Origin of the sequence: Curtobacterium sp. TC1, assembly GCF_019844075.1 — a bacterium.
GTDB lineage: Bacteria > Actinomycetota > Actinomycetes > Actinomycetales > Microbacteriaceae > Curtobacterium.
In genome coordinates this window covers 3,366,582-3,481,924 of record NZ_CP081964.1, presented here as the reverse complement: position 1 = coordinate 3,481,924, position 115,343 = coordinate 3,366,582, and the positions used below count along the sequence as shown (strand labels likewise).

The following is a 115,343-nucleotide window of genomic DNA, read 5'->3' as shown; positions in this document are numbered from 1 at the left end:
CGGCAAGGTGGCGTACGCACAGCTGTTGAACGACGCGTCGGAGCTGCACTTCCGCGAGATCCCGCCGGGGACCCGCGCGCAGAACACCGGGCTCGGCGGGCAGCCGGCTGGGACGCTGACGCTCACGCTGCCGATCGTGCGACCGGACGTCGCCGTGCCGGTGGTCGAACTGTTCCTGCGCGACTGATGCAGCGCATCCTGTCGAGGACCCGACTGCGGGCGGGGAACGAGGCCGCGTACGACGCCGTGCACGCCTCGGTCCCGCCCGAGCTCGCGGCCCGACTGCGCGAGGCCGGCGTGCACGACTGGACGGTGTGGCGCGACGGGCTGGACCTGGTCCACCTCATCGAGGTCGAGGACTACCGCGCGATGCGTCGGGCGCTCGCCGACGACCCGGTCAACGCCGCGTGGCAGGAGACGATCAACCCCCTGCTCGAGGCCGACGACGACTACTCGGGGAACGACGACGGCGTCCCGCGGGTGTGGTCGCTCGCCGGCCAGGTGGACGCATGACGGAGCTCGACCTCGACCGGGGACCGTTCTGGTTCGGCGGCGCCGGCATCGGCAACCTGCTGGGCACGGTGTCCGACGACGACGCCCGCGCCACGGTCGACGCCGCGTGGGACGCCGGCGTGCGCGGGTTCGACACCGCGCCGCACTACGGCCTCGGGCTGTCCGAACGACGGCTCGGGGCGGCGCTCGCCGACCGCCCGCGTGACTCGTTCCTGGTGTCGACGAAGGTCGGGCGGCTGCTCGTGCCCGGTCGCGGCGACGGGGACGACCTGGCGTCCGGCGGGTTCGCGGTGCCGAACGACACCGTGCGGCAGTGGGATCCGTCGCCGTCGGGCGTGCGGCGGTCGTTTGACGAGTCGCTCGGACGGCTCGGACTCGACCACGTCGACGTCGCGTACCTGCACGACCCCGACGTCTACTCGCTCGAGGACGGCCTGACGCAGGCACTGCCGACGCTCGCCGAGCTGCGGGACGAGGGTGTCGTCCGGGCCGTCGGTGTCGGGTCGAACTCGGTCGACGCCCTCGACGCCGCGGTGTCCACCGGGCTGTGCGACGTCATCATGCTCGCGGGGCGGTACACGCTGCTCGAACAGCCGGCGGCGGAGCTCGTCGCCCGGTGCGCCTCGCTCGGTGTCGCGGTCGTCGCGGTCGGGGTCTACAACTCGGGCCTGCTCGGGCGGGACCGGCCGGACGCCACGGCGACGTACGACTACGCGGCTGCTCCGGCCGAGCTCGTCGCGCGGGCGAACGCCATCGCCGACGTGTGCGAGCAGCACGGGGTCACGTTGCCCGAGGCCGCGCTGGGGTTCCCGCTCCGAGCGGCTGCGGTCGCCGCGATCGCGCTCGGCGTGCAGTCCGCGGAGCAGGTGCGCTCGAACGTGGAGCGGGCCGCGGCCGTCGTCCCGGAAGCCCTGTGGGAGGACCTGCGCGCCGCGGGCCTGCTCGCCGCCTGAGCCCCGCACGACCAAAGTCACCCCGAACCGCACGGATGCGCGGTTCGGGGTGACTTCGGTGGTGCGGCGGGTCGTGCCCGGCGAGACCTGCCTAGCGGGTCTTGGCGCTGCGACCCGAGAAGCGGATGTAGATGATCAGCACGATGATGGCGCCGATGATCGAGCCGATGATGCCGGCGGGCTGGAAGAAGCCGTCCATCGGGTCGTGCTGGAAGATCAGGAAGCCGAGGAACCCGCCCACGAACGAGCCGATGATGCCCAGCAGGATGGTCATGGGGATCGAGATGTTCTGCTTGCCGGGGACGACGAGCCGGGCGATGGCGCCGGCGATGAGTCCGACGATGATCAAGCTGATGATGAGACCGAGCACGGTTTCCTCCTCGTGGGTGCGGTTGCCGCGGCATGGTTGCCGGAGTCAGGGCCGACGACCAACGCAACACCCACCCACCTGCACGCGCTCTCGGTTTCAGTCGAGGGAGCGTCGCAACCAGCGCTCGACACCCTCGACGTGCGACACCACCAGGGCCTGCACGAGCTGTGGATCGCGCCGTCGGATGGCGTCCACGATCGCGGCGTGCTCGTCGAGCGTGCGCTGCACGGAGCCGTTCTGCGTCAGCCCGCGCCAGACCCGCACCCGCACGGTCTTGCTCGACAGGGCGTCGAGCAGCCCGGACAGGTACTGGTTGCCGCCGATGCCCGCGATGGTCGAGTGGAACAGCAGGTCGTGGGCCACGAGGTCCTCGACGCCGGTGTCCTCGCCGACGGACTGCATCAGGGTCGCGAGCTCGTCGATCTGCTGCTCCGAGGCCCGCGCGGTCGCCAGGACGGCGGACGCGGGCTCGAGGATGCGTCGGACCTCGAGCAGGTCGACGAGGGACCGGTCGTGGTGCATGTCGACGACGAACGACACGGCCTCGAGCAGGACGCCCGGTTCGAGCGAGGTCACGTAGGTGCCGTCACCGCGTCGGACGTCGAGCACGCGGATGAGCTCGAGGGCCTTCACCGCCTCGCGCAGACTGTTCCGCGACAGGCCGAGCGACTCGCTCAGTTCCTTCTCGGGCGGGAGGCGCTGCCCGGGTTGGAGCTCACCGCTCACGATCATCTGCTGGATGCGTGCGATCGCATCGTCGGTCAGCGACGCCACGTCACCACCTCCTGATCCCGGCCCGCTCGCGGACGCGAGCCGACAGGACGACGATAGCCGGGCCTCCCGGTCGTCACGGGCCGACCATCAGGCGGGCCGCAGCCGGAGGGCCTGCATCCCGCCGTCGACCGCAAGGTCGACGCCCGTCGTCGACCGGGCGAGCGGGCTCGTCAGGTACGCGACCGCCTCGGCGACCTCCTCCGCCTGCACGAGCCGACCGTGCGGCTGCCGGGCCTCGAGGGCAGCACGCTCCGCGGCCGGGTCACCTGCGGTCGACAGCAACCGCGCCACCCACGGGGTGTCGGCGGTCCCCGGGTTCACGGCGTTGACGCGGATGCCCTCGCGGATGTGGTCGGCAGCCATGGCGCGGGTCAGGGCGGCGATCGCGCCCTTCGTCGCCGAGTAGAGCGCCCGTTGGGGCAGCCCCGCGGTCGCGGCGATGGAGCAGGTGTTCACGATGCTCGCGTTGCCCGACGCCCGCAGGTGGGGGAGCGCGGCCCGCGACAGCCGGACGGCACCGAGGACGTTGACCTCGTACACGCGGCGCCACTCGTCGTCGGGGTTGTCCTCGACCGTGCCCTGCGCGCCGATGCCGGCGTTGTTCACCAGGACGTCGAGGCCGCCGAGCTGCTCGACGGCGGTGGCGACGGCGGTGCGGACGGAGGCGTCGTCGCTGACGTCGCACGTGACGGAGACGAGCCCCTCGGCGGTGGACGGCTGGAGGTCGAGGACGGCGACCGTTGCGCCGCGATCTCGCAGCGCGACGGCGATCGCGGCGCCGATGCCCGACGCGCCCCCGGTGACGATCGCCCGGACGCCGTCGTGGCTGTCGGCGGGGCCGGTGCGGGTGCTGCCGGTGCTGCCGGTTGGGTCTGCCATCAGGCTGCCCCGACCGTCTGGCGCTGCGAGCCGAGCCCGTCGGCGGTGAGCTCGACGACGTCGCCGGGCTGCAGGTAGGGCGCGTGACCGGCCAGTGCCACACCCGCCGGGGTGCCCGTGCTGATGACGTCGCCGGGGTACAGCACCATGAACTGCGACAGGTACCGGACGATCTCCACAGGCCGGAAGATCATGTCGGCGGTGGTCCCGTCCTGCCGGACCTCGCCGTTGACGGTCAGCCGGAGCGCGAGTGCCGCGGGGTCGAGGCCGGCGGCGTCGAGCGACCGGGGCGTCACCAGCCACGGGCCGAGCGGGTTGAAGGTCTCGCAGGACTTCCCCTTGTCCCACTGCCCGCCGCGCTCGAGCTGGAACTCGCGCTCGGACACGTCGTTCGCGATGGCGTAGCCGGCGATCGACGCCTCGGCCGCCGCATCGGACTCGCAGTACCGGGCGGTGCGGCCGATGACGATCGCGAGCTCGATCTCCCAGTCGGTCTTCGTGCTGTTCCGGGGGATCAGGACCTCGTCGTCGGGGCCGATCACCGTCATCGGGTCCTTCATGAACACGATCGGTTCGGTGGGGATGTCGGCACCGGTCTCGGCAGCGTGGTCGCGGTAGTTCAGGCCGATGCAGACGACCTTGCCGGGCCGGGCGATGGGTGCACCGCGCCGCATGCCGTCGGCCCGGTCACGGTCGATGCTCGTCAGGTCGCCGGCGCTGCGTGCGTGGTCGACGCGGCCGACCGGGTCCGAGGCCAGGAAGGCCCCGTCGACGTCACTGGTGATGGAGCGGAGGTCGAAGACCTCGCCGTCGGTGTCGATGGCCACGGGGATCTCGCTCCCCGCCGGGCCGAGTCGTGCGAACTGCATCGTTCCTCGCTCTCCGGCTGCGCCAGTGCAGCCGTAGACATCCTATGTCTGTGTGTGGCCCCGGACAAGGTAGACGCGTTCCGCGGTACCGCTGAGGACGGCTTCGTGCTCGGTCGTCGACAGGTCGGCGAGTGCCGCCGTCGTCCGCTGCACGACGTCGGCGTACCCGGTCGCCAGGGTCGACACCGGCCAGTCCGAGCCGAACATCGACCGTTCGGGACCGAACTGCTCGACGACCCCGCGGACGTACCGGTCGACGGGGCGGTCACGCCAGTCCGGGCCGGCCTCGGTGAGCAGGCCGGAGACCTTGCACGTGACATTCGGGCGTGCTGCGAAGTCGGTCAGCCGGCCCCGCCAGGCCGGGTCGCCGGTGTCGATCGACGGCTTGCCCGCGTGGTCCAGGACGAACGACGCCTGGGGGACGGCATCGATCAGGGTCAGTGCGGCAGTGTGCTCGCGCGCACGGACGAGGACGTCGAACACCAGGCCGGCGGCGGCGAGTGCGTGGACCCCGCGGACGACGTCGGGGCGGGCGAGCCAGTCCGCGTCGGGTTCATCCTGCGCCTGGTGCCGGATGCCCACCAGGCGCTCGCCGCCGGGCAGCGCTCGAACGGCGGCGATCCGGTCGGTCACGTCCGGCGCGGTCAGGTCCACCCAGCCGACGACGCCCGCGACGGGTCCGGGTTGCTCGAGCAGCCAGGCGGTCTCGCCGGGGTCGTGCACAGCCTGCACGACGATGGTCCGCGTCACGCCGGTGCCCTGCGTCGCCGCACGGAGGTCGTCCACGTCGAACCGGCGGCGGATCGGGGCGACGGCGTCGTCCATCCAGGGGTACGGCCGGTCGGCGGGGTCCCAGAGGTGGTGGTGAGCGTCGATGATCACGCGCTCATGATGCCCGATTCATCCGATGTCCGCCCGGGTGTGCCGGTGCCGCGTTCCCCCGAGACTCGGCGTGGGCGACAGAACTCGGGCTCGGAGCCCCGAGACGAGTCGCTCAGCCCGAGCCTCGGGGCGAGCTGCCCGAGTCTCGGGCGCGAGCGCCCGCCGCTCAAACGGCGCCGGAGGCCTCGAGCTCGGCGCGCAGCTCGGCGTCGGACGGCTCGACGAAGTGCTTGCCGTTCGGCAGCACGACGACGGGGATGTTCTTCCGCCCGCTGATCGCCTCGGCACGGTCGGCCGCCGACAGGTCCTGCTCGACGTCGACGTACTCGTAGTCGACGCCGAGGGTGTCGAGCAGCGCCTTCGACCGACGGCAGTCGCGGCACCAGTCCGCGCCGAACATCGTCACCTTGTCGAACGCTTCGGTCGTGGTTGCATCGCTCATGCCCAGAGAGTACGTCGGCGGGCCCCCGCGCATTCCCTACGATTGATGCATGCCGCCAGGACCCGACCCCGAGACGCGATCCTGGGCGTCGACGGCCGTCCGGCGCTTCGCCGCGGTGACGAACCTGCTCGTGGCGGCTCGCCGGTTCCGCATCGTCGGTGGCGACCCCCGCGACGCCGCGGCGCTGCACGAGCTGCTCACCGGACTCGGCGCACGCCCGGCCGCGGAGCACGAACCGATCGACCAGCTCTGGTGCCTCGGTTCCCCCGAGGTCTCCACCCCCGTCATCGAGCGCGAGGCCGACCGTCCCCGTAGTGCCACGCTCATCGTGATCGACGCCGGCCGCCACCTGCCCGCCGTCGACGAGGACGCCTTCGGTCCCGTCGCCACCGCACGCCCAGGGGTGCTCGGCGTCCCGATGCTCTCCGACGACGTCTTCCTGGTCTCCACCGGCCGCGACCCCGAGGACGACCCGGCGGCCGACGCCCGCCTGCGCTGGGCTCGACGCTCCATGCCCGTCTCGCGTGCGGTCGCCGCGGAACTCCGCGACGGCGGACTGCTCCGTGGCACCCGCATCGGCGTCGCGATGTTCCTCGAGCCGAAGACGGCGGTGCTGAGCCTGTTGCTGCGCGACGCCGGGGCAGAGGTCGTCGTCTACGCGCACGCCGACGAGACCGACGACGCCGTGGCCGCGTCGCTCCGGGCAGCGGGTCTGACGGTGTACGCGAGCAGCACCGCCTCGCTGTCGGAGCAGAAGGCGCTCGCCCTCGCGATGCTCGACACCCGGCCGCACATCCTGCTCGACGACGGTTCGCACGTCATCCGGCTCGCCCACCAGGAACGACCGGACCTGCTGCCGACGATGCTCGGCGCGGCCGAGGAGACCACGAGCGGCCTCCGACCCCTGCGTGTGATGGCGTCGCGGGGCGAGCTCGGCATCCCCGTGGTCGCCGTCAACGACGCCCGCACCAAGACGTTCTTCGACAACCGGTACGGCACCGGGCAGTCGACGGTGTTCGCGGTGCTCGACCTGGTCGACGGGCTCCCGTCCGGCACGCACCGGGTGATCCCGGGAGGCGCGGCGGTCGTCGCCGGATTCGGGCACGTCGGCGAAGGGGTCGCGCTGGTGCTCTCCGCCCTCGGGTTCCGGATCACGGTCGCCGAGACGGATCCCGTGCGCGCCCTGCAGGCGCTGTTCGCCGGCCACGCCGTCGCGCCGCTCGCCGAGGCGGTGCAGGACGCCGACCTCGTGGTGAGCGCCACCGGGGTCGCCGACACCATCGACCTGCGGGTGCTGCGCTCGTGCGCGGACGGGGCGGTCGTCGCCGTCGCGGGCGGGGTCGACCACGAGGTCGCGCTGGCCGACGCGATGGCGGCCGGTGCCACCCGACAGCAAGTGGGCCCGAAGGCCGAGCGCCTCGTGTTCCCCGATGCCGACAGCGGGCCCATCGTGCTCGACCGCGGCGGGTGCATCAACATCACGGCGGCCGAGGGCAACCCGATCGAGATCATGGACCTGTCCTTCGCGGCGCAGCTCGGGGCCGTCCGCATGCTGCTCGAGCGGGGCGACGAACTGGAGCGAGCCGTCGTGCCCATCGACCCTGCGGTCGACGACGCAACCGCGCGCACGGCGCTCGCCGCCTTCGGAGCGCACCCCGTTCCTCCCGTCCGCCTTGCCGAGCACCCGGCGGACCGCGAGCCGGACGTCCGGACGCGCCGTTTCGGAGACCCCGCATGAGCGCCACGCACCCGCGTGTCGACCACCCGGTCGTCGTGCACGCGGCACGCGTCGTCGTGCCGATGACCGCGCCCCCGATCGCGGACGGCGCGGTCGCCGTGCAGGACGGCCGCATCCTGCACGTCGGCGACCGGTCCTGGGTCGTCGACCAGCTCGCCGGCTCGGGCACGACGTTCACCGAACGGCAGTGGCGCGGAGCCCTCCTGCCGGGACTCGTCAACGCGCACTCGCATCTGCAGTACACCGGCATGGCCAGTGTCGGCCGCGGCCAGTACGCCGGTTTCGAGGACTGGGCGGCCGCGTTCAACGAGGACTACGCCGAGCCGCACGACTGGCGGGCCGAAGCCGCTGCGGGCGCGGCGGCGTCGATCCGCGCCGGCGTCACGAGCATCGCGGACATCGTCACCGACATCGAGGCGTCCACCGCGCTCGAGGACGCCGGGCTCGGCGGCATCGCCTACTGGGAGGTGATGGACTGGGAGAACGACGCCTGGCAGTCGCACGGCCGCGACCAGGTGCTCGACGAACTCGCCCGGATCCCGACCACCCCCGGGGCCGGCCTGTCACCGCACGCGCCCTATTCGCTCGAGGTCGCGCCCCTGCTCGAACTCCCCGACATCGTCCGGCAGCGCGGGCTCCGGCTGCACCTGCACCTCGGTGAAGCGGCCTTCGAGGGGGAGCGCGTCGCCCTCGGACCGGTTCCCGGACTCGACGGCGTCGACGGCGTCGGCCACGGCAACGACTGGCACCTGGCGAACGTGCCCTCGTTCCGGGCGCTGCGGGCCTTCGGGTTCGGGGCGAGCGCCACCGCGTTCGTCGACCGGCTCGGGGTGCTCGGCCCGGACTGCCACATCGCGCACGGCGTCTACATGACCGCCGCCGACCGGGCACTCCTGCGCGCCCGTGGCACCGCCGTCGCGCTGTGCCCGCGGTCGAACGCCGTCATCGGCCTCGACCCGCCGCCCGTCGCCGACTACCTGCGCGAGGGCAGCCCGATCGCCATCGGCACCGACTCGCTCTCGTCGTCGCCGTCCCTCGACCTGATGGCCGACGTCACCGCCCTGCACCGGATCGCCCGCGCCCAGGGCTACGGGCACCGCGACCTGCACGAGCGGCTCCTGGCGGCGGCGACGCTCGGCGGTGCGCACGCCATGGGGCTCGCCGTCGGACCGGACCGCATCGGCCACCTCGCCGTGGGCGCCCGCGCCGACCTGGCCGTCTTCGACGTCGACGCCCGGACCGTGCCCGACGCACTCGCCGAGCTCGTCGAGGACGGTGCCGGGCGCGCAGCCGCCACCGTCATCCGTGGGGTCGTCCGCGCCGTCGACGGAGCGCTGACCGGCGTGCCCACGTCGTCGCCCGACCGCCCTGCCCGCCCTGTCATCCCTGTGGAGGAATCATGACCGAGACCGCACCCCGCCCCGGCATGGCCGCCCGTCGCACCGTCGACGGCGAACTGATCGAGTGGCTCGACGTGCCGAAGCGCGCCATCGCCCTCGGCATGGAACCGCACCCCGAAGGCGGTTGGTACGTCCGCACCTGGACCTCGCCGGCCACGGTGACGACGCCCGCGGGGGACCGTCCCGCTGCCACCCTGATCCACTTCCTGCTGCCCCCGGGCGAGGCCTCGGCCTGGCACCGGGTCACGAGCGACGAGATCTGGATGTGGCACGGGCCCGACACCGTCGAGCTCGAACTCGGCGGCTCCGGTGATGCTCCCGAGCCCGGCGCGCGGATCACCCTCGGGCCCGACGCCGGTCGCGATCGGGTGAACGACGCGCAGGCGTTCGTGCGCGGTGGCGTGTGGCAGCGGACGATCCCGAACGACGGCGAGGTGCTGCTGAGCTGCCTCGTGTCGCCGGGGTTCTCGTTCGAGGACTTCACGATGGCGGACTGACGTACCACATTGGTATGTTCGTCGGATGGACTCCGGTCGCGTTCCCGCCCTCGCCCGTGCGGCCCTCGACGCACCGTTCGAGTTCGCGTACGTCGACGAGACCGGCGACAAGGGTGATCCGGCTGCTTCTCCGGGCGCGACTCGCACCTACACGCTGGGGTGTGTGCTCGTCCCGGGCGGAGACTGGACCGATCGTCTCGACTGGCTCACGGGGGTCCGTCGTGAGATCCGGGACACGTACGGCATCCTCCTGCGCCACGAGCTCAAGGCGAACGTGCTCCTGCGTGGACGAGGAGATCTCCGTGACCTGGGGCTCGGGGACGGCCAGCGGCGCGATGTGTTCCGGAGGTCGCTCGGTGCGCTGACCGTCGTGGCCTCCGGGGTCTTCGCGATCGTCATCGACAAAGAGGCCCGCCCGATGGACTACCGGCCCGAGGACCGCGCGTGGACGTACCTGCTCCAGCGTCTCCGGATCCGGTCCGAGCAATCCGGCACACCGATCATCCTCGTGCACGACGGAGGTGACGACGCAACGGTCCGCGCGATCCACCGCAGGTTCCGTCGGCACAGCTTCGCACCAGGGGGTACTCGCGTCAGCGCGCCGCTGCTCGTCGAGGATCCAGTTCCTCGTGACTCCGCGTCCTCGTACTTCATCCAGGCAGCCGACTTGGTCGCGTACGCAGGGTTCCGGCGGTTCCAAGCGCCCGGCTCGAAAAGCGGCAGCGTCTGCGACGAGACGATGTGGGCCGAGCTACGGCCCGTCTGGCGCACCGAGGTGACGAACGCTCGTCGCGATGCGATCGTCGTCTGGCCGTGACGGAGTTCGAGGACGTCCCTGGCGCAGAAAGGGGGCGCCCCGTGCTGGGACGCCCCTTGATCTCAGACCTCAGCCGAGCATGCGCCCGGTTCAGCCCGCGTCGCCAGATTACCAGCCGCTCGTCGCCTCGTCGACTGGTGTGTGACACGGGACCGGGTCGCGTGAGACGCCAGGAGTCGCGTTGGTATCCCAGCGCGAAGTACACTTCGACCTGCCCCCAGCCCCTCGCACGAAGGCCTCGACCGTGACCCGATCCCTCCGCTTCACCCTCGCCGTCGCCACCGCCGCGGTCGCCGCCCTCGCCCTGTCGGCCTGCTCCTCCGGGGGCAGCAGCTCCGGCTCGGACGGCACCGTCACCGACGGCAAGCTGACGATCGCCACCGGTGAGCCGGCGTACTCGCCGTGGATCGAGGACAACAAGCCGGAGTCCGGCAAGGGCTTCGAGTCCGCCGTGGCCTACGCGGTCGCGAAGGAGATGGGCTACAGCAAGTCCGACGTCGTCTGGAAGCGCAGCACCTTCGACAGCGCGATCGCACCGGGTCCGAAGGACTGGGACCTCAACGTCCAGCAGTTCTCGATCGACGCCAAGCGCAAGAAGGCCGTCGACATGTCGAGCGCGTACTACACGACCACGCAGGCCGTGGTGACGACCAGCACCTCGAAGGCCGTCGACGACACGAGCATCGCCGCCCTCAAGAAGGACGCGATCGGGGTCGCCACCGGGTCCACGTCGATCGCGAGCGTGAAGAGCGTGCTGGGGATCACCCCGCAGGTCTTCAACTCGAACGACGACGCCGTGCTCGCACTGAAGTCGGGCCAGATCGACGCGATCGTCACCGACCTGCCGACGGCGTTCTACATGGCCGCAGCGCAGCTCGACGACGGCACGGTGTCGGCGCAGTTCCCGTCCGACGGCAAGGGTGACCAGTTCGGCTTCGTCCTGCCGAAGGGCTCGGAGCTCACGAGCAAGGTGGACAAGGCACTCAAGTCGCTGACGGACGACGGCACGCTCGAGGACCTGCAGACCAAGTGGCTCTCCTCGGAGACCAACACCCCGGTCCTGAAGTAACCGCATGACCGTGCCAGCAGGCGCCGGGACCCCGGTCGCCGCAGCCGCGCCGAGCCAGGTCGAGGCCGAGCGGCGGCTCTACCGCCGGCAGCGCGGACGCCGGTCGATCGTGGTGTCGGTGGTGTCGACGCTCGTGGTGATCGCGATCGCCTACTTCGGCGTCGTGAACACCCCCGGCTGGGCAGCGGTCCAACAGTCGTTCTTCGATCCGCAGACCGCGATCGACACCTTCCCGGACATCTTGCTGGGCCTCTGGCTGAACGTCCGGATCCTGTTCTTCAGCGCCATCGGCGTCGCGGTGTTCGGCACCCTGCTCGCAGTGGTGCGGGGCCTGCGGAACCCGGTGTTCTTCCCGCTGCGGATGCTGGCGACCGGCTACACGGACCTGTTCCGCGGCCTGCCGCTCATCATCGTGCTGTACCTGGTCGGCTACGGGATCCCCGGGCTCGGGGTGTTCCCGCGGCTCCCCGCCGAGGTCTGGGGCACCATCGCGATCGTCCTGACGTACTCGTCGTACATCGCCGAGGTCCTGCGTGCCGGCATGGAGGCCGTGCACCCGTCGCAGCGTCTCGCCGCCCGGTCGCTCGGACTCTCGCACGCGAAGACCCTGCGGCTCGTGGTGCTGCCGCAGGCGATCCGCAAGGTCACACCGGCGCTGATGAACGACTTCGTCTCGATGCAGAAGGACGTCGGTCTGGTGTCGATACTCGGCGCCGTCGACGCGGTCCGGTCGGCGCAGATCGCCCAGGCGGAGACCTACAACTTCACGCCGTACTTCGTCGCGGGACTGCTGTTCGTGGTGATCAGCCTGCCGCTGATCCGCGTCACGGACGCGATCGCGCGCCGCCAGCAGCGGCGCGAGCAGATCGGAGGGACCGTATGAGCGAGGTCGGCCAGGAGGCCCGTGGTGCGTCGGGTGCGGACGCTGCGGTCCTCGAACTGCGTGGGGTGCGCAAGGCCTTCGGCGAGCACGAGGTCCTGCGCGGCATCGACCTGACGCTGCACCGCCACGAGGTCATCTGCGTCATCGGGGCGTCCGGCTCGGGCAAGTCGACCCTGCTCAAGACGGTGAACCTGCTCGAGGGCATCGACGACGGCGAGATCCTGCTGCAGGGGACCGACATCGCCGATCCCCGCATCGCCGTCGACGGCGTCCGTGCACGGATCGGCGTGGTGTTCCAGCAGTTCAACCTGTTCCCGCACATGACCGTGCTCGACAACGTGACGCTCGCCTCGCGCCAGGTGCACGGCGTCGGGCGGGCCGAGGCAGAGGCGACCGCGCGTCGGCTGCTCGAGCGCATCGGGCTGGCGGAGTTCGCCGACGCCTACCCGGACCGGCTCTCCGGCGGGCAGCAGCAGCGCGTCGCGATCGTCCGGGCGATCGCGTCCGACCCCGAGCTCCTGCTGCTCGACGAGGTCACGAGCGCACTCGACCCCCAGCTCGTCGGCGAGGTGCTCGACCTGGTCACCGAGCTGAAGCGGCAGGGCTCGACGATCCTGATGACCACGCACGAGATGCACTTCGCACGGAACGTCGCCGACCGGATCGTGTTCCTGCACCGGGGCGAGGTCGTCGAGCAGGGTGTCCCCGCCGAGGTCCTCGACGCACCGCAGCACCCGGCGCTCATCGAGTTCCTCTCCCGCGTCCACGCCTAGGGCGTCAGCAGCACCTTCCCGACGACCTCGCCGTCGCGGACCTTCCGGTGCGCCTCCTCGACCTCGGCCAGCGGCAGGACGGTGTCGATGACCGGTCGGACGCTGCCGTCGGCGACGAAGGGCCAGACGTGCTCGCGGACGGCGGCGACGATGGCGGCCTTCTCGGCGAGCGGGCGGGCGCGCAGGGTCGTGCCGCTGATCGACGCCCGCTTCCGCATCAGCGCACCGAGGTCGAGTTCGGCGGTGCTGCCGCTGCCCGAGGCGATGACGGCGATGTGCCCGTTGGGCGCGAGGGCCTGCAGGTTCCGTGCCAGGTAGGCCGGCCCGACGACGTCGAGGACCACGTCGACCCCGACGCCGTCCGTGAACGCCAGGACGCGTTCGACGAAGTCCTCGGAGCGGTGGTCGACGACCAGGTCGGCACCGAGGTCCCGCGACGCCTGGACCTTGCGGTCGCCGCCGCTCGTGGCGATCACCGTCGCGCCCAGCGCCTTCGCCCACAGCACGGCGTGGGAGCCCATGCCGCCGGTGCCGCCGTGCACGAGCAGGGTCTGGCCGGGGCGGAGTCCGGCGAGCATGCCGATGTTCGAGTACACGGTGCAGGCGGCCTCGGGCAGGCCGGCGGCCTCGACCAGGTCGACGGAGTCGGGGACGGGCAACACCTGGGCTGCCGGTGCCACGACGAGCGACGCGTAGCCGCCGCCGGACAGCAGCGCGCACACGCGGTCGCCGACGGCCACCGCGGTCACGCCGTCACCGAGCGCCCGGACGGTGCCGGAGACCTCGAGCCCGAGGATCTCCGAAGCGCCGGGCGGCGGCGGGTAGTTCCCCGCGCGCTGCTGCAGGTCGGCGTTGTTCACCCCGGCGGCGGCGACCTCGATGAGCACCTCGCCCGCGGCGGGCACCGGGTCGGGCAGGTCGGTCACGGACATGGTGGTGTCGTCGAACGTGATGGCGCGCATGCCCTCGACGGTACGCCGGGCAGCCGGTCATCCTGTGAGTGCCCCATGTACGCTCGATGACGGATCTGCACCTCATCCGGGGGAGTGCGGACCGATCGAGGGGGACTCTCCACCATGCCGAAGAACAAGTTCATCGCGCTCGCCACCGCCGGCCTCGCGCTCACCCTGCTCGCCGGTTGCTCGACCGGGCCGTCGAAGGCCGACCAGTGCACCCAGTTCGAGAAGACGGTCAAGTCCGCCGCCGAGGGCGTGCAGTCCGAGGCCGCGAACCTGCAGTCCGACCCGGACGCCGCCGTCACGAAGCTGAAGGAGCTCGACGAGAAGATCTCCGACGGCGTCGACGACCTGTCCGACGACGACCTGCAGGACAAGGGCGAGGCGTTCGAGGCCGCCTACGGTGACCTCGTCGACCAGATCGAGGACATCGCTGACGACCCGCAGTCGGCCGACGTCTCGGCGCTCACGAAGTCCAGCACCAAGGTGCAGGACGCCGGCAACGCCTTCCAGAAGGAGTGCAACTCCTGATGCGCCGCACCCTCACCGCGGTCACCACCGCGCTCGTCGCCGTGACGCTGCTGGCGGGCTGCTCCGGCGGATCGTCCGACGACGGCGGGTCGTCCGACGACGGTGCCTCGGCGGAGACGTCGAAGACGTCCGCACCGTCGAAGACCTCGGCTGCTGCGCCCGCGCAGACGAAGGCCGAGGCATGCGCCCTGGTCGAGAACGAGCTCAAGTCGTTCATCGACGAGCAGACGTCGTCGTCGGCGCCGGCCGATCCTGCTGCCCGGGCGAAGCTCGTCGGTGAGTTCGCCGACCGGCTCGATGCCGCGCTGCCGAAGGTCACCAACGACGACGTCCACGACGCCTTCGAGGACTTCAGCGAGGACGCGGAGGGCTACGCTTCGGCGCTCACCTCCAGCGGTTCGAGCGACTCCGCCGAGGCGAAGGACGCCCAGACCGACGTGCAGTCCTCGCTGAACGAGGTCTCGGCGGTCTGCCCGAGCAACTAGTCGCCACACCAGGCCCCGACACCACGACGCCCCGCAGCTCCGACCGGAACCGCGGGGCGTCGTCGTGTCGGCGACGGCTCAGACGGCCGCCGGCTGCGACGCGTCCAGACGGGCGACGTCCTCCGGCCGCAGCTTCACGGTCGGTGCGGTCAGCGAGTTGAGGATCGACTGCGGCCGCGACGCCCCGGGGATCGGGACGACCACGTCGCTCTTCTGCAGCTCCCACGCGAGCGCGATGACCTGCGGGGTCACGCCACGGTCCCGCGCGATGTACGCGAAGTCCTCGTAGGCGGTGCCGAGATCCGCGGCGTTCGCGATGCCGCCGAGCGGGCTCCACGGCAGGAACGCGATCCCGAGCTCGTCGCAGAGCTCGAGTTCCGGCTCGCTCGACCGGAACTTCGGCGAGAACTGGTTCTGCACCGAGGCCAGCCGTCCGTCGAGGACCTCGTTCGCCGTCCGGATCTGGTCGGGGTCTGCGTTCGAGATGCCGGCCATCCGGATGACGCCCTCGTCGAGCAGCTCGCCGAGCGCGCCGATGGACTCGGCGTAGGGGACCGCGGGGTCCGGGCGGTGGAACTGGTACAGGCCGATCGCCTCGACGCCGAGGCGCTTCGCCGACGCCTTCGCCGCCTGCTTCAGGTACTCCGGGTGGCCGTTCTGCGCCCAGGCGCCTGCTTCCGGTCGCAGGTGTCCGCCCTTCGTGGCGATGAGGATCGACTCGGTGTCGCCGTGGAACTCGCGGACGGCCCGGGCGATGAGCTCCTCGTTGTGTCCCACCTCGTCGTGGGCGGCCAGGTGGTACGCGTCCGCGGTGTCGATGAGTGTGACACCGTTCTCGAGCGCGGCGTGGATGGTCGCGATGGACTGTCGTTCGTCGGGGCGCCCCTCGATCGACATGGGCATCCCGCCCAGACCGATGGCGCTGACCGACACGTCTCCGATGACTCGTTGCTTCATGCGCCCAGCATGCGCCGGGGGTGCACGGTCACGCCCAGGGTGCGTCGCACGTCCCCGGCTCAGCGCCGCGCCCAGCCCGGCGCGTGCTCCGGCAGCGGGCCGAAGGCGATGCCCCGGGCGTAGAGGCCCCGCGACGGCGGCACAAATCGGGCGAGCAGCACGGGCAGCAGCGGTGGCCCGTTCCGCAGCTGCCCCGCGAACGCCCGCTCGAAGACGACGCGGTGCAGCACGGCCTGCGCCGACTGGACGACCACGGCCGGCGGCCTCCGACGACGCTGCACCGCGGCCAGCGCAGGGCTCAGCGCCGTACCGCTCCGCCCGTGCCGGAGCGCCGGCGCCAGGATCGCGGCGGTCGCCACGGCGTCCTGCACCGCCAGGTTGATCCCCACCCCACCCGCGGGTGACATCGCGTGGGCCGCGTCGCCGATGCACAGCAGACCCGGCCGCCACCACCGCCGCAACCGGTCCATCCGGACGTCGAGCACGTGCACGTCGTCCATCGAGCCGATCGCGTCGACCCGGTCGGCGAAGTCCGGACGGAGGCGCGCCACCCGCGCCCGGAAGGCGTCGACGCCCTCGGCCCGCAGCGCCGCGTCCGAACCCTTCGGGGCGAAGTACGCGACCTGGTGGTAGTCGGGCCGCGGGAAGCTCAGCAGCACGTCCCGGTCCGAGAACGCCGGCGTCAGGGCGCTCGCGGCGTCTCCCGGATGCCGGGGCAGCCGGAACCACCAGGTGTCGAACGGCACCGGGAACGCGCGCGGCACGAAGCCCGCGGCCCGACGCAGGACCGAGTTCCGTCCGTCGCACGCGATCACGACGTCGGCGCGGAGTTCCTCGGCGTCACCACTCCCGTCGCGCCGGCGCAGGTGCACCCCGGAGACGACGCCGTTCTCCTCGATGAGCCCGGTCGCCGCGAGGCCCATCGCGATGTCGAACGGCGGTTCCTGCCGCGCAGCGGTGACGAGCAGGTCGAGCAGGTCCCACTGCGGCACCATCGCCACGTGGTCGTACGGGGGCGCGAGCCGCGAGAAGTCGCCGAGCAGCAGCCGCGACCCGTCGGGCATGGGCAGGGAGAAGTCGTCGAGCCGCGACTGCGGCAGCGCCCGGAAGCGATCGCCGAGGCCGAGCTCGTCGAGCAGCCGGATCGTCGAGGCGTGCACGGTGTCGCCCCGGAAGTCCCGGTTGAAGTCGACGTGCTGTTCGATGACGCGCACGTCGATGCCGGCCCGGGCGAGCAGCAGTCCGAGGACGACCCCGGCGGGGCCGCCACCGACCACCGCGACCGTCGTCCGCGACACCGTCACCATGCCCTGGACGCTACGCCGTGTCGGACGGGAGGCCCGGGGCCGTGTCCGCCACGGGCCTCCCGTCCGGCGCCCGGTCGCGTCTGCCCGCGCGACGCGACGCGGTGCGATGCGATGCGATGCGACAGTCTCGACGTCGTACGACATCGACGATGTCGTCGCTGCGCGCGCGCAACTGGTTGCGGTCGCAACGACCGACGAACTCGTTGTCGTACGACGTCGATCGTGTCGTTCGGAGTCGGTCCGGCAGGACCAGCGCCGTGCGCGTCGGCGCTAGGCGCTCGCGGACACCGACGACGACGCGGTCTCGCCGTCGGCCGCGTTCGCGAAGACGACCCCGCCCCACGCGATCACGCCGATCGCGAGCACGAAGCCGATCGCGGCGATCCACCACGACGACTTCCGGCGGATCCAGGCGCCGATCGCCAGCACGATCGTGGCGACCCCGATCACGAACGCACCGCCGACAGCGATGGCCGTGCCGCCGATGTAGCCGCCGGGGGTACACCCGGCCGAGGCGTCGCACGTCGCGGTCGCCGAGATGACCGCGATGATGCTGACGACAGCGGTGACGATCGTCATGACCGCCCCGAAGGCCAGCAGCAGCACGGTCGAGATCCGGTCGGCGAGCTTCGCCGGCGGGAACAGCGTGGTGCCACCGCGCTCCCAGGCCGCGCGCTGCGGGTCCTGGGGGCCGGGCGAGGACTGCGGCGGACCGCCGGGGACGTTGGACCAGGTCATGGGAGCAGTCCTACCGCGCTTCCACGCCGAACGCCTGTGCGAGCCGCTGGATCTTCTGCGCCCGACCCAGGCGCGGCAGGTCGGATCCGTCGCGGATGACCTTGCCGCGGGCCTCGAAGTCGTCGAGGAAGTCCTGCGCCCAGGCGACGTCGGTCGGCGTGGGGGAGATGACCTCGTTGATGACGGGCAGCTGCTCGGTGTCCAGGCAGAGCTTGCCGGTCAGGCCAAGCGACACCGCGACCTGGGACTGCTCGCGCAGGATCGGGTGCGACGATCCCACCGTCGGGCCGTCGATCGGGCCGGGCAGGTCACCGACGCGCGAGGCGACGACGAGCTTCGACCGCGGGTACGCCATCGCCAGGGTGTCGGCGCTCGTGCCGGTGTCGCGGCGGTAGTCGCCGGAGCCGAACGCCAGCCGGAACGCGCCCTGCGCCCGCGCGATCGAGACGGACTCCTCGATGCCGAGCGCCGACTCGACCAGTGCGATCACCGGGGTCTGACCGCCGAGCCGGTGCCACGTGTCGGTGACCTGGGCCGGGGACTCGGTCTTCGCGAGCATCACGCCCTGCAGCCCGGGCAGGCCACGGAGCTCCTCGACGTCGTCGGCCCAGAAGTCGGTCGTGACGTCGTTGATCCGCACCCAGGCCTCGCCGCCACCGGCCAGCCACGCGGCCACGCCCTGCCGCGCCGAGGGCTTGGCGGCGGGGTCGACGGCGTCCTCGATGTCCAGGATGATCTGGTCGGCGCGGGACCGCTGGGACTTCTCGAACCGGTCGGTCGCGGTACCGGAGACGAGCAGCCACGAGCGGGAGATCTCGGCGGGGACCGATCGACGCCGGTTCGGCGTGGGGGCGGACGGGGTGATGCGGTCGTCGATGGCCATGCCCCGTTGGTACCACATCGGACGTGCCGGACGGCCGATCGGAGGTCTGTCGCGTCGGATCGGACGCCTGACGCCGTGTACCGGAAACCCCGAAACCTCGGTTCATTGCCAGAGAGGGCGCGCGTTCCCGCCTACAGTGTCGGATGTGTGGCGAGCGGACAGGGTGACCGACGGTGAGGACGACGTGAACGACGACGTCCCCGTCGAGGGTGCCCACGAGCGCCCCGACGACGAGCGAGACGACCGCGGTCAGCGCGACCACCGCGACGAGCGAGACGACCGAGACGAGCAGCAGGACGTGGACCAGGACCGGACCGACGACGAACCGGACCGCACGCTCCGCCCGGAACTGCAGCTGACCAGCCCGCAGGCGATCAGCCTCGGCGACCCCCGGCTGCAGGCGGGCAACGCGGCCGAACCGACGTGGGACGGCTGGCGCGGCCAGCTCACCGGCGTCGGCGGAACGAGCCCGCTCACCCACTTCAGCGACCACCCCCGCTCCCGCATCGAGCTGTCGACGACGCACCCGGGCGGCCTCGCCCAGTTCATCACCGGCAAGACCACCCTGCTGTCCAGCCTGATCCGCGACGAGGTGGCGCTCCGTGCGGCCCGCGTCGCCGCCGGCCAGGTCGAGGCGAAGGGCACCGAGCTCGCGACGGTGCGCGGCATCGACGCCGTGAAGCTCGGCATCGGCATGGCCGACTGGAAGCACGGCGACGAGCAGTTCCGCGGCCCGGTGCTGCTGCGCCCGCTGGCGATCCGCCGCCATGGCCGTGACTTCGAGGTCCGGCTCCTCGGCGAACCCGTGCTCAACCCGGGTCTCGCCGACGCCCTGCACGAACAGTTCGGCGTCATCCTCGACGCGCAGTCCTTCGTGGCGCTCGCGCAGCAGGACGGCTCGTTCACGCCGAACCCCGTCATCGACCGACTGCGCGGCCTGACCGCGCACATCCCCGGCTTCTCGGTGCACGCCCGGCTCGTGGTCTCCACGTTCGCCGAGGTCGCGACCGGCATGGTCGAGGACACCGGCGACCTGTCCCACCCGGTGCTCGACGCCCTCGCCGGCAACCCGAGCGCCAAGTGGCAGGTCGAGCAGTCGTACCACCCGGTCGAGCAGACCCCGTCGGACGAGCGCAGCCCGGAGACCGACACCCTGCTGCTCGACGCCGACGACGAGCAGGAGAACGTGATCGCGCAGATCGCGGCCGGCAACTCCATCGTCGTGAAGACCCTGCCCGGCACCGGCGGCACCCAGACGATCGTGAACGCCCTGGGTGGCCTGGTCGCCGCGAACAAGCGCGTCCTCGTGGTGAGCCCGCGCCGAGCGACCCTGCGGGGTATCGCCGCGCGCTTCGGCGAGGTCCAGCTGCCCGGCGTCGCGGTCACACCGTCGACCCTGCGCCGCGACGTCGTCCGTGCCATCGCGCGGAACGAGAAGGCCGCACGTCCGAACCTCCGCGAGGTCGACGACGCCCTGGTCCGGCTCCGCAAGGTCCTGAAGGACTACCGCGGTTCGCTCACCCGCAAGGACGCCGACTTCGGCGTCTCGGTGCTCGACTGCCTGGTCGAGCTCTCGAGGCTGTCGCTCCTGCCGGTCCCACCGTCGACGACCGCGCGCCTGTCGAAGCAGTCCGTGGCGTCCATGGTCGAGGGGCGCTCGCGTGTCGCCGAGACGATGGTCAGCGCGGCCAACCTCGGTGAGTTCCGTTACGGCCCCGACGACTCGCCCTGGTACGGCGCGAAGTTCTCCACCAGCGACGGCGCCCAGCGCGCGCACCGCATCGCGAAGGACCTCGACTCCGACGGTCTGCCGACGCTGCTCCGCCGGGCGCACGACCTCGTCGCCACGACGCACATGCGCCAGTTCACGACGATCAACGAGCTCGGTATCTACCTGCGCCTGCTCACCGAGATCCGTGACACCCTCGACCGCTTCCTGCCGGTGGTCTTCGACCGCTCGGTGTCGGAGCTCGTCGCCGCCACGGCCCCGCGTGGCGAGGGCGCCCCGATGTCGTCGACGAACCGTCGTCGCCTGAAGAAGCTCGCTCGCGAGTACGTCCGACCCGGCGTGCACGTCTCCGACCTGCACGAGGCCCTGACCCGGGTGCAGCAGCAGCGCGTGCTCTGGCAGCGCTACGTCGCCGCCGGCGTGAACCCCGAGGTGCCCACGGGCATCGCGGACGTGCAGGTGCTGTTCTCGAACGTCGCCGAGGACCTCGCGCGCCTCGACGAGCCGCTCGGCCGGACCGAGCGCGACCGTCAGCTCGCGAACACCCCGGTCGACCAGCTCGTCCCCACGATCGCCGAGCTCGCGGCCGAGTCCGACGTCCTGCACAACCTGCAGGAGCGCACCGAGCTCATGCAGACCCTGCGCGACCTGCAGCTCGAGCCGCTCATCACCGACCTGGCGAACCGGCACGTGCCGGACCTGCAGGTGCCGGCCGAGCTCGAGCTCGCCTGGTGGCAGTCCGCGCTCGAGACCATGCTCGAGTCCGACCGGGCGCTGCTCGGCGCGAACACCGACATGCTCGACCGGGTCGAGGCCGACTTCCGCCTCGTCGATGACGCCCACGCGGCCGGGGTCTCCCAGGGCCTCGCGTGGCAGCTCGCCGAGAACTGGAAGGTCGGACTCGTCGACTGGCCGGAAGAGGCCACGGCGCTGAAGACCCAGCTGCGCGAGGGTGCGATCACCTCGCGGCTGCTCCAGGACTCCGCGCCGCACCTGTCCCGGTCGATCGCGCCCGTGTGGCTCGCGAGCCCGTACGAGGTGTCGCAGATCGCCGACACGATGCCGTTCGACACCGTGATCCTGGTCGACGCCGGAGCCGTGACGATCGCCGAGACCGTCGGAGCCGTCCGCCGTGCGCGCCAGACCGTCGTCTTCGGTGACCCGGTCACGCAGACGCCGTCGCCGTTCCGCATCGCCGTCGACCCCGAGCACCGTGCGCTGCAGGTCGACGAGGGCACCCTCGACGCCTTCCACGCCGACTCCGCCCTGGCGAAGCTCTCCACCCTGCTGCCGACCCTGTCGCTCTCGCGGTCGTACCGTGCCGGCGGCGAGGACCTGGCAGAGCTCGTGAACCGTCGCTTCTACGGCGGCAAGATCGAGTCGCTCCCGTGGGCCGGGTCGTTCCTCGGGCACGGCTCGATCGCGCTCGACTACGTCAGCGACGGCAAGGCCGTGCCGGACCCCGAGTCCGGCGCCGTCGAGAGCGTCGACGCCGAGGTGGACCGCGTGGTCCGCCTCGTCATCGACCACGCCCGCACCCGCCCGTCCGAGTCGCTCATGGTCATCACCGCCTCGGCGAAGCACGCCGTGCGCGTCGAGCAAGCCGTGCTGACCGCGGCGCAGGGGCACAAGGACCTGACCGAGTTCGTCATCGGCGACCGCGCCGAGCCGTTCATCGTGGCGACGCTCGAGCAGTCGGTCGCGCAGAGCCGCGACCGCGTCGTGTTCTCGATCGGCTACGGCCGCACCCCGCACGGCCGCGTCCTGCGCGACTTCGGTCCGCTCGGCAAGCCCGGCGGCGAGCGGTTGCTCGCGGTCGCGATGACCCGTGCGCGCCGCTCGATGGTGATCGTGACGTGCTTCCAGCCGTCCGACATCGAGGCCGAGCGCATGGGCCACGGCACCGTCGCCCTCGCCGAGATCCTGGCCGAGGTGCGTGCGCGCACCACCGCCGAGTACGTACCGGACGACTCCGACCCGCTGCTCGTGGACCTGGCCCGTCGCCTCGAGATGCGCGGCATCCCGGTCGCGCTCGGACACCGCGGCAAGCTCGGCCTGGTGGCGGCGCACGGCGGGGTCTGCGTCACGATCGAGACCGACGCGTCGCTCGTCAAGGGGTCGCTGCGTGAGTCCCTGCGCCTGCGCCCCGAGGTCCTGCGCCGACTCGGCTGGCACTACGTCCGCGTGCACGCGTTCCAGCTGTTCTCCGACCCGGACCGCGTCGCGAACACCGTCGCCGCCGTGCTCGGGGTCGACCGTGGTGCCACGCAGGAGATCTCGATCCCCCCGATCCCCGCACGCCGATGACCGACCGGCCGAGTCGGCGGGCCTCCCGGCCCGCCGGTCCGGTGACGCCGGAGACGGACCAGCTGGTGGGCACGTGGACGCGAGCCGACGACGCGTCGTCAGCCGCGCCTCCCGGTCCAGCAGCGTCTCCAGAACGCGACACGGACGACCTGTCGGGAGGCCCGGTGCGGCGCCCCAGACGCGTCACCACCCAGCCGGTGCCGGGCTACGACCCGGCACCGCCGCCGGAACCGGCGCGACACCGCGACGGTGAGAACGACGACCAGCTCCGGCGCGACGTCCCGCCCCACTGGTAGCAGGTAGCCTGGCCTGCGATGACTGACACCGTACGGCGGCGCCCCGACTGGCAGACCTGGCCGAACCTGATCTCGCTGGTCCGGCTGCTGCTGATCCCGGTGTTCGTGTGGCTCGTCGTCGCCGGACACCCGGGCTGGGCGCTCGTCGTCCTCGTCGTCATCGGGGTGAGTGACTGGGCGGACGGCTTCATCGCTCGCAAGTTCGACCAGGGCTCGAAGCTCGGCAAGGCGATCGACCCCGTCGCCGACCGCCTCGCCATCATCGCGATCGTGCTGTCGCTCGTGCTGACCGGACTGCTGCCGTGGTGGGTCGTCGCCGTCGTCGTGCTCGTCGACCTGGTGCTCGTCGTGCTGTCGAGCGTGCTGTTCCGCGGCAACCCGGACCTCGACGTCACGTGGACGGGCAAGATCCGTTCCGCACTGCTCTTCGTGGGCCTGCCGGTGCTGCTCTTCTCGGCCGTGCACGCCGTCGACGAGAACGCGCCGTGGGTGCGGGTCGTCGCCCTGGTCTTCGTGTACCTCGGCACCGTGGGCCACGTGCTCGCCGGCATCCAGTACGCCGTCGCGATGTTCGCGAAGCGCCGCCGCGTCACCGCCTGACGCGAGCCCCCTGCCGCACCTCGACGCCGGCTGCGGCCGGTAGCGCACGATCGCGCCCCCGAACGGGCATCGCGCCCCGAAGAGTCGGGGCGCGATGGCCGTGGAGGGGCGCGATCGCGGCGCCGTCGGTGGGATGCCCCCTGCTAGAGCTTCGTCGAGCCGCCGATGCCGGGGCCCTCGGGCGCGGTGCTCGGAGCGACGTGCGCACCTGAACCCGTGCTCGTCGGCTCGCCGTTCTGGGAGCGGAGCAGGTCGCGGATCTCGAGCAGCACCTCGACGTCGGTCGGGGGCACGTCCTGCGGGGTCTGCTGCTCGTCGTTCTTGACGCGCTCGAAGGCCACCTTCTTCAGGTGGTTGACCGGTACGACGAGGGCGAAGTAGACGACCGCGGCGACGATGACGAAGTTGAGCACCGCACCGATGATCGCGCCGAAGAGGATCTTCGCATCGCCACCGGAGACCGTCGGGATCTCGACGATGAGCGCCTTGTCGAGACTCGACGCGTTGAAGACGGCACCGATGAGCGGGTTGATCAGTGCGTTGACGATCGTCGTGACGATCGCGGTGAACGCAGCACCGATGACGACTGCGACGGCCAGGTCGATGACGTTGCCGCGGAGCAGGAACTCCTTGAAGCCCTTCACGGGACTCCTTCCGGTCGAGGACAGTCGCCGGACGGCGACCCCATCAACCTATCGGCGAGGAGTGCTCGTGGTCAGGAGGCGCTGGGCTTCGGCGTGCTCGGCTTCGACTCGGTCTTGGCCGGGGTGGCCTTCGTCTCCGACTTCGCCGGCGTGCTCGACGAGCCCTCGGACTTCGGCGCCGGGCGCGAGTCGGTGCGGTAGAAGCCACCGCCGTTGAAGGTCACGCCGACGGGGGAGAACACCTTGCGCAGGACACCGCCGCACACCGGGCACTCGGTCAGGGTGGCGTCGGAGAACGACTGCTTGATGTCGAACGCGTTGTCGCACTCGGTGCAACGGTACGAGTAGGTGGGCACGTCAGCTCCGGAACGTGATGATGCGCGACGGCGTGATGATGCCGTCAACGGGTTCGTCGTGGGGTTCGCGCGGGACCTCGTCGAGGTACTCCGCGTCGAAGATCACAGCATAGACGGGCGGGCGCTTCGCCATGGACCCGAGGGTCTTGTCGTAGTAGCCGCGACCCCATCCCATCCGGACGCCGTCGTGCCCGACCGCCGCCGCGGGGGCGAGGATCGCGTCGACGTCGTTGATGGCGAGCGGGGACAGGACCTCGCCGACGACTTCCGGCATGCCGAAGATGCCCTCCGTCTCGCTCTCCCCGTCGCCGACCGCCCAGTCGAGCAGGCCGTCCTCACGCGTCACCGGCAGGAGCACGCGGATGTCGTGCGCGAACGCCCAGTTCAGGAACGGGCGGACGTTGGGTTCGTCCGACGCCGACAGGTACAGCGCCAGTGAGGTGACCTGGCGCTCCTCGGCGAAGCGCTGCAGGGTGGCGGTGAGCGCCGCGCTGTCCGCGTCGCGTTCCGTCGTGGTCCGGGTGCGCCGCCGCTGCCGGAGTTCGGCTCGCAGGGCGCGCTTCTCGTTCCCGAGATCGGCGATCATGCGCAGGAGTCTACCGAGGGCACCCGTTGCGGCTTCCCGCCGGGAAACGCGCTGATGCCGTGTCCCCTGTAGCGATGACATGCCCCGGAAACCCGGATCGGATACGGTCTGGGGCATGGGCTTCCAGATTTCCAAGGCGGTGATCCCAGCGGCAGGGCTGGGCACTCGCTTCCTCCCCGCGACCAAGGCGATGCCGAAGGAGATGCTCCCCGTCGTCGACAAGCCAGCCATCCAGTACGTGGTGGAAGAGGCCGTCGACGCAGGACTCACCGACGTCCTGATGATCACGGGCCGCAACAAGAACGCACTCGAGAACCACTTCGACCACGTGTCGGAGCTCGAGGAGACCCTCAAGAAGAAGGGTGACCACGAGAAGCTGCAGAAGGTCAACCAGTCGACGGACCTCGCCGACATGCACTACGTGCGTCAGGGCGACCCGCTCGGCCTCGGCCACGCGGTGCTCCGCGCGAAGATGCACGTCGGCCGCGAGCCGTTCGCCGTGCTGCTCGGCGACGACATCATCGACGCCCGCGACCCGCTGCTCAAGCGCATGATCGAGGTCCAGGGTGAGAAGAACGCCACGATCGTGGCGCTGCTCGAGGTCCCCGAGTCGCAGACCCACCTGTACGGCATCGCCACGGTCGAGCCGACCGACACCGACGACGTCGTGAAGATCACCGGGCTCGTCGAGAAGCCCCCGCAGGGCGAGGCGCCCTCGAACCTGGCCATCATCGGCCGCTACGTCATCCGCCCCGAGGTCTTCGACGTCCTCGAGAAGCAGGAGCCCGGCAAGGGCGGCGAGATCCAGCTCACCGACGCGCTCATGAAGATGGCGAGCGCCGAGGAGTGGACCGGCGGCGTGTACGGCGTCGTGTTCCGTGGACGCCGGTACGACACCGGTGACAAACTCGACTACATCAAGGCGATCGTGCAGCTCGCCTCGGACCGCGATGACCTCGGCCCCGACCTCAAGTCGTGGCTGAAGGAGTTCAACGCGGGCGAATGAGTCGGCCATCCCGCCCGGGCCCGTGCACACGGACCCGGGCGGGACACCCCGTCCCGCACAGCGGCGGGATCCCGGAGGAACCAAGCGATGACGACGATCCCGACCCTGTCCCACGGGCGGGTCACCATCCGGCCCCTCCGGCTCCGTGACACCCGCGACCTCGACCTCGCACTCGCGTCGAACCGATCGTGGCTCCGCACCTGGGAGGCCACGAACCCCTCAGGACACGTCTCCACCGACGTCCGCGGCAGCATCCGCGCGCTCCAGGCCAACGCCCGCGCGGGACTCGGACTGCCGTTCGCGATGGAGCTCGACGGCCGGTTCGTCGGGCAGCTGAACGTCTCCGGCATCACCTACGGGTCGCTGGCCAGTGCCTCGATCGGCTACTGGGTCGTCGAGGACGCCGCCGGACACAACGTCACCCCGATCTCGGTCGCCCTCGCCGTCGACCACTGCTTCCGCGCGGTCGGGGTGCACCGCATCGAGATCTGCATCCGGCCCGAGAACGCCCCGTCGCTCCGCGTCGTCGAGAAGCTCGGGTTCCGGTACGAAGGGCTGCGCCGCCGGTACATCCACATCAACGGCGACTGGCGCGACCACTTCTGCTTCGCGCTCGTCGCCGAAGAGGTCCGTGAGGGCGTCCTCGAGCGGTGGGTCCGTGGACAGGTGCCACCCGGCCTCGGTGCCGTGCCGCTCGCGGCCCGCGACGAAGCGGCGCTGCCGATCACCACCACGCCGCGTCTCTGACAGGAGGCCCGTGGCACGTCCCACGGATTCCGCCGCGACACGCGCAACACGCGTTCCGCAATCACGCGACGGGGATACCCCCGCCCCTACCGTGTTCGCATGGCAGGAATCGGCTCGTGGGGTGGCGGCATCGTCCTGCTCGTCGCGGCCGTCCTCTGGCTCGTCTACCTGATGCCGTCGTGGGCCGCCCGACGCCAGTACCTGGCCACCGAACGCAACGCGATCCGGCTGCAGCAGACCCTGCGGATCCTGGCGCAGACCGCCGAACTCCCCGACGAGGTCCGTGTCGAGATGAACGCGAAGTCCCTGGCCGAGGCGCAGCGTGTCGCCCGGTCCGAAGAAGCCAAACGCACCGCCATCGTCCGCGCCCATGAAGCCGCGCGTCAGCGGGAGATCACCCGCCGCCTCGCCGAGCAGGCCCCGGTCCTCGAGCGTGCGTCGTCGGTGCCCGCACTGACCGCGATGCGCATGCGCCGCTCCCGCCTCGGAGCCACCCTGTTCGGCACGCTCGGCGTCGTCGTCGCGCTCGTCGTCTTCGTCGCGGCACCCGCCCTGTGGCTCGTCGGTGTCGCGGGACTCCTCGCCGCGGGTGGGTCCGCAGCCGTCCTCGCCCAGCTGCACCAGGTGGCGACGGCGCGGAAGACCCGTGTCGCAGCGGCCGAGGCGGGCGCGACCCGTGCCTCCCGGCCCACGACCACGTGGACGGACCCGGCGCCGCCGCTGACCACCGAGCAGTCCGCAGAACCCACGCAGGACCGCAGCTGGACCCCGAGCCGGGTGCCGAAGCCGCTGTACGTGGAGCGTCCGACCGTACCCGCGGCCACGCCGGAGTCGTCCGCCGAACTCGCTGCGCGACTCAAGGAGCGCGTCGCCGAGGCCAAGGCCGAGGCGGACGCCGAAGCCGCAGCGATCCGTGCGGGGGAGTCCGATCCGTCGCTCGCCACCGTGTCCCGGATGCGTCCGGAGCTCGAAGAGGCGGCGGCGTCGCTGTCCGCGCACGACCAGGGGCGTCTCGCCGAGCGGCTGGGACTGCGGGCGCCGGCTGCTCCTGCCGGTGCGCCCGCTGCTCCTGCCCCCGCTTCTGCCGACGAGCCCGCCGCCCCGCCGAGCAAGTGGGCTGGCATGGGGGTCTTGGACGACGACGCGTACCAGCAGGCCGACCTCGACGCGATCATGCGGCGGCGTCGCGCGGTTTGAGTCGCGGCTCGCCCGACTGGCCACGATTTCGGTTCGGCCGAACGGTGGTGCTAGTGTGGTCGAGCACTTGGGGCTATGGCGCAGTTGGTAGCGCGTCTCGTTCGCAATGAGAAGGTCAGGGGTTCGAATCCCCTTAGCTCCACCAAGGCAATGCCGAAACGGCCCGGAACCAACAGGTTCCGGGCCGTTCTGCGTTCGGCGTGTTCCACAGGCTCGCGTCACTGTGTCGTCATGCACAGTTCGCGGACAGGGGTGGTGTGTTGCTGAGCGCATCGTCCTAGACTCCCGGTGCGCCAAGGGGGCGCGGGGAACGGGGGAACACGTGCGCTTCAGGACTGCCATCGCATCGATCGGGACGGTGCTCGCCGTCACTGCTGGGCTGCTCGTGGTCGCCCCGGTGGCGCCGGCCTCGGCCGCAGCGCCGACCACCGGGCGGTTCACGCCCGTGGCGCCGGCGCGAGCCTGGTCCGGTACCGCGACGAGCAAGCTGACGACCGTCACGCTCGGCGGTCGGAACGGCATCCCGTCGAACGCGACGGCGGTCGTGCTGACCGCGACCGTGACCTCGCCGAGTGCGGCCGCCTACGTGAGCGTCGCCCCGTTCGGCAGCACCGCGAGCCCCGCCATCCAGAACTTCGCCAGGGCGCAACCGATCTCGGGCACCACCACGGTCGGACTCACCAGCGGCAAGGCCCAGGTGAAGGTCTCGGCCGGCAAGGCGACCGTCGCGCTCGACGTCGCCGGCTGGTACGGCACCAGCGCCACCGGATCGACGTACACGCCGCTCGCGCCGACGAACGTGCTGAACGGCACCGTGACCACGGGCGCGAAGCGCATCGTCGTCGCGGGCAAGGCGGGCGTGCCGTCGAACGCCACCGCCGTCGTGCTGCAGGCAGACGTGTCCCGTCCCGCGACGAGCGGCCGACTGCGCCTCACCCCGTCCGGCAACAACGCCGGCGTCGTCTCGCTCATGTACTCCAAGGGCACCACCGTCGCGAACACGACGACGGTCCGGCTGTCCGGCGGTGCCGTGCAGGCCAAGGTCTCCTCCGGGTCCGCGCGCGTGCTCGCCGACGTCGTCGGGTACTACGCGCCGAACGCCAACGGGTCGGTGTTCGTGTCGGCGCACCCGGTCCGCGCCGCGACCGTCGCCGCGGGCACCACCGCGACGAAGGTCACCGTCGCCGGCACCGCAGGCGTCCCGCGCAACGCGACCGCGGCCGTCATCAACGCCAAGGTCGGCGGCGGCAGCGTCGGGGGATCGCTCCGCGTCGTCGGTGCGGGGCTCGCCTCGAGCGTGCCGACGCAGGTCTACGCCAAGGGGCAGACGATCGGCAACGCGCTCATCGCGCCGCTGGCGTCCGGTGGGCAGGTGCAGGCGAAGGTGTCCGCGGGCAGGGCCACCGTGTACGTCGACGTCGTGGGGTACTTCCTCAACGGCAACAGCGGGTCGGGGACGGGCGTGGACGTCTCGTACCCGCAGTGCGGCAAGAGCGTGCCGACCGACCAGTCCTTCGGCATCGTCGGGGTGAACTCGAGCCTCGGCAACACCACCAACCCGTGCCTGCAGCAGCAGCTGTCCTGGGCTGCATCGTCCGCCGGCGGTACCGCACAGCCGAAGACGCAGGTCTACGCGCTGTTCGCCAACCCCGGGGCAGGCGCAGCGTCGGTGTGGCCGACGTCGAACGTCTACCCGGCCGGGCACTCCGTGACCCGCAACACCTACGGCACCTGCGCGGCGGTGAACGGCAAGCCGGCGACCACCCGCGCGTGCTCGTTCATGTACGGGTACGCCCGCGCCTACGACGACGCGGCCAGCCGGGGGATCACGAACCCCGGGCAGTACCGCTGGTGGCTCGACGTCGAGACGGGCCTGTCCCACCTGAGCGACACGACGCAGAACCTCGCGGCGCTCGAGGGGATGCTCGCCGGGCTGCAGGACGCCGGCGTCACCCAGGTCGGTGTCTACTCCACGGCGTACCAGTTCCGGACCATCGTCGGCACGGTCCCCGCGACGAGCACGCTGCGCAAGAACACCCTGCCGAGCTGGATCGCGATCGGTGACGGCCGTCTCGACCAGGCGCAGGCAGCATGCTCCGGTGCGCGGCTCCTCGGCGGCCCGATCGCGATGACCCAGTACAAGACGCCGTTCGGCTCGACCGAGATCGACCGCAACTGGTCCTGCTCCTGACGAGCCCGCACGCGGTCCGCGACGATCCACGAGTCGATCACCGCGTGTCGTGTCCGAGAACGCGTACAAGGACCCGCGGCCACCGCGTGCCGCGGGTCAGCGACGCGACCGCGTCAGCTCGCGAAGCTGTCCGTCAGGACACCCGCCTGCGCGAAGGACGTGTGGATCGCGTTCGCGGCCTGCTCGAACGCACGGTTGCCGCGCGAGATCCCGAGCGCACCGCCCTTGATCGCGGACTTGCCGGAGCCGCGCAGCAGCCGTGCGACGGTGCGGCCGTCCGGCGTGACCATGATCTGCACGTCGAGGCGAGTGTGGAACGTGCGGTCGTTCGCCAGGCCACCGATGAGCAGCGTGAGGCCCAGGCTGCCGCGGGTGGCTCGGAGCGCGCCCTGCTCGGCGTCCTCCACCGTGTAGCCCTCGTTGGCGAGTGCCGAGCGGACCTGGCCGCGAGCGGTCTCGGGGTCGGTGGCGACGAAGAAGTCGTGACTCTCGGGCATGGTCTGCTGATCCTCTCGAAGGCGTCCGTGCGGACACGGAGGACGCTCGCCCCCCGATGACGATCATGCCGTGCCGGAACGTCAGGTGTGTCGCTTACGCTGGCTGTGTCATGACTGCCTCGATGAACCGTCGCGCCCTCCTGTCCCTCGCCGGCGTCGCCGGGATCGGGTTCGCGGTCGCCGCGTGCTCGTCCGGCAGCGACGATGCCGGCAAGAAGAACGGCAGCAGCGGCAAGAACGACAACGCCGAGGACGGCAACGCCGGCAAGAACACGACCGCCCCGAAGCCCGTCGCGAAGTCCCTGACCCCGGCGCAGGTCCCGCTCGCCGGCGGCATCACGGTCACCGTCGCGGGGACCGGTCTCGCCGCGGTCAAGGGCGTCACCGTCGGTGGGGTCGCCGCGCGCGACGTCACGGCGACGCCGTCGAAGGTCGCCTTCACGGCCCCGCACCAGGCGATGTACACCGCTGGTGACGCCGACGTCGCGCTCTTCACCGAGTCGATCGAGCCGAGCCCGTCGGCCAACCAGTCGTCGGACGGCAACGGCAGTGCCGCGAACGACGGGCAGACCGGTGCGACGCAGGACTCGGCCACGGCGACGCCCGCACCCACGGCAGCCCCGGTACCCGACGCGTCCACGGCTGTCGCGACGGCGTCGGTGGCCTACGCCGCGCTGACCGACGTCGACCGGCAGCTCCAGTACGCGATGGCGCACTGGAAGGACTACAACCTGTCCGAGTACGGCACCATGAACCCGATCGGTGGCGACTGCGCGAACTACGTCAGCCAGACGCTCATCGCCCGCGGCTGGGAGCAGCGCTCCGACTGGTACAACCGCGCAGCCGGTGCCGAGCACAGCGCCACGTGGACGTACTGCCCGACGATGGACCCGTGGCTCGAGACGAACGCCGCGGAGTTCGGGCTGACCCGGCGCTCCTCGGACGAGCGCGACAAGGTCAAGGTCGGCGACATCGTCTTCTACGACTGGAACGCGAACGGGTCGCCGGACCACACCACCATCGTGTCCGAGGTCTTCACCGAGTCCGACGGCACGATCCGCATCAAGTCGGCGAGCCACAACCAGGACGGCCCCTACCGCGACCTCGACGAGATGATCACGGTGCAGCACCCGGGCGGGACCGCCTGGTTCCACACGTTCGACGCGTAGCCCGAGGGCCCCGCGCCGCGTTCACGAACACCCCGAGCATCTCAGGAACACCCCGAGCAGCTCAGGGGTACCCGAGGAACCAGAGCAGCACGATGGCGATCGGCTGCAGGCACGCCCCGACCACGAGCCACGTCACCGCTCGTCGCCGCGTCCGCACGAACACGTCCGACCCGAGCAACGGCGCCATCGGCATGAGCAGCCGCGGCAACGACTGCTGCGGCAGGAACACCGCCACCAGGTAGAGCCCGTACGACGCCGTGAACGCGAGCACGTCGGTGCCCAGGGCCCGGGTGCTCCTGCGTGAGAAGAACCACACCGCGCCGGCGAGCACCACGACGACGAGCACGATGCCGAGCGGCCCGAGCCAGGTCGAGGCCATCGTGAACCACGGCGTCAGCGGGGCGAAGTGTCGTCGCCCGACGAACCCCACCCACCACGACAGCTCGGTGTCCAGGTAGGCGTTCGGCCGTCCGGTCACGGCCGAGGCGATCACCGGCCACGCGAGGCCCGCCGCCGCGACGACGAGTCCGGAGACCACGATCGCGATGCGGTCACGCCAGGGGAACACCTCGACGGGTCGCGCGGACCGCCGGGACTCCACCCACCGCACGACGAGGTGCACGGCCAGCGCCACCGCGAGCGCGAGGACTCCGGGTTTCGTGAACGCCGCGACGACCCCGAGCGGCGCGATCAGCCAGTACCGCCGGCGCACCAGGGCCAGCAGCGCCCCGAACAGCAGCACGAGCAGCAGGCTCTCGGCGTACGCGACCTGCAGCAGGAACCCGGTCGGCGCGAACGCGAAGAGCGCGGTGGCCCAGCGGGCCCGGTGCGAGCAGCCCACCGCGAGCACGAGCCGGTACAGCAGCACGCAGGCGCCGGCGCCGGCGATGGTCGCCACGAGCACGCCGGCGACCCAGAACGACGCCCCGGTGATGGTCATCACGACCCGGACGACCGCGGGGAACACGGGCAGGAACGCCCAGGCGTTCGGCAGGACGTGGCCGGCGTCGTCGAGGGGGAGCGCGGCCGGGTACCCGTGCTCCGCGATGGTCCGGTAGAACGAGGCGTCCCACGATCCGGAGAACGTGAAGAACGACGGGTCCTTCCGGTACGACGCGAACGTCCAGTCGTTCGCGGTCGCCAGCACGAACACCGTGGCGAGCAGCAGCGTGCTCACCACCCGTGATGCCGCCCAGATCAGCAGGGGCACGGTCCACGCACTGCGGGGCCCGGTCAGCAGGCTGCGCACCCCCGACCGGGAGGCCCGGCTCGTCTCCGCCACGCTCGTCACCCGCCCGATCCTCCCAGACCAGGGCCCGGGCCCGCTCCGGCGGGTGGCCGCGCGCCGGGCCGCACGCCGACCTGCGTGCACCGTGAGCAGCAATGGTCGGGTCCGTCTGCCGGACCCGACCATTCCTGCTCACGAAGTGCGGGCCTCCCGGCTAGCGACCGGTGACCGCGCGACGGATCTGCTCGATCGGCACCTTCGGGGAGCGGTCGGCGTTGAGCAGACCGTTGGTCTCCTGCATGGTGTCGGTCAGCTGCGTGTAGCAGGAGCCGGCCAGGAACGAGCTCGCTCGGATCGCGTCGTACAGCGCCGTGATGCGGGTGACCCAGTCGTCGCCGTCACTGGCCGACGTGTAGCCCCAGCCGTCCTCGCGCTGGACGCCCGGCTGGTAGTTCACGCCGCCGAACTCGGTGAGCATGACGGGCTGGCCTTGGTCCTCGGCGCCCCCGACGAGGATGCGGCGATCCGCTGGGCCGATGCCTCCGAGGAGCCGAGTCCGTGCGGTGTCGTCCGCGTAGGTCGCCGCGAGCCGCGGCCCGTCGCCCTCGTAGTCGTGGACCGTGACGATGTCGGAGTTGGTGTGCTCCCACCCGTCGTTCGAGATCACCGGACGCGTCGGGTCGATCGCCCGCGTGACGTCGGCCAGGGACCGGGCGTAGGCCTGCTGCGCCGGGTCGGTGGCGATGTGCTGCACGCCCCAGCTCTCGTTCGCCGGCACCCACGTGACGATCGACGGGTGCGAGGTGTCGCGCTCGACGGCGTCCATCCACTCGCGCATCAGGCGCTGGACGGCCCGTGGCGAGAAGGCGTAGGCACCGGGGGCCTCGCCCCAGACCAGGATGCCGAGCCGGTCCGCCCAGTACAGGAACCGGGGGTCCTCGATCTTCTGGTGGTTCCGGGCGGCGTTGAATCCGAGCTCCTTGATGAGCTCGACCTCGCGGCGCAGTGCCTCGCGGGACGGTGCGGCGATGTGCGAGTCCGGCCAGTAGCCCTGGTTCAGCACGCTGCGGACGTCGTGGCTGCGGCCGTTCAGCAGGAAGGTACCGCCGTCGACGCCGACGGTGCGGAGCCCGAAGTAGGACGCGACCGAGTCGATCGGCGTCGTACCGGCACGGGGGAGCAGCGAGACCGTGGCGTCGACCAGGCGCGGGGCGTCCGGGGTCCAGTGCAGTTCGTCCTCGGCCTGCCCGTTCGTCTGCCGCGAGATCGGCACGACCACGTCGAACTCGTCCGAGGTGTCGCCGAGCGTGGACTCGACGGTGGCGAGGTGCTCGTCGCGCTCGTCCCACCGGGCGACGACGCGCAGGCGCTCGCCGCCGGTGCGGCCGCCAGCGATTCGAACCGTCAGGCGGACGGTGGCGTGGTCGACGTTCGTCCAGCGCAGGGACTCGATCGAGGCGGTCGGCACGGCCTCGAGCCAGACCGTCTGCCAGATGCCCGTGGTGCGGCGGTACCAGATGGCGTGCGGGTCCTCGTGCCAGTCCTGCTTGCCGCGGGGCTGGGTCAGGTCGTGCGGGTCGTCCTCGGCACGGACGACCAGGGTGTGGACGGCGTCGGCGTCGGTGGCGAGGGCGTCGGTCACGTCGAACGAGAACGGCGTGTGCCCGCCCTCGTGCTCGCCGATGAACTGGCCGTCGATCCAGACGCGGGCGCGGTAGTCGACGGCGCCGAAGTGCAGGACGAGTCGGGGTGCGGCGGTGCCGTGACCGGCGGCCTCGAGGTCGGCGCGGGTGATCGCACGGGAGTACCAGACCACCGGGTGGAAGCCGGGCTCGTCGATGCCCGAGGCCGCGGACTCGGGCGGGAACGGCACGACGATGTCGCGGGCGTCGGGGAACCCGGTCCTCCAGGCGGAGTCGTCGCCGTCGTTCCGGAAGGACCACGTGCCGTCGAGGTCGGCCCAGGCGGCGCGGAGCATCTGCGGCCGGGGGTACGTGCCGTCCTGCCGCGAGGCGAGGGGGAGTGCGGGAGCGGATGCGGTGTCAGGTGCGGCCACGGTGCCGTCGAGCGTGCTCATGGCTCCATGCTCCCGCTCCGGTACATCGTTGTAAAGAGCGTCGCGACGATTGCCGCCCGGAGGAACCGGTGGGTGCCCGGGGCGGCGTCAGGCGATCGCGGCGTCGCGCGTCAGGACCATCACGTCCATGCGTCCCTGCTGCACGACGTCGCCGCGCTGGTTCCGCAGCGAGACCGTCCGCTCGACGATGCCGGTCGTCCCGGAGCTCGTCAGGCGTGTCGACAGGATCTCGACCTCGCAGGTCACGGTGTCCCCGATGAACACCGGTTCGGTGAACCGCCACTGGTCGATCCCGAGCAGTGCGACGGCCGACCCCTCGAACACCCCGGTCCGTGCGATCAGCCCCAGGCAGAGCGAGGTGCCGAGCAGCCCGTGCACGATCCGCTGCCCGTACCGGGTCTTGCCGGCGAACTCCACGTCGGTGTGCACCTGGTTGTTGTCGTTCGTCCACGAGGCGAAGGACACGACGTCCGCCTCGGTGATCGTGCGACCCGGGGTCGTGAAGGTCTGTCCGGCGGCGAGGTCCTCGAGGTAGTGGGGCACGCCTGCGATTCTCGCAGAGCAGCCCGCCGAGCAGCCCGCCGAGCAGCGCGCCGAGCAGCGCGACGAGCCTCACGCCCGGCCGCGCTCACAGTCGGGCGAGCACCTTCCGCGAACGTCGCAGCCCCCGCTCGAGCACGGCGTGCTCGGCCGTCGCCAGCGCCCCGTACCCGAAGGTGTCGGCGCCGTCCCGAGCAGCGGGACCGGACAGCCGACGGTAGGCGGCTGCCGCGTGGGCGGCGTCGAGGGCCTCGCCGAGGGTCTCCTGCACCCGCCGCAGCCGACCGAGCCGCCGCTTCCCCAGGTCGGCGACGTCACCGGCTGCCTGCAGCGCGTACCGCAGGCGCCGTGCCGCCTTCCGGATCTCGTGCAGGGCGTCGAGGTCGTCCGATCCGCCGTCGATCAGGCGCCGGACCCGGGCGCGCTCGCGGTCGACGCGCTTCGCGACGAAGGAGGCAGCGTCGTCCTGGGCGTGCGGTCCGGCCGGGGCGCGGAGCAGGATCTGGTCCAGCGCATCGAGCGCGCGGAACCAGTCGTCGGAACGCAGGACCTGGCGGAGTTCCGCTGCGGCCGCGCTCCGGAGTGCCGCCGCACGCTCGCCGATCCGGTCCAGCGTCGGCGCGTCGACGAACCCGTCGGGAGCCCGTGCTGCCGACCGGAACAGCCCGCCGTGCAGGACCTCGGCGTCGCGGGCGGCACCGGCAACCCGTCCGACCTGGGCGAGGGCCGCCCGCAGCGCTTCGGTCGCGTCGCGGTCGAGCGCTCCGCGGTACGCCGCGAGCACGCTCCGCAGCCGACGGACCACCTTCCGGAAGTCGTGCATGGACTCGTGGCCGTCGGCACGGACCCGCGGGTCGACCGCGACGAGGTCGGCGCGCAGCGACTCGAGCACCCGCAGCACGAATGCCGCGGCGGTGCCCGAACGTGGTCGCTTCGCCCGGTTGCCGCGCCGCTCCGGAGCGAGCACGGGAGTCGGCGGGACCGCGACCGCCGCGGTCGACGGTGGCTCGGTGGCCGCGTCGTCCAGAGCCCGCTCCGCCGCCCGTGCGGTGGCGCCGTCCCGCCCGTCGTCCGACAGCGCCCACCACCGCGCGGACCGCAGCACGGTGGTGTCCGGGTCGCCTTCGTCCACCCGGACGTCGGCGATCTCGGCCCGGACCCGACCATCCTTCCCCCGCAGGGTGACGAGGGTCGTCGTGGTGTCCCGGAGGCGGACCGTCCCCACCGCTCGCCCACGCAGGAACACCTCGACCGCATCGCGCGGGGGCTGCTCGTCGTCGGGGAAGTCGAGGTCCGGGCCCAGCGGCTCTGGACCCTTGCCGCGGTCGAGGCTCCACGAACCGTCGTGGGCACGGGTGAGCGTCACCCCTTCGCCCGCGAGCACGCGCTCCTCGGTGTCCCAGAGGGTCTCGCGGAGCGCCACGGCCTCGTGCCGTTCGACGGCCGACGCGAGGGGCTCGAGCGCGGGCAGTCGGCGGTCGTCGGGGATCCGCCAGCTCCGGCGGGGATCGGTGCGGGCGGTGTCGGGGGCGGGGTGCTGGCTCGGCATGTCCGCAAGTGTCGTCCGCCGGCGCCCGTGCGGTCCGAGCGCGGGCGCGTTCTGTGGACGGGTGGCCCAGAACCGCGAGCTGTGCAGGGATGAGGAACGGACTCGGCACCTCGCCAGCACTCGGCGCGTACGGTCCGCTGCATGAGCGACGGAGCCCGCCACCCCAGCGACACCGCACCCGACACCCGCGACACCGCACCCGACACCCGCGACACCGCACCCGACACCCGCGACACCGCACCCGACACCCGCGACACCGCACCCCCGAGCCACACCGCAGCACCCCCGAGCCACACCGCCCCCAGCGACCACGACCTCGAGTCCTGGATCGCCGACCGCCGGTGGTACGCCTCGAAGGGGTCCGTGCCGCGCCTCCGCACCCTCTCCACCGCCGACGGCACCCGACTCGTCCTCGACGAAGCCCCCGCAGCACCTGCGGCTCCGGTCCTCTACCAGTCACCCGTGACCAGCGGCCCCGACGGCACCATCGCCGACGCCACCGCCGACCACGCGTGGATCACGGCGCTCGCCGCACGCATCGACGCCGACCCGCAGAGCCTGCGCCCCATCGGCCGGGTCACCGGTGCGCGCGTCCTGACCGGCGAGCAGTCCAACACCTCGGTCATCTGCGACACCGAGTCCGGCGCCCGGGTCATCATCAAGGTGTTCCGCGTCCTGCACCACGGCGACAACCCCGACGTCACGACGCAGCTCGCGTTGTCCGCCGCCGGCAGTGCACGCGTCCCCCTGGTCTACGGCGCGTTGCGGAGCAGCTGGCCCGACGTCGGGCAGGGCAGCGGCACGGCGACCGGCCACCTCGCGTTCGCGCAGGAGTTCCTCCCGGGCCTCGAGGACGCCTGGCGCGTGGCGCTCGAGGAAGCACACGCCGGCACACCCTTCGGTGACCGGGCCGAGCAGCTCGGTGCGGCGCTGGCCGACGTCCACCGCACCCTCGCCGAGGCGCTGCCGTCCGAACCCGCCGACGAGGCCCGACGAGACGCAGCGGTCGCGACGATGCACGAGCGGCTCGACACGGCCGCGCGCGAGGCCCCGGCCGTCGCCGAGCACGCGGACGCGATCCGAGCGGTCTACGCCCGCGCCACGGCGACGCCTTGGCCGGACCTGCAGCGCATCCACGGCGACCTGCACCTCGGCCAGGTGCTCGCCGCCCCCGAGCCGCGCGGCTGGGTCTTCCTCGACTTCGAGGGGGAGCCGCTCCGTCCCCTGGCCGAACGTTCGTTGCCGGACGTCACCCTCCGTGACGTCGCCGGCATGCTCCGGTCGTTCGACTACGTCGCCGGAGCGTTGGCGCACGACGCGGATCCGGTCGACGCCGCAGCGTGGGCGGACGAGGCCCGGGTGCGCTTCCTCGACGGCTACCAGCGGGGGACCGGCGCGGACCTCAGCGCCCACCGCGAGCTGCTCGACGCGTTCGAGCTCGACAAGGCCGTCTACGAGGTCGTCTACGAGACCCGGAACCGACCCGACTGGGTCGGCATACCGCTCGCGGCCGTCACGCGCCTGGTGGGCCGCGGCGCGTCCTGACCCACGCGCCCCGAGACGGACGGGAGGCCCGTGGCGATCCCGCCACGGGCCTCCCGTCCGACGCCCTGACGAACAGGGCCCGTCGCGCGTCAGCTGCCAGCCGTCAGTTGACGGGGCCGGTGTACTTCTCGCCCGGGCCGGCGCCCGGCGCGTCCGGGATCGCCGACGCCTCGCGGAACGCGAGCTGCACCGAACGCAGGCCGTCGCGCAGCGGACGGGCGTGGTGGTCGCCGATCTCGGTCGCCGCGGCGGTGACCAGGCCGGCCAGCGCGGTGATGAGCTTGCGCGCCTCGTCGAGGTCGGTCTGCTCCTGCGGGTCGTCTGCCAGGCCGACCTTCACGGCCGCCGCGCTGAGCAGGTGCACGGCCACGGTGTTGATGAGTTCGACGGCCGGCACCTCCGAGATGTCCCTGGCGGCGTCGATGCCGCTGCCGTCGTCGTCGATCGGGGTGTCGGTCACGGTGCTCCTCTGCTAGACTCGCTCGCGGCAGATGCTGTCCGTGTGCCACCAGGTTCTCCTGGATCGCTCGGACGGTGTCACGAAAGAGGAGTCTCTCCCACCCGCGGCCGCGTTCCACCAGGCTACCGGGTCACCACCGCTCCGCGTGTGCACCGCAACTGGGTGCACACGTCGGTCGGGTCCACGGATCCGACGCAGGGCGGCTGCCGAACGGGTTCCGATCCGTGCGTCAGATCTCCTCTCTCGTGCTGTCGTCCAGGGCATACGTCCCGGACGACCACCACCTGATTGAAGGAGCTCCGCATCACCGATCCCCGTACCAACGACCGAATCCGCGTTCCCGAAGTCCGACTCGTCGGCCCGCAGGGTGAGCAGGTCGGCGTTGTCCCGATCGCCATGGCACTGCGCCTCGCGCAGGAAGCCGAACTGGATCTGGTCGAGGTCGCGCCGAACTCGAAGCCGCCCGTGGCCAAGATCATGGACTACGGCAAGTTCAAGTACGAGGCCGCTCAGAAGGCCAAGGAAGCCCGTCGCAACCAGGTGAACACGGACCTGAAAGAGGTCCGTTTCCGCCTGAAGATCGACGTGCACGACTACGAGACGAAGCGCAAGCGCGCCGAGGGGTTCCTCCTCGGTGGCGACAAGGTGAAGGCGATGATCCTCTTCCGTGGCCGCGAGCAGTCGCGTCCGGAGCAGGGTGTCCGTCTCCTCCACAAGTTCGCGGAGGAGATCGCCGAGTTCGGCGTCGTCGAGTCCCGTCCGACCCAGGACGGCCGCAACATGACGATGATCATCGCCCCCCTCAAGAACAAGTCCGACGTCAAGGGCGAGCAGAACGCGAAGCGCGCTGCACAGAAGGCCGAGCGTCGTGCGTCCGAGCACGCAGCGAAGGACCAGCCGGCCGAGGCGCCGGCCGCCGCACCCGAGCAGGCCTCCGTGCCTGCCGACAGCGACAGCCCCGCCGAGTAGGTCACCCCGACCGACCCCGCAACGACGCGGCCCCCATCCATCCCACGGAAAGGCACCACCATGCCCAAGCAGAAGACCCACTCCGGGTCGAAGAAGCGCTTCAAGATCACCGGTACCGGCAAGGTCATGAAGCAGCAGGCCGGTATGCGTCACAACCTCGAGGTCAAGAGCTCCAAGCGCAAGGCCCGCCTGAACGAGGACCAGGTCCTCTCCAAGGCAGACGCGAAGAACGTCAAGAAGCTCCTCGGCCACTGAGCCCCCGGATCGTAAAGGAATAGTGCAATGGCACGAGTAAAGAGAGCGGTCAACGCCGCCAAGAAGCGCCGCGTCATCCTCGAGCGCGCCGAGGGCTACCGCGGCCAGCGTTCGCGTCTGTACCGCAAGGCCAAGGAGCAGGTCACCCACTCCCTCGTCTACGCGTACCGCGACCGTCACGCGAAGAAGGGCGAGTTCCGTCGCCTGTGGATCCAGCGCATCAACGCTGCGTCCCGCGCGAACGGCCTCACCTACAACCGTCTGATCCAGGGTCTGGGTCTGGCCGGTGTCGAGGTCGACCGTCGCATCCTCGCCGACCTCGCGGTGAACAACCCCGAGACCTTCACCGCGCTCGTCGAGACCGCGAAGAAGGCCCTCCCGGCCGACACCTCGGCCCCGAAGGCTGCGTAGTCAGTTCTTCTGCTCGCGAAACCCCCGCCGCACGGCGGGGGTTTCGTCGTTCCTAGACTTGGGTCGTGAGCGATCTCCTCGAGAACCCCCGTGCCGGACGCGTGAAGGCCGTCGCGGCCCTGTCGAAGAAGGACGTCCGTGCCGAAACGGGCTTGTTCCTGCTGGAAGGGCCGCAGGCGGTGCGTGAAGCACTCGAGTACGCCCCGGAGCTCCTGCGCGAGCTCTACGTGACGCCGACGGCCGCAGCCCGCTACGGGCTCGACGACGCGCCGGTCGACACCTGGTTCGTGACGGAGCAGGTGCTCGACGCGATGGCGGACACCGTGACGCCGCAGGGTGTCGTCGCCGTCTGCCAGCAGTTCCCGACGTCGGTGAAGGACGTCTTCCCCGACCGTCGCGTCGGTGACGCAGCTGCTGCCGTCGACCTGGAGGCCCGTGGGGACGCCGACGATCCGGCCACGTTGCCGGGGCTGGTCGCCATCCTCGAAGAGGTGCGGGACCCGGGGAACGCCGGCACGATCATCCGCGCCGCCGACTCCGCCGGCGCCGACGCGGTGGTCCTCACCGGGCGGTCGGTGGACCCGTACAACCCGAAGGTCGTCCGTTCGACCACGGGCTCGCTGTTCCACGTGCCGGTGTCGGTGGGCGTGACTCTGGCCGACACGATCGCGCGGGCGAAGGCGCTCGGGTACACGGTGCTCGCGGCCGACGTGTCGGGCGACGATCTGCCGGTGGTCCGGGCCGAGGGCATGCTCGACGGCCCGACCGCGTGGGTGTTCGGCAACGAGGCCCGCGGGCTCACCACCGAGGACCTCGCGCTCGTCGACCGCGCGGTGAAGGTGCCGATCTACGGCCAGGCGGAGTCGATGAACCTGGCGACGGCTGCCTCGGTCTGCCTGTACGAGTCGGCGTTCGCGCTCCGGAGCTGACCCCTCCTCTCCACAGTCCGACCGGTGCAGGCGGGTGGTATCCCGTCGGCCGGTAGGCTTGGGTCTCGTGTCAGAACCTCTCGAGATCAGCGAATCGGCCGTCGCCGACGCCGTGGACGCAGCACTCGCCGCCGTCCGCGCCACGACGACGGTCGCCGAACTGAAGCAGGCCAGGGCCGAGCACACCGGTGAGCAGTCGCCGCTGGCTCGGATGAACGCGTCGATGCGCAGTGTGCCGCCGGAGCAGAAGGCCGCCGCCGGCAAGCTCGTCGGCCAGGCCCGCGGCCGGCTGAACGCGGCGATCGCGGAGCAGGAGTCGGTCCTCGCCGTGGCGGAGGAGCGCGCGCGGCTCGAGGCCGAGCGCGTCGACGTCACCGCGTTGCCGACGCACCGCCCGACCGGCTCGCGCCACCCGCTCTCGCTCCTCAACGAAGCCGTCGCGGACATCTTCGTCGGCATGGGGTGGGAAGTGGCAGAAGGCCCCGAGCTCGAGCACGAGTGGTTCAACTTCGACGCGCTGAACTTCGACCAGGACCACCCGGCCCGGGCCATGGCGGACACGATCTTCGTCGAGCCCGTCGACCGGCACCTCGTCATGCGTACCCACACGTCGCCGGTGCAGGTGCGGTCGCTGCTGTCCCGCGACCTCCCGCTCTACGTCATCGCCCCGGGCCGTGTGTACCGCGCCGACGAGCTCGACGCCACGCACCTGCCGGTCTTCACCCAGGTCGAGGGCATCGCGATCGACAAGGGCCTGACGATGGCGCACCTGCGCGGCACGCTCGAGCACTTCGCCCGCCAGGTCTTCGGCGCCGAGGCCCAGATCCGCCTGCGCCCGAACTACTTCCCGTTCACCGAGCCCAGCGCCGAGATGGACGTCTGGCAGCCGAACGCCAAGGGCGGCGCGCGGTGGGTCGAGTGGGGTGGCTGCGGCATGGTCAACCCCAACGTCCTGCGTGCCGCCGGGATCGACCCGGACGAGTACCAGGGCTTCGCCTTCGGCATGGGCATCGAGCGGACGCTGCAGTTCCGCAACGGCCTGAACGACATGCGTGACTTCCTCGAGGGCGACATCCGCTTCTCGCAGCAGTTCGGAACGGTGGTCTGATGCGCGTCCCACTCCGTTGGCTCGGCGAGTCCGTCGACCTCCCCGAGGACGTCACCCTCGAGCACGTCCACGCGGCGCTCGTGTCGGTCGGCTTCGAGGAAGAGGACGTCCACACCTTCGACCTGACCGGCCCCGTCGTGGTCGGCCGGGTACTCGAACGCGTCCCCGAGCCGCAGAAGAACGGCAAGACCATCAACTGGTGCCAGGTGGACGTCGGCGAGCCCGAGCCCCGCGGCATCGTCTGCGGCGCGCACAACTTCGACGTGGGCGACCTCGTCGTCGTCACGCTGCCCGGTGCCGTGCTGCCCGGCCCGTTCCCGATCGCGGCCCGCAAGACCTACGGCCACGTCTCCGACGGCATGATCGCCTCGGCACGTGAGCTCGGTCTCGGCGACGAGCACGAGGGCATCCTGCGCTTCGCGGACCTCGGCATGGAGCCGACCGTGGGTGAGGACGCCATCGCGCTCCTCGGCCTCGACGACGCCGCGGTCGAGATCAACGTCACGCCGGACCGCGGGTACGTGCTCAGCATGCGCGGTGTCGCGCGCGAGTACGCCCACGCCACCGGGGCGAGCTTCCACGACCCCGCCGACCGCGTCGCCTCCCGCACGGCCGAGGGCTTCTCGGTGACGATCGACGACCAGGCCCCGATCCGGGGTCGCGTCGGCGCGAGCACGTTCGTCACCCGCGTCGTCCGTGGCATCGACCCCACGGCGAAAACACCGGCCTGGATGGTGTCGCGTCTCGCTCTGGCGGGCGTCCGCGCGATCTCGCTGCCAGTCGACATCACGAACTACGTCATGTTCGAGCTCGGCCAGCCGCTGCACGGCTACGACCTGTCGACCGTGCGCGGTGGCCTGGGCGTCCGTCGTGCCGCTGCGGGCGAGACGCTCGAGACCCTCGACGGCGCCGTGCGGAAGCTCGACCCCGAGGACCTCGTCATCACCGACGACGACGGTCCCGTCGGGCTCGCCGGCGTGATGGGCGGTGCCCGCACCGAGATCTCGGCGAGCACGACCGACGTCCTGATCGAGGCAGCCGGCTTCGACCAGGTCTCGATCGCGCGGACCGCTCGCCGCCACAAGCTGCCGAGCGAGGCCTCCCGTCGCTTCGAGCGCGGCGTCGACCCGCTCGTGGCCGAGGCCGCGGCGAACCGCGCCGTCGAGCTCCTCGTCGAGCTGGCGGGTGGGACGGCCGACGCCCTCGGATCGACCCTCGTCGACACCGAGCCCCGCGCGACGGTCACCATGCGGACCACGCGTCCGGCCGAGCTCATCGGTGTGGACTACACCGACACCGAGGTCGTCGACACCCTCCGCGCGATCGGCGCCACGGTGCAGGCCGACGGTGAGCAGCTCGCCGTCACGCCGCCGACCTGGCGCCCCGACCTCACCGACGACACCACGTTGGTCGAGGAGGTCGCGCGGATCGTCGGGTACGACCGCATCCCGAGCGTGCTGCCCGTCGCCCCGCCCGGACGCGGACTCACCCCGCACCAGCAGGCGCGACGTCGGGTCTCCGCGGCCCTCGCGGCGGCGGGCCTGGTCGAAGCGGTGACGGCACCGTTCGTCTCCGCGGCGACCCAGGACGCCTACCCGGGGATCGACCCGGACGGCGGCCCGAGCGTCGTGCTCGCGAACGCCCTCGACAGTGAGCAGAACCTGCTCCGGCGCAGTGGTGTACCGGCCCTCGTCGACGCCGCCCGCCGGAACGTCTCGCGCGGCCTGCTCGACGTCGCGCTCTACGAGACCTCGCGGGTGTTCCTGCCGGCGACGGGCGTGACGCTCGGTACCGACGAGGTCCCGGCCGGAGCCGCGCTGCCCGACCGTGCGACCCTCCAGGCACTCGACGCGTCCCTGCCCGCACAGCCGTTCCACGTGTCCGCACTGCTCACCGGCAACCGCGTCGTCAAGCAGGCGGGCGTCGCCGCCGAGCCGTACGGCATCGCCGACGCGATCGACGCGGCGCGACAGGTCGCGTGGGCCGTCGGCGTCGAACTCCGCGTCGCGCAGACCACCCACCCGTCGCTGCACCCGGGCCGCGCGGCGTCGCTGCTCGTGGGCGACACCGTCGTGGGCGTCGCCGGCGAACTCCTGCCGGAGCTGTCCGCTGCTGCGGTGCTGCCCCGCGTGGTGGCCGTGGTCGAGCTCGACCTCGACGCCATGGTGACCGCGGCCCCCGACCTCGTCGCGGTGGCGCCGATCGTGTCGTACCCCGCTGCGACGCAGGACCTCTCCCTGGTCGTCGACGCCGGGGTCCCGGCCGGTGACGTGTTGGATGCGGTCCGCTCTGGTGCCGGAGACCTGTTGGAGTATGCTCGGCTCGTGGATGACTACCGGGGCTCCGGCGTGGACGAGGGACAGAAGTCCCTGACGTTCGCCCTGCGCTTCCGTGCCACGGACCGCACGCTGACCGCTGCCGAGGCCACCGAGGCCCGCGACGGCGCAGTCCGACGTGCCGGCGAGCGATTCGGGGCGACCCTGCGCGACTGACCCACGACGGGATCAGCACCGCCCGGGGTCGCCGCCTCCGACTCTCTCGACGACCAGTCCGACCAAAGGTGGAATCCCATGTCCGTATCCGTCGCCGTGGCGGGAGCCTCCGGCTACGCGGGTGGCGAGCTCCTGCGCGTGCTCTCCGTCCATCCCGAGTTCGACGTCAGGACGGTGACGGCGTTCTCGAACGCCGGACAGCCGCTGATCGCGACGCAGCCGCACCTCCGCTCGCTGTCACACCTGACCCTCGAGAAGACGACGGCCGAGACGCTCCGGGGGCACGACGTCGTGTTCCTGGCGCTGCCGCACGGTCAGTCCGGCGCGATCACCGAGGAGCTCGGTGACGAGGCCCTCGTCGTGGACTGCGGCGCGGACCACCGCCTGACGGACCCCGCGGCCTGGGAGCAGTTCTACGGCGGCGAGTACCACGGTGCCTGGACCTACGGCCTGCCCGAGCTCCTGCTCGCTGCCCCGGCCCCCGGCTCGGCCGACGAGTGGCGCGAGGTCGAGGACATCGCGTCGCAGGGCAAGCAGCGCTCGGCCCTGATCGGCACCAAGCGGATCGCCGTCCCCGGGTGCAACGTCACCGCGGTGACGCTCGGCATCCAGCCGGGCATCCAGGCTGGACTCGTCGAGTCGGACGACATCGTCGCGGTGCTGAGCGTCGGCCCGAGCGGTGCCGGCAAGAAGCTCGCGACCACCTACCTGGCGTCCGAGATCATGGGCTCCGCCAGCGCCTACGCGGTCGGCGGCACGCACCGGCACGTCCCGGAGATCCAGCAGAACCTGGTCGTGGCGGGTGCTGCCGACGTGACCATCTCGTTCACGCCCGTGCTCGTCCCGATGTCGCGCGGCATCCTCGCGACGACGACCGCCAAGATCACCCCCGGGGTGAGCGCGCGCGACGTGCGACTCGCCTGGGAGCAGGCCTACGCCGACGAGCCGTTCGTGCACCTGCTGCCCGAGGGCGAGTTCCCCCGGGTCGCGGACACGATCGGTGCGAACACCGCACTCGTCGGCATCGCCGTCGACGAGGCCGCGGGCCGCGTCGTCGCCGTGACGGCACTCGACAACCTCGCGAAGGGCACGGCGGGCGCCGCCGTCCAGTCGACCAACATCGCCCTCGGTCTGCCGGAGACCCTGGGCCTGAGCGTGGACGGAGTCGCACCGTGACCGACGCAAGCAACGGACCGACCGCCACCGGCGGGACGGAAGCGGCCACGGGCCTCCCGGCCCCGCAGGGTGTGACCGCAGCAGCGGGCTTCCGCGCGGCCGGCGTGACCGCCGGCCTCAAGACCAGCGGCAAGCCGGACGTGGCGCTCGTCGTCAACGACGGCCCCGACGCGGCCGCCGCCGCGGTGTTCACCAGCAACCGTGCGCAGGCGCACCCGGTGATCTGGTCCCGCCAGGTCGTCGGTGACGGCACTGCGCGTGCCGTCGTCCTGAACTCCGGCGGTGCCAACTGCTTCACGGGTCCCTTCGGCTTCCAGACCACGCACATGACCGCCGAAGCAGTGGGCGACGCCCTCGGCATCGGCGCAGGCGACGTCGTCGTCTGCTCCACCGGCCTGATCGGGGTCGGCGACCAGACCTTCCGCGACGGCGTGCTGCGCGGGGTCGACCTGGCGAGCGCCGCACTCAGCGCCGACGGCGGCCCGGATGCGGCCACCGCGATCATGACGACCGACACCAAGGCGAAGCAGTCCGTGGTGACCGAGGACGGCTGGACGGTCGGCGGCATGGCGAAGGGCGCGGGCATGCTCGCACCAGGGCTCGCGACGATGCTCGTCGTGATCACCACTGACGCCGTACAGACGCCGGACCAGCTCGACCAGGCGCTCCGCGCGGCCACCCGCATCACCTTCGACCGTGTCGACTCGGACGGCTGCATGTCGACGAACGACACCGTCGTGCTGCTGTCGTCGGGCGCGAGCGGGGTGACGCCCGAGGTCGGCGACTTCCAGGAAGCCCTGACCGCGGTCTGCGCGGACCTGGCCCGCCAGCTGCAGCAGGACGCCGAGGGCGCGAGCCACGACATCACGATCGAGGTCGTGCACGCCGCGACCGAGGACGACGCCGTGACCGTCGGCCGGAGCGTCGCCCGCAACAACCTGTTCAAGGCGGCGGTCTTCGGCAACGACCCGAACTGGGGCCGGGTGCTCGCGGCGATCGGCACGACGGACGCCGACTTCGACCCGTACGCGGTCGACGTCAGCATGAACGGTGTCCGGGTCTGCCACGCCGGTGCGCCGGACCAGCCGAGCGACACCGTCGACCTGACGCCGCGCGACACCCACGTGCGCATCGACCTCGGTGTCGGGACGCACGCGGCGACGATCCTGACCAACGACCTCACGCACGACTACGTGCACGAGAACAGCGCGTACTCCAGCTGATGGCGAACGACACCGAAGGGGCCGGGACGCCCCTCACGAAGGAAGAGGAACACGAGTTCGCGGCCGTCAAGGCCGCGACCCTGATCGAGTCCCTGCCGTGGCTCAAGCGCTTCTCCGGCAAGGTCGTCGTCGTCAAGTTCGGCGGCAACGCCATGGTGAACGACGACCTCAAGCGGGCGTTCGCCGAGGACATGGTCTACCTCCGCTACGCCGGCCTGCACCCCGTCGTGGTGCACGGTGGGGGTCCGCAGATCTCGGCCGCGCTCAAGGAACAGGGCATCGAGTCCGAGTTCCGAGGTGGCTACCGCGTCACCACGACCGAGGCGATCACGGTCGTCCGCGACGTCCTGGCGGGCGAGGTCAACCGCGAGATCGTCGACCTGATGAACGAGCACGGCGAGGGCCTGGCCGTCGGCGTGTTCGGCGACGGCGGGTCCTTGTTCACCGGTGAGCAGAAGGGCGTGGTCGTCGACGGGCAGGAGTACGACCTCGGCCACGTCGGTGACATCACCCACGTCGACCCCTCCGGGGTGCTCGCCGCGATCGAGGCCGGCCGGATCCCGGTGGTCTCGAGCATCGCGATCGACGACGCCCACCCGGACCAGGCGCTCAACGTCAACGCCGACGCGGCGGCCGGTGCCCTGGCGATCGCGCTGCGTGCGTCGAAGCTCATCATGCTCACCGACGTCCCCGGCCTGTACCGCAACTGGCCGGACCGCGACTCGCTCGTCGACCTCATCGCGGTCGAGGAGCTCCGCGAGCTCCTGCCGTCTCTCGAGTCGGGCATGATCCCGAAGATGACCGCGTGCCTCGACGCCGTGGTCGGCGGGGTCGGCGGGGCGACGATCATCGACGGCCGGATCCCGCACTCGATCCTGCTCGAGGTCTTCACCCTGCGCGGTGCGGGCACCGAGGTGATCCCGGACCCGAGCCGACGAACCGAGAACCAGATGACCCACGCCGAGATCGGCCGACGCGTGGCAGCACCGTCGACGAGCACCAGCACCGGCCAACACGTGGCCAGCACGACCGAGAAGGGGCAGCAGCAGTGAGCAGCGAGACGCAGACCGAGACCTGGAACGACCGGTTCGGGGCGTCGCTCATGCGATCCCTGACGCCGCCGAAGATCATGCTCGAGCGCGGACAGGGCTGTCGTGTCTGGGACGTCGAGGGCAACGAGTACCTCGACTTCCTGGCGGGCATCGCCGTCAACTCGCTCGGCCACGCGCACCCCGTCCTGGTCGAGGCGATCGCCGACCAGGCCGCGAAGCTCGTGCACGTGTCGAACTACTTCGCGACCCCGCCGCAGCTCGAGCTCGCGGAACGCCTCAAGCGCATCACCGGTGCGGGCGACGCCGGGCGGGTGTACTTCGGGAACTCCGGTGCCGAGGCGAACGAGGCCGCCTTCAAGCTCGCGCGCCTGAACAAGGGCGCGGACGGGCAGAAGACCCGCATCCTCGCGCTGAAGCAGGGGTTCCACGGCCGCACGATGGGTGCGCTCGCGCTCACCGGCAAGCCCGCGCTGCAGCAGGACTTCCTGCCGATGATCCCGGGGGTCGAGCACATCGACTCCACCGTCGCAGCGCTCGAAGCGTCGATCGACGACACCGTCGCGGCGATCATCATCGAGCCGATCAAGGGCGAGGCCGGCGTCGTCGACCTGCCGGAGGGCTTCCTGCTCGCGGCACGCCGACTGACCGAGGAGCACGGTGCGCTGCTGATCCTCGACGAGATCCAGACCGGCGTCGGACGGACGGGCAACTGGTTCACCTACCAGGGGCACGGCTTCACGCCCGATGCCATCACGGTGGCCAAGGGCATCGCCGGCGGCTTCCCGATCGGTGCGCTCGTGACCTTCGGATGGGCGTCCGACCTGTTCTCGGCCGGCCAGCACGGTTCGACCTTCGGTGGCAACCCGCTCGGCACCCGGGTGGCGAACGCAGTGCTCGCCGAGATCGAGCGCGCCGACCTCGTCGCGGCCGCCGTGGTCAAGGGCGAGCGGATCCGGGCCGGTGTCGCCGGTATCGGTTCACCGCTCGTCGAGGAGGTCCGCGGCACCGGCCTGCTCATCGGCGTCGGGCTCACCGGTCCGGTCGCGGCTGCGGTCAACGCCGCCGCGCTCGAGCGTGGCCTCATCATCAACGCCCCGAACGAGTCGAGCCTGCGCCTCGCGCCGCCGCTCATCGTGTCCGACGCCGAGATCGACGAGTTCGTGTCGATCCTCGCCCAGAGCCTCGCGGCCGTCGCTGCCGCCCAGGAGACCTCCGCATGACCCGCCACTTCCTCCGGGACGACGACCTCAGCCAGGCCGAGCAGTCCGCGATCCTCGACATCGCCGACCAGATGAAGGCCGACCGCTGGGGTGCGAAGCCCCTCGCCGGCCCGCAGAGCGTCGCGGTCATCTTCGACAAGTCGTCGACGCGCACCCGGGTGTCGTTCCACGTCGGCATCTCCGACCTGGGCGGCAGCCCGCTGATCATCTCGACGGCGAACAGCCAGCTCGGCGGCAAGGAGACCCCGTCCGACACCGCCCGTGTGCTGGAGCGCATGGTGTCGGCGATCGTCTGGCGCACCTACGGCCAGGCCGGTCTCGAGGAGATGGCTGCCGACACGACCGTCCCCGTCGTCAACGCGCTGTCCGACGACTTCCACCCGTGCCAGCTGCTCGCCGACCTGCTCACCATCCGCGAGCACCGCGGCACGCTGGCGGGCCAGACGGTGGCGTTCATCGGCGACGGTGCGAGCAACATGGCCCAGTCGTACCTGCTCGCCGGCGCGACGGCGGGCATGCACGTCCGCGTCGCTGCCCCGGCCGAGTTCTCGCCGTCCCCGCAGGTCGTCACCGATGCCGAGCACCGTTCGGCCGAGACCGGTGGGTCCGTGCTGGTCGTGACGGACCCGGTGGCCGCGGTCGCCGGCGCCGACGTCGTGGTCACCGACACGTGGGTGTCGATGGGCAAGGAGTCCGAGAAGCAGTCGCGCCTGGACACCTTCTCCGGGTACCGCGTGGACGACGCCCTCATGGCGCACGCCGCCGACGACGCGGTGTTCATGCACTGCCTGCCCGCCGACCGCGGCTACGAGGTGACCGCCGACGTCATCGACGGTCCGCGCAGCATCATCTGGGACGAGGCGGAGAACCGTCTGCACGCCCAGAAGGCGCTGCTGGCCTGGCTCCTCGCCGCGAACGGCGCGACGACGGCGACCGCCGCGACCGCCGCGGCAACCGCGTAGGCGCACCGCATGGCAGACCGCGTCGTCCTCGCGTACTCCGGCGGCCTCGACACCTCCGTCGGGATCGGCTGGCTGCGTGACGCCACCGGCAAAGAGGTGGTGGCGCTGGCGGTCGACGTCGGCCAGGGCGGCGAGGACCTCGACGCGATCCGGCAACGCGCGCTCGACTGCGGGGCCGTGGAGTCGATCGTGGTCGACGCCAAGGACGAGTACGCCGACGAGTACATCGTGCCTGCCCTCAAGGCCAACGCGCTGTACCAGAAGCGCTACCCGCTGGTGTCGGCGCTGAGCCGCCCGCTCATCGCGAAGCACCTCGCGCTGACGGCGAAGCAGCTCGGCGCCGACAGCGTCGCGCACGGCTGCACCGGCAAGGGCAACGACCAGGTCCGGTTCGAGGCCGCGGTCGCGGCGATCGCCCCGGACCTGCGGAGCGTGGCACCGGTCCGCGACCTCGCCCTGACCCGCGACAAGGCGATCGCGTACGCCGAACAGCACGCGCTGCCGATCCAGCAGTCGCAGCGGTCGCCGTACTCGATCGACCAGAACGTGTGGGGTCGTGCGGTCGAGACGGGTCTCCTCGAGGACCCGTGGAACGCCCCGACCGAGGACCTCTACGCCTACACGCAGGACCCCGCCGTGCAGCGTGACGCGGACGAGGTGACGATCACGTTCGAGCGCGGCGTCCCGGTGGCGCTCGACGGGCAGCGGTTCAGCGTGCTGCGGATCGTCCAGGAGCTGAACGCCGTGGCCGGCAAGCACGGCGTCGGCCGGATCGACGTCGTCGAGGACCGCCTCGTCGGCATCAAGTCGCGCGAGGTGTACGAAGCCCCCGCGGCGATCGCGCTCATCACGGCGCACGAGGAACTCGAGCGTCTCACCCTCGAGCGCGACGTGAACCGCTACAAGCGCGGTGTCGAGTCGGAGTGGGCCGACCTGGTCTACGACGGCCTGTGGTTCGGCGGGCTGAAGCGCAGCCTGGACGCCTTCGTCGACCACACCCAGCAGCACGTCTCCGGCGACGTCCGCCTGCAGCTGCTCGGCGGCCGGGCGACGGTGACCGGCCGCCGGTCGGAGCAGAGCCTGTACGACTTCGACCTCGCGACGTACGACACCGGCGACACGTTCGACCAGTCCCTCTCCAAGGGCTTCATCGAGCTCTGGTCGCTCCCCAGCAAGATCTCCGCCCGCCGCGACGCGGCGAACTGACACCCGCCGCCACCCGGCGGGACGACACCCCGCCGCCACCCGGCCCGACGACAACGACGCAGGACGACATGACCGACGAGAAGACCGACGCCACCAACACCGGAGCCCTCTGGGGCGCCCGCTTCGCCGACGGCCCGAGTGCGGCCCTCGCCGCGCTGTCGAAGTCGACGCACTTCGACTGGCAGCTCGCGCCGTACGACATCGCTGGCTCCCGCGCGCACGCCCGGGCCCTGCACACGGCCGGGTACCTGACGGCGGACGAGCTCGAGCGCATGCTCGCCGGGCTCGACCGGCTCGAGGCCGCGCACGCGCACGGCACACTGCAGCCGGACGAGTCCGACGAGGACGTCCACGGTGCCCTCGAACGACTGCTGATCGCCGACCTCGGTCCGGAACTCGGCGGCAAGCTCCGCGCCGGCCGCAGCCGCAACGACCAGATCGCGACACTCGGCCGCATGCACATGCTCGACCACGGGCGGCGCATCGGACGGCTCGTGATCGACTTGGTCGACGCGATCACCCAGCAGGCGAACGAGCACCCGGCGGCGATCATGCCGGGTCGCACGCACCTGCAGCACGCGCAACCCGTCCTCCTCGCGCACCACCTGCTGGCGCACGCCTGGCCGCTCGTGCGGGACCTCGAGCGCCTGCGCGACTGGGCGGGGCGTGCGAGCGTCAGCCCGTACGGTGCGGGTGCCCTCGCCGGCAGTTCGCTCGGTCTCGACCCCGCCGCGATCGCCGCGGAGCTCGGGTTCGACCGACCGGCCGACAACTCGATCGACGCCACGGCCGCTCGCGACGTCGTCGCCGAGTTCGCGTTCGTGCTCGCGCAGATCGGCATCGACGTCTCGCGCCTGTCGGAGGAGGTCATCCTCTGGAACACGAAGGAGTTCGGCTTCGTCCGGCTCCACGACGCGTTCTCGACCGGGTCGAGCATCATGCCGCAGAAGAAGAACCCCGACATCGCCGAGCTCGCACGCGGCAAGTCCGGTCGTCTCATCGGCAACCTGGCGGGGCTGCTCGCGACCCTGAAGGGCCTGCCGCTCGCCTACAACCGCGACCTGCAGGAGGACAAGGAGCCGGTCTTCGACTCGGTCGCCACGCTCGAGGTCCTGCTGCCCGCCTTCACCGGCATGATCGCGACGCTCACGTTCGACACGGACCGGATGGCCGAGCTCGCACCGCAGGGGTTCTCGCTGGCGACCGACGTGGCCGAGTGGCTGGTCCGCCAGGGCGTGCCGTTCCGTGACGCGCACGAGGTGTCCGGTGCGCTGGTCCGGTACTGCGAAGAGCGCGGCATCGAGCTCGACGACCCGACCGACGACGAGTACCGCTCCGTCTCCGAGCACCTCACCCCCGGTGTCCGCGCCGTGCTCACGATCGAGGGCAGCGTCGCGTCCCGCTCGGGTGTCGGCGGCACCGCTCCGGACCGCGTCGCCGAGCAGCTGGCCTCCGTCACGCGCCGCGTCCACGACCTCGCCGAGGGCGCACCCTTCTCGCGATGACCGAGGGGCTGCTCGCGATGCTCGCCGAGCCTGCGCCGATCGTCGCACCCGCACTGCTCGGTGCGACGATCACGGGCCGGGGTGTGACGCTGCGCATCACCGAGGTCGAGGCCTACTCCGGGCCCACCGACCCCGGTTCGCACGGCCACCGCGGGCCGACCGAGCGCAACCGTCACCTGTTCGGCGCTCCGGGGACCCTGTACGCGTACCGCTCGTACGGCATCCACACCTGCGTCAACGTCGTGAGCGCGCCGGCGGGCACCTCGTCCGGCTCCCTGCTCCGCGGGGCGCAGGTGATCGAGGGTGTCCAGACAGCACGTGGACGACGTGGCCCGTCGGTCGCCGACGTCGCGTTGGCGCGCGGCCCCGGCAACCTCGGTGGCGCACTCGGCGCGGTGCTCGGGCAGGACGACGGCACCTCGCTGCTCGACGGGTCCGGTCCGTTCGTGCTCACGTTGGCACCCGGCCTGGAGGCCCGGCTCGCCTCCGCCCCGCCGGCCCGGGTCGTCGAGGAACTCCTGACCGAGACCGCACCCGGCCCCGGCGGGGCCGGAACGCTCCCACGCATCTCGCGCGGACCGCGCACCGGCGTCCGCGGCATCGCCGGCGGTGCGCAGTACCCCTGGCGCTTCTGGTTGACGGGCGACCCGACGGTCTCGACGTACCGACGGCACAAGGGTGCCCTCGACTGATCCCCACCGGCACGGCCGGCCCGCCGCTGGCGCGTCGCGCCGGAACCGGCGGCGTGGGCCCGGACGCACCACGGGCCTCCCGGTCGACGGCGCCTGTCGGTGGTGCGCCGCCGCTACGATGGCGGGGTGTCCAGTGATACCGCTCAAGACGTCCTGACGCGCCAGCAGAACGACCCCACCTTCGCCTCGGTGTGGGACGAACTGCGCTGGCGTGGTCTGGTGCAGGTCTCGACCGACGAGACCGCACTCCAAGAGGCCCTCGACGGTGACCCGATCACGTACTACTGCGGGTTCGACCCCACGGCACCGTCGCTGCACTGCGGCAACCTCCTGCAGCTCCTGACCATGCGTCGGTTGCAGCTCGCCGGGCACAAGCCGCTCGCGCTCGTCGGGGGATCGACGGGACTCATCGGCGACCCCCGTCCGACGGCGGAGCGCACGCTGAACACCCGCGAGACCGTCTCCGAGTGGGTGGCGCGACTGCAGTCGCAGGTGTCCCGGTTCCTCAGTGCGGACGGTGACAACGGCGTCCGGCTGGTGAACAACCTGGACTGGACGTCACCGATGTCCGCCATCGACTTCCTGCGCGACGTCGGCAAGTACTTCCGGGTGAACTCGATGCTGAAGAAGGACGCCGTCGCCGCGCGGCTGAGCTCCGACGCGGGCATCAGCTACACCGAGTTCAGCTACCAGATCCTGCAGGGCCTCGACTACCGGGAGCTCTTCCGGCAGTACGGCTGCACGCTGCAGACGGGTGGCTCGGACCAGTGGGGCAACCTGACCTCGGGGACGGAGCTCATCCGTCGTGCCGAGGGTGCGACCGTGCACGCGCTCGGGACGCCCTTGATCACGAACTCGGACGGCACGAAGTTCGGCAAGAGCGAGGGCAACGCCGTCTGGCTCGACGCCGAGATGACCTCGCCCTACGCGCTGTACCAGTTCTGGCTCAACACGGCGGATGCCGACGTGATCGCCCGCCTGCGGGAGTTCACGTTCCTGTCCCGCGCCGAGATCGAGCGGCTCGAGCAGGCGGTCGCCGACGAACCGTTCCGACGCGAAGCGCAGCGGACCCTGGCGTTCGAGGTCACCGCGCTGGTGCACGGGGTCGATGCGACCCATGCCGCGATCGACGCTGCGGCCGCGCTCTTCGGCAACGGCGACCTCGGCGCGCTCGACCCGGTCACGCTGCGGTCGGCGATCGCGGAGCTGCCGGGATCGGGATCGGTGACCCTCGAGCCCGGAGCCGATGTGGCACGAGCCCTCGTCGAGACCGAGCTCGTGAAGTCCCTCGGCGAAGCCCGGCGTGCGATCGACCAGGGCGGCGTGTACGTGAACAACGTCCGTGCCGAGGACCCCGCCGCACCGTTGTCGGACCTCGCCCTGCACGGGGGAGTCCTCGTGCTCCGCCGCGGCAAGAAGACCCTCGCCGGTGTGACGCTGGCCTGACCCTGCGGACACCCGGACGACGCGTGTTGCACGACGCGACACGCCCGGGATCGGGCCTGGCTTGGCACACCCGCCCAGGCCTGCGTAAAGTTCCTACTCGTCACCCCAAAGGTGCGGCGGAGCGGCTGGAGCGAAAGCCCAGAGCACGCCGGCCCTCAAGCGGGACCATCCTCCACTGAAGTTCAGATCAAGCCTTGTGCTCGATCGCTTCGACGCCTAGGATGACAAGCCCACCGGTTCTCTCCCCTCGGGATGAGCCACAGGACCTCCGGGTCCGACGACACACCGGTGGCAAGCCAAGTACACAAGCCTTGTGGCTGAAGCTCGAATTCGAGCCGAGGAGCAAGTGCGTCTGGTCCTTGAGAACTCAACAGCGTGCACATTGTCAATGCCAATTTATTGATTGACCTCGTGCCTGGCCTTCCTTCGGGTTGGTTGGGTTTGAGACAATTCCTTTTGGATTGAAGATTGTCAGTAGACAGTCAACAGTCAGAATCAACTCGGTCTGATGCCTTCGGGTGTTGGGTCTGTATTTTTTTACGGAGAGTTTGATCCTGGCTCAGGACGAACGCTGGCGGCGTGCTTAACACATGCAAGTCGAACGATGATGCCCAGCTTGCTGGGTGGATTAGTGGCGAACGGGTGAGTAACACGTGAGTAACCTGCCCCTGACTCTGGGATAAGCGTTGGAAACGACGTCTAATACTGGATATGATCACTGGCCGCATGGTCTGGTGGTGGAAAGATTTTTTGGTTGGGGATGGACTCGCGGCCTATCAGCTTGTTGGTGAGGTAATGGCTCACCAAGGCGACGACGGGTAGCCGGCCTGAGAGGGTGACCGGCCACACTGGGACTGAGACACGGCCCAGACTCCTACGGGAGGCAGCAGTGGGGAATATTGCACAATGGGCGAAAGCCTGATGCAGCAACGCCGCGTGAGGGATGACGGCCTTCGGGTTGTAAACCTCTTTTAGTAGGGAAGAAGCGAAAGTGACGGTACCTGCAGAAAAAGCACCGGCTAACTACGTGCCAGCAGCCGCGGTAATACGTAGGGTGCAAGCGTTGTCCGGAATTATTGGGCGTAAAGAGCTCGTAGGCGGTTTGTCGCGTCTGCTGTGAAATCCCGAGGCTCAACCTCGGGCTTGCAGTGGGTACGGGCAGACTAGAGTGCGGTAGGGGAGATTGGAATTCCTGGTGTAGCGGTGGAATGCGCAGATATCAGGAGGAACACCGATGGCGAAGGCAGATCTCTGGGTCGTAACTGACGCTGAGGAGCGAAAGCATGGGGAGCGAACAGGATTAGATACCCTGGTAGTCCATGCCGTAAACGTTGGGCGCTAGATGTAGGGACCTTTCCACGGTTTCTGTGTCGTAGCTAACGCATTAAGCGCCCCGCCTGGGGAGTACGGCCGCAAGGCTAAAACTCAAAGGAATTGACGGGGGCCCGCACAAGCGGCGGAGCATGCGGATTAATTCGATGCAACGCGAAGAACCTTACCAAGGCTTGACATACACCGGAAACGGCCAGAGATGGTCGCCCCCTTGTGGTCGGTGTACAGGTGGTGCATGGTTGTCGTCAGCTCGTGTCGTGAGATGTTGGGTTAAGTCCCGCAACGAGCGCAACCCTCGTTCTATGTTGCCAGCGGGTTATGCCGGGGACTCATAGGAGACTGCCGGGGTCAACTCGGAGGAAGGTGGGGATGACGTCAAATCATCATGCCCCTTATGTCTTGGGCTTCACGCATGCTACAATGGCCGGTACAAAGGGCTGCGATACCGTAAGGTGGAGCGAATCCCAAAAAGCCGGTCTCAGTTCGGATTGAGGTCTGCAACTCGACCTCATGAAGTCGGAGTCGCTAGTAATCGCAGATCAGCAACGCTGCGGTGAATACGTTCCCGGGCCTTGTACACACCGCCCGTCAAGTCATGAAAGTCGGTAACACCCGAAGCCGGTGGCCTAACCCTTGTGGAAGGAGCCGTCGAAGGTGGGATCGGTGATTAGGACTAAGTCGTAACAAGGTAGCCGTACCGGAAGGTGCGGCTGGATCACCTCCTTTCTAAGGAGCATCTGGCCTCGTGTTGTCCCTCATCGGGGCATGCATGGTCCAGGCGCCTGATTCGGACCGAACGTGTCCGACGGGTAGCTCATGGGTGGAACATTGACAGTGCAGCTGGTACCGATGGTGCTGGCCTCAGTACGCTCCGCTTGCGGGGTTGGAACGGGTTGGTGTCGCACGGGTTGGCTGGTGCACGTTGTTGGGTCCTGAGGGACCAGGCTTCCTGATCTGCTGTGAGGTGGGTTGGGGGTTGGGCCGCATGGAGTGATCCGTGGTGTGTCCTTCGTTGGGCCGCATGAAGCACTGTCGTTGGATGGTGGGGAGTGTGGTGCCGATCGTATGTTGAGAACTACACAGTGGACGCGAGCATCTTTGATTCGAGTCATCCAATCGATCTGAGGTCTTCGGGCTGATGGTTGTGGGTGATGACGGATCGCAATTTTAATCTTTGTGGTCAAGTTTCTAAGAGCAAACGGTGGATGCCTTGGCATCTGGAGCCGAAGAAGGACGTAGAAATCTGCGATAAGCCTCGGGGAGCTGATAATCGAGCCCTGATCCGAGGATTTCCGAATGGGGAAACCCCGCTGGGCGCTTTTGTGACCTGGTGACTCCCGCCTGAATATATAGGGCGGGTAGAGGGAACGTGGGGAAGTGAAACATCTCAGTACCCACAGGAAGAGAAAACAACATGTGATTCCGTGAGTAGTGGCGAGCGAAAGCGGATGAGGCTAAACCGATCATGTGTGATAGCCGGCGGGCGTTGCATGGTCGGGGTTGTGGGACACGTCGCTCAGTTCTGCCGGACTGGGGCGGTTACAGCGCATCATAGTCGAACCGGTTTGAAAGCCGGGCCGTAGTGGGTGCCAGCCCCGTAGACGAAATGGTGTTATGGCCGGATGTGTATCCCAAGTAGCACGGGGCCCGAGAAATCCCGTGTGAATCTGTCAGGACCACCTGATAAGCCTAAATACTCCCAGATGACCGATAGCGGACAAGTACCGTGAGGGAAAGGTGAAAAGTACCCCGGGAGGGGAGTGAAATAGTACCTGAAACCGTTTGCTTACAAACCGTCGGAGCCTCCTTTGTAGGGGTGACGGCGTGCCTTTTGAAGAATGAGCCTGCGAGTTAGTGATATGTGGCGAGGTTAACCCGTGTGGGGCAGCCGTAGCGAAAGCGAGTCTGAATAGGGCGTTTGAGTCGCATGTTCTAGACCCGAAGCGAAGTGATCTATCCATGGCCAGGTTGAAGCGACGGTAAGACGTCGTGGAGGACCGAACCCACTTCAGTTGAAAATGGAGGGGATGAGCTGTGGATAGGGGTGAAAGGCCAATCAAACTTCGTGATAGCTGGTTCTCTCCGAAATGCATTTAGGTGCAGCGTTGCGTGTTTCTCGCCGGAGGTAGAGCTACTGGATGGCCGATGGGCCTCAACAGGTTACTGACGTCAGCCAAACTCCGAATGCCGGTGAGTGAGAGCGCAGCAGTGAGACGGTGGGGGATAAGCTTCATCGTCGAGAGGGAAACAACCCAGACTACCAACTAAGGTCCCTAAGCGTGTGCTAAGTGGGAAAGGATGTGGAGTTGCATAGACAACCAGGAGGTTGGCTTAGAAGCAGCCACCCTTGAAAGAGTGCGTAATAGCTCACTGGTCAAGTGATTCCGCGCCGACAATGTAACGGGGCTCAAGCACACCACCGAAGTTGTAGATTTCGCACATTGACAAGCCTTCGTGGTTCAGTCGTGCGGAGTGGTAGGAGAGCGTCGTGTGGCGAGTGAAGCGGCGGAGTGATCCAGCCGTGGACGCTACACGAGTGAGAATGCAGGCATGAGTAGCGAAAGACGGGTGAGAAACCCGTCCTCCGAAAGACCAAGGGTTCCAGGGCCAGGTTAATCCGCCCTGGGTAAGTCGGGACCTAAGGCGAGGCCGACAGGCGTAGTCGATGGACAACGGGTTGATATTCCCGTACCGGCGAACAACCGCCCAAGCTAATCCAGTGGTGCTAAGAGTCCTAACCCGGTTCAACCGGATCCCTTCGGGGTGATGGTGGCCGGTCTAACGCTCGACCCCATGCTGGTGCGGTTAGCGTATGAACAGGTGTGACGCAGGAAGGTAGCTGAGCCAGGCGATGGTATCCGTAAGGTGAACCTGGTGTAAGGATGTAGGGCTGACGATAGGCAAATCCGTCGTCTGTGTGCCTGAGATCCGACGCGTACCCGTAAGGGGAAATCAGTGATCCTATGCTGCCGAGAAAAGCATCGACGCGAGGTTGCAGCCGCCCGTACCCGAAACCGACTCAGGTGGTCAGGTAGAGAATACCAAGGAGATCGAGAGAATCGTGGTTAAGGAACTCGGCAAAATGCCCCCGTAACTTCGGGAGAAGGGGGGCCGGACACGTGACCGGACTTAGCTCCGTGAGCGTTGAAGGCCGCAGAGACCAGTGGGAAGCGACTGTTTACTAAAAACACAGGTCCGTGCGAAGTCGCAAGACGATGTATACGGACTGACGCCTGCCCGGTGCTGGAAGGTTAAGAGGAAGGGTTAGCCTTTGGGCGAAGCTCTGAATTTAAGCCCCAGTAAACGGCGGTGGTAACTATAACCATCCTAAGGTAGCGAAATTCCTTGTCGGGTAAGTTCCGACCTGCACGAATGGCGTAACGACTTCCCAGCTGTCTCAACCGCGAACTCGGCGAAATTGCACTACGAGTAAAGATGCTCGTTACGCGCAGCAGGACGGAAAGACCCCGTGACCTTTACTACAGTTTGGTATTGGTGTTCGGTGTGGCTTGTGTAGGATAGGTGGGAGACTGTGAAGCGGGCACGCTAGTGTTCGTGGAGTCATTGTTGAAATACCACTCTGGTCACTCTGGATGTCTAACGTAGGACCCTGATCGGGTTCATGGACAGTGCCTGATGGGTAGTTTAACTGGGGCGGTTGCCTCCCAAAGAGTAACGGAGGCGCCCAAAGGTTCCCTCAACCTGGTTGGCAATCAGGTGGCGAGTGTAAGTGCACAAGGGAGCTTGACTGTGAGACTGACAGGTCGAGCAGGGACGAAAGTCGGGACTAGTGATCCGGCAGTGGCTTGTGGAAGCGCTGTCGCTCAACGGATAAAAGGTACCTCGGGGATAACAGGCTGATCTTGCCCAAGAGTCCATATCGACGGCATGGTTTGGCACCTCGATGTCGGCTCGTCGCATCCTGGGGCTGGAGTAGGTCCCAAGGGTTGGGCTGTTCGCCCATTAAAGCGGTACGCGAGCTGGGTTTAGAACGTCGTGAGACAGTTCGGTCCCTATCCGCTGCGCGCGTTGGAAATTTGAGAAGATCTATCCCTAGTACGAGAGGACCGGGATGGACGAACCTCTGGTGTGTCAGTTGTTCTGCCAAGGGCACCGCTGATTAGCTACGTTCGGACCGGATAACCGCTGAAAGCATCTAAGCGGGAAGCCGTCTTCGAGATGAGATTTCCATGCACCTTGAGTGTGAGAGGCTCCCAGCAGACTACTGGGTTGATAGGCCGGATGTGGAAACGGGGACTAACGACCCGTGGAGCTGACCGGTACTAATAAGCCGAAGACTTGATAACACACTGATTTCCCGCACCCTTTGTGTGCGGGGCTCGCGTCCACTTTGTGGTTCCCGACAGACGATCGGGAATCAAACTGAATAAATAGCTCAGCTACAGCTGGGACATGTTTGAGACCAGATCATGGTCGACAGTGTTCCGGTGGTCATAGCGAGAGGGAAACGCCCGGTCACATTCCGAACCCGGAAGCTAAGCCTCTCAGCGCCGATGGTACTGCAAGGGGGACCTTGTGGGAGAGTAGGACGCCGCCGGACTTAACCGTAGTAACACCAGGGAACCCCTGACCAGCACTGGTCAGGGGTTTTCTGCGTTTCCGGCGCTTCCGCAGTGGCGGCTCTTCGTCAGGAGAAGGGGCTGCTGCCGGCGGATACCGTCCGCCCATTCCTGCCTCCGAAGTGGTGTGCGCCCCTTCGTGGCTGGCGCTGGCGCTGGTGCTTCGCGAGCAGCGAAGGTTGAGTCCCGTCGACGGCAACCACCCATCCCTCTCTGCTCATGGATGGTCGTGCTTGTGCGCCGCCGCGGTCGCTTGCTGCTCCGGCGAACGTCGGTGCCGGCGGGGCAGTGACGAGCGAGCAGCGAGATTACGGGCGGTATCGCGGCCAGTGTGTTCTGGTGGTCGTTGGCAGCCGTGAGTGGCTTCAGTTGTCGGGCGACTCGAAACGGGGAGTTCCGTTCGAGCCCGCCTGTGCTTGCCTCGAGCCGGCGCTGAACCTTGCCGAGCCGGCGCAGCGGATAGCGACGGGATCTCGATCCATGACTGAGCACGGTGGGGTCTCCTTGCTGAGCGACCGCGCTGTGGCCCGAGGGTAATCGTCTGAGCTCAGCGCGTACCGGCTCCCGGTCTGAGCGGAACAGCCGACTACGCCGCCGAAGCTGGTCATCAGGCTGCCTGGGGAGAGATGCTCGTCCCGGTGTCCCGGTGTCCCGGTGTCCCGGTGTCCCGGTGTCCCGGTGTCCCGGTGTCCCGGTGTCCCGGTGTCCCGGTGTCCCGGTGTCCCGGTGTCCCGGTGTCCCGGTGTCCCGGTGTCCCGCGGGTGGATCCACAGGGATGGCACGACGGGTGACGGTCTTGGTTCAGGCAGGCCCACCTGGCGACACGCCCGGGATGTGGCCCGGCTGGCGCTCCCGTTCACCTCCCCGTAATGTTGTCACTCGTTGCCGCTGAGGCGGAGAACGGAACGGCCGAGACGGTCACCAGGTGGAACCACCTGGTGATGCAGTCCGGACGGGGTCCCGCTCAGGCAACCGACACCCATGAAAACCACGGTCTCGACCGAGGTGATCTGCAGTGTCGCGAGACGAATGCCTCTCTGACGATGTGCCTGATGGTGCTGAGTGGTGAGTGCGTCTGGTCCTTGAGAACTCAACAGCGTGCACATTGTCAATGCCAATTTATTGATTGACCTCGTGCCTGGCCTTCCTTCGGGTTGGTTGGGTTTGAGACAATTCCTTTTGGATTGAAGATTGTCAGTAGACAGTCAACAGTCAGAATCAACTCGGTCTGATGCCTTCGGGTGTTGGGTCTGTATTTTTTTACGGAGAGTTTGATCCTGGCTCAGGACGAACGCTGGCGGCGTGCTTAACACATGCAAGTCGAACGATGATGCCCAGCTTGCTGGGTGGATTAGTGGCGAACGGGTGAGTAACACGTGAGTAACCTGCCCCTGACTCTGGGATAAGCGTTGGAAACGACGTCTAATACTGGATATGATCACTGGCCGCATGGTCTGGTGGTGGAAAGATTTTTTGGTTGGGGATGGACTCGCGGCCTATCAGCTTGTTGGTGAGGTAATGGCTCACCAAGGCGACGACGGGTAGCCGGCCTGAGAGGGTGACCGGCCACACTGGGACTGAGACACGGCCCAGACTCCTACGGGAGGCAGCAGTGGGGAATATTGCACAATGGGCGAAAGCCTGATGCAGCAACGCCGCGTGAGGGATGACGGCCTTCGGGTTGTAAACCTCTTTTAGTAGGGAAGAAGCGAAAGTGACGGTACCTGCAGAAAAAGCACCGGCTAACTACGTGCCAGCAGCCGCGGTAATACGTAGGGTGCAAGCGTTGTCCGGAATTATTGGGCGTAAAGAGCTCGTAGGCGGTTTGTCGCGTCTGCTGTGAAATCCCGAGGCTCAACCTCGGGCTTGCAGTGGGTACGGGCAGACTAGAGTGCGGTAGGGGAGATTGGAATTCCTGGTGTAGCGGTGGAATGCGCAGATATCAGGAGGAACACCGATGGCGAAGGCAGATCTCTGGGCCGTAACTGACGCTGAGGAGCGAAAGCATGGGGAGCGAACAGGATTAGATACCCTGGTAGTCCATGCCGTAAACGTTGGGCGCTAGATGTAGGGACCTTTCCACGGTTTCTGTGTCGTAGCTAACGCATTAAGCGCCCCGCCTGGGGAGTACGGCCGCAAGGCTAAAACTCAAAGGAATTGACGGGGGCCCGCACAAGCGGCGGAGCATGCGGATTAATTCGATGCAACGCGAAGAACCTTACCAAGGCTTGACATACACCGGAAACGGCCAGAGATGGTCGCCCCCTTGTGGTCGGTGTACAGGTGGTGCATGGTTGTCGTCAGCTCGTGTCGTGAGATGTTGGGTTAAGTCCCGCAACGAGCGCAACCCTCGTTCTATGTTGCCAGCGGGTTATGCCGGGGACTCATAGGAGACTGCCGGGGTCAACTCGGAGGAAGGTGGGGATGACGTCAAATCATCATGCCCCTTATGTCTTGGGCTTCACGCATGCTACAATGGCCGGTACAAAGGGCTGCGATACCGTAAGGTGGAGCGAATCCCAAAAAGCCGGTCTCAGTTCGGATTGAGGTCTGCAACTCGACCTCATGAAGTCGGAGTCGCTAGTAATCGCAGATCAGCAACGCTGCGGTGAATACGTTCCCGGGCCTTGTACACACCGCCCGTCAAGTCATGAAAGTCGGTAACACCCGAAGCCGGTGGCCTAACCCTTGTGGAAGGAGCCGTCGAAGGTGGGATCGGTGATTAGGACTAAGTCGTAACAAGGTAGCCGTACCGGAAGGTGCGGCTGGATCACCTCCTTTCTAAGGAGCATCTGGCCTCGTGTTGTCCCTCATCGGGGCATGCATGGTCCAGGCGCCTGATTCGGACCGAACGTGTCCGACGGGTAGCTCATGGGTGGAACATTGACAGTGCAGCTGGTACCGATGGTGCTGGCCTCAGTACGCTCCGCTTGCGGGGTTGGAACGGGTTGGTGTCGCACGGGTTGGCTGGTGCACGTTGTTGGGTCCTGAGGGACCAGGCTTCCTGATCTGCTGTGAGGTGGGTTGGGGGTTGGGCCGCATGGAGTGATCCGTGGTGTGTCCTTCGTTGGGCCGCATGAAGCACTGTCGTTGGATGGTGGGGAGTGTGGTGCCGATCGTATGTTGAGAACTACACAGTGGACGCGAGCATCTTTGATTCGAGTCATCCAATCGATCTGAGGTCTTCGGGCTGATGGTTGTGGGTGATGACGGATCGCAATTTTAATCTTTGTGGTCAAGTTTCTAAGAGCAAACGGTGGATGCCTTGGCATCTGGAGCCGAAGAAGGACGTAGAAATCTGCGATAAGCCTCGGGGAGCTGATAATCGAGCCCTGATCCGAGGATTTCCGAATGGGGAAACCCCGCTGGGCGCTTTTGTGACCTGGTGACTCCCGCCTGAATATATAGGGCGGGTAGAGGGAACGTGGGGAAGTGAAACATCTCAGTACCCACAGGAAGAGAAAACAACATGTGATTCCGTGAGTAGTGGCGAGCGAAAGCGGATGAGGCTAAACCGATCATGTGTGATAGCCGGCGGGCGTTGCATGGTCGGGGTTGTGGGACACGTCGCTCAGTTCTGCCGGACTGGGGCGGTTACAGCGCATCATAGTCGAACCGGTTTGAAAGCCGGGCCGTAGTGGGTGCCAGCCCCGTAGACGAAATGGTGTTATGGCCGGATGTGTATCCCAAGTAGCACGGGGCCCGAGAAATCCCGTGTGAATCTGTCAGGACCACCTGATAAGCCTAAATACTCCCAGATGACCGATAGCGGACAAGTACCGTGAGGGAAAGGTGAAAAGTACCCCGGGAGGGGAGTGAAATAGTACCTGAAACCGTTTGCTTACAAACCGTCGGAGCCTCCTTTGTAGGGGTGACGGCGTGCCTTTTGAAGAATGAGCCTGCGAGTTAGTGATATGTGGCGAGGTTAACCCGTGTGGGGCAGCCGTAGCGAAAGCGAGTCTGAATAGGGCGTTTGAGTCGCATGTTCTAGACCCGAAGCGAAGTGATCTATCCATGGCCAGGTTGAAGCGACGGTAAGACGTCGTGGAGGACCGAACCCACTTCAGTTGAAAATGGAGGGGATGAGCTGTGGATAGGGGTGAAAGGCCAATCAAACTTCGTGATAGCTGGTTCTCTCCGAAATGCATTTAGGTGCAGCGTTGCGTGTTTCTCGCCGGAGGTAGAGCTACTGGATGGCCGATGGGCCTCAACAGGTTACTGACGTCAGCCAAACTCCGAATGCCGGTGAGTGAGAGCGCAGCAGTGAGACGGTGGGGGATAAGCTTCATCGTCGAGAGGGAAACAACCCAGACTACCAACTAAGGTCCCTAAGCGTGTGCTAAGTGGGAAAGGATGTGGAGTTGCATAGACAACCAGGAGGTTGGCTTAGAAGCAGCCACCCTTGAAAGAGTGCGTAATAGCTCACTGGTCAAGTGATTCCGCGCCGACAATGTAACGGGGCTCAAGCACACCACCGAAGTTGTAGATTTCGCACATTGACAAGCCTTCGTGGTTCAGTCGTGCGGAGTGGTAGGAGAGCGTCGTGTGGCGAGTGAAGCGGCGGAGTGATCCAGCCGTGGACGCTACACGAGTGAGAATGCAGGCATGAGTAGCGAAAGACGGGTGAGAAACCCGTCCTCCGAAAGACCAAGGGTTCCAGGGCCAGGTTAATCCGCCCTGGGTAAGTCGGGACCTAAGGCGAGGCCGACAGGCGTAGTCGATGGACAACGGGTTGATATTCCCGTACCGGCGAACAACCGCCCAAGCTAATCCAGTGGTGCTAAGAGTCCTAACCCGGTTCAACCGGATCCCTTCGGGGTGATGGTGGCCGGTCTAACGCTCGACCCCATGCTGGTGCGGTTAGCGTATGAACAGGTGTGACGCAGGAAGGTAGCTGAGCCAGGCGATGGTATCCGTAAGGTGAACCTGGTGTAAGGATGTAGGGCTGACGATAGGCAAATCCGTCGTCTGTGTGCCTGAGATCCGACGCGTACCCGTAAGGGGAAATCAGTGATCCTATGCTGCCGAGAAAAGCATCGACGCGAGGTTGCAGCCGCCCGTACCCGAAACCGACTCAGGTGGTCAGGTAGAGAATACCAAGGAGATCGAGAGAATCGTGGTTAAGGAACTCGGCAAAATGCCCCCGTAACTTCGGGAGAAGGGGGGCCGGACACGTGACCGGACTTAGCTCCGTGAGCGTTGAAGGCCGCAGAGACCAGTGGGAAGCGACTGTTTACTAAAAACACAGGTCCGTGCGAAGTCGCAAGACGATGTATACGGACTGACGCCTGCCCGGTGCTGGAAGGTTAAGAGGAAGGGTTAGCCTTTGGGCGAAGCTCTGAATTTAAGCCCCAGTAAACGGCGGTGGTAACTATAACCATCCTAAGGTAGCGAAATTCCTTGTCGGGTAAGTTCCGACCTGCACGAATGGCGTAACGACTTCCCAGCTGTCTCAACCGCGAACTCGGCGAAATTGCACTACGAGTAAAGATGCTCGTTACGCGCAGCAGGACGGAAAGACCCCGTGACCTTTACTACAGTTTGGTATTGGTGTTCGGTGTGGCTTGTGTAGGATAGGTGGGAGACTGTGAAGCGGGCACGCTAGTGTTCGTGGAGTCATTGTTGAAATACCACTCTGGTCACTCTGGATGTCTAACGTAGGACCCTGATCGGGTTCATGGACAGTGCCTGATGGGTAGTTTAACTGGGGCGGTTGCCTCCCAAAGAGTAACGGAGGCGCCCAAAGGTTCCCTCAACCTGGTTGGCAATCAGGTGGCGAGTGTAAGTGCACAAGGGAGCTTGACTGTGAGACTGACAGGTCGAGCAGGGACGAAAGTCGGGACTAGTGATCCGGCAGTGGCTTGTGGAAGCGCTGTCGCTCAACGGATAAAAGGTACCTCGGGGATAACAGGCTGATCTTGCCCAAGAGTCCATATCGACGGCATGGTTTGGCACCTCGATGTCGGCTCGTCGCATCCTGGGGCTGGAGTAGGTCCCAAGGGTTGGGCTGTTCGCCCATCAAAGCGGTACGCGAGCTGGGTTTAGAACGTCGTGAGACAGTTCGGTCCCTATCCGCTGCGCGCGTTGGAAATTTGAGAAGATCTATCCCTAGTACGAGAGGACCGGGATGGACGAACCTCTGGTGTGTCAGTTGTTCTGCCAAGGGCACCGCTGATTAGCTACGTTCGGACCGGATAACCGCTGAAAGCATCTAAGCGGGAAGCCGTCTTCGAGATGAGATTTCCATGCACCTTGAGTGTGAGAGGCTCCCAGCAGATTACTGGGTTGATAGGCCGGATGTGGAAGCGGGGACTAACGACCCGTGGAGCTGACCGGTACTAATAAGCCGAAGACTTGATAACACACTGATTTCCCGCACCTTCGTGTGCGGGGCTCGCGTCCACTTTGTGGTTCCCGACAGACGATCGGGAATCAAACTGAATAGATAGCTCAGCGACAGCTGGGACATGTTTGAGACCAGATCATGGTCGACAGTGTTCCGGTGGTCATAGCGAGAGGGAAACGCCCGGTCACATTCCGAACCCGGAAGCTAAGCCTCTCAGCGCCGATGGTACTGCAAGGGGGACCTTGTGGGAGAGTAGGACGCCGCCGGACTTAACGTAAGAAGATGTGGCCATCGGCCCTCCATCGTGAACTCGTAGGGGAGACCCTCGTTCACGGTGGTGGCCGGTGGCCATTTCTGTTTCGCCGCTCGTCGCTCGACGCCGGCTCCGGTTCGTGATGGACTGGAGCCCGAACGTCGGTCCGACCGGCGCGGCACCCAACACAACGACACAGCGGACGAACGCCCGACCTCAGGCTCGGGCACGCGATGAGGAGCAACGGTGGCGAACGACGACGAGCGACGGAACGACGGCGACCGAGGAGATCGACCCCGACGAGACGATCGGGCTCCTCGCCGCGACGGAGCCCCACGGGGTGAGGGTGCGAGCGGAGGCCGTTGGTCGTCTGGCCCTCGTGACTTCGAACGACGCGAGGGCGACCGTCGCGACCGCCCGGAGCGCTCCGACCGTCCGTTCCGCGACGGTGCTGCGCGTCGTGACAGCGCTCCTCGGAGCGGCGGTGACCGTCCGTTCCGTTCCGGTGACCGAGGCGATCGTCCGTCGTGGCGGAGCGATCGCGGAGACTCCGGGCGTCCGCCTCGCGGCGATGGCCCTCGGGGTGCCGACCGCCCGCGCCGCGACGGCGACCGTCCGTACCAGGGCGGTTCTGACCGCCCGCGTCGTGATGGTGATCGGCCGTTCCGGTCGGACCGTCCCGCCCGAGATGGCGACCGTCCCGCCTACCGCGGTGGCTCGGACCGACCGCGTCGTGATGGCGACCGTCCGTACCAGGGCGGCTCGGATCGTCCGCGTCGTGATGGCGACCGGCCCGCGTACCGCGGCGGTTCCGATCGTCCTGCACGCGACGGTGACCGTCCGTACCGTGGCGGCTCGGACCGTCCGGCTCGTGACGGGGATCGTCCGTTCCGCGGGGGTTCCTCGGATCGTCCGCGTCGTGATGGCGACCGGCCCGCGTATCGCGGCGGTTCCGATCGTCCCGCGCGCGATGGAGACCGTCCGTACCGTGGCGGCTCGGACCGTCCGGCTCGTGACGGCGATCGTCCGTTCCGCGGGGGTTCCTCGGATCGTCCTCGTCGTGATGGCGACCGCCCCGCGTACCGCGGCGGCTCGGACCGTCCCGCCCGCGACGGCGACCGTCCGCGTCGTGACGACGACCGCCCGTCGTTCCGCGGTGGATCGTCGGATCGCCCGCGTCGTGATGGCGACCGCCCGGCCTTCCGTGGCGGCTCCGACCGTCCCGCCCGAGACGGCGACCGTCCGCGCCGTGACGGTGGCGACGACCGACGCCGCTTCGGCGACGGGACGCGTCACGCCGGCGCACGCTTCGGCGAAGCGGCCCGTGACGACTGGGAAGACCGCGACCCGTACGGCACGAAGTCGATCCGTCCGCGTCACGACGACCCGGACATCCCCGACGAGATCGACGCGCGTGACCTCGACCCCGCAGCGCGCATGGAGCTGAAGACGCTCAGCAAGGACAACGCCGACTGGGTCGCCCGGCACCTCGTGGCTGCGGCGCTGTTCGTCGACGAGGACCCCGCCCTGGCCAACGAGCACGCCCTCAGCGCCGCTCGTCGTGCGGGTCGCGTCGGTGTCGTCCGCGAGACCGCTGCGATCACGGCGTACCGCCTGGGTGACTTCGCGACGGCACTCCGCGAGCTCCGTACCTACCGGCGCATCTCCGGTCGCAACGACCAGCTCCCGATGATGGTGGACTGCGAGCGTGGCCTCGGCCGTCCGGAGCGAGCACTCGAGCTCGGGCGTTCGGTGGAGCGTGCCGCGCTCGACACCGCGGTGCAGGTCGAGCTCGCGATCGCGATGTCCGGCGCCCGTATCGACCTCGGGAACCCCACAGCTGCGCTCGGTGAGCTGGAGATTCCACAGCTCGACCCGTCCACGGCCTACACGTGGTCGCCGGCGCTCTACAGTGCTTACGCGGCCACGCTCGAGGAGCTGGGCCGGCAGGACGAGGCCGACGAGTGGTGGGCCCGTGTCGACCGTGCGGCAGCGGCCCTGGCCGAAGCCGCCGACGAGAACGCTTGGGAGACAGTTGATGTGGTCGAGGAAACGCTCGAGGTCGAAGAACACGGAGACGCCGGCGAGCTCGACGACGCCGAGCAGCTCGACGACGCCGAGCAGGTCGACGACGCCGAGCAGCTCGACGACGCCGACGCCGAAGACGACTACCTCGCCGACGAACCGGTCTTCGCTGAGCCCGACGTCGTCGGGGAGCCCGGCGAAGCCGACCAGCCCGGCGAGGTCGACGACGACAACCCCCGCGACGTCGACGGCTCCGCAGCCGACTGACGTCCCGACCGCGCCGACGGACGGCGTCGACGTCGTCCTGACGGACCTCGACGGCGTCGTCTACCGGGGGCGGAACGCGATCCCGCACGCGGTCGAGGCGCTCACACGCGCATCGCTGAGCGCCCGCGTCGGGTACATCACGAACAACGCGTCCCGGCGACCGATCGACGTCGCCGAGCACCTCGAGCGCTACGGGCTGGAGGTGTCCGAGGACGATGTCGTCACGTCATCGCAAGCGGGTGTCCAGCTCCTCTCGACGCTGGTGCCCGCTGGCTCGACCGTGCTCGTCACCGGTGGACTCGGACTCTCGAGCATCGTCGAGGCCGCCGGCTTCACGGTGACGAGCAGCGCCGAGGACTCCCCGGCCGCGGTCATCCAGGGCTTCTCCCCGGACCTCGGGTGGAAGGAGTTGGCCGAGGCGTCCTTCGCGCTGGCCGATCCGGCGATCCCGTGGGTCGCGACGAACATGGACTGGTCGATCCCGGTCGAGCGCGGCATCGCGCCGGGCAACGGCACGCTCGTGTCCGCCGTCCACCAGGCCGTGGGCCGCATGCCCGTGGTCGCCGGCAAGCCGGAGCGTCCGATCTTCGATGCAGCGGTCGAGCGCTTCGGCGGCGGGCGGACACTGTTCATCGGTGACCGTCTCGACACCGACATCAAGGGGGCGAACGACGTCGGGATCCCGAGCGTCCTCGTGCTGACGGGCATCGACCAGGCGAAGCAGGTGCTCGCCGCCGACCAACGCTCGCGTCCGGTGTTCGTGCTCGAGGACCTCCGCGGCCTGTCCGAGCCCTACCCGGTGACCGTCCGGCGACAGGACGACGACGGCACGCGGTACGTCACCGTCGGCAGCGCCACCGTGGCGATGCGCGGGCACGTCGTGCGGGTGCTCGACGCGGGGAGCGACATCGATCGCCTCCGCGCCGGTGCGGCCCTGATCTGGGAGTCGGGTCTGGCCATCTACGGCCTCGACGTGGACCCGCAGCTGTACGGGGGCGAGTAGCGTGTCGGACGTGCCGACCCCCGAGCAGCCGTCCGCCGACCTGGAACCGCAGGACGAGTTCGCCGCGCGCACCTCGGCGGCCGAAGCCCTGCCGCTCGTCGAGCGCGCCGACGCGTTCTCCGCACTGCACGACGAGCTGCGCACGCGGCTCGAGGGCGGCGGCTCCGCGAGTGCCTGAACCGGACGGAGCCGTGCCCGACGCGACCCCGGTCCGCCTCGACGCCCTCCTCGCGACGCGCGGACTCGCGCGGTCGCGGACCGCTGCTTCCAAGCTCATCCAGGACGGCCGGGTGACGGTCGACGGCCGTCCCGTGGTGAAGCCCGCTGCCCCGACCGCCCCGGGTGCCGACATCGTGGTCGACGCGGCCGACGAGTGGGTCTCCCGCGCTGCCCGGAAGCTCGTCGGAGCGCTCGACGCCTTCGCGGTCGACCCGTCCGGTCGTGTGGTGCTGGACGTCGGCGCCAGCACAGGCGGCTTCACCCAGGTGCTCCTGTCCCGTGGTGCTCGTCGTGTCATCGCGCTCGACGTCGGACACGGGCAACTGCACCCGTCGATCGCCGTCGACGAGCGTGTCGCCGTGGTCGAGGGCACCAACGCCCGCAGTCTGACCCGGTCCGACTACCTCGCGCTCGACGGCGCCGCAGCCGAGACGACCCTGGTCGTCGGCGACCTGTCGTTCATCTCGCTGCGGCTGGTGCTGCCCGCCCTGGCCGAGGCCGTGCCCGCCGACGACCTCGTCCTGCTCGTGAAGCCGCAGTTCGAGGTCGGCCGCGGTGGGGTGCGCGAGGGCATCGTGCACGACCCGGCCCTCCGTGACGACGCCCTGATGAACGTCCTGTGGGCGGCGTGGGACCTCGGCTTCGGGACCACCGGGCTCGCGGCGTCGCCGATCATCGGGACGCACGGCAACCACGAGTACCTCGCGCGCTTCCAGCGTGGTGTCGGTGGCAATCCGACAGAATGGAGAGTCCGGGCAACCGAACTCACAGAGGGGACCGCATGAGCGACGACCGGCACATCCTGCTCGTCTCCCACACGGGTCGCCGTGACTCGATCGATGCTGCGGTGGAGGTCTGCGACCTGCTGCACGCCGCCGGTCTGGTCCCGGTGATGCCGTTCGACGAGTACGCCGACATCCGCCGGGCCGAGGCGTCGGTGGGCCAGGTCGACATCCTCGGCGTCGACGTCCAGGCGGACCAGCTCGAGATCGTCATCGTGCTCGGTGGCGACGGCACCATCCTGCGCGCGGCCGAACTCGTGCGCGAGACGCGGGCCCCGATCGTCGGGGTGAACCTCGGACACGTCGGCTTCCTGGCGGAGAGCGAGCGGGACGCCCTCGCCGAGACCGTCGAGCGCGCCCTGTCGGGGGAGTACCACGTCGAGGAACGCGTCACCCTGCAGGTCGACGTCGTCGTCGGCAACCAGATCGTCTACTCGAGCTGGGCGCTCAACGAAGCCACCATCGAGAAGGCCTCGCGCGAGCGCATGCTCGAGGTGGTGACCGAGGTCGACGGTCGTCCGCTGTCCTCGTTCGGGTGCGACGGCGTCGTCGTGTCGACCCCCACCGGGTCCACGGCGTACTCGTTCTCCGGCGGCGGTCCGATCGTCTGGCCCGACGTCGACGCCCTGCTGATGGTGCCGCTCAGCGCGCACGCCCTGTTCTCCCGCCCGATCGTGGTGGGTCCGGACCGCGTCCTCGCGATCGAGGTCCTCCGGCGCACGAGCGGCGTCGGCGTCCTGTGGTGCGACGGTCGCCGGACGCACGACCTGCCGCCGGGCGCTCGGGTCGAGGTCCGACGGTCTCCGGACCCGGTGCGGGTCGCGCGCCTCAAGGACGCCCCCTTCACCGATCGGCTGGTCGCGAAGTTCCGGCTCCCGGTCACCGGGTGGCGCGGGCCGCAGACCGACGAGGACGACCTGTGACCGGCCGACAGGAGGACCACCGATGATCGAGGAGATCGCGATCCGTGACCTCGGGGTCATCGGCGAGACCACACTCGAACTCGGTCCGGGGTTCACCGTCGTCACCGGCGAGACCGGTGCGGGCAAGACCATGATCGTCACCGCCCTCGGGTTGCTGCTCGGTGCCCGGGCGGACGCCGGTTCGGTCCGCCGCGGTGCGTCGAGCGCCGTGGTCGAGGGCCGCTGGAACGTCCCCGAGCACGCCGCGGTCGCAGAACGCGTCGAGGACGCCGGCGGCGCCGTCGAGGACGGCGAACTGATCCTCACGCGCACGGTCTCGGCCGAGGGCCGCAGCCGCGCCACCGTCGGCGGGCGGAGTGCCCCCGTGGCGGTCCTCGGTGAACTCGCCGACCAGCTCGTGACGGTGCACGGTCAGTCCGACCAGATCCGACTGACCTCGTCGACCGCGCAGCGTGCGGCGCTCGACGGCTTCGGCGGCGCGGCCCTCGAGAAGGTCCTGAACCGGTACGTCGCGGCGTACGACGCGTGGCAGCAGCACACGGGCGAGCTCGAGACGCTGACGCGGGACCGTGACGAGCGGGTGGCCGAGGCCGAACGGATCCGCGCCGCATCGGACGAGATCGAAGCGGCCGACCCGCAGCCCGGCGAGGACGTCGAGCTCGCCGAGCGCGCCGACCGGCTCGGGAACCTCGAGGAACTCCGACTGTCCGCCGCCCTGGCGCACGAGGCCCTGTCCAGCGAGTCCCTCGACGGTGTCTCGGACGTCATCGGCCTGGTCGAGTCCGCCCGCCGTGCCGTCGAGCGCGTCGCCGACTCCGACGCCGCCCTGCAGCCGGTGCTCGAGCAGCTCACGGAACTCGGGATCCAGGCGGCCGAGGCCTCTGCGAGCATCTCCAGCTACCTCGGCTCGCTCGAGCCCGAGGCCGGGCACGACCTCGAGCTCATCAACGAACGACGCGCGCTGCTCGCCGGCCTCACCCGCAAGTACGGCGACACCGTCGACGACGTCATCGCCTACGGGCAGCGTGCCAGTGACCGCCTGCTCGAGCTGGACGGCGACGACGACCGCATCGCGGCGCTCCAGCAGTCCGTCGAACAGGACGAGCAGGCACTCGGGGCGGCGGCGGCGGCGTTGACTGCTGCTCGCACGAAGGCGGCAGTGGACCTCGCGAAGCGCGTCACGACTGAACTGAAGACCCTCGCGATGGCCGGCGCCACGCTGGTGGTCGAGGTCAGCGACGCGGGCGAGTACCGCCGGCACGGACGCGACCAGGTCTCGATCCTGCTGCAGCCGCACTCCGGCACCGACCCCCGGCCGATCGGCAAGGGCGCGTCGGGTGGCGAGCTCTCACGCGTCATGCTCGCGATCGAGGTCGTGATGGCCGGCAGCACGACGGTGCCGACGTTCGTCTTCGACGAGGTCGACGCCGGCGTGGGCGGTGCGGCGGCGATCGAGATCGGTCGTCGGCTGGCGAAGCTCGCCGAGCGCACGCAGGTCATCGTCGTCACGCACCTGGCGCAGGTCGCGGCGTTCGCGAACAACCACCTCAACGTGGTGAAGGACGCCAGTGGCGCCGTGACCTCGTCGAGCGTGCGACGACTCGAGGGCGAGGACCGCCTGCAGGAGATGGCGCGGCTGCTCTCCGGCCTCGGCGACAGCGCCAGCGGCGTGGAGCACGCCCGCGAGCTCCTCGACGTGGCCGGCCAGACGGCCTGACCGACGGACCGCCGGCCGGCGGCCGAGCGCGAGTGCGGCCCGAACACCCGGCGACCCACCCGCGCAACGCCCACGGCGAACCGGGGTCGCGCCTCCCGGCAGTTCTGACGTACGATGGAATCCCGTGGCGGACACTCTCAGCAGCGGTACCCAGGCAAACACCCCGACCCCGAAGGTGACGAAGCAGATCTTCGTGACCGGCGGGGTCGTCTCGTCTCTCGGCAAGGGCCTGACGGCAGCAAGCCTCGGCAACCTCCTCACGGCTCGCGGCCTCAAGGTCGTCATGCAGAAGCTCGACCCCTACCTCAACGTGGACCCGGGCACCATGAACCCGTTCCAGCACGGCGAGGTCTTCGTGACCGACGACGGTGCGGAGACGGACCTCGACATCGGGCACTACGAGCGCTTCCTCGACATCAACCTGGCGCAGTCGGCGAACGTCACGACCGGCCAGGTGTACTCCACGGTCATCGCCAAGGAGCGCCGTGGCGAGTACCTCGGTGACACCGTGCAGGTCATCCCGCACATCACCGACGAGATCAAGCGCCGGATGCGTGAGCAGGCAGAGAACGACCCGCAGCCCGACGTCATCATCACCGAGGTCGGCGGCACCGTGGGCGACATCGAGTCGCAGCCCTTCATCGAGTCGGCACGCCAGGTCCGCCACGAGCTCGGTCGCAACAACGTGTTCTTCGTGCACGTGTCGCTCGTTCCGTTCATGAACGCCTCGGGCGAGCAGAAGACGAAGCCGACGCAGCACTCCGTGGCTGCGCTCCGCTCGATCGGCATCCAGCCCGACGCGCTCGTGCTGCGGTCGGACCGTCCGGTGTCGGACTCGAACAAGAAGAAGATCGCGCTGATGTGCGACGTGGACGAGGACGCCGTGGTGAACGCCGTGGACGTCCCGTCGATCTACGACCTGCCGACGCTGCTGAACAACCAGGGCCTCGACCAGGTCATCGTCGATGCGCTCAAGCTCGAGGCCGGCCCGGTCGACTGGACCGCGTGGACCCCGGTGCTCCGTGCGGTACACGAGCCGAAGAAGGATGTCACGATCGCCCTGGTCGGCAAGTACATCGACCTGCCGGACGCCTACCTGTCGGTCACCGAGGCGCTGCGCGCCGGTGGCTTCGCGCACGACGCGAAGGTCACACTGAAGTGGGTAGTCTCCGACGACTGCACCACGCCCGAGGGCGCTGCGAAGCAGCTCGGCGACGTGGACGGCATCTGCATCCCCGGTGGGTTCGGCGTCCGTGGCATCGAGGGCAAGCTCGGTGCGCTGCGTTTCGCCCGCGAGCAGGGCATCCCGACGCTCGGCCTGTGCCTCGGCCTGCAGTGCATGGTGATCGAGTACGCCCGCCACGAGGCCGGTCTCACCGACGCGTCGAGCACGGAGTTCGACCCGGAGACCTCGACGCCGGTCATCGCGACCATGGCGGAGCAGGTGGACATCATCGCCGGCGGCGACCTGGGCGGCACCATGCGCCTCGGCCTGTACCCGGCGACGTTCACGTCGGGGTCGTTGGCCGAGTCGCTCTACGGTGCGCCCGAGGCGTCCGAGCGCCACCGTCACCGCTACGAGGTCAACAACACCTACCGGCAGCAGATCGCGGACGCCGGCCTGGTGTTCTCGGGCACCTCGCCCGACGGCACCCTGGTCGAGTACGTCGAGCTGCCGCGCGACGTGCACCCGTTCTACATCGCCACGCAGGCGCACCCGGAGCTGCGCTCGCGTCCGACGAACGCGCACCCGCTGTTCGCGGGGCTCGTCGCGGCCGCGATCGAGCGCCACGAGGCGTCCAGCCTGTTCGACCCGCAGAACGAGGAGCAGGTCGCGTAACGCGAGTGGTCTCTGACGGGAGGCGCGGTGCCAGCTGGCACCGCGCCTCCCGTCCGTCGTCTGTCGCGCCCACGGCACCTGGTTCCGGACACGGAACCGCGGAACGGCGTGGTGCTGTGTCCGGAACCTGGTTCCGCGAGGGGCGCGTGCTTGGATGGTTCCGTGACTGACGCACCCATCGCTGACGAACCCGCCTCGTTCGAGGTCACCGAGTCGACCGTCGTGTACGAGGGCGCCGTCTGGGACGTCCGGCGGGACGCGATCGCCTACAACGACGAGACGATGGTCCGCGAGTACATCGACCACACCGGTGCCGTCGCGGTCTACGCCGAGGACGACGAGGGCCGGGTGCTCGTGATCCAGCAGTACCGGCACCCGGTGCGCGTGCGCGACTGGGAGCTTCCGGCCGGCCTGCTCGACGTGGAGGGCGAGGACCTCCAGGTCGCCGCCGCGCGCGAACTCGCGGAAGAGGCCGACCTCGAAGCGGACACGTGGGAGCCGCTGGTCCGGTACAACACCTCGTCCGGTGGGAGCGACGAGTTCCTGCAGGTCTACCGCGCGCGGGGTGTCCGGCCCACGGCGACCGCGTTCGAGCGTGAGGCCGAGGAAGCCGACATCGTGAAGCGGTGGGTGCCGCGGGCGGAGCTGGTGGAGGCGATCCTCGACGGACGGCTGCAGAACTCCGGGCTCGTCGTGGCGGTGCTCGCCGTCGACGCGCTCGAGCGTCGCCGCGCATGAGCCTGCGCGAACTGGTCGACACGGCCAGCTGGACGCACGAGCCCGAGGCGGCAGTGCTCGACGGCGACGTGCTGCGCGTCACGGCCATCGAGGGCAGTGATGCCTGGCGGACCACCTCGTACGGGTTCGTCCACGACTCCGAGCACGCGCTGGTGCAGCGCATCGACGGGGCGTTCTCGGTCGAGGTCTCGTTCGTGCTCGACTACACGGAACAGTTCGACCAGGCCGGCGTCTTCCTGCGCGTCGACGAGCGGAACTGGATCAAGGCCGGTGTCGAGGTCTCCGACGGGACGCCGCAGCTCGGCGCCGTGGTGACCCGTGACTCCTCGGACTGGTCGGTCGCGCCCGTGCCGGAGTGGGTGGGACGCGACGTCACGGTCCGGGTCAGCCGCGACGGCGATGCGGTGACCGTGCGGGCGTGGGCCGACGACGAACAGCCGCGCCTCGTGCGGGTCGCGTACCTCGATCCCGATGCCGTCGTGTCGGCCGGACTGTTGTGCGCCGCTCCGACGCGTGCCGGCCTGACCGTGAGCTTCACCGGGTACCGGGTCGGGGCGCCTGACGAGGCGCTGCACTGACCGTGCGCCTGCTGTCGTGATCCCGCTCGACCGTGCCACGGAGACGTACCTGCGGCACGTCGCGATCGAGCGCGGGCTGTCGCAGCACACCCTGTCGGCCTACCGGCGTGACCTCGCGGTGTTCACGTCGTGGTTGGCGACCGCTCCGATGGTGGACTCCGACGGAGCCGACCGGGCCGGCGGGGCGTCTGCGATCGACGACGTCGGGCGGCTGGCGCGTGCGGACGTCTCGGAGTTCGTGACCCACCTGGCGACGAAGCCGGACGGTCCGCTGGCACCGAGATCGATCGCCCGGATGCTCAGCTCGGTGCGGTCGTTCACGGCCTTCGCGGCGGGGGAGGGCTGGCTGCCGCTCGACCCCGGTACCGCCGTCCGGCCGCCGAAGGCCCCGATGCGGCTGCCGAGGGCGATCTCGGTGGAGGACATGGAGCGGCTGCTCGGCGCGGTGTCCGTCGACGCCGACGACCCCGTCCAGCTGCGGGACAAGGCCCTGCTCGAACTGCTCTACGCCACCGGCGCGCGGATCTCCGAGGCGGTGGGGTTGTCGGTGGACGACGTGACCACGCTGTCAGACGACTCGGCTCCGGACGCCGATGGCCTCGCCGTCGTGAAGGTCACCGGCAAGGGGAACAAGCAGCGGGTCGTGCCGCTCGGCAGCTTCGCCCGGGCGGCGATCGACGCCTACCTGGTGCGTGCGCGGCCGGTGTTCGCGGCACGCGGGCCCTCGACGCCGGCGCTGTTCCTCGGCGCCCGGGGCGCTCGGCTCTCACGACAGAGTGCGTGGCTCGTGATCCAGTCGGCGGCCGAGGCGGCGGGCCTCGAGGCACACGTGTCGCCGCACACCTTCCGGCACTCGTTCGCGACGCACCTGCTCGAGGGCGGGGCCGACGTGCGCGTGGTGCAGGAGTTGCTCGGGCACGCGAGCGTCGCGACGACCCAGATCTACACGATGGTCACGGCGGACATGCTGCGGGACGTGTACCAGACGGCGCATCCGCGGGCGCGGCGGTAGGTCTCGTCGCGGCGGAAGGGTCTCGCCCAAGAAGGCGTGACCCTTCCGCCACGCATCAGTTCGAGTGCCCCCGGCGGCGACGCGCCCGATGGCCGAACGAGGCCCAAGCGAGGAACATCCCGGTCAGGAGACCGAACATCCCGATAGCGAGGAGGCGAAGCTCGACGTCGGAGATCCCGTCCGGCATCACGCTGACCAGCCATCCGAACCAGAGGACGATCGGCAGGACACGCAGGAGCCTCGAGGTCCAGCGATCGGTGAATTCCCCGGCCGTGGACAGGGCGAACCCGACGAAGAGTCCGACGAACATGGGTGCGATCATCGTCTCAGCACTTCGGGAACGTCGGCCACCACTGGGCGATGACGCCGGGAAGCCCCGCCAGGTGGAGTTTCACGCACTTCCCCCCGGCGAGCTGTGCCGTGCTGAACGCGGCGAGCACACCGCAGGTCACCGTGAGCGCTCGGAGGACCGGAACGGGTGACTTCGAGAAGAGCGCCGCGCAGCTCGCGACCGTCCCGACGACCGTGGCGCTCTCGGCTCGGTTGAACGTGACGGTCCAGTACCCGGGGAACGTGCTGTAGCGCGGATCGGCGACGACCGGATAGGCCGTCCGCGAATCGACTCGGACGTCCTGGACGAGAGTCGTCCCGTCGACCCGGTAGCTCGTCGGCAGGGCTCGTCCGCTCGCATCGACCGCCCATGGTGCGTCTATGCCGGCGATCAAACCACCGTTGCCGTCGCTCACACTCACCCGCCCGTCGTCGAGGAGCACCAGTTCGACATCGTCGTTGAACGCCCAGCTCGCACTGGACGATGCCGGAGCGCTCATCACCGCCGCATAGCGAGTCGACTTCTCATCGAGACGGTCCGCCGTGTACCGGACACCGGTCGCGTGGTCCGAGTTCGGGCCGGGGGTGATGCTGGTAGCCGCCGATGTGCCCGGGGGTGCTGCGGGGGCACCCGCTGCGAGCACCTCAGGGCTGTCTGGAAGGAAATCGTCGGCGAGTCCGAGCGCGCGCTCCGCGGCCTCCACGGCCCGGATCGCCCGATCCTCTTCGAGGGGAGCCGCCGCGGCTGGTGTTGCGGACAGGAGTGCACACCCCAGCACGATCGACGACACCGCCGCGAAAGTGGTTGCCCCGCGAGTCCCGAGCTTGTTCATGATCATCCCTTCGGTACGGCGTCGGTGCCGTAGTGGAATACTGCATGACAAATGGCAACGACCTCCACCTCTGGCAATCCTTTGCCATCGATGAGACTGGTGAACCCCGCCCCGTCAGAAGAGGTGGAACTGCGTCGACGCCGCCACCGCGCCCGTCGCGACCGCCACCACCACCGCGCTCGAGGACGCGCTCCTCGCGGCGACCGCCCACCCACCGGTCGCGCCGGGGCGGACGACACCGACGAGCCCGCACACGAGGGCGAGCGCGCTGCAGACACCAAGCGGGTTGATGATGATCGACGTCAGGGCCAGCAGTACCGCGAGTACCGTGAACACGCACAACCGTCGGTCGCGACCGCCGCCGGACGCCCACGCGTGGGTCCGGATCGATGCGGTGTGCACCGAGAATGCGGGGCCGACGGGTGCGACGACGATCGGCATGACCGGTTCCGGAGCGCTCGGCAGGACGCGCGTCGCAGCGCCCCAGGCGTGACCGTCCCACCAGCGCAGACGGCTGGCGTCCTGCGGGTCCGGGAACCAGCCTGCGGCCGGCAGTGTCACGGGGACTCCTCGAGGTGCGGGGGATGGTGCTCCTCGACGGTACGAGTCGGGACGGTCTTGCCACAGTCCCAAGGCGGGTGTCGGCACAAGTGCGGACACCCCGCGGTGCGCTACGGTCGGCTGGTGGCCACGACCCTCGACGACTTCTGGAACGAGCGGCGCGCCGAGGCCCCGGAACTGCCCGTCGAGGCGCCGGAGGCGTGGTCGTTCGGTGCCACTCCGGAGCAAGCTGACGAGCTGCTCGGCCTGGTGCTCCGTGGGGTCAAGGACGGTACGGCGTCTTCGCTCTGGGACTACGAGGCGGCGGGTGACCCGCTCCCCCTGACCGGGGAGCGCAGCATCGTGACCGACGGTGCTGGAGTTCCGCGGGCCGTCATCGAGACGACGGACGTCCGGATCGTCCCGTTCGATGCCGTCGGAGCAGAGCACGCGCGTGCCGAAGGTGAGGGCGACCGGACCCTCGAGCACTGGCAGAGGGCGCACGAGGCGTACTGGCGCGCGCACTCCGAGAACCCGCGCGGCTTCGAACCGGACATGCCGGTGGTCTGCGAGCGCTTCCGGCTGCTCTGGCCGACGCCGACGCCGGACTTGGCGCCGACCGTCAGCGCCTGACCGAGCAGGTCAGGCCGGGACGGGCGCTGCGTCGACCTCGGTGAACACGTCCTTCACGGCGGCGAGCAGCCGCGCGTTGAAGTCGACGCCGAGCTGGTTCGGCACCGTGACGAGCACGGTGTCGGCAGCGCGGACGGCTTGGTCCGCTGCGAGCTCTGCGACGAGGTCCTCGGGCGATCCGATGTACGAGCGGCCGAAGCGTGCCAGACCGCCGTCGAGGTGTCCGACCTGGTCCTGCCCCTCGACCTGTGCGCGGACGCCGAAGTAGTGCCGCGACTCGTCGTCGATGATCGGGATGATGCTCCGCGAGACCGTCACCCGAGGGGTCCGCTCCCAGCCCGACTCCGCCCACACTCGGCGGAAGCGCTCGATCTGTTCGGCCTGCAGTTCGTCGAACGGCACACCGGTGTCCTCGGTGAGCAGCGTCGACGACATCAGGTTCATGCCCTGTTCGGCAGTCCACTCGGCGGTGGCCCGGGTGCCGGCACCCCACCAGACGCGGTCGCCGAGCGAGTCGGCGAGCGGGGAGATCGGCAGCGACCCGACCGAGCCGGTCATCTGCGGGTTGGCGTTCGCCATCGGCTCGCCAGCGATGGCGCGACGGAACACCGAGGTGTGCGCCCGCGCCATGTCGCCGCCGTTCTCGTCGGACGCGTCCGGCACGTAGCCGAACTGCTGGTAACCGGCGAGGGCGGTCTCGGGTGATCCACGGGAGACGCCGAGCTGCAGCCGTCCGCCGGAGATCAGGTCGGTCGCCGCTGCCTCTTCCGCCATGTACAGCGGGTTCTCGTAGCGCATGTCGATCACGCCGGTCCCGATCTCGATGCGGCTCGTCTTCGCGGCGATCGCAGACAGCAGGGGGAACGGAGCAGCCTGCTGCGGAGCGAAGTGGTGCACGCGGAAGTAGGCGCCGTCGACGCCGGCCTCTTCGGCAGCGACCGCGAGGTCGATCGCCTGCACCAGGGACTCACGCCCGCTGCGCACCTTCGACCCCGGCACGTCGCGCCAGTGTCCGAACGACAGGAACCCGATCTTCGTCATGTCGATGCAAACGCATCCGGAGAACTGCGCATTCCGCCGCGACTACGGTGTCCGCCATGGACGACCCCCGCGCCGCACTCGACACCGAACGCGCCCGCAACGAACGGCTGCTCGCCGACGTCGAGCGGAGCATGCGCGACGTCAGCGACGCCCGGCAGGACGCCAACTCCGACGACGAACACGATCCCGAGGGCGCGACCCTCGCGTGGGAGCGCGGCTCGCTCGGTGCCGTCCGCGACGCGGCACGGCAACGGATCGAGCAGGTGGACGCCGCACTCGCGCGGCTCGACGCGGGCACCTACGGAACGTGCACGGTCGGAGGAGAACCGATCCCAGCGGCCCGGTTGGCCGCCGTCCCGTGGGCCGCGACGTGCGTCGCGCACGCATGACGGGCCTCCCGGCAGACACCCACTGACGGCCTGGAGGCACGGTGCGGGCCCGCCACGTCGCGCCCCTCACGCGCACCGCGCGTCCACCGCGTGCGCCGCGGATTCCCAGCCGCACGCCCTACGTTTTCGGCATGGACGGTGACCCGAACGACGGACCCGGCGAGAGCCGGGCCGAGGGTGCGCCCCGTCAGCGCTTCCAGTGGTTCCACGACATGCGGACCTGGATTCACGCCCGACCGCACCTGCATCTGTTCTACAAGGTGCTCGTCGGGATCGTCGGCGGGCTGGTCGTCATCATCGGACTCATCCTGGTGCCGCTGCCCGGGCCCGGTTGGCTCGTGGTGTTCATCGGCCTCACGGTGCTGGCGAGCGAGTTCCACTTCTTCCACAAGATCATCGTTTGGCTCAAGGCGCAGCTGCACCGCTTCTGGGACTGGGCCAAGCGGCACGGACCCAAGCGACTGCGCGATGCTGCCGACCGGGGCAAGGCCGACGTCGACGCCGCCCACACGGGTGCTGCTCGGACGGTCGGGGTGCGTGCTCGTGGACGGGCGCGCGGTGCGAACTCGGCGCACCCGGGTCACTAGGTCGGGTCGTCGCGGCCGTCACCGTGCTGTTTTCGTCACTGAGTGCGACGTTGGTCGCTCCGCGCGGCACTGCAGGCTCCCACTGAGCGAGCAACCTCGCACCGTATGACCAACCTCGCACCGTGCGCCTGGCGCGCGCCGAACGCCGAGCGCGCCTACTCCGCAGCGACGCGGACCGACCCGGTGGCGGTGCGCTCGATGACCTCGGCGGCCTGCTCCTCGACGGCGGCCGCGTCCTTCGACACCAGCTGCAGCACGAGTGCGACGACGGCGGCGAGGACGATGAACCCGCCGTACCCGGCAATCACCGGGACGAGGCCGATCGACGGTTCGAGCAGCCCGCCGATGACCGCGGGGACCCCGAACGCCAGGTAGCTGACGACGTAGATCGTGGAGAGCAGTCCGGCGCGGTGCGTCGGTGCGGCGGTCGCGAGCAGCATCCGCAGCGGTGCCTGGAACCCGGCACCGAAGCCGATGCCGGCGATCGCGCTGCCGACCACGAGGCCGGGCAGGGAGTGCGCCATCACGAACGCCACGGTCACGATCGGACCGAGCACCAGGGCGACGAGTCCGACGAGCACCGCACGACGTGCGTCCATGCGCTGCGTCGCGAGCCCGGTCAGTGCGCCGACGCCGGTGACGACGGCGATGAGTGCTCCGGCCGCGAAGTGGTTCGTGATGCCGAACACGGCACCGAGGGCCGAGGGGACGAGCGAGAGGAACATGCCGCCGAGCGCCCAGCTGGCGACGAGGGAACCGACGACCCCGCGGAACAGCCGGCGGGAGCTCCGCGGGACGCTGATCGTCGGACGCAGGGAGCGGAGGGCTCCGGGGCGCCGCTGGACCTGCTCGGGCACCACGAACAGCGCGAGGACGAGGAGGACGAGCAGTGCGCCGAACACCAGGTAGACGAGCTGCTCCGGCGCCGGACCCCACTGGACGAGCGCGCCACTCGACATCGCACCGGTGGCCAGGGCGATCGGCGGGATGACACCGTTCAGCACGCCGGCCAGGGTCGGGTGCCGCTCGAGCGAGTTGTCGATGAGGGCCGCGCCGAGCGCCCCGATGAGCAGCCCGACGGAGACGCCCTGCACGATGCGGTCGACGATGAGCGCGCCGACGCCGTCCGCGATCGCGAACAGCCCGAGCGACAGGGCCACGCCGAGACCGCCGGCGACGAGCACGGGCTTGCGGCCGACGTGGTCCGACAGGCGTCCGGCGACGAGCAGGCTCGCGAGCAGCCCGGCGACGTAGATGGCGAAGACGCCGGTCAGCATGAGCGGCGTGAGGTGCCACTCGGCGGCGTAGACCGGGTAGATCGGCGAGGGGACCGCGGACGACGCGACCGAGACCAGGAGCATCGCCGCGAGGATCCAGAACCCGACGACCGAGCGAGCTGACTGCTGCATGAGCATCCTTCCGATGGCCCGTTGTACGAGTGCATTCGTACCGCAGTCCGCTGTACGACGCAAGTCGTACAGCAAGCCGAACGGTGGTAGCGTCCCGTCCATGCCCGCGCACGTCGATGCCCCCGAGCGGCTGCCCCAGCCGTCCGTGGCCGAGATGGACCTCCCCGTCGTCCTGGACGCCCTGAGCGACCCGATCCGGCTGGCGATCCTGCACCGCTACCTCGTCGACGCGGCCGGTGGTGAGCGGAGCTGCGGCTGGGTCGGCATCGACCGACCGAAGTCCACGCTCACCCACCACTTCCGGGTCCTGCGCGAAGCCGGACTGCTCGAACAGCACCTCGAGGGTCTGACCCGCATCAGCCGCGTCCGGATCGAGGACGTGCAGCAGCGGTTCCCGGGGCTGCTCGACCTGGTGCTCGACTGGCAGGTGCCCGCGGCCCTGCTCCGCGACGGGATCGAGTCGTGAGCACGGTGCCCGGCGCGGGTGCCGACGTGCACACACTCCCGGACATCGGGGCCGAGCCCGCCGTGACGACGGCGCTCGCCGCGGACCTCGACGCCGCCGGCTTCACCGTCGACCGGGTCGACGCACTCTGGGGCACCGAAGCGGCCGCATCGCTGCACCGTGGGTCACGAGTCGCGGCCCTCCGTGCGCTCGCAGCGCGCGAGACGACCCCGCTCGGCACCCTCGCCACCCTGTTCGTGCTCGGGCTGCCGACGTCCCGAGCGGACGCCGCCGCGGCGTTCCCGACCGCCGGGCTCGACGCCGTGATCACCGCGGGACTGCTGACCGGAGACGGAGACGGAGACGGAGACGACGTCCGCCCGACGGTCGACCTGCGCCCCTACGCCTTCGTCGACGACCTCGGCGCCGGCAGCTGGTGGATCGTCTCCGACCTCGGGGAACTCGCCCTCGGGCACGCGATCAGCGAGGAGCACGTCCTCGGCATCGGCGGCGCCACCACCACCTTGAGCGGCCTGCAGGTGCCGGTGCCCGTCCGGACGGTGCTCGACCTCGGCACCGGCTGCGGGATCCAGGCCATGCACGCCCGGCGCTTCGCCGAGCACGTCGTCGCCACCGACATCTCGCGTCGCGCCCTCGACATCGCCCGCTTCAACGCGCAGCTGAACGGCATCGACGGGATCGACTTCCGGTACGGCTCGCTCTTCGAGCCCGTCGCGGGAGAGCGGTTCGACCGCATCGTCTCGAACCCGCCGTTCGTCATCACGCCCCGGCGGCCAGGCGTCCCCTCGTACGAGTACCGCGACGGCGGCATGGTCGGCGACGCCCTCGTCGAGACCGTGCTCCGTGGGCTGTCCGACCACCTCGAGCCCGGTGGGACCGCGCAGCTGCTCGGCAACTGGGAGTACCACTGGGGCGTCGACGGCCTCGACCGCGTGCGCGGCTGGTTCGCGGACACCGACCTCGACGCATGGGTCATCGAGCGCGAGCGTCAGGACCCGACGTCGTACGCCGAGACCTGGATCCGCGACGGCGGCACGAAGCCCGGAACTCCCCAGTTCGACACGCTGGTCGGCGCCTGGCTCGACGACTTCGCGGACCGTCGCGTCACCGGCGTCGGCTTCGGCTACGTCGTGGCGCGTCGAGCCCAGCCAGGAGGAACGGCGAGCCTCCGCCGGTTCGAGCGCGTCCCCGAGACGCTCGGCTCCAACCCCGCTGGGCTGGGTGCCACGGTCGCTCGCGTCCTCGACGCGGCCGCCTGGCTCGCCGACCACGACGACGCCGCGCTCGCCGTGGCGCACCTGACGGTGGCGGGCGACGTCACCGAGGAACGCTACTACTGGCCGGGCAACGACGACCCGACGGTGATGACGCTCGTGCAGGGCGGCGGACTCGGACGACGGGTCGATGCGGACACGGCGCTCGCCGCGTTCGTCGGAGCGTGCGACGGCGACTTGTCCGTCGCCGCGATCGTCGGCGCGCTCGCGCAGATCACGGGTGTCGACGAGCAGGTGCTCGCCGCCGACCTGCTGCCGGCGGCGCGCGATCTGGTGCTCGACGGGCTGTTGCTGCCGGCGTAGCCGCGGTCGCGGGCGCTGTCAGCGCCCGTCGCGCCAGCTGTGCTCGGGTGCGTAGCCGAGCAGCTCGCGGGCCTTCTCCGACGACAGCAGCGAGCTGACGCCGTCGATGTCCGCGCGACGCTCGATGTCGGGCACGTAGCGCTCGACGAGCTCGATCGTCGGGGTGTCCATCACGGTGTCGGGGCTCGCGATGACGAACGCCTCGAACCCGGTGAGCTCGGCCTCGACGGCCTTGCGGACCGCTTGGGCGGCGTCGCGCGAGTCGATGTACGACCACAGGTTGAAGGTCTTCGCCTCGGGGGTGGCGTCCCACGGGAACGCGGGGTAGTCGGTCTCGTCCATCACGTTCGAGAACCGCAGGCCGATCATCTTCAGCTCCGGGTCCCAGCGGGTGAAGTGGCGCGCCATCTCCTCTTCCACGGCCTTGCCGAGCGAGTACGACGACTGCGGGCGGACCGCGAACTCCTCGTCGACGGGCAGGTAGGGCGGGTGGTGCTCGCCCATCGGGATGCCGAGCAGGGTCTCGCTCGACGCCCACACCAGGTTCTTGATCTTCGCGGCGCGAGCGGCGTGGAAGACGTTGATCGACGCCGTGACGTTGTTCGTGATGAGCGCCACGTCGGGGACCTGCCCCGGAGCGGGGACGGCCGCGAGGTGCACGACGGCGTCCACGTGGTCGTAGCGGTCGTCGACGCCGAGCAGGGCGTTCAGCACCTGGCCGTAATCGGTCAGGTCGATCCGGACGAACTGCACGCCCTCCGGCTGGTCGGGGGAGGGCACGCGGTCGAGCAGCACCACGTCGTACCCGTGCGCATCGAGGTCGCGCACCACCGCTCGTCCGAGCTTGCCGCTGCCGCCGGTCACCACTACACGCGTCATCGCGTCACTCCACATCCTTGTCGGGTCGCCCTGACGGGCACGCCCCATCCTGCCCGGCGCCGCCTGACCCGACCAGGCCCTGTCCGTACCCCGCTCGCCATGAAGCGCCGAATGTGATGTTCCGGCTACGCTGCAAGCGTGAGCACTCTCGCTGACCTGGTCGACGCGGGCAAGATCGGTGACGCCGTGCAGCAAGCTCGTGGGCTCACCCCGCAGCGGGTTCGCGAACTCCTGTTCGCGTCCGAAGGCTTCATGCGGGACTCAGGGCCGTACGACGAGTTCCTCCGTCGCTGGTACGCCACGCTCGAGAGCCCGTACCTGCGAGCAGAAGCGGCCGATTGGTTCTGCCAGGCCTACCTGACCGAGCTCGCCGACGTCCCCGGTGCGGAACAGTACGGCGCGGCACTGGCGACTGAGTCGAAGCGTGACGTGCTCGAACACCTCGCGAGTGAGATGCGGGGGCGGAACATCTCGGATTGGTCGACCTCTCCGGAGGAGCCTCTGTCGAAGGCGCAGGTTCGTGCCTGGGCCGACGCGTCGTACGTGCTGGCCTCGGTGCGGTTGCCCTGACCGTCGCGTGACCGGAGGTGCGGCGCAGGCGTGTGCCGCACCTCCCGACCAGGCCCTGTCCGTACCCCGTTGTCCGGGGTCAGGCGGTGGGAGCGACCTGGGCGATCGCGAGGCGGGCGACGAGCTCGACGTGCTGCGCCATGTCCCGCGAGGGGTCGAACAGCCACTGGATCTGCATGCCGTCGGACACCGCGAGCAGCACGCTCGTCAGTTCCTCGGCGTCGACGTCGGCGCGGAGCCGTCCGTCCTGCTGCATGGTGCGGAAGTCGGCGGACAGGTCGCGACGGCTGCGCTCGTAGCGCTCCTGGAAGTACGAGTGCGCGGGGTGCTCGGGGTCGGTCGCGGCGGCGGCGGACAGGTTGACGAACATCTGCACCAGGCCGGGGACCTCGGCGTTGTGCCGGACGATCGCGGCGAGCAGCGCGGCCGGGTCCGACGCCTGCCAGTCGTGCTGCAGGTCGAGCTCGTCGCGTCGCCGCAGGATCTCGACCCAGAGCTCGTCCTTCGAGTCGAAGTAGTGCAGCAGGCCGGCCTGGGTCAGTCCGACGGCGTCGGCGATGTCCTTGATGCTGGTGCGGCGGAAGCCCTGCGAGGCGACGAGGTCGAGCGCGACCGTGAGGATCTCCTCGCGCTTCGCGATGCCCTTCGCGTACGAACCCCGTCGTGCCATGGCAGGACTGTACCGCTCGGAGTGCACCCCTAAAACCTAGCCAGGTTTGGTTTTGGTGTTACGGTGGCACGAGCCGCCGACGAAGGCGTGCGAGTCACCGACGCAGGTGGCGCACCCGAGAAGAGGTTGCAGTGGCCAAAGACGCCCTGACAGTCAGCGACACCCCGACCGCCGTCGCGCCCACGCACGGCCGAGGGGCCCCGCTCATGTACACGCTCGGCATGCCGATCGCGATGCTCGGCCTGTACATCGCCCTGTTGCCACCGGTGCTGGTCGCCATGGCGCTGAAGGTCGCCGAGATCGCGCCGGACAACCAGGCGGGCGTCCTCGGTCTGGCACTCGGCGTCGGCGCGTTCGCCGCGATGGTCGCCAACCCCCTGGCGGGTCGCTTCAGCGATCGGACGGCCGGGAGGCTCGGCATGCGTCGTCCGTGGATCATCGGTGGCACCGTGGTCGGCTTCGCGGGCCTCGTGGTCGTCGCGACGACCACCTCCACCGTCGTGCTGGTCATCGCGTGGGGCGTCACGCAGATCGCCTACAACGCCACGATCGCCGCCCTGACGGCCGTCCTGCCGGACCACGTCACGCGGTCGCAGCGCGGCCGGGTCGCGGCGCTGCTCGGGCTCGCCCAGAACCTCGCGCTCGTCGGCGGCACCTTCCTCGTGCAGCTCTTCTCGACCTCGGCGACGCAGATGATCATCCCCGGCGCGATCGGGTCGATCCTCGTCGTGCTCTACGCGCTGGTGTTCCGCGACCGCGTGCTCACCAACCGGCCGACGTCGAAGCTCGGCATCGGGCAGCTCTTCGGATCGTTCGTCTTCAACCCCGTGAAGCACCCGGACCTCGGATGGGCCTGGCTCACCCGCTTCCTGATGGTCGCCGCGCAGTACACCGCGGTGAGCTACCTGACGTACTTCCTGCGGGACGACATCGGCGTGGACAGTGACCACGTCGCGAACGCGGTGTTCCAGGGCACGCTGTGGAACGTCGTCGGCATCGTGCTCACCTCGCTCATCGCCGGCTGGCTGTCGGACAAGCTCGGACGCCGCAAGCTGTTCGTCGCGGTCGCCGGCATCGTCGGCGTCGTCGGGCTCGTCATCATCGCGCTCGCGCCGTCCCTGGGCATGGTCCTGGTGGGCGAGTTCGTGATGGGTGCCGGTATGGGCGTCTTCTACGCCGTCGACCTCGCGCTCATCACCGACGTGCTGCCGTCCGACGAGGACAACGCGAAGGACCTCGGCGTCGTCAACATCGCGCAGGCCCTGCCCCAGTCGATCGTGCCCGCGGCGGCTCCGGGCGTCATCGCCCTGACCGGCGGGTACAGCGGATTCTTCATCACCGGTGCCGTCGTCGGTCTGCTCGGGATCGCCTCGGTGTCCCGCATCCGCGGCGTGCGCTGACCACCTGTTCCGGCTCTGAACGAAAGGACCGATCACCGTGACTACCGTCGACGACGTGACCCGAGCCTCCAGTACGCCCTCGCCCCTCGCTGAGCGCATCGGCGCGCTCGTCGAACAGCTGACGACCGACGAGAAGGTGCAGCTCCTGACCGGGCGCGACTTCTGGACCACCTGGCCGATCGAGAAGATCGGGCTGCGCCGCATCCTGATGTCGGACGGCCCCTCCGGTGTCCGGGGCGAGGTCTGGGACGAGCGCGACCCGTCGCTGAACCTGCCCTCGGCGACCGCGCTGTCGGCGTCGTGGGACCGCGCGATCGCCAAGCGCTACGGCGCCGCAGCAGCCGTCGAGGCCCGCCGCAAGGGCGTCGACGTCGTGCTCGGCCCGACCATCAACCTGCACCGCTCACCGCTCGGCGGTCGTCACTTCGAGGCGTTCAGCGAGGACCCCGTCCTGACCGGCGACCTGGCTGCGTCCTACGTCGACGGCGTGCAGGAGAACGGTGTCGCCGCCACCCCGAAGCACTACATCGCGAACGACTACGAGACCGACCGCTTCACGGCGTCGACCGAGGTGTCCGACCGAGCCCTGCGCGAGCTGTACCTGCTCGCGTTCGAGAAGGCCGTGACCGAGGCGCACGCCTGGGCGATCATGTCGTCGTACAACTCGATCAACGGCGTCACCGCGTCGGAGCACGACCTGCTCGAGACCCCCTTGAACTCGGAGTGGGGCTTCGACGGCATCGTCGTGTCCGACTGGACCGGCGTGCGCTCGGTCGACTCGGCGAAGGCGTCGCAGGACGTCGCGATGCCCGGACCGAACCAGTGGTGGAGCGAGGGGCCGCTGCTCGCCGCCGTGCAGTCCGGCGACGTGCCGATCGAGGCAATCGACCGCAAGGTCCGCCGCATCCTCACCCTCGCCGCCCGCGTCGGCGCGCTCGAGGGCTTCGAGCCCGTGGCCGCGCAGCCCGTGCACGTCGAGGACGGCGTCGCGTTCGTCCGCGAAGCCGAGGCCGAGGGCACCGTCCTCGTCCGCAACACCGGCGTGCTGCCGCTCGACGCGCCGGCCGTCTCGCGCATCGCCGTCATCGGCCACAACGCCGATCAGGCCCGCACGCAGGGCGGTGGCTCGGCCACGGTCGTGCCGTCGCAGGTCGTCTCGCCGCTCGACGGGATCCGTTCGGCGTTCCCGGGTGCCACAGTGGACTACGCGATCGGTGCCGTCGTGCAGGAGGGCATCGCGGAGTTCCCGCTGTCCACCATCACGAACCCCGGCACCGGCGAGCCCGGCGCCCGCGTCGCCTTCGTGAAGGGCGGCGAGGAGCTGTACGTCGAGGACCGCCGCGCCACCGCGCTGTTCTGGTTCGGCGGCGACGCCCCCACGCGTGAAGCCGACCGGCTCGACATCACCACGACCTACACCGCGCCGTCCACCGGCACCGTGCGGATCGGCATCGGCGCGGCCGGCCGGTCGCGCATGTGGATCGACGGCGAGCTGCTGCTCGACGAGGACGTGCCGTTCGAGGGTGACCAGCTCGGTGCGGCGTTCCTCAACCCACCGGCACGGTCGGTGCCCGTCGAGGTGACCGCCGGGCAGGACGTCGCGATCCGCATCGAGTACGACGTCATCCAGGACGAGACCCTCGGCGGGGTGCTCGCGTACCAGTTCGGCACCGAGCCCAGCGACGAGGACCCGTCCGTGCTGATCGACGCGGCGGTGTCCGTGGCCCGATCCGCAGACGTCGCCGTGGTGGTCGTCGGCACGAACTCGAAGGTCGAGTCCGAGGGCTACGACCGCTCGTCGCTCGCGCTGCCCGGCCACCAGGACGACCTGGTCCGCGCCGTCGCCGCGGCGAACCCGAACACGGTCGTCGTCGTGAACGCCGGCTCGCCCGTCGAGATGCCGTGGCGGAACGACGTCGCCGCGGTCCTGCTCACCTGGTTCGGCGGTCAGGAGTACGGCAACGCACTCGCCGACGTGCTCACCGGCGCCCAGGAGCCCGGCGGCCGACTGCCCACCACGTGGCCGGTCGCGATGGCCGACGTACCCGTGCTGGACGTGACCCCCGTCGACGGCGAGGTGTCGTACGACGAGGGTGTCCACATCGGGTACCGCGCCTGGCTCCGTGCCGGTACCGAGCCCGCGTACCCGTTCGGGCACGGCCTCGGCTACACCTCGTGGACGATCGACGGGGTGGCCGCGACCCCGACCGTGTCCGAGGGGGATGCGGTCATCGTCACCGCGACGGTCGCGAACACCGGTGCTCGCGCCGGCAAGCACGTCGTGCAGGTCTACGCCTCGAGGGAGTCCTCTGCCGTGGACCGCCCGGTGCGGTGGCTCGTCGGGTTCGCCCCGGTCCGCCTCGGAGCGGGGGAGTCGACCGAGGTCTCGATCGAGGTACCGGCCCGGGCGTTCGCGCACTGGGACGGGGCCTGGCAGTACGAGTCCGGCGCCTTCACGCTGCACGTCGGGTCATCGGTCACCGACGAGTCCGGAACCGCGGCCCTCGAACTGGAGTGAGCGGATTCGTCCGGTTTCCGCGCATCGACGACGCCTGTTGAGTACCATCGATGTGCGCCAGTCGGCTGGTTACCGTCGGCGCACGCACCGACTACGGGGTCGCTGGTTGTGCGACTCAGCCTCCTGATCCGGCTGACGATGCCCCAGCTACCCCGGTGCGTCCAGAATGCGTCCCCGCGTCCGCGCGGGGGCGCATTCGTCCGTTCCGGGCCGGATCCGCGCCCGATCGGTCGTCGGTTCGGCGAACCGGTTGACGGACTTCGTGCGATCCGGGCAAAACGGATGAAGGATGATCAACTTTCTTCGCCCGAGGGTCCATCTCGGTGTGACAAACCGCTCGGTAGGTGGAACGATGGTGCCACCATCCCGTGCGGATCAGGGACGAGATGGTCATCCGGCAGGGCTCTCGGGACTCACCGATCCGATCTGAGCCCGCCGGATGTCCTGATCCGTCCTCAGGCCCGCAGTGCTGGTGCGATCTCCTCGGCGACGATGCGCAGGATCCGCTCGTGGGCGACCACGTCCCCGTTCGCCGGCAGGGTGATCACCAGCTCGTCCGTCGCGGTGACAGCGGGATCGGCGAGCAGCGCGTCGACGATGGCGGACGGCTCGCCGGACAGGACCTTGCTGAACCGGAACGGGGGACCGGAGAGCGGCCGGCCCTCGTCGTCCATGCCGGCGGCGTACCCGGTCAGGAACTCCTCGTGCACCGCGCGGTCGTGGTCGTCGAGCAGCGGGACCACGATGCGGCCGACCGCGACCTTCGACGTGCGGCCGGTGTCGCCGTGCAACTCGGTGAACCGCTCGCGGTAGGCGGCGATCTGGTCGGCCTGCGCCTCGGCGAAGGGAGCACCGGTGTCCTCGGTGTTCAGGGTCGAGCAGTGCAGGAGCAGCCCCTTCTCGGCCGTGCGCACCGCGGTGCCCATGCTGCCGCCGCCCCACCAGACACGATCGCGCAGACCGGGGCTGATCGGCTGCAGGGCGAGGTCGGCGCCCGCCGGGATGCTCTCGTACCCCTTGCCCGCGCTGCCGAGGGGCTCGCCCTGCAGGACCTCGAGCAGGCGGGCCGCGCGGGCCTCGGCCTCGTCGCGGAACGGACGGTCGACGGCGCCGAACACCGGGTCGAGGATCGGCCTGTACCCGGCGATGCCCGTGCTGATGCCGAGCTGCACGCGCCCACCGCTCAGCAGGTCGACGGTGCTGGCGTCCTCGGCGAGCCGCACCGGGTCCTCGTACCGCATGCCGAGCACCGCGGTGCCGAAGGCGATGGTGCTCGTGCGCTGGGCCGCGGCGGCGAAGAAGGTCATCGGGCTCGTCAGGAACGGCTCGAAGTGGCGACCGCGGACCCAGCCCGTGCCGTAGCCCAGGGACTCGGCCGTCTCGAACAGCCGGAGGCCGTCCTCGAGGGCGCTCACCGCACCCTCCGTGCCGCCGTGGTTCGGGACGAAGGTGAGGAAGCCGAGTTCGCGCATGACGCGAGTCTATGCGCGCGTATGGAGCCGGGCCTCCCGGTCGTCCGTCCCGACCACCTCGTCACCGCAGCCTGGGAGGATGGGCGCATGACCGACGCCACCACCGTGCCCCCGCTCGTCGCCGCGATCCCGGCGGCGGTGGACGGCGTCGTCGACCCCGACGAGGTCTACGAGGCCTTCGCGGCCTGGGCGGAAGCGGGCGGACGGCCGCTGTACCCGGCGCAGGACGAAGCGGTCATCGAGCTCGTCTCCGGCGCGAACGTCGTGCTGAGCACCCCCACCGGCACCGGCAAGTCGCTCGTCGCGGCCGGCGCGCACTTCGCCGCGCTCGCCGAGGGCAAGCGGAGCTACTACACGGCACCGATCAAGGCGCTCGTCTCCGAGAAGTTCTTCCAGCTCGTCGAACTGTTCGGTGCGCAGAACGTCGGCATGGTCACCGGCGACTCCAGCGTGAACGGCGACGCACCCATCGTCTGCTGCACCGCCGAGATCCTGGCGAACCTGGCCCTGCGCGAAGGCCCGGACGCCGACGTCGACGTCGTGGTGATGGACGAGTTCCACTTCTACGGCGACCCCGACCGCGGCTGGGCGTGGCAGGTGCCGCTGCTCGTGCTCGAGCGCGCGCAGTTCCTGCTCATGTCGGCCACCCTCGGTGACGTCACCACCATCGCCGACGACCTGTCCCGACGCACCGGCCGACCCACCGCCCGCGTGACCGGTGTCAGCCGACCGGTGCCGCTCGAGTACGAGTACGTGATGACGCCCGTGCAGGAGACCGTCGAACGACTGCTGGAGGAGGGCAAGGCACCGATCTACATCGTGCACTTCGCCCAGGCCGCAGCACTCGAACGGGCGCAGTCACTGATGTCGGCGAAGGTCGCTGATCGGGCGCGTCGAGACCAGATCGCGGAAGCGATCGCGGGCTTCCGATTCAGCGCCGGGTTCGGACAGACCCTGTCCCGCCTGATCCGCGCCGGCATCGGCGTGCACCACGCCGGCATGCTGCCGAAGTACCGACGGCTCGTCGAACAGCTCGCACAACGCGGGCTGCTGCCCGTCATCTGCGGCACCGACACCCTGGGCGTCGGGATCAACGTGCCGATCCGATCCGTGCTGTTCACCGGGCTGACGAAGTTCGACGGCACCAAGATGCGCCAGCTGTCCGCGCGCGAGTTCCACCAGATCGCGGGCCGTGCCGGACGCGCCGGGTACGACACCGAGGGCGACGTCGTCGCCGAAGCCCCCGAGCACGACATCGAGAACGCCCGCGCCGTCGCCAAGGCCGGGGACGACCAGAAGAAGAAGAGCAAGATCAAGCGGAAGAAGGCGCCAGAGGGCTTCGTGTCCTGGGGGCAGGCCTCGTTCGACCGGCTCATCGGCGCCGAACCGGAACCGATGGTGTCGCGGATGCGGATCACGCACGCGATGGTGCTGTCGGTGGTGGCCCGCGGCGGTTCGGCGTTCGACGAGGTCCGGTCGCTGGTGTTCGACAACCACGAACCCCGCTCCCGTCAGCTCGCGATGGCCCGGCGCGCACTCGTCATCGCCCGGACGCTGATCAACGCGCAGGTCATCGAGCGGGTGCCGGGGCCTCCGGTCACGTACCGTCTCACCGGCGACCTGCAGTCGAACTTCGCCCTCAACCAGCCGCTGTCGCCGTTCGCGCTCGCCGCGTTCGAACTGCTCGATCCTTCGTCTCCCACCTACGCGCTGGACATGGTCTCGATCGTCGAAGCCACCCTCGACGACCCGCGCGCGATCCTGTCGCAGCAGCAGTTCAAGGAGCGCGGTGAGGAGGTCGCCCGCATGAAGCGGGAGGGCATCGAGTACGAGGAGCGGATGGAGCTGCTCGAGGAGGTCACCTGGCCTCGCCCGCTGTCCGAGCTGTTGGAGGCGGCGTACGAGGCGTACGCGGCTGAACAGCCCTGGGTCCTCGACTTCCAGCTCTCGCCGAAGGCCGTCGTCCGCGACATGTACGAGCGCGCGATGACCTTCGGCGACTTCGTGCGGTTCTACCAGCTCACCCGCTCCGAGGGGCTCGTGCTCCGGTACCTGTCCGACGCCTACCGCACCATGCGGCAGACCATCACCGAGGAGCAGCGGAACCCGGAGCTCGACGACCTGATCGAGTGGCTCGGCGAGGTCGTCCGGCAGACTGACTCCTCGCTCGTCGACGAGTGGGAGGCACTGCTCAACGGTGACGTCCTCCTCGCCCTGGCCGAGGAGCAGGAGATCGCGCCGCCGCAGCCCGCACGGCTCACCGGTAACGTGCGCGCCTTCACGGTGCTCGTGCGGAACGCGCTGTTCCAGCGGGTGCTGCTCGCCGCGCGGGACGACGTCGACGGCCTCGGGGCGCTCGACGCGGCTGCCGGGTTCGACGGGGACGCGTGGGACGCGGTGCTCGAGGAGTACTACGAGTCGCACGACGAGATCCGCACCGACGCCGACGCCCGGTCGATGTCGTACCTGGTGCTCGACCAGACGGGAACAACGGGTGCCGGGGCGACGGGGGCTGCGGGTGCGTCGCGCGTGTGGCGTGCACGGCAGATCTTCGCGGACCCGTCGGGCGACAAGGACTTCGGGTTCTCGGCGACGATCGACCTCGACGCCTCGGACGAAGCCGGTGAGGCCGTCGTCCGGGTCACCGAGATCGGACGGTTCGACGGGTGGACCGACGTGGACGTGGACTGATGCCGGGCGGTGCTGGTCCAGTCGGCGTGCGCGCGCTCGGCGCTGATGACGTCGACGCGTTGCAGGCGCTGCTCGAGACCGTGCCGGACTACGCCGAGCGGACCACGGGGTACCCGCCTGGGCCGTCCGACGGACTGAGCGCGCTGGTGTCGGTGCCGGACGGCTTCGACCCGGCGGGCAAGCACGGCATCGGGCTGTGGGACGGCGACGCGCTCGTGGCGTTCGCAGACGTCCTGCTCGGGTACCCGGCACCGACCACGGCGTACGTCGGACTGCTCGTCGTCCGTGGCGATCGGCAGGGTTCCGGCCTCGGCCGGGTCCTGCACGAGGCCGTCGTGTCCATGGCAGCCGACGCCGGCGCCGACCGACTGCGACTGGGGATCGTGGCGACGAACGCGGCCGGTGCCGAGCCGTTCTGGCGGGCGCTCGGGTACGCACCGACGGGGGAGCGGAAGCCGTACCGGTACGACGGGCTCGAGAGCACGGTGGCGTTGTGGGAGCGGGCGGTCTGATCCCCGTGGGGCAGGAGTGCGTTCAGTGCTCCGGGAGGTATTCGTGCCGGAACTCAGCGACAGCCGATGCGATGTGCTCGTAGTCACGGTCGGAGCTCAGAACCGTCGCCCCGTTGCAGACGGCGTACGCGGCGATGTGGACGTCGACCGGCCCGGCGCCGCGCACGTGTCCGTTGCGCCACAGTGCGTTCTGGATACTCGTCACCGCCGTCACATCAGGGTGGGTCGACGCTTCGAGGAACGCCGCCATGTCGTCGCGATGGTCGTCGTGGTCGGAGCTGGACTGCGCTGAGTGGCAGTACTCGAGTACCTGCGGAGGGCACGTCAGGATGAGGTCCTGAGTCGCGATCTCCCGCAGGCGCTGAGCGATCGCCGGGGAACGGCGCGCTTTCCACCAGACCGAGTTGTCGACGATGTACGTCGCCATCAGGGGTGCAGTTCGTCCGCGGCCGTCGGGTCTGCGGCGAAGTCCCGGGCGATGATCCGCTCGACCGCCGCAGGCTGCCGTCGCACAGCGATGAGTGTCTCGAGCGCGCGCTGGACGACCTCTCTGTTCGAGCGTGCTCCGGTGAGTTGCTTCGCGTCCTCGAGGACCCGCTGATCGAGGTCGATCGTCGTCACTGCCATGAGCACCTCCGGTTTATACAAGCCACTATATACGCTGGCCGACTCCTAGCGACCGACGAGGCCCTTCGCCACCAGGCTCCGGGCCGCCGCCACGATCGCCTGGTGGGGATCACGAGGTGTCCAGCCGAGCACGGTACGGGCTCGCTCGTTCGAGGTGCGCTTGGCGGAGCCGAGGTCGGGCACCATCGCACGGAACTGCGGCTGGGTCTCGGCCGCGGTCCGCACGTCGTCGTCGGGCAGTGTCTGCGTCGGGACCGCCCGGGCGTCGTCACCGAGGTGCTCGCGCAGGGTGGCGGCGATCTCGGCCATCTCGAGCGCCGGACCGTTCGAGAGCAGGAACCGCTTGCTCGCCGCGTCCGGTTCGGTCGTCGCGGTGACGTGCGCCGCGGCGACGTCACGGACGTCGACGATGGGGATGAACAGCCGCGGGGTCGCGGGCATCGCCCCGGAGAGCATGGACTGCAGGATGTGGTTCGCACCGGACACCGCGTGCCCCATCGCCGGACCCATCACCGCGACCGGCATCGTCGTGACGAGCTCCGGCGCACCGGGCTCGGACGCGACGAAGTCCCAGGCGGCGCGTTCGGCAAGGGTCTTGCTCGTGCCGTAGGCATCGACCCCGGGCCCGTCGAGCACCGTCCAGTCGGCCTCGGTGAACACGTGGTCGGAGTGCGGGTGGCCCCAGCTGACCGCGTGGAAGGCCGAGGTCAGCACGACGCGATCGACTCCGGCCGCGTGTGCGGCGCGCAGCACCCGCAGTGTCCCCTCCACCGCCGGGCGGATCACAGAGTCCTCGTCCTCGACGTGGCCGGGCATCACCGGCGAGGCGACGTGGTGCACGACGTCGATGTCCGCGACCGCCTGAGCCCATCCGTCATCGGACCTCAGGTCGGCGGCGACGAACTCCAGCCGGTCGTCGGCGGTCAGGCCGGCTTCGGCGAGGACCGCACGGACCGCGGGTTCACGCTCGAGGGACCGGATCGTGGTGCGGACGCGGTGCCCGGCGTCGAGCAGCTGCAGGATCAGGTGGCCGGCGATGAAGCCGGAGCCGCCGGTGACCAGGACGTGTTCGGTGTTCTCCATGCGTCCAGCATCGTCTCGGGGTCGGACGCGGGCCAGTGCCTCGGTGTTCCTGGGTCTCCCAGACCCAGGCTGACCGAGGGCGGACGCGCTGGCTCGAGACTCGTGCGCGCTGCCGCGAGACTCGTGGTGAGCGACGGTTCTCGGGCGAGCGGCCGCGAGATCAGTCGCTCAGGCCGAGACTCGGCCACCGGCCCGGCGCGGCCGGGTCAGAAGAGCGTGGCGGGCGGGGTTGCCTCGGGCAGTGCGGACGGCTCCGGGACCTCGGCGCCGGGCCAGCCCGGACCGTGCGGCACGTCGGTGTGGTTCTGGTACGCGGTGGCGGCACCACGGGCGCGGACGTCGGCGGCCTCGTTCATCTCGTGGCCGACGTGCCCGCGGACCCACTCGAACGTGACCTTGCGGCCCTGCAGTTCGGCGTCGAGTTCCTTGATGATCTCGACGTTCATGACCGGCTTGCCGTCTGCCTTGCGCCAGTTCTTCCGCTTCCACCCAGCGAGCCACTCGGTGCAGGCCTTGATGGCGTACTGGCTGTCGCACAGGATGTGCAGCGGCTCGCCGGTGTCCTTCGTCGCGCGGAGCAACTGCAGGACGGCCGTGAGTTCGCCGATGTTGTTCGTTGCCCGGGGCCAGCCACCGGCGGCCCAGCGGTCGTCGTCGACGTACCAGGCCCAGCCGGCGGGGCCGGGGTTGCCGAGGGCTGAGCCGTCTGCTGCGGCGACGATCGTCACGAGGGGACCTCCTGGTCGGGGCTGGTGCCCGTCGAGCGTAACGGACGGTCGAGTTCCGTCCGCGCCGAGGTCAGCGGCGCGCAGGGTCGAGGTTCAGCGTGCTGCCCTCGAGCAACCAGTCGTCGGCGCGGGTCTCCATGTACGGGTTGAGCCACTGCACCTCGGCCGGCGTGATGCCGAACCGCTGCGCGACCGTGGTCAGCTCGTCGCCGTGCGCCACCAGGTAGTCCGCCGGACGACCGTCAGCGTCCGTGACGATGCCGTACGCCCCCGGCCGGTCCTTGCCCACGGTGATGCGCAGGTCCGGGTAGGGGTTCGGGATCTTCCAATCCAGAGCACCGACGGCCAGCACCGATCCGACCCACGGGCGTTTCGACGGGTCTTCGTCCGTGACCGAGGCGGGGACGAGCACGACACTGCGCAAGTAGTCGGGGAGCGGGCCTGACTGGCCCATCGTGAACGAGATCGGTGGACCGGCGCTGGCGTCCCACTCGACCGTGTCGCGCACCGAGCTGTCGTCGCCGTCGAGCGGGCTGGCGGTCCGGTGGCGGAACTGCAGGCTCATCGGCTGCGGGTTGGTCGTGCGGTAGCCGGACAACTGTGCGTCGAAGGTGCCCTGGTCGTTCGCAACGATACGGACGTGGATGCTCGTGTCGCCGCTCGGGGACGTGACGTCGGTCTCCGCAGCGACCGTGCCCGTGGGCAGGACCTGCTCGACCTCGTCCGGGTCGTCGTCGACCTGTTCGGTCGTGAGCGTCGGATCGGGGATCGGCTCCGCCGTGCGCTCGGCCGCCTGTCGGGTCGGCTTCGGCAAGGAGTCGTCCCCGCCGAACGCCGTGCACCCCGTGAGGAGCAGCCCCACCAGTGCCGTGCCGACGACCGCGCTCGCCGCGGTTCGCTTCCGTGTCATCGTTCCCCCACGTCGGTGAGCGTACCGCCGGGATCGAGCACGACCGACCGTCGTGACCGAACTGTCACTCGGGGCACACGGACTACCGTCCGGGGCATGAGCGACAGCATCCCCCAGGTCCCCGGCCCCGAGCCGTCCGACGATCGTGCACGCACCGACGCCCTGCGTGACGCCGCACACAGCGACGACGTCGACGGGGTCAGCGAGCGCGAGCAGCGGGCGGCCGACACCGCGTACAGCCCGTCGAGCGAGCGCGAGATGGACGCGTCGCAGACGAAGCAGCGCGACGACGCCGACCTGCGTGCGGACGGCATCGATCCGTCGAAGGTCATCGCCGCACCGGGCACCGGTGGCGCGGACGATGCCGGTGACGTCGAACCCGAGCCCGGTGACCTGCACCTGCCGTGGCAGTCAGAAGCGGACCGTCGGGGCTAGATCGGCTACGACACCGAGTCGGGGTGCGAGCCCGTCCGCTGCCCGGACTCGAGCGTCGCGATCGCCGCGAGCTCGTCGTCGCTGAGCACGAAGCCGTCGACATCGAGGTTCGACCGGATCCGCGAGGGCGTCACCGACTTCGGCAGCACCACGACACCCTGCTGCGCGTTCCACCGGACGAGGATCTGCGCGACGCTCACCCCGTGGGCGTCCGCGATGCCGGTGAGGACCGGTTCGTCGATCAGCCGGCCGCGACCGAGCGGCGACCAGGCTCCGGTGACGATGTCGTGCTGCTGGTGGAACTCGATCAGCTCACGCTGGGGGAGCCACGGGTGCCGCTCGACCTGGTTCAGCGCCGGGACCTCGCCCGTCTCGTTGATGAGTCGCTGCAGGTGCGGCACTTGGAAGTTCGAGACCCCGATGCTCCGTGCCCGACCGGAGTCGCGCAGTTCGACCAGCGCCCGCCAGGTCTCGACGTAGCGGTCGTTCGCCGCGGCCGGCCAGTGGATCAGGTACAGGTCGACCGCGTCGAGCCCCAGCCGCTCGAGGCTGCCGTCGAACGCCCGCAGGGTCGCGTCGCGCCCCTGGTGGTCGTTCCACACCTTGGTCGTCACGAAGACGTCGTCACGGTCGAGCCCGGAGGCCCGGATCGCCTTGCCGACGCCGGTCTCGTTGCCGTACATCTCGGCCGTGTCGACATGGCGGTAGCCGGCGTCGAGCGCGAGACCGACCGCCGTCTCGGCCTCGGTGTCGTCGACCTTGTAGACGCCGAACCCGATCGCGGGGATCGCGGCGCCGTCGCGGAGGGGAAGTGAACTGACCATGCACCCATCCTGCCGGTGCGTGGCGGGCGCGCGCCGGGCCTCCCGGCCATCTGTGGAGAACGCGACCCGCTCGTGGGAAGCACGTTCCTTCCCATACAGGCCGCGATCGCAAACGCAATCGGGCGTACCTGGTCAGAACTTCCGACCAGGTACGCCCGTTTCGACAAAGTACGCCCGAAAGCGCCCGCCCGCCCCCGCCGCGCGCTCAGGTCGGCAGGACCACCGGCTCGGTGTCGGGGATGGGGCTGGCGTCACGGCCGCGCAGGTCGGGCAGCCAGCGCTTGGCCCCGAGCGCGACGACGACGCCCACCCCGGCCATGACCGCACCGACCGTGAAGCCGCCGATCGGACCGCTGCTGTCGATCAGGAAGCCGGCGACGGCGGAACCGCCGGCGGCACCGATGAGCTGGCCGGTGCCCATCCAGCCGTAGGCCTCGGCCGTGTCGGAGAACTTGACCGTGGCGGACACCGAGCCGAACATCACCGCGAGGGCCGGGGCGATGCCGATGCCTGCGATGACGAGGGCGAGGCAGAGCCACCAGAAGTTCGTGCCGCCCAGGGCGAGTGCGAGACCGACGAACACGATGGCCATGCGCGTCCACAGGGTGTTGGGGGAGATCGGACGGTGGCCGAACGCCAGGCCACCGAACAGCGACCCGACCGCGAAGACGGCCAGGACGATCCCGGCGTTCGGGCTGCCCTCGCCGAAGACGCTGGTGACGCTGGCCTCGACCGCGGCGCACGCCCCGATGAGCAGCAGACCGGTCAGGGTGGCGACGACGACCGACGGGCGCTTCAGGACCACGCCGAACCCGCGCTTCGAGCGGGGGATGCGGACGCGGCCGAGCTCGGGGGAGGCGATGAACCACGTGCCGCCGACCACGAGGAAGACCATGGCGACGACGATCGCCTCGACCGTCCCGATCTGGGTCGCGACGAACGTGGTGATGACCGGGCCGGCGACCCAGATGAGTTCCTGGGCGCTGGCGTCGAGGGAGAACAACGGGGTGAGCTGCGACGAGGTCACCATCTTGGGGTAGATGGTGCGCACCGCCGGCTGCACGGGCGGGACCGCGAGGCCGCCGAGGAACCCGACCACCACGTAGCCCCAGAGCGGCATGAGGACGAACCCGATGACGCCCATGCTCACGAGCGCGACGATGCTCGTCAGGATGAGGACGGGGCGCATGCCCCAGCTGCCCATCCAACGGCTGGTGAGCGGGCCCGCGAGCGCCTGCCCGACACTCGTCGTCGCGAGCACCAGACCGGCGGCGCCGTAGGAGTGGAAGACGTGCTCGACGTGCAGCAGGTAGGCCAGCGAGAGCATCCCGAACGGGAAGCGTGCGGTGAGCTGTGCAGCGATGACACGACCCACGCCGGGGGTCTTCAGGAGGGGGCCGTACGTGCTCACGAGACGAGTGTACGGACCGGACGGAACGGGGTGTCACCCGTCCGGGGGAGGTGTGGATCGCGACACGCCGACACGCTGATTCCACACATGTGGATCGTGGCTGTCCACCGGTGTGGGGAAGTGTCGGTGGTCGGGCGGAGACTGGCGGAAACTCGGGCCTCCCGGGAATCCACAGACTGTGGAGGACGTTGTGGAGAACTACATGGCTGTAACACTTCCTCTTGTGGTCGGTGCCGCGGCTAGCCACTAGATGTAGTGTGGAGACATCGCAGCGGCCCCTCCCGGACACGACTGCGGACAGACATCAGCACCACCTCCACAGCACGTGAGAGATCAGTAGAAACCAGGGGAGAACATGGCCGTCACCGTCTACACCAAGCCGTCCTGCGTCCAGTGCACCGCGACGTACCGGGCCCTCGACAACAAGGGCATCGAGTACGAAGTGCACGACGTCTCCACGGACGAAGCAGCGCTCGAGCACGTCAAGAGCCTCGGCTACATGCAGGCCCCCGTCGTCGTCACGGACGACGATCACTGGTCGGGCTTCCGCCCCGACAAGATCGCGACGCTCAGCGCCGAACTGGCGTAGTCGCCTCCCGTCCTGTGGGCGGTCACCCGGACCCGCTCAGGAGGCCCGGATCACCGCCCGCAGGACACCCTCCGGTCCGCCTGTTCCGCACCTTCACCACAGGAGCGCACCATGAGCCGATTGGTCTACTTCTCGAGCGTGTCCGGGTACACCGCACGCTTCGTCGAGAAGCTCGGCCGCGACGCGGACCGGATCCCGCTCTACCCGAGCGAACCCTTCCTCCACGTGGACGAGCCCTACGTCCTGTTCCTGCCCACCTACGGTGGCGGCAACGGCGAGGGTGCGGTCCCCAAGCAGGTCATCAAGTTCCTCAACGACGCGCACAACCGCTCGCTCATCCGCGGTGTGGTCGTCGGTGGCAACACGAACTTCGGCGAGGCCTACGGCCTGGCAGGGGACGTCATCGCACGGAAGTGCAACGTCCCCCTTCTCTACAGATTCGAACTCTTCGGGACCCCTGACGACGTGTCGGCGGTCAACTCAGGATTGGATGCATTTTGGACGCAGCAGTTGCAGACGTCGATCTGACGTCGCCGCAGACGGGGATGGACTACCACTCCCTCAACGCGATGCTCAACCTCTACGACGCGGACGGCAACATCCAGTTCGACAAGGATCGTGAGGCCGCCAAGCAGTTCTTCCTGCAGCACGTCAACCAGAACACCGTCTTCTTCCACAACCTGAAGGAGCGGCTCGACTACCTGGTCGAGAACGAGTACTACGAAAAAGCCACGATCGACATGTACTCGCTGGACTTCATCCAGCGACTCAACGACCTGGCGTACTCGAAGAAGTTCCGGTTCCAGACGTTCCTCGGCGCGTTCAAGTACTACACGAGCTACACGCTCAAGACGTTCGACGGCAAGCGCTACCTCGAGCGCTTCGAGGACCGCGTCGTCATGACCGCCCTCGGCCTGGCCCAGGGCAACGAGCAGCTCGCCATCGACCTGGTCGAAGAGATCGTCGCCGGCCGCTTCCAGCCCGCAACCCCCACGTTCCTCAACACGGCGAAGGCACAGCGCGGCGAGCTCGTCTCCTGCTTCCTCCTCCGCATCGAGGACAACATGGAGTCGATCTCGCGCGGCATCAACTCCTCGCTGCAGCTCTCGAAGCGCGGCGGCGGCGTGGCCCTGCTCCTCTCCAACATCCGCGAGGCCGGCGCCCCGATCAAGCAGATCGAGAACCAGTCCTCGGGCATCATCCCCGTGATGAAGCTGCTGGAAGACTCCTTCTCCTACGCGAACCAGCTCGGTGCGCGTCAGGGTGCCGGCGCGGTGTACCTCAGCGCTCACCACCCGGACATCATGAAGTTCCTCGACACCAAGCGCGAGAACGCCGACGAGAAGATCCGCATCAAGACGCTGTCCCTCGGCGTCGTCGTGCCGGACATCACGTTCGAGCTCGCGAAGAACAACGAGGACATGTACCTGTTCTCGCCGTACGACGTCGAGAAGGTCTACGGCGTCCCCTTCGGCGACGTCCCGATCTCCGAGAACTACCGTGCGATGGTCGACGACTCGCGCATCAAGAAGACGAAGATCAAGGCGCGTGACTTCTTCACGACCATCGCCGAGATCCAGTTCGAGTCGGGCTACCCGTACATCGTGTTCGAGGACACGGTGAACAAGGCCAACCCGATCAAGGGTCGGATCAACATGTCCAACCTGTGCTCCGAGATCCTGCAGGTCAACACCCCGACGACCTTCAACGAGGACCTGTCCTACAAGGAGATCGGCAAGGACATCTCCTGCAACCTCGGCTCGCTGAACATCGCGCTGACGATGGACTCGCCCGACTTCGGCAAGACCATCGAGACGGCCATCCGCGGCCTGACCTCGGTCTCGCAGATGTCGCACATCACCTCGGTGCGTTCCGTCGAGGACGGCAACGACAAGTCGCACGCCATCGGCCTCGGCCAGATGAACCTGCACGGCTACCTCGCTCGTGAGCGCGTCTACTACGGCTCCGAAGAGGGCATCGACTTCACGAACATCTACTTCTACACGGTGCTGTTCCACGCCCTGCGTGCGTCGAACAAGATCGCGATCGAGACGGGCGAGACCTTCGACGGCTTCCGCGACTCGAAGTACGCGTCGGGTGAGTTCTTCGACAAGTACACCGACCAGACGTGGACCCCCGCGACCCCCCGCGTCGCGTCGCTGTTCGACAACGCGAACATCACGATCCCGACGCAGGACGACTGGAAGGCGCTGAAGGCGTCCATCCAGGAGCACGGCATCTACAACCAGAACCTGCAGGCCGTCCCGCCGACCGGTTCGATCTCGTACATCAACCACTCGACGTCGTCGATCCACCCGATCGCGTCGAAGATCGAGATCCGCAAGGAAGGCAAGCTCGGCCGCGTCTACTACCCGGCGCCGTTCATGACGAACGACAACCTGGACTACTACCAGGACGCGTACGAGATCGGCCCGGAGAAGATCATCGACACGTACGCCGCGGCGACGCAGCACGTGGACCAGGGCCTGTCCCTGACGCTGTTCTTCAAGGACACCGCCACCACGCGTGACATCAACAAGGCCCAGATCTACGCATGGCGCAAGGGCATCAAGACGATCTACTACATCCGTCTGCGCCAGCTCGCCCTCGAGGGCACCGAGGTCGAGGGCTGCGTCAGCTGCATGCTGTAGAGCTGCCGCTCTCTTCCTGGAGGCGCGGGGCGGGCCCCGCCCCGCGCCTCCAGTCCGTCATCAGATCACCATCTCGAATCCGGAAGACAATCCCATGACCCTCACCGACCCGGTCCACGCCACGGGCAAGTCCATCCCGCTGATCAGCTCGGTCAGTGCCATCAACTGGAACCGCATCCAGGACGACAAGGACGTCGAGGTCTGGAACCGGCTGGTCAACAACTTCTGGCTCCCCGAGAAGGTGCCGCTGTCGAACGACGTGCAGTCGTGGAACACGCTGACGCCGGCAGAGCAGCAGCTCACCATGCGGGTCTTCACCGGCCTGACGCTGCTCGACACCATCCAGGGCACTGTCGGCGCGATCAGCCTGATCCCCGACGCGATCACCCCGCACGAAGAAGCCGTCTACACGAACATCGCGTTCATGGAGTCGGTCCACGCGAAGAGCTACTCGTCGATCTTCTCGACGCTGGCCTCGACGCCCGAGATCGACGACGCCTTCCGCTGGTCCACCGAGAACGTGAACCTGCAGAAGAAGGCCCAGATCGTCCTCGACTACTACACCGGTGACGATCCCCTGAAGCGCAAGGTCGCCTCGACGCTGCTCGAGTCGTTCCTGTTCTACTCCGGCTTCTACCTGCCGATGTACTGGTCCTCGCGTGCGAAGCTCACCAACACCGCCGACCTGATCCGCCTGATCATCCGCGACGAAGCCGTCCATGGGTACTACATCGGGTACAAGTTCCAGAAGGGCCTCGAGGGCGCCTCGGAAGAGCGCAAGCAGGAGATCAAGGACTACACGTTCAACCTGCTCTTCGAGCTCTACGAGAACGAGGTGCAGTACACGCAGGACCTCTACGACGGTGTCGGTCTGACCGAGGACGTCAAGAAGTTCCTGCACTACAACGCCAACAAGGCGCTGATGAACCTGGGCTACGAGCCGATGTTCCCCAAGGAGACGACGGACGTGAACCCGGCGATCCTGTCGGCGCTGTCGCCCAACGCGGACGAGAACCACGACTTCTTCTCGGGGTCCGGGTCGTCGTACGTCATCGGCAAGGCGGAGAAGACTGAGGACGAGGACTGGGACTTCTGAGTCTGGTCTGACTCGCGGGGGCGCCCCGCTGGCTTCGGCTGGCGGGGCGTTCTCGTTCTCTTGGTGACCCGCAGCCGTCCGGGTAGCGGACGCTCATCGAGATCTGCATCGGACGGGTCATGTGAGACGGGCGGTGTTCGGTGCGGGCGTCAGACGCGGAGGTGTGCGGTCGAGGACCGGCCATACAGAGGCGATGAGTTGCGCACCACTTTGGCCGCGTCCTGGAGCGTGAGAGTCAGTGCGGGTCTGTACGCTTCCCATCATGGGTAGCTCGGGGGTGAGCTGATGGCGGTTCAACGTCACCTCGCGGTCGAGCCGGACGTGTTGGTTTGGGCACGTGAGTCCGCTCGGCTTGGCGTCGGCGAAGCTGCGGCTCGCATTGGAGTGAGTACTGCTCGAATCGACCAGTGGGAGCAAGGGACTCACGAACCCACGATCATTCAGCTGCGGAAGGCGGCGGCCGCGTACAACCGGCCGCTGGCTGCAATGTTCATGCCGGTTCCGGTGCAGGACGAGGCGGTGTTCGAAGTGCCAGACTTCCGCCGACCCGAGAGCGAAGGGGACGAGTCGGCGATCCTGCGGAGGGCGATTCTTCGCGCTCGGCGACAACAGGATGCGTTGCATGAGGCGCACGACGACCTTGGAGAGCTACCATTCCCCGTCCTGCAGACAGTCGGAATTGATGCCGACGATGCTGAGCGCTCCGGCGAGCTCGTGCGTCAGCAGCTCGCCCTTGACGAGCTGCCCGCTCTGCTATGGTCAAAGCCCGCCGAGTTGTTGCGTGAGATAGTCCGGCGTGTCGAGTCTCGCGGCTACCTCATCATCCAAGTGCAGCGCGTTCCGATCGCCGAGATGCGCGGCTTCTCAATCGCGGATGACCTTGCGCCGGTCGTCGCGTTGAACGGCAGCGATTGGCCACGCGGCAAGGTGTTCACGCTGATGCACGAGCTCACGCACTTGGGACTTCGCAGCGGCGCACTGTGCGATCTCAGCCGGGAGGGCGCCTCACCCGAGGAGCGGTTCTGTGACCAGGTCGCGGCGGCGACGCTGATGCCGGCGCGGCAGTTTCGGGCGGAGACCCGCCAACGGAACGTGTCAGCCCGCTCCTATGACGACCTTCGCGGGCTCGGCGATCGCTTTGGGTCCAGCGCGGAAGCGGCCTTGCTCCGGATGGTGAACCTCCGGCTGGCGACGTGGGATGACTACACGCTACTGCGCAGGGAGTTCCGGTCCGCGTACGAGTTGTTCAAGCGAGACGAGAAGGATGCACGCGCGGGGAAAGACTCGCCGATCTACTACCAGCTCAAGGTCCGTGATTTGGGTCAGCGTTCATCGTGTCGATGCTGCGTGCGCACAACGAGGGTGTGCTCAGTTCCCGCGATACCGCGCACCTTCTCGACGTGTCGTACGATAAGATCCCTAGGCTACTCGAACGTATCAGGACCGATGAGGTGCTGGTATGAGCGGCGGCCAGGTCTACTCCGTCGACACGAGCGCGCTCATCGACGGTATGGAGCGATTCTACCCGCGACCGAACTTTCCGGCGTTATGGGAACGCATCGACCTGCTCATCGACGACGGCCGCATGCACATTTCCGAAGAGGCATGGTCGGAAGCGACCTCCGTGGACGCGCCTGTGCGGGAGTGGTGCGAGGAAGAGGGAGCGGGGCGAGAGCGCAGCATCTACGCAACTACAGCGGCAGTTGCTGCGATCGCTGGCCAGATCGGCACGCAGTTCCCCAACTGGGTCAAGCAGGGCCGGAAGAATGGCGCTGACCCATTCGTCATCGCCGTCGCGGAGGTCGAGGGCGGCATGGTCATCTCGGGCGAAACGAACGGCGGCCCCGGTCGGCTGGTGGACTTGATCACTTCCGAGGACTGGGTCATCGGCTGACGAGGCGAGAAGAGCGTGCTCGGCACGAGCGAGCTCTGATGCGGTCGGCGTTTGACGGCAGCAAATTCACCACGAACGCCTGACCAAGTGACGAGTTCTGAGTCCTCCCCTCAGCTTGCCGCCCAACGAGACGGAGGAAACGTCGGTTGGCCACTACTGGGGGTTGGTCTGCAAGCCCTCGTGTTGCCATGATTGCGTCATGAGTTGGAGAGAGTTTGCGCTGGGCATGACCGAACAAGTTCTCTCGTGGCCCGTGGTGGTGCTTGTGATCGTGCTCATCTTGCTGAAGCCACTCCGCAAATTGATCGACCGCATCAAGACTGCGAAAGGATTTGGGGGTGAACTCGAGTTTCAGGAGCTCTTGGAGGACACCGAGGAGTCGATTCTCGATGGCGAACGGGCAGAAAGACGGGGCTGGCGCTGGGGCCGGCGCAGGCGCCGCCCCGGCCGAACTGCGCCTGGTGCTGACACCGCGCCTAGCACTGGGGCTGTCGCTGGCCTTTCCACCGCGCCAAGCGACATTGACAGCGCTGGACCTGCTACCGCGCCTGGCAACAGCGACGACCCTGTGAGCGGCACCGCGCCCAGCGGCCGCGCTGGCAGCGATCCTGTTGACCACGAGGAGGAGCGGGACACGGTTGTAGAAGGACCGATTGCTGAACCGTATGTGCCCGATCCCAGTCGAGACCCGTCCGGGGCAATCATGATGTCGTGGACGGCCCTCACGCAGGTACTGTTCGACCTTCGAGCCGTCACGGCTGGCCCCGGTCGACCGAGTAAAAATCCGCGTATCGTTCTGGACCAGCTGCGGAAGAACGACGTTATCTCTAGCAAATATTTTGAGGCAGTGCACAACCTCCTCGCGCTGCGAAACCACGTGGCTCACGGTGAAGCTGTTCCGACTTCTGGGGCTGCCCGCAACTACGTGGAGTTGGCGAATCAATTACGAGTAACCGCCCTATCACTGATCGCCAGCCTGCAAGACGATCTGGACCAGGACTAGTAGCGGCGCGGGGGCCGGCCACCGGTCCACTTCGAGACTGGGTCACCGCATCGGGCTGCTAACTAACGGGACGGAGACTCAGCAGCTCGCGAAGCTCCGGCCTTCGCCACTCTCGCGTCTGAGCTCGAAGTCGAGCTGGCGGCATGCTTGCTCGTGGGGGACGATCAGGTGAGGGACGCTGGCAGAGAGAGGGCATCGGAAATGCAGACGCTGCTGGTCGACGGCTGCAAGCGCACATGGCTCACGATCGGTGAGTTGGTCGTGTCCGCAATCGCTGAGTCTGCGGGTGCCGGTTAGACGATCGCTGACCGAGACAGGAAAGCCTTCCGACGCCACGGCGCCCCTGCCATGTTGGACCGAAGCACTGCGCGGCGCGCGAAGCGCAATCAGCGCACCGCTATTTGACACGCTCATGACGACGCCGCACGACCGACAGCGATGCGGGACGCACCAGCGCTACGTGATCGGATTGATGGCTCCGCGTTGAGCAGCCCAAAGTTCGCCCGGACGCCGCGACCTCAGGCAATCGGAGCAGGAGACGCGAGTTCCTCGACCGTCTGGTTGGGCTGACTCGGGCTGTCGGGGCTGCCCGGTTCAGGTCGGTGCGGAATCCCCTCCCAGTACTCGGAGTACTCGGAGTCGAAACCCTCGCGGAAGCGCAGCATCTCGTTCGGCTCCGCGAACACTGCGCCCTGCATGAGGTACACGGGCAGCGTCAGGGAGGGCAAGCCCAGCATGCCGAAACCGCTCGGGCCGGAGAACGAGATGTCCGCCCCGTGAGATCGCATCAGGGTAGATGCTCGGCCCCATGCATCGATGCTTGTCGATACTGCTTGGTAGGTGTTCCTCACACAGCCGATCTCCTCGAGGAGCCGCAACGCAGAACGGGCCTTCGAGAGCGCGTCGTTGACCTCTAGGACACTTGGGGTCCTCTGCGATTTTGCATGTGCAAGTCCGTTCCGCGCTGTCATGATTCCCGAATTACTTAGTTGCTGGCCAACCGCATGGAGAGTCTGCGGGAGCGTGTGCTGCGACGAGTCGGTCAGATCAAGGAATGGGATGGTGTGACGGAAGGGGAACCGCTGCAGATCCGTGCGCCGAGCGAACTTCGGGAGCTCCTGCTCATCGCGCAGGAAATCTGCACTGTGAGAAAGCAGGCTAGCCAGGTGATCTGAAAGTCGAATAAAACCCTGCACAATGCTATTGAGGTCTGGGTCCTCTCGCAGATCATTCTGAGCTACCCCAGGCTTCCGCTCGACAGACGCATTCAACCTCTCAATTGTGAAAGCCCTAGCTGCGGTGTGATGATGCCGGAATGGGCTCTTCGACGTAACGTGGTCTGTAAGTAGTGCCCAGGTCGTGAAGGTGAGCGAATCGAACAGGAATCGCTCAAGCTCAACGAAGTAGTTTGACGCGATCTCCCTCAAACGCGGCTCGGTCGATTCAGCGCTTGCCGATGCTGTGGTGACAAAGGTTTCGAGTGCCTGATGACGGTCCCAGTATTCATCTCTAACGTCTGTGCGACGCTCCAACGGGAAGCCCAACTTCCACAGGATGCGGTCTACGAAGTCGTCGTCCGTGCTGAGTGTAATCTTCAAGGCATCAGCGGCCCGCTGAGCGTTCCGCCGTCGGCCGAGGATCAAAGTCGAAACTATGCCGCGCGGACTCTCCTGGCGGAGGAACTCCTCCAGCCGAGCACCGGTCGTTTTACCCTGCACGTCACGGAGCATCCAGGCAAGCTCATCCATATCCTCCGGTGAGTCCTTATCAAACATTGCGCGGACGGTCGACGCCAATCGGAGGAGCGTCGTGGTTTCATCGCGGGGGCGAACACGGTATCCAAGCGAACTCGCTTCGGGCCGGAGGCGCCACGCGCCGGATCTTGTTCGATGATTGACCACCGGCCGGCGGACTTCGCCCACGGGGATCCGAACCGCCTCGTCGCGTATCGCTAGGTCGAGTAGGCGGGCGAGATTGTCGTCCGTTTCAGTCAGCAGTATGTGGAGCAACTGTGCGCGATCGAGGTCCGGAAGCCACTTCTCCATGGATCCTTTGAGGTCGAAACGACGTGCCTCGCCCGTAAGGCGTCCCTCTGTTCGCTCATTCACATAACCGACAAGAACACGCAACTCATCGTCGGAGAATCCGTCCCCGAGCAGGAAAGGTAGTGTCGATCCGTCATCGATCGCATACGGGTTGTAATCACCCTCGGTGAAGTCGAGGACGAAGCCGTTCCAGTCTGCCGGATCCTTCGAAACTTGATCTAGCACCTTATACAGGGCCGATCGCGTTTTGTTGATGCTGGCGTCGTAGCTTGTCGTGAGTCGCACGGAGTGAACGGCCGCACACGAGAGATCCGCACAGTGTTGGATTGGCACGGACAAACGTGGCGCTAGTGCACGTCGATGTGCCACTCTGCGCACGCCGAAGGGACCAATCAGGAACGGGCCAGAGTGAAAGACGCCGCGCGGCTTGCCGTCTAGGAGACGCAGAGTGTCCTCGTGCTTCAAAATCGCGCGCTCTTCCGGGATGAGACTTGCTGCGCCGTCGTACAACGCCCGACCGAAGATTAGGGGAAATCTGATTCGCCCATCCAGGACGTAGTTTGAAATTGCTTCAATGAGACGATCGACATCAATTTTGTCGACGTCGATAAGTGGCTCAAGGTGTACGAGGCCCAGCAGGCACAAAAGGTTAGCGTCCTTGGCATCGACAGATTCCTTGGTGATCAACTGATCGCGGACCTTCCTGCCGGCATCACTCAGCACAATTGCCCGGTTCAGTTCGTCTGAAACCTTAAAGTTTCCTTCAATCACGGAATGGCTCAGGAGGTCCACGATTGCGAGCAATTCTAGGAAACGCTGTCGCCACACGGGGTCCGGGTAGGCTCGAGCGAGAGCTGCGCGATCGCGGGGTTCGTGTGACATTGGTTCCTCCTTTGAACACTGAGTAAACCTTAATGTCCTTTGCGTGGCGGTCCTACCGCTCGTTCGAGGGGCTTGGATCGGGGCCCGCGTCTGTGCTGTCTCAGAAGCGGTTGCGGTGAGCAGGGGAAACCAAACCCGAATCCTCTGACCGCGCAGGGTGCCCGTTAGCGGTCGCCCAGCGAGCGTGCGAGAGGACGGCGCCGACCGCCGCCAAGGACTCAGTCACCGTCTCACTAGCCGATCGGCTATCGAGACGGCGCCGACGGCTGACCGCGTGATAGGCGGCGGACGTGAGGAGAGGTTGCGCTGCGACGAGGGAGGGCGAGGAGTCCCAGAACCCACCAGGTGCCGGCGTCGTGCGGGGCAGCTTCATGCAGACCCGACAGGAGGCTGACGGAGTCAAGCGATGCTGCTGCCCCCGTCGACGAGGAGCTCGCTCCCGGTCATCCCCGAGCTCTGGTCGGACACGAGGAAGAGCACGGTGGCGGCGACCTCCTCCGGGCGCAGGAGGCGGCCGAACGGCATACCGCTCGCCATCTGCTCGAGGAGCGCGTCCGGGTTGCCCGGAGCGAGGCCCGCGAGACCCGGGGCCTCCGTGGGCCCGGGGACGACGGTGTTGATCCGGACGCCGCGCGGCGCGAGCTCCGCTGCCCACGTGCGGGTGAGGGCGGCGATCGCGGCCTTCGACGCCCCGTACAGGCCGAACGATGGCTCGGTGCCGGCTGCCGCCGTCGATCCGGTGACGACGACGGCGGACCCCTCGCGCAGGAACGGCAAGGCGCCCTGGACGGTCAGGGTGGTCCCGCGGACGTTGGTGCCGAACGTCGCCTCGAAGTCCTCGGAGGTGACGGCGTCGAGCGGCTTGAACTCGCCGCCACCGGCGTTGGCGTGCATGGCGTCCAGACCGTGACCACGCTCGGCGACCGCAGCGAAGACGGTTGCGATGT

Annotated in this window: 100 protein-coding genes, 1 tRNA gene, 6 rRNA genes and 1 pseudogene (2 of these 108 cut by a window edge); 70 read left to right on the top strand and 38 right to left on the bottom strand. The window is 68.8% G+C overall.

The genetic code is table 11. From position 1 onward, the window contains the following. The 3 genes in view from KZI27_RS17675 to KZI27_RS17665 are tightly spaced (each overlapping or abutting the next) and all read left to right on the top strand, a layout consistent with a single transcriptional unit that may run on beyond the window. Positions 1-187: the end of an alpha-L-fucosidase gene (locus KZI27_RS17675; protein ID WP_123312069.1), read on the top strand. The gene continues 1,139 nt to the left of window position 1, outside the view; the window shows 187 of its 1,326 coding nt (coding positions 1,140-1,326); its start codon lies off the left edge, out of view; it ends in the stop codon at positions 185-187. Then, positions 187-513: an L-rhamnose mutarotase gene (locus KZI27_RS17670; protein WP_222658635.1), complete on the top strand. Its 327-nt coding sequence runs from the start codon at positions 187-189 to the stop codon at positions 511-513. Before KZI27_RS17675 ends, KZI27_RS17670 begins: the two co-directional genes overlap by 1 nt. After that, complete coding sequence (locus tag KZI27_RS17665) at positions 510-1,466, top strand: aldo/keto reductase (protein ID WP_222658634.1); 957 nt, start codon at positions 510-512, stop codon at positions 1,464-1,466. Before KZI27_RS17670 ends, KZI27_RS17665 begins: the two co-directional genes overlap by 4 nt. A gap of 91 nt (positions 1,467-1,557) precedes the next feature. Here the strand turns inward: KZI27_RS17665 and KZI27_RS17660 are convergent, their stop codons facing one another. From KZI27_RS17660 to KZI27_RS17635, 6 genes are all read right to left on the bottom strand, one after another. Next, positions 1,558-1,836 (bottom strand): GlsB/YeaQ/YmgE family stress response membrane protein, encoded by a 279-nt coding sequence (locus KZI27_RS17660; RefSeq protein WP_123312075.1) that lies wholly within the window; start codon positions 1,834-1,836, stop codon positions 1,558-1,560. Between the two features lie 96 nt (positions 1,837-1,932). After that, positions 1,933-2,610 carry a FadR/GntR family transcriptional regulator gene (locus KZI27_RS17655; RefSeq protein WP_111086323.1) on the bottom strand — a complete coding sequence of 226 codons (678 nt, stop codon included), beginning with the start codon at positions 2,608-2,610 and terminating at the stop codon, positions 1,933-1,935. A gap of 87 nt (positions 2,611-2,697) precedes the next feature. After that, positions 2,698-3,489: an SDR family NAD(P)-dependent oxidoreductase gene (locus KZI27_RS17650; RefSeq protein ID WP_222658633.1), complete on the bottom strand. Its 792-nt coding sequence runs from the start codon at positions 3,487-3,489 to the stop codon at positions 2,698-2,700. Then, the gene (locus tag KZI27_RS17645) at positions 3,489-4,358 is read right to left on the bottom strand and encodes a fumarylacetoacetate hydrolase family protein (protein ID WP_222658632.1); all 870 of its coding nucleotides are present in this window, start codon (positions 4,356-4,358) and stop codon (positions 3,489-3,491) included. The genes KZI27_RS17650 and KZI27_RS17645 overlap by 1 nt, the downstream gene beginning before the upstream one ends. Positions 4,359-4,400: 42 nt before the next feature. Continuing rightward, the gene (locus KZI27_RS17640) at positions 4,401-5,240 is read right to left on the bottom strand and encodes an amidohydrolase family protein (protein ID WP_222658631.1); all 840 of its coding nucleotides are present in this window, start codon (positions 5,238-5,240) and stop codon (positions 4,401-4,403) included. 166 nt (positions 5,241-5,406) lie between these two features. Continuing rightward, positions 5,407-5,682, bottom strand: coding sequence for a glutaredoxin family protein (locus KZI27_RS17635; RefSeq protein ID WP_123312083.1), 276 nt, complete (start codon positions 5,680-5,682; stop codon positions 5,407-5,409). Positions 5,683-5,731: 49 nt separating this feature from the next. Between KZI27_RS17635 and KZI27_RS17630 the strand changes: the two genes are divergently transcribed. From KZI27_RS17630 to KZI27_RS17600, 7 genes are all read left to right on the top strand, one after another. Then, positions 5,732-7,420 carry an adenosylhomocysteinase gene (locus KZI27_RS17630; protein WP_222658630.1) on the top strand — a complete coding sequence of 563 codons (1,689 nt, stop codon included), beginning with the start codon at positions 5,732-5,734 and terminating at the stop codon, positions 7,418-7,420. Continuing rightward, entirely contained in the window at positions 7,417-8,823 is a 1,407-nt protein-coding gene (locus KZI27_RS17625) for an amidohydrolase family protein (RefSeq protein ID WP_261783961.1), read from the top strand. Before KZI27_RS17630 ends, KZI27_RS17625 begins: the two co-directional genes overlap by 4 nt. After that, the gene (locus KZI27_RS17620) at positions 8,820-9,317 is read left to right on the top strand and encodes a cupin domain-containing protein (protein ID WP_235035774.1); all 498 of its coding nucleotides are present in this window, start codon (positions 8,820-8,822) and stop codon (positions 9,315-9,317) included. The genes KZI27_RS17625 and KZI27_RS17620 overlap by 4 nt, the downstream gene beginning before the upstream one ends. A 25-nt stretch (positions 9,318-9,342) precedes the next feature. Further along, positions 9,343-10,134: a DUF3800 domain-containing protein gene (locus KZI27_RS17615; RefSeq protein ID WP_222658629.1), complete on the top strand. Its 792-nt coding sequence runs from the start codon at positions 9,343-9,345 to the stop codon at positions 10,132-10,134. 244 nt (positions 10,135-10,378) lie between these two features. Then, entirely contained in the window at positions 10,379-11,203 is an 825-nt protein-coding gene (locus tag KZI27_RS17610; RefSeq protein WP_222658628.1) for an ABC transporter substrate-binding protein, read from the top strand. A gap of 4 nt (positions 11,204-11,207) precedes the next feature. After that, a complete protein-coding gene (locus KZI27_RS17605) occupies positions 11,208-12,086 on the top strand; it encodes an amino acid ABC transporter permease (protein ID WP_123293349.1) in 879 nt (292 codons plus the stop codon). Next, complete coding sequence (locus tag KZI27_RS17600) at positions 12,083-12,859, top strand: amino acid ABC transporter ATP-binding protein (protein ID WP_222658627.1); 777 nt, start codon at positions 12,083-12,085, stop codon at positions 12,857-12,859. The genes KZI27_RS17605 and KZI27_RS17600 overlap by 4 nt, the downstream gene beginning before the upstream one ends. Here the strand turns inward: KZI27_RS17600 and KZI27_RS17595 are convergent. Then, complete coding sequence (locus KZI27_RS17595; RefSeq protein WP_222658626.1) at positions 12,856-13,821, bottom strand: NAD(P)H-quinone oxidoreductase; 966 nt, start codon at positions 13,819-13,821, stop codon at positions 12,856-12,858. The genes KZI27_RS17600 and KZI27_RS17595 overlap by 4 nt on opposite strands. Before the next feature lie 114 nt (positions 13,822-13,935). Here KZI27_RS17595 and KZI27_RS17590 point away from each other — a divergent pair, with 114 nt between their 5' ends. Both KZI27_RS17590 and KZI27_RS17585 read left to right on the top strand, forming a co-directional pair. Continuing rightward, a complete protein-coding gene (locus KZI27_RS17590; protein WP_222658625.1) occupies positions 13,936-14,346 on the top strand; it encodes a hypothetical protein in 411 nt (136 codons plus the stop codon). Further along, complete coding sequence (locus KZI27_RS17585) at positions 14,346-14,831, top strand: hypothetical protein (protein WP_222658624.1); 486 nt, start codon at positions 14,346-14,348, stop codon at positions 14,829-14,831. The genes KZI27_RS17590 and KZI27_RS17585 overlap by 1 nt, the downstream gene beginning before the upstream one ends. A gap of 78 nt (positions 14,832-14,909) precedes the next feature. Here KZI27_RS17585 and KZI27_RS17580 read toward each other — a convergent pair whose 3' ends face one another. The 4 genes from KZI27_RS17580 to KZI27_RS17565 form a co-directional block, all read right to left on the bottom strand. Beyond that, positions 14,910-15,788: an aldo/keto reductase gene (locus tag KZI27_RS17580; protein ID WP_222658623.1), complete on the bottom strand. Its 879-nt coding sequence runs from the start codon at positions 15,786-15,788 to the stop codon at positions 14,910-14,912. A 59-nt stretch (positions 15,789-15,847) separates the two neighbouring features. After that, positions 15,848-17,095, bottom strand: a complete 1,248-nt coding sequence (locus tag KZI27_RS17575; RefSeq protein ID WP_222658622.1) for an FAD-dependent oxidoreductase — start codon at positions 17,093-17,095, stop codon at positions 15,848-15,850. A gap of 270 nt (positions 17,096-17,365) precedes the next feature. After that, the gene (locus tag KZI27_RS17570) at positions 17,366-17,833 is read right to left on the bottom strand and encodes a DUF6264 family protein (protein ID WP_410004012.1); all 468 of its coding nucleotides are present in this window, start codon (positions 17,831-17,833) and stop codon (positions 17,366-17,368) included. 10 nt (positions 17,834-17,843) lie between these two features. Continuing rightward, positions 17,844-18,716 (bottom strand): HpcH/HpaI aldolase/citrate lyase family protein, encoded by an 873-nt coding sequence (locus tag KZI27_RS17565; protein ID WP_222658621.1) that lies wholly within the window; start codon positions 18,714-18,716, stop codon positions 17,844-17,846. Positions 18,717-18,879: 163 nt separating this feature from the next. Here KZI27_RS17565 and KZI27_RS17560 point away from each other — a divergent pair, with 163 nt between their 5' ends. Together KZI27_RS17560 and KZI27_RS17555 are read left to right on the top strand one after the other, a co-directional pair. Continuing rightward, positions 18,880-22,752: an AAA family ATPase gene (locus tag KZI27_RS17560; protein ID WP_222658620.1), complete on the top strand. Its 3,873-nt coding sequence runs from the start codon at positions 18,880-18,882 to the stop codon at positions 22,750-22,752. 314 nt (positions 22,753-23,066) lie between these two features. Then, positions 23,067-23,648, top strand: a complete 582-nt coding sequence (locus tag KZI27_RS17555) for a CDP-alcohol phosphatidyltransferase family protein (RefSeq protein ID WP_222658619.1) — start codon at positions 23,067-23,069, stop codon at positions 23,646-23,648. A 143-nt stretch (positions 23,649-23,791) separates the two neighbouring features. On the opposite strand, the gene mscL is transcribed toward KZI27_RS17555, so the two are convergent. The 3 genes from mscL to KZI27_RS17540 all read right to left on the bottom strand — a co-directional run bounded on the left by mscL (position 23,792) and on the right by KZI27_RS17540 (position 25,234). After that, a complete protein-coding gene (gene mscL / locus KZI27_RS17550) occupies positions 23,792-24,292 on the bottom strand; it encodes a large conductance mechanosensitive channel protein MscL (protein WP_222658618.1) in 501 nt (166 codons plus the stop codon). A 71-nt stretch (positions 24,293-24,363) separates the two neighbouring features. Further along, positions 24,364-24,648 (bottom strand): FmdB family zinc ribbon protein, encoded by a 285-nt coding sequence (locus KZI27_RS17545; protein ID WP_123312113.1) that lies wholly within the window; start codon positions 24,646-24,648, stop codon positions 24,364-24,366. Position 24,649: 1 nt separating this feature from the next. Next, positions 24,650-25,234, bottom strand: a complete 585-nt coding sequence (locus KZI27_RS17540; RefSeq protein WP_111086298.1) for a 5-formyltetrahydrofolate cyclo-ligase — start codon at positions 25,232-25,234, stop codon at positions 24,650-24,652. A gap of 115 nt (positions 25,235-25,349) precedes the next feature. On the opposite strand from KZI27_RS17540, the gene galU reads away from it, so the two are divergent. From galU to KZI27_RS17515, 5 genes are all read left to right on the top strand, one after another. Further along, positions 25,350-26,240, top strand: coding sequence for a UTP--glucose-1-phosphate uridylyltransferase GalU (galU, locus tag KZI27_RS17535; RefSeq protein WP_222658617.1), 891 nt, complete (start codon positions 25,350-25,352; stop codon positions 26,238-26,240). A gap of 87 nt (positions 26,241-26,327) precedes the next feature. After that, positions 26,328-26,987 (top strand): GNAT family N-acetyltransferase, encoded by a 660-nt coding sequence (locus KZI27_RS17530; RefSeq protein WP_111086296.1) that lies wholly within the window; start codon positions 26,328-26,330, stop codon positions 26,985-26,987. Positions 26,988-27,086: 99 nt separating this feature from the next. Then, on the top strand, positions 27,087-28,184 hold the full coding sequence (locus tag KZI27_RS17525; RefSeq protein WP_222658616.1) for a hypothetical protein: 1,098 nt from the start codon (positions 27,087-27,089) through the stop codon (positions 28,182-28,184). A gap of 69 nt (positions 28,185-28,253) precedes the next feature. Next, positions 28,254-28,329, top strand: a tRNA-Ala gene (locus KZI27_RS17520). Between the two features lie 177 nt (positions 28,330-28,506). Next, on the top strand, positions 28,507-30,375 hold the full coding sequence (locus KZI27_RS17515; protein WP_222658615.1) for a hypothetical protein: 1,869 nt from the start codon (positions 28,507-28,509) through the stop codon (positions 30,373-30,375). A 113-nt stretch (positions 30,376-30,488) separates the two neighbouring features. Here the strand turns inward: KZI27_RS17515 and KZI27_RS17510 are convergent, their stop codons facing one another. Beyond that, positions 30,489-30,872 (bottom strand): hypothetical protein, encoded by a 384-nt coding sequence (locus tag KZI27_RS17510; RefSeq protein ID WP_222658614.1) that lies wholly within the window; start codon positions 30,870-30,872, stop codon positions 30,489-30,491. 110 nt (positions 30,873-30,982) lie between these two features. Between KZI27_RS17510 and KZI27_RS17505 the strand changes: the two genes are divergently transcribed. Continuing rightward, entirely contained in the window at positions 30,983-32,041 is a 1,059-nt protein-coding gene (locus KZI27_RS17505) for an amidase domain-containing protein (RefSeq protein ID WP_222658613.1), read from the top strand. 61 nt (positions 32,042-32,102) lie between these two features. Here the strand turns inward: KZI27_RS17505 and KZI27_RS17500 are convergent, their stop codons facing one another. The 4 genes from KZI27_RS17500 to KZI27_RS17485 form a co-directional block, all read right to left on the bottom strand. Then, a complete protein-coding gene (locus tag KZI27_RS17500) occupies positions 32,103-33,332 on the bottom strand; it encodes a hypothetical protein (protein ID WP_222658612.1) in 1,230 nt (409 codons plus the stop codon). Between the two features lie 151 nt (positions 33,333-33,483). Beyond that, complete coding sequence (locus tag KZI27_RS17495; RefSeq protein WP_222658611.1) at positions 33,484-35,346, bottom strand: glycoside hydrolase family 2 TIM barrel-domain containing protein; 1,863 nt, start codon at positions 35,344-35,346, stop codon at positions 33,484-33,486. An 87-nt stretch (positions 35,347-35,433) separates the two neighbouring features. Further along, positions 35,434-35,889 (bottom strand): MaoC/PaaZ C-terminal domain-containing protein, encoded by a 456-nt coding sequence (locus KZI27_RS17490; RefSeq protein WP_222658610.1) that lies wholly within the window; start codon positions 35,887-35,889, stop codon positions 35,434-35,436. 85 nt (positions 35,890-35,974) lie between these two features. Next, positions 35,975-37,435, bottom strand: a complete 1,461-nt coding sequence (locus KZI27_RS17485; protein ID WP_222658609.1) for a CHAD domain-containing protein — start codon at positions 37,433-37,435, stop codon at positions 35,975-35,977. A gap of 141 nt (positions 37,436-37,576) precedes the next feature. On the opposite strand from KZI27_RS17485, the gene KZI27_RS17480 reads away from it, so the two are divergent. Continuing rightward, positions 37,577-38,980 carry a phosphotransferase gene (locus tag KZI27_RS17480; protein ID WP_222658608.1) on the top strand — a complete coding sequence of 468 codons (1,404 nt, stop codon included), beginning with the start codon at positions 37,577-37,579 and terminating at the stop codon, positions 38,978-38,980. A 103-nt stretch (positions 38,981-39,083) separates the two neighbouring features. Here the strand turns inward: KZI27_RS17480 and KZI27_RS17475 are convergent, their stop codons facing one another. Continuing rightward, on the bottom strand, positions 39,084-39,440 hold the full coding sequence (locus KZI27_RS17475) for a DUF1844 domain-containing protein (RefSeq protein ID WP_173170823.1): 357 nt from the start codon (positions 39,438-39,440) through the stop codon (positions 39,084-39,086). Between the two features lie 288 nt (positions 39,441-39,728). Between KZI27_RS17475 and infC the strand changes: the two genes are divergently transcribed. From infC to rrf (KZI27_RS17370), 21 genes are all read left to right on the top strand, one after another. Then, positions 39,729-40,409: a translation initiation factor IF-3 gene (gene infC / locus KZI27_RS17470; protein WP_222658607.1), complete on the top strand. Its 681-nt coding sequence runs from the start codon at positions 39,729-39,731 to the stop codon at positions 40,407-40,409. Positions 40,410-40,469: 60 nt separating this feature from the next. Continuing rightward, complete coding sequence (gene rpmI / locus KZI27_RS17465; protein ID WP_111086286.1) at positions 40,470-40,664, top strand: 50S ribosomal protein L35; 195 nt, start codon at positions 40,470-40,472, stop codon at positions 40,662-40,664. A 27-nt stretch (positions 40,665-40,691) separates the two neighbouring features. Continuing rightward, positions 40,692-41,075, top strand: coding sequence for a 50S ribosomal protein L20 (gene rplT / locus KZI27_RS17460; protein WP_111086285.1), 384 nt, complete (start codon positions 40,692-40,694; stop codon positions 41,073-41,075). A 65-nt stretch (positions 41,076-41,140) separates the two neighbouring features. Continuing rightward, the gene (locus tag KZI27_RS17455) at positions 41,141-42,004 is read left to right on the top strand and encodes a TrmH family RNA methyltransferase (RefSeq protein WP_222658606.1); all 864 of its coding nucleotides are present in this window, start codon (positions 41,141-41,143) and stop codon (positions 42,002-42,004) included. Between the two features lie 67 nt (positions 42,005-42,071). Further along, positions 42,072-43,112 carry a phenylalanine--tRNA ligase subunit alpha gene (pheS, locus tag KZI27_RS17450; protein WP_111086283.1) on the top strand — a complete coding sequence of 347 codons (1,041 nt, stop codon included), beginning with the start codon at positions 42,072-42,074 and terminating at the stop codon, positions 43,110-43,112. Then, positions 43,112-45,604: a phenylalanine--tRNA ligase subunit beta gene (gene pheT, locus KZI27_RS17445; protein ID WP_222658605.1), complete on the top strand. Its 2,493-nt coding sequence runs from the start codon at positions 43,112-43,114 to the stop codon at positions 45,602-45,604. Before pheS ends, pheT begins: the two co-directional genes overlap by 1 nt. Positions 45,605-45,682: 78 nt before the next feature. Beyond that, entirely contained in the window at positions 45,683-46,780 is a 1,098-nt protein-coding gene (locus KZI27_RS17440) for an N-acetyl-gamma-glutamyl-phosphate reductase (RefSeq protein ID WP_222658604.1), read from the top strand. A gap of 71 nt (positions 46,781-46,851) precedes the next feature. Beyond that, positions 46,852-48,003 (top strand): bifunctional glutamate N-acetyltransferase/amino-acid acetyltransferase ArgJ, encoded by a 1,152-nt coding sequence (argJ, locus tag KZI27_RS17435; RefSeq protein WP_222661479.1) that lies wholly within the window; start codon positions 46,852-46,854, stop codon positions 48,001-48,003. After that, entirely contained in the window at positions 48,003-49,055 is a 1,053-nt protein-coding gene (gene argB, locus KZI27_RS17430) for an acetylglutamate kinase (RefSeq protein WP_123312128.1), read from the top strand. Before argJ ends, argB begins: the two co-directional genes overlap by 1 nt. A gap of 50 nt (positions 49,056-49,105) precedes the next feature. Then, on the top strand, positions 49,106-50,275 hold the full coding sequence (locus KZI27_RS17425; protein ID WP_410004037.1) for an acetylornithine transaminase: 1,170 nt from the start codon (positions 49,106-49,108) through the stop codon (positions 50,273-50,275). Then, positions 50,272-51,237, top strand: coding sequence for an ornithine carbamoyltransferase (argF, locus tag KZI27_RS17420; RefSeq protein ID WP_222658602.1), 966 nt, complete (start codon positions 50,272-50,274; stop codon positions 51,235-51,237). Before KZI27_RS17425 ends, argF begins: the two co-directional genes overlap by 4 nt. Before the next feature lie 9 nt (positions 51,238-51,246). Next, the gene (locus tag KZI27_RS17415) at positions 51,247-52,443 is read left to right on the top strand and encodes an argininosuccinate synthase (protein WP_222658601.1); all 1,197 of its coding nucleotides are present in this window, start codon (positions 51,247-51,249) and stop codon (positions 52,441-52,443) included. Positions 52,444-52,511: 68 nt separating this feature from the next. After that, positions 52,512-53,948, top strand: coding sequence for an argininosuccinate lyase (gene argH / locus KZI27_RS17410; protein WP_222658600.1), 1,437 nt, complete (start codon positions 52,512-52,514; stop codon positions 53,946-53,948). Then, the gene (locus KZI27_RS17405; protein WP_222658599.1) at positions 53,945-54,640 is read left to right on the top strand and encodes a DNA-3-methyladenine glycosylase; all 696 of its coding nucleotides are present in this window, start codon (positions 53,945-53,947) and stop codon (positions 54,638-54,640) included. Before argH ends, KZI27_RS17405 begins: the two co-directional genes overlap by 4 nt. Positions 54,641-54,766: 126 nt before the next feature. Beyond that, positions 54,767-56,086 carry a tyrosine--tRNA ligase gene (gene tyrS, locus KZI27_RS17400; RefSeq protein ID WP_261783960.1) on the top strand — a complete coding sequence of 440 codons (1,320 nt, stop codon included), beginning with the start codon at positions 54,767-54,769 and terminating at the stop codon, positions 56,084-56,086. Positions 56,087-56,622: 536 nt separating this feature from the next. After that, a 16S ribosomal RNA gene (locus tag KZI27_RS17395) occupies positions 56,623-58,144 on the top strand. 452 nt (positions 58,145-58,596) lie between these two features. Beyond that, positions 58,597-61,725 (top strand): 23S ribosomal RNA (locus tag KZI27_RS17390). A 137-nt stretch (positions 61,726-61,862) separates the two neighbouring features. After that, positions 61,863-61,979 (top strand): 5S ribosomal RNA (gene rrf / locus KZI27_RS17385). A gap of 1,278 nt (positions 61,980-63,257) precedes the next feature. Then, positions 63,258-64,779: ribosomal RNA gene (locus KZI27_RS17380) — 16S ribosomal RNA — on the top strand. Between the two features lie 452 nt (positions 64,780-65,231). Continuing rightward, positions 65,232-68,360 (top strand): 23S ribosomal RNA (locus KZI27_RS17375). 136 nt (positions 68,361-68,496) lie between these two features. Next, a 5S ribosomal RNA gene (rrf, locus tag KZI27_RS17370) occupies positions 68,497-68,613 on the top strand. The 16S, 23S and 5S rRNA genes sit together here, the layout of an rRNA operon. 200 nt (positions 68,614-68,813) lie before the next feature. On the opposite strand, the gene KZI27_RS17365 is transcribed toward rrf (KZI27_RS17370), so the two are convergent. Continuing rightward, positions 68,814-69,893, bottom strand: coding sequence for a hypothetical protein (locus KZI27_RS17365; protein ID WP_222658598.1), 1,080 nt, complete (start codon positions 69,891-69,893; stop codon positions 68,814-68,816). Positions 69,894-70,034: 141 nt separating this feature from the next. Between KZI27_RS17365 and KZI27_RS17360 the strand changes: the two genes are divergently transcribed. The 10 genes from KZI27_RS17360 (at position 70,035) to KZI27_RS17315 (ending at position 79,701) form a co-directional block, all read left to right on the top strand. Next, on the top strand, positions 70,035-70,889 hold the full coding sequence (locus KZI27_RS17360; protein ID WP_222658597.1) for a hypothetical protein: 855 nt from the start codon (positions 70,035-70,037) through the stop codon (positions 70,887-70,889). 37 nt (positions 70,890-70,926) lie between these two features. Further along, on the top strand, positions 70,927-71,892 hold the full coding sequence (locus KZI27_RS17355; RefSeq protein ID WP_222661475.1) for an HAD-IIA family hydrolase: 966 nt from the start codon (positions 70,927-70,929) through the stop codon (positions 71,890-71,892). 10 nt (positions 71,893-71,902) lie between these two features. After that, positions 71,903-72,070: a hypothetical protein gene (locus tag KZI27_RS17350; RefSeq protein WP_222658596.1), complete on the top strand. Its 168-nt coding sequence runs from the start codon at positions 71,903-71,905 to the stop codon at positions 72,068-72,070. A 13-nt stretch (positions 72,071-72,083) separates the two neighbouring features. Continuing rightward, positions 72,084-72,896, top strand: a complete 813-nt coding sequence (locus KZI27_RS17345; RefSeq protein ID WP_261783959.1) for a TlyA family RNA methyltransferase — start codon at positions 72,084-72,086, stop codon at positions 72,894-72,896. After that, on the top strand, positions 72,893-73,816 hold the full coding sequence (locus KZI27_RS17340; RefSeq protein ID WP_123314358.1) for an NAD kinase: 924 nt from the start codon (positions 72,893-72,895) through the stop codon (positions 73,814-73,816). Before KZI27_RS17345 ends, KZI27_RS17340 begins: the two co-directional genes overlap by 4 nt. Before the next feature lie 22 nt (positions 73,817-73,838). Further along, complete coding sequence (gene recN, locus KZI27_RS17335) at positions 73,839-75,533, top strand: DNA repair protein RecN (RefSeq protein ID WP_222658594.1); 1,695 nt, start codon at positions 73,839-73,841, stop codon at positions 75,531-75,533. A gap of 124 nt (positions 75,534-75,657) precedes the next feature. Beyond that, positions 75,658-77,373 carry a CTP synthase gene (locus KZI27_RS17330; protein ID WP_222658593.1) on the top strand — a complete coding sequence of 572 codons (1,716 nt, stop codon included), beginning with the start codon at positions 75,658-75,660 and terminating at the stop codon, positions 77,371-77,373. Positions 77,374-77,535: 162 nt separating this feature from the next. Beyond that, entirely contained in the window at positions 77,536-78,111 is a 576-nt protein-coding gene (locus tag KZI27_RS17325) for an NUDIX domain-containing protein (RefSeq protein ID WP_222658592.1), read from the top strand. Further along, positions 78,108-78,689 carry a DUF1349 domain-containing protein gene (locus KZI27_RS17320; RefSeq protein ID WP_222658591.1) on the top strand — a complete coding sequence of 194 codons (582 nt, stop codon included), beginning with the start codon at positions 78,108-78,110 and terminating at the stop codon, positions 78,687-78,689. The genes KZI27_RS17325 and KZI27_RS17320 overlap by 4 nt, the downstream gene beginning before the upstream one ends. A 19-nt stretch (positions 78,690-78,708) precedes the next feature. Further along, positions 78,709-79,701: a site-specific tyrosine recombinase XerD gene (locus KZI27_RS17315; protein ID WP_222661473.1), complete on the top strand. Its 993-nt coding sequence runs from the start codon at positions 78,709-78,711 to the stop codon at positions 79,699-79,701. Positions 79,702-79,756: 55 nt separating this feature from the next. On the opposite strand, the gene KZI27_RS17310 is transcribed toward KZI27_RS17315, so the two are convergent. From KZI27_RS17310 to KZI27_RS17300, 3 genes are all read right to left on the bottom strand, one after another. Then, on the bottom strand, positions 79,757-80,011 hold the full coding sequence (locus KZI27_RS17310; protein ID WP_222658590.1) for a hypothetical protein: 255 nt from the start codon (positions 80,009-80,011) through the stop codon (positions 79,757-79,759). A gap of 16 nt (positions 80,012-80,027) precedes the next feature. Next, on the bottom strand, positions 80,028-80,915 hold the full coding sequence (locus tag KZI27_RS17305) for a hypothetical protein (RefSeq protein WP_222658589.1): 888 nt from the start codon (positions 80,913-80,915) through the stop codon (positions 80,028-80,030). Between the two features lie 63 nt (positions 80,916-80,978). Further along, positions 80,979-81,425 (bottom strand): DUF2510 domain-containing protein, encoded by a 447-nt coding sequence (locus KZI27_RS17300; RefSeq protein WP_222658588.1) that lies wholly within the window; start codon positions 81,423-81,425, stop codon positions 80,979-80,981. Positions 81,426-81,548: 123 nt separating this feature from the next. Here KZI27_RS17300 and KZI27_RS17295 point away from each other — a divergent pair, with 123 nt between their 5' ends. Beyond that, positions 81,549-82,037, top strand: a complete 489-nt coding sequence (locus KZI27_RS17295) for an ASCH domain-containing protein (RefSeq protein ID WP_261783958.1) — start codon at positions 81,549-81,551, stop codon at positions 82,035-82,037. 9 nt (positions 82,038-82,046) lie between these two features. On the opposite strand, the gene KZI27_RS17290 is transcribed toward KZI27_RS17295, so the two are convergent. After that, a complete protein-coding gene (locus tag KZI27_RS17290) occupies positions 82,047-83,078 on the bottom strand; it encodes an LLM class flavin-dependent oxidoreductase (protein ID WP_410004011.1) in 1,032 nt (343 codons plus the stop codon). 56 nt (positions 83,079-83,134) lie between these two features. On the opposite strand from KZI27_RS17290, the gene KZI27_RS17285 reads away from it, so the two are divergent. Together KZI27_RS17285 and KZI27_RS17280 are read left to right on the top strand one after the other, a co-directional pair. Next, positions 83,135-83,467: a TraR/DksA family transcriptional regulator gene (locus tag KZI27_RS17285; protein ID WP_222658587.1), complete on the top strand. Its 333-nt coding sequence runs from the start codon at positions 83,135-83,137 to the stop codon at positions 83,465-83,467. Positions 83,468-83,598: 131 nt separating this feature from the next. After that, a complete protein-coding gene (locus KZI27_RS17280) occupies positions 83,599-84,054 on the top strand; it encodes a TIGR02611 family protein (RefSeq protein ID WP_261783957.1) in 456 nt (151 codons plus the stop codon). Positions 84,055-84,209: 155 nt separating this feature from the next. On the opposite strand, the gene KZI27_RS17275 is transcribed toward KZI27_RS17280, so the two are convergent. Then, entirely contained in the window at positions 84,210-85,463 is a 1,254-nt protein-coding gene (locus tag KZI27_RS17275) for an MFS transporter (protein ID WP_222658586.1), read from the bottom strand. A gap of 100 nt (positions 85,464-85,563) precedes the next feature. Between KZI27_RS17275 and KZI27_RS17270 the strand changes: the two genes are divergently transcribed. Continuing rightward, a complete protein-coding gene (locus tag KZI27_RS17270) occupies positions 85,564-85,929 on the top strand; it encodes an ArsR/SmtB family transcription factor (protein WP_123314349.1) in 366 nt (121 codons plus the stop codon). Next, entirely contained in the window at positions 85,926-87,506 is a 1,581-nt protein-coding gene (locus KZI27_RS17265) for a class I SAM-dependent methyltransferase (RefSeq protein WP_261783956.1), read from the top strand. The genes KZI27_RS17270 and KZI27_RS17265 overlap by 4 nt, the downstream gene beginning before the upstream one ends. An 18-nt stretch (positions 87,507-87,524) precedes the next feature. Here KZI27_RS17265 and KZI27_RS17260 read toward each other — a convergent pair whose 3' ends face one another. Further along, positions 87,525-88,385 carry an NAD-dependent epimerase/dehydratase family protein gene (locus tag KZI27_RS17260; RefSeq protein ID WP_222658585.1) on the bottom strand — a complete coding sequence of 287 codons (861 nt, stop codon included), beginning with the start codon at positions 88,383-88,385 and terminating at the stop codon, positions 87,525-87,527. 138 nt (positions 88,386-88,523) lie between these two features. On the opposite strand from KZI27_RS17260, the gene KZI27_RS17255 reads away from it, so the two are divergent. Then, positions 88,524-88,955 (top strand): hypothetical protein, encoded by a 432-nt coding sequence (locus tag KZI27_RS17255; protein ID WP_222658584.1) that lies wholly within the window; start codon positions 88,524-88,526, stop codon positions 88,953-88,955. Between the two features lie 79 nt (positions 88,956-89,034). Here the strand turns inward: KZI27_RS17255 and KZI27_RS17250 are convergent, their stop codons facing one another. Then, on the bottom strand, positions 89,035-89,625 hold the full coding sequence (locus KZI27_RS17250) for a TetR/AcrR family transcriptional regulator (protein ID WP_222658583.1): 591 nt from the start codon (positions 89,623-89,625) through the stop codon (positions 89,035-89,037). A 131-nt stretch (positions 89,626-89,756) separates the two neighbouring features. On the opposite strand from KZI27_RS17250, the gene KZI27_RS17245 reads away from it, so the two are divergent. Continuing rightward, entirely contained in the window at positions 89,757-91,025 is a 1,269-nt protein-coding gene (locus KZI27_RS17245; protein WP_261783955.1) for an MFS transporter, read from the top strand. Positions 91,026-91,080: 55 nt separating this feature from the next. Then, positions 91,081-93,543: a glycoside hydrolase family 3 protein gene (locus KZI27_RS17240; protein ID WP_261783954.1), complete on the top strand. Its 2,463-nt coding sequence runs from the start codon at positions 91,081-91,083 to the stop codon at positions 93,541-93,543. A 455-nt stretch (positions 93,544-93,998) separates the two neighbouring features. Here KZI27_RS17240 and KZI27_RS17235 read toward each other — a convergent pair whose 3' ends face one another. Further along, positions 93,999-95,015 (bottom strand): LLM class flavin-dependent oxidoreductase, encoded by a 1,017-nt coding sequence (locus KZI27_RS17235; RefSeq protein WP_222658581.1) that lies wholly within the window; start codon positions 95,013-95,015, stop codon positions 93,999-94,001. Positions 95,016-95,102: 87 nt separating this feature from the next. Here KZI27_RS17235 and KZI27_RS17230 point away from each other — a divergent pair, with 87 nt between their 5' ends. After that, complete coding sequence (locus tag KZI27_RS17230; RefSeq protein ID WP_222658580.1) at positions 95,103-97,706, top strand: DEAD/DEAH box helicase; 2,604 nt, start codon at positions 95,103-95,105, stop codon at positions 97,704-97,706. 26 nt (positions 97,707-97,732) lie between these two features. After that, positions 97,733-98,218 (top strand): GNAT family N-acetyltransferase, encoded by a 486-nt coding sequence (locus tag KZI27_RS17225; protein ID WP_410004010.1) that lies wholly within the window; start codon positions 97,733-97,735, stop codon positions 98,216-98,218. Positions 98,219-98,240: 22 nt separating this feature from the next. Here KZI27_RS17225 and KZI27_RS17220 read toward each other — a convergent pair whose 3' ends face one another. The 5 genes from KZI27_RS17220 to KZI27_RS17200 all read right to left on the bottom strand — a co-directional run bounded on the left by KZI27_RS17220 (position 98,241) and on the right by KZI27_RS17200 (position 101,566). Further along, positions 98,241-98,645, bottom strand: coding sequence for a PIN domain-containing protein (locus KZI27_RS17220; protein WP_222658578.1), 405 nt, complete (start codon positions 98,643-98,645; stop codon positions 98,241-98,243). Continuing rightward, positions 98,645-98,845, bottom strand: coding sequence for a type II toxin-antitoxin system VapB family antitoxin (locus KZI27_RS17215; protein ID WP_123314341.1), 201 nt, complete (start codon positions 98,843-98,845; stop codon positions 98,645-98,647). Before KZI27_RS17215 ends, KZI27_RS17220 begins: the two co-directional genes overlap by 1 nt. Positions 98,846-98,890: 45 nt before the next feature. Further along, on the bottom strand, positions 98,891-99,928 hold the full coding sequence (locus tag KZI27_RS17210) for an NAD-dependent epimerase/dehydratase family protein (protein ID WP_222658577.1): 1,038 nt from the start codon (positions 99,926-99,928) through the stop codon (positions 98,891-98,893). Between the two features lie 206 nt (positions 99,929-100,134). After that, a complete protein-coding gene (locus KZI27_RS17205) occupies positions 100,135-100,656 on the bottom strand; it encodes a ribonuclease H (RefSeq protein WP_222658576.1) in 522 nt (173 codons plus the stop codon). A gap of 70 nt (positions 100,657-100,726) precedes the next feature. Continuing rightward, positions 100,727-101,566: a LysM peptidoglycan-binding domain-containing protein gene (locus KZI27_RS17200; protein ID WP_222658575.1), complete on the bottom strand. Its 840-nt coding sequence runs from the start codon at positions 101,564-101,566 to the stop codon at positions 100,727-100,729. A 96-nt stretch (positions 101,567-101,662) separates the two neighbouring features. On the opposite strand from KZI27_RS17200, the gene KZI27_RS17195 reads away from it, so the two are divergent. Continuing rightward, positions 101,663-102,001: a hypothetical protein gene (locus KZI27_RS17195; protein WP_222658574.1), complete on the top strand. Its 339-nt coding sequence runs from the start codon at positions 101,663-101,665 to the stop codon at positions 101,999-102,001. Positions 102,002-102,006: 5 nt separating this feature from the next. On the opposite strand, the gene KZI27_RS17190 is transcribed toward KZI27_RS17195, so the two are convergent. Continuing rightward, entirely contained in the window at positions 102,007-102,825 is an 819-nt protein-coding gene (locus KZI27_RS17190) for an aldo/keto reductase (protein ID WP_222658573.1), read from the bottom strand. Positions 102,826-103,030: 205 nt separating this feature from the next. Continuing rightward, a complete protein-coding gene (locus tag KZI27_RS17185) occupies positions 103,031-104,236 on the bottom strand; it encodes an MFS transporter (protein ID WP_222658572.1) in 1,206 nt (401 codons plus the stop codon). A 355-nt stretch (positions 104,237-104,591) separates the two neighbouring features. Here KZI27_RS17185 and nrdH point away from each other — a divergent pair, with 355 nt between their 5' ends. The 7 genes and pseudogenes from nrdH (at position 104,592) to KZI27_RS17145 (ending at position 111,469) form a co-directional block, all read left to right on the top strand. After that, positions 104,592-104,825 carry a glutaredoxin-like protein NrdH gene (gene nrdH, locus KZI27_RS17180; protein WP_017886897.1) on the top strand — a complete coding sequence of 78 codons (234 nt, stop codon included), beginning with the start codon at positions 104,592-104,594 and terminating at the stop codon, positions 104,823-104,825. 111 nt (positions 104,826-104,936) lie between these two features. Then, positions 104,937-105,353: a class Ib ribonucleoside-diphosphate reductase assembly flavoprotein NrdI gene (gene nrdI / locus KZI27_RS17175; protein ID WP_071291227.1), complete on the top strand. Its 417-nt coding sequence runs from the start codon at positions 104,937-104,939 to the stop codon at positions 105,351-105,353. 17 nt (positions 105,354-105,370) lie between these two features. Next, a complete protein-coding gene (gene nrdE, locus KZI27_RS17170) occupies positions 105,371-107,476 on the top strand; it encodes a class 1b ribonucleoside-diphosphate reductase subunit alpha (RefSeq protein WP_222658571.1) in 2,106 nt (701 codons plus the stop codon). 94 nt (positions 107,477-107,570) lie between these two features. Then, a complete protein-coding gene (nrdF, locus tag KZI27_RS17165) occupies positions 107,571-108,572 on the top strand; it encodes a class 1b ribonucleoside-diphosphate reductase subunit beta (protein ID WP_123314333.1) in 1,002 nt (333 codons plus the stop codon). A 285-nt stretch (positions 108,573-108,857) separates the two neighbouring features. Continuing rightward, positions 108,858-109,730: pseudogene (locus tag KZI27_RS20490) on the top strand (XRE family transcriptional regulator); the annotation flags it as partial. Between the two features lie 301 nt (positions 109,731-110,031). Beyond that, positions 110,032-110,466, top strand: a complete 435-nt coding sequence (locus tag KZI27_RS17150; RefSeq protein ID WP_222658570.1) for a DUF4411 family protein — start codon at positions 110,032-110,034, stop codon at positions 110,464-110,466. A 199-nt stretch (positions 110,467-110,665) separates the two neighbouring features. Beyond that, positions 110,666-111,469, top strand: coding sequence for a hypothetical protein (locus tag KZI27_RS17145; RefSeq protein WP_222658569.1), 804 nt, complete (start codon positions 110,666-110,668; stop codon positions 111,467-111,469). A 518-nt stretch (positions 111,470-111,987) separates the two neighbouring features. On the opposite strand, the gene KZI27_RS17140 is transcribed toward KZI27_RS17145, so the two are convergent. Together KZI27_RS17140 and KZI27_RS17135 are read right to left on the bottom strand one after the other, a co-directional pair. Then, complete coding sequence (locus KZI27_RS17140; RefSeq protein ID WP_222658568.1) at positions 111,988-114,306, bottom strand: hypothetical protein; 2,319 nt, start codon at positions 114,304-114,306, stop codon at positions 111,988-111,990. Positions 114,307-114,795: 489 nt separating this feature from the next. Further along, positions 114,796-115,343, bottom strand: the 3' portion of a protein-coding gene (locus KZI27_RS17135; protein ID WP_222658567.1) for an SDR family NAD(P)-dependent oxidoreductase. The gene runs 199 nt beyond the window's last position; the window shows 548 of its 747 coding nt (coding positions 200-747); its start codon lies off the right edge, out of view — the gene reads right to left on this strand; the stop codon is at positions 114,796-114,798.

What these genes read in the sequence shown, in the direction of transcription:
- KZI27_RS17670 (WP_222658635.1), top strand. Translation starts at nt 187, where the DNA reads ATGCAGCGCATCCTGTCGAGGACCCGACTGCGGGCGGGGAACGAGGCC.
- KZI27_RS17665 (WP_222658634.1), top strand. Translation starts at nt 510, where the DNA reads ATGACGGAGCTCGACCTCGACCGGGGACCGTTCTGGTTCGGCGGCGCC.
- KZI27_RS17650 (WP_222658633.1), bottom strand. Translation starts at nt 3,489, where the DNA reads ATGGCAGACCCAACCGGCAGCACCGGCAGCACCCGCACCGGCCCCGCC.
- KZI27_RS17645 (WP_222658632.1), bottom strand. Translation starts at nt 4,358, where the DNA reads ATGCAGTTCGCACGACTCGGCCCGGCGGGGAGCGAGATCCCCGTGGCC.
- KZI27_RS17635 (WP_123312083.1), bottom strand. Translation starts at nt 5,682, where the DNA reads ATGAGCGATGCAACCACGACCGAAGCGTTCGACAAGGTGACGATGTTC.
- KZI27_RS17630 (WP_222658630.1), top strand. Translation starts at nt 5,732, where the DNA reads ATGCCGCCAGGACCCGACCCCGAGACGCGATCCTGGGCGTCGACGGCC.
- KZI27_RS17625 (WP_261783961.1), top strand. Translation starts at nt 7,417, where the DNA reads ATGAGCGCCACGCACCCGCGTGTCGACCACCCGGTCGTCGTGCACGCG.
- KZI27_RS17620 (WP_235035774.1), top strand. Translation starts at nt 8,820, where the DNA reads ATGACCGAGACCGCACCCCGCCCCGGCATGGCCGCCCGTCGCACCGTC.
- KZI27_RS17615 (WP_222658629.1), top strand. Translation starts at nt 9,343, where the DNA reads ATGGACTCCGGTCGCGTTCCCGCCCTCGCCCGTGCGGCCCTCGACGCA.
- KZI27_RS17605 (WP_123293349.1), top strand. Translation starts at nt 11,208, where the DNA reads ATGACCGTGCCAGCAGGCGCCGGGACCCCGGTCGCCGCAGCCGCGCCG.
- KZI27_RS17600 (WP_222658627.1), top strand. Translation starts at nt 12,083, where the DNA reads ATGAGCGAGGTCGGCCAGGAGGCCCGTGGTGCGTCGGGTGCGGACGCT.
- KZI27_RS17595 (WP_222658626.1), bottom strand. Translation starts at nt 13,821, where the DNA reads ATGCGCGCCATCACGTTCGACGACACCACCATGTCCGTGACCGACCTG.
- KZI27_RS17590 (WP_222658625.1), top strand. Translation starts at nt 13,936, where the DNA reads ATGCCGAAGAACAAGTTCATCGCGCTCGCCACCGCCGGCCTCGCGCTC.
- KZI27_RS17585 (WP_222658624.1), top strand. Translation starts at nt 14,346, where the DNA reads ATGCGCCGCACCCTCACCGCGGTCACCACCGCGCTCGTCGCCGTGACG.
- KZI27_RS17580 (WP_222658623.1), bottom strand. Translation starts at nt 15,788, where the DNA reads ATGAAGCAACGAGTCATCGGAGACGTGTCGGTCAGCGCCATCGGTCTG.
- KZI27_RS17575 (WP_222658622.1), bottom strand. Translation starts at nt 17,095, where the DNA reads ATGGTGACGGTGTCGCGGACGACGGTCGCGGTGGTCGGTGGCGGCCCC.
- KZI27_RS17570 (WP_410004012.1), bottom strand. Translation starts at nt 17,833, where the DNA reads ATGACCTGGTCCAACGTCCCCGGCGGTCCGCCGCAGTCCTCGCCCGGC.
- KZI27_RS17565 (WP_222658621.1), bottom strand. Translation starts at nt 18,716, where the DNA reads ATGGCCATCGACGACCGCATCACCCCGTCCGCCCCCACGCCGAACCGG.
- KZI27_RS17555 (WP_222658619.1), top strand. Translation starts at nt 23,067, where the DNA reads ATGACTGACACCGTACGGCGGCGCCCCGACTGGCAGACCTGGCCGAAC.
- KZI27_RS17540 (WP_111086298.1), bottom strand. Translation starts at nt 25,234, where the DNA reads ATGATCGCCGATCTCGGGAACGAGAAGCGCGCCCTGCGAGCCGAACTC.
- galU (WP_222658617.1), top strand. Translation starts at nt 25,350, where the DNA reads ATGGGCTTCCAGATTTCCAAGGCGGTGATCCCAGCGGCAGGGCTGGGC.
- KZI27_RS17530 (WP_111086296.1), top strand. Translation starts at nt 26,328, where the DNA reads ATGACGACGATCCCGACCCTGTCCCACGGGCGGGTCACCATCCGGCCC.
- KZI27_RS17525 (WP_222658616.1), top strand. Translation starts at nt 27,087, where the DNA reads ATGGCAGGAATCGGCTCGTGGGGTGGCGGCATCGTCCTGCTCGTCGCG.
- KZI27_RS17510 (WP_222658614.1), bottom strand. Translation starts at nt 30,872, where the DNA reads ATGCCCGAGAGTCACGACTTCTTCGTCGCCACCGACCCCGAGACCGCT.
- KZI27_RS17505 (WP_222658613.1), top strand. Translation starts at nt 30,983, where the DNA reads ATGACTGCCTCGATGAACCGTCGCGCCCTCCTGTCCCTCGCCGGCGTC.
- KZI27_RS17495 (WP_222658611.1), bottom strand. Translation starts at nt 35,346, where the DNA reads ATGAGCACGCTCGACGGCACCGTGGCCGCACCTGACACCGCATCCGCT.
- KZI27_RS17485 (WP_222658609.1), bottom strand. Translation starts at nt 37,435, where the DNA reads ATGCCGAGCCAGCACCCCGCCCCCGACACCGCCCGCACCGATCCCCGC.
- KZI27_RS17480 (WP_222658608.1), top strand. Translation starts at nt 37,577, where the DNA reads ATGAGCGACGGAGCCCGCCACCCCAGCGACACCGCACCCGACACCCGC.
- rpmI (WP_111086286.1), top strand. Translation starts at nt 40,470, where the DNA reads ATGCCCAAGCAGAAGACCCACTCCGGGTCGAAGAAGCGCTTCAAGATC.
- rplT (WP_111086285.1), top strand. Translation starts at nt 40,692, where the DNA reads ATGGCACGAGTAAAGAGAGCGGTCAACGCCGCCAAGAAGCGCCGCGTC.
- pheT (WP_222658605.1), top strand. Translation starts at nt 43,112, where the DNA reads ATGCGCGTCCCACTCCGTTGGCTCGGCGAGTCCGTCGACCTCCCCGAG.
- KZI27_RS17440 (WP_222658604.1), top strand. Translation starts at nt 45,683, where the DNA reads ATGTCCGTATCCGTCGCCGTGGCGGGAGCCTCCGGCTACGCGGGTGGC.
- argB (WP_123312128.1), top strand. Translation starts at nt 48,003, where the DNA reads ATGGCGAACGACACCGAAGGGGCCGGGACGCCCCTCACGAAGGAAGAG.
- KZI27_RS17425 (WP_410004037.1), top strand. Translation starts at nt 49,106, where the DNA reads ATGCGATCCCTGACGCCGCCGAAGATCATGCTCGAGCGCGGACAGGGC.
- argF (WP_222658602.1), top strand. Translation starts at nt 50,272, where the DNA reads ATGACCCGCCACTTCCTCCGGGACGACGACCTCAGCCAGGCCGAGCAG.
- KZI27_RS17415 (WP_222658601.1), top strand. Translation starts at nt 51,247, where the DNA reads ATGGCAGACCGCGTCGTCCTCGCGTACTCCGGCGGCCTCGACACCTCC.
- argH (WP_222658600.1), top strand. Translation starts at nt 52,512, where the DNA reads ATGACCGACGAGAAGACCGACGCCACCAACACCGGAGCCCTCTGGGGC.
- KZI27_RS17405 (WP_222658599.1), top strand. Translation starts at nt 53,945, where the DNA reads ATGACCGAGGGGCTGCTCGCGATGCTCGCCGAGCCTGCGCCGATCGTC.
- KZI27_RS17360 (WP_222658597.1), top strand. Translation starts at nt 70,035, where the DNA reads ATGGAGCTGAAGACGCTCAGCAAGGACAACGCCGACTGGGTCGCCCGG.
- KZI27_RS17340 (WP_123314358.1), top strand. Translation starts at nt 72,893, where the DNA reads ATGAGCGACGACCGGCACATCCTGCTCGTCTCCCACACGGGTCGCCGT.
- recN (WP_222658594.1), top strand. Translation starts at nt 73,839, where the DNA reads ATGATCGAGGAGATCGCGATCCGTGACCTCGGGGTCATCGGCGAGACC.
- KZI27_RS17320 (WP_222658591.1), top strand. Translation starts at nt 78,108, where the DNA reads ATGAGCCTGCGCGAACTGGTCGACACGGCCAGCTGGACGCACGAGCCC.
- KZI27_RS17310 (WP_222658590.1), bottom strand. Translation starts at nt 80,011, where the DNA reads ATGTTCGTCGGACTCTTCGTCGGGTTCGCCCTGTCCACGGCCGGGGAA.
- KZI27_RS17290 (WP_410004011.1), bottom strand. Translation starts at nt 83,078, where the DNA reads ATGACGAAGATCGGGTTCCTGTCGTTCGGACACTGGCGCGACGTGCCG.
- KZI27_RS17285 (WP_222658587.1), top strand. Translation starts at nt 83,135, where the DNA reads ATGGACGACCCCCGCGCCGCACTCGACACCGAACGCGCCCGCAACGAA.
- KZI27_RS17280 (WP_261783957.1), top strand. Translation starts at nt 83,599, where the DNA reads ATGGACGGTGACCCGAACGACGGACCCGGCGAGAGCCGGGCCGAGGGT.
- KZI27_RS17275 (WP_222658586.1), bottom strand. Translation starts at nt 85,463, where the DNA reads ATGCAGCAGTCAGCTCGCTCGGTCGTCGGGTTCTGGATCCTCGCGGCG.
- KZI27_RS17270 (WP_123314349.1), top strand. Translation starts at nt 85,564, where the DNA reads ATGCCCGCGCACGTCGATGCCCCCGAGCGGCTGCCCCAGCCGTCCGTG.
- KZI27_RS17260 (WP_222658585.1), bottom strand. Translation starts at nt 88,385, where the DNA reads ATGACGCGTGTAGTGGTGACCGGCGGCAGCGGCAAGCTCGGACGAGCG.
- KZI27_RS17250 (WP_222658583.1), bottom strand. Translation starts at nt 89,625, where the DNA reads ATGGCACGACGGGGTTCGTACGCGAAGGGCATCGCGAAGCGCGAGGAG.
- KZI27_RS17235 (WP_222658581.1), bottom strand. Translation starts at nt 95,015, where the DNA reads ATGCGCGAACTCGGCTTCCTCACCTTCGTCCCGAACCACGGCGGCACG.
- KZI27_RS17230 (WP_222658580.1), top strand. Translation starts at nt 95,103, where the DNA reads ATGACCGACGCCACCACCGTGCCCCCGCTCGTCGCCGCGATCCCGGCG.
- KZI27_RS17220 (WP_222658578.1), bottom strand. Translation starts at nt 98,645, where the DNA reads ATGGCGACGTACATCGTCGACAACTCGGTCTGGTGGAAAGCGCGCCGT.
- KZI27_RS17215 (WP_123314341.1), bottom strand. Translation starts at nt 98,845, where the DNA reads ATGGCAGTGACGACGATCGACCTCGATCAGCGGGTCCTCGAGGACGCG.
- KZI27_RS17210 (WP_222658577.1), bottom strand. Translation starts at nt 99,928, where the DNA reads ATGGAGAACACCGAACACGTCCTGGTCACCGGCGGCTCCGGCTTCATC.
- KZI27_RS17200 (WP_222658575.1), bottom strand. Translation starts at nt 101,566, where the DNA reads ATGACACGGAAGCGAACCGCGGCGAGCGCGGTCGTCGGCACGGCACTG.
- KZI27_RS17195 (WP_222658574.1), top strand. Translation starts at nt 101,663, where the DNA reads ATGAGCGACAGCATCCCCCAGGTCCCCGGCCCCGAGCCGTCCGACGAT.
- KZI27_RS17190 (WP_222658573.1), bottom strand. Translation starts at nt 102,825, where the DNA reads ATGGTCAGTTCACTTCCCCTCCGCGACGGCGCCGCGATCCCCGCGATC.
- nrdH (WP_017886897.1), top strand. Translation starts at nt 104,592, where the DNA reads ATGGCCGTCACCGTCTACACCAAGCCGTCCTGCGTCCAGTGCACCGCG.
- nrdI (WP_071291227.1), top strand. Translation starts at nt 104,937, where the DNA reads ATGAGCCGATTGGTCTACTTCTCGAGCGTGTCCGGGTACACCGCACGC.
- nrdE (WP_222658571.1), top strand. Translation starts at nt 105,371, where the DNA reads ATGGACTACCACTCCCTCAACGCGATGCTCAACCTCTACGACGCGGAC.
- nrdF (WP_123314333.1), top strand. Translation starts at nt 107,571, where the DNA reads ATGACCCTCACCGACCCGGTCCACGCCACGGGCAAGTCCATCCCGCTG.
- KZI27_RS17150 (WP_222658570.1), top strand. Translation starts at nt 110,032, where the DNA reads ATGAGCGGCGGCCAGGTCTACTCCGTCGACACGAGCGCGCTCATCGAC.
- KZI27_RS17145 (WP_222658569.1), top strand. Translation starts at nt 110,666, where the DNA reads ATGAGTTGGAGAGAGTTTGCGCTGGGCATGACCGAACAAGTTCTCTCG.